60 protein-coding genes and 2 tRNA genes (2 of these 62 cut by a window edge) are annotated in these 115,343 nt (G+C 67.1%); 33 read left to right on the forward strand and 29 right to left on the reverse strand.

Annotated elements, in window-relative coordinates; genetic code table 11:
• The 4 genes from BJ987_RS02030 to BJ987_RS02045 form a co-directional block, all read right to left on the reverse strand.
• A protein-coding gene (locus tag BJ987_RS02030) for a non-ribosomal peptide synthetase (protein ID WP_209884134.1) crosses the window boundary here: on the reverse strand, positions 1-8,000 show its 5' portion. Its footprint begins 1,519 nt before the window's first position; only the first 8,000 of its 9,519 coding nucleotides appear in the window; the start codon lies at positions 7,998-8,000; the stop codon falls past the left edge of the window.
• A gap of 112 nt (positions 8,001-8,112) precedes the next feature.
• Entirely contained in the window at positions 8,113-9,132 is a 1,020-nt protein-coding gene (locus BJ987_RS02035; protein WP_209884136.1) for an alpha/beta hydrolase, read from the reverse strand.
• 144 nt (positions 9,133-9,276) lie between these two features.
• On the reverse strand, positions 9,277-52,854 hold the full coding sequence (locus tag BJ987_RS02040) for a non-ribosomal peptide synthase/polyketide synthase (protein ID WP_307869417.1): 43,578 nt from the start codon (positions 52,852-52,854) through the stop codon (positions 9,277-9,279).
• Positions 52,855-52,987: 133 nt separating this feature from the next.
• Positions 52,988-53,635 (reverse strand): alpha/beta hydrolase family protein, encoded by a 648-nt coding sequence (locus tag BJ987_RS02045; RefSeq protein ID WP_209884138.1) that lies wholly within the window; start codon positions 53,633-53,635, stop codon positions 52,988-52,990.
• A gap of 377 nt (positions 53,636-54,012) precedes the next feature.
• Here BJ987_RS02045 and BJ987_RS02050 point away from each other — a divergent pair, with 377 nt between their 5' ends.
• The 4 genes from BJ987_RS02050 to BJ987_RS02065 all read left to right on the forward strand — a co-directional run bounded on the left by BJ987_RS02050 (position 54,013) and on the right by BJ987_RS02065 (position 59,076).
• On the forward strand, positions 54,013-54,723 hold the full coding sequence (locus tag BJ987_RS02050; protein ID WP_209884139.1) for a sensor histidine kinase: 711 nt from the start codon (positions 54,013-54,015) through the stop codon (positions 54,721-54,723).
• Between the two features lie 142 nt (positions 54,724-54,865).
• Complete coding sequence (locus BJ987_RS02055) at positions 54,866-55,597, forward strand: response regulator (RefSeq protein ID WP_245365770.1); 732 nt, start codon at positions 54,866-54,868, stop codon at positions 55,595-55,597.
• A gap of 205 nt (positions 55,598-55,802) precedes the next feature.
• Positions 55,803-56,609 carry an LLM class flavin-dependent oxidoreductase gene (locus tag BJ987_RS02060; protein ID WP_307869418.1) on the forward strand — a complete coding sequence of 269 codons (807 nt, stop codon included), beginning with the start codon at positions 55,803-55,805 and terminating at the stop codon, positions 56,607-56,609.
• Between the two features lie 1,411 nt (positions 56,610-58,020).
• The gene (locus BJ987_RS02065) at positions 58,021-59,076 is read left to right on the forward strand and encodes an SGNH/GDSL hydrolase family protein (RefSeq protein WP_209884141.1); all 1,056 of its coding nucleotides are present in this window, start codon (positions 58,021-58,023) and stop codon (positions 59,074-59,076) included.
• Positions 59,077-59,120: 44 nt separating this feature from the next.
• Here BJ987_RS02065 and thiL read toward each other — a convergent pair whose 3' ends face one another.
• Positions 59,121-60,176 carry a thiamine-phosphate kinase gene (gene thiL / locus BJ987_RS02070; protein ID WP_209884143.1) on the reverse strand — a complete coding sequence of 352 codons (1,056 nt, stop codon included), beginning with the start codon at positions 60,174-60,176 and terminating at the stop codon, positions 59,121-59,123.
• On the reverse strand, positions 60,173-60,844 hold the full coding sequence (locus tag BJ987_RS02075) for an HIT family protein (RefSeq protein ID WP_209884145.1): 672 nt from the start codon (positions 60,842-60,844) through the stop codon (positions 60,173-60,175). Before BJ987_RS02075 ends, thiL begins: the two co-directional genes overlap by 4 nt.
• A 202-nt stretch (positions 60,845-61,046) precedes the next feature.
• Here BJ987_RS02075 and BJ987_RS02080 point away from each other — a divergent pair, with 202 nt between their 5' ends.
• Both BJ987_RS02080 and BJ987_RS02085 read left to right on the forward strand, forming a co-directional pair.
• Positions 61,047-61,811, forward strand: a complete 765-nt coding sequence (locus BJ987_RS02080) for a hypothetical protein (protein ID WP_209884147.1) — start codon at positions 61,047-61,049, stop codon at positions 61,809-61,811.
• Positions 61,812-61,860: 49 nt separating this feature from the next.
• Positions 61,861-62,418 (forward strand): class I SAM-dependent methyltransferase, encoded by a 558-nt coding sequence (locus BJ987_RS02085; protein WP_209884149.1) that lies wholly within the window; start codon positions 61,861-61,863, stop codon positions 62,416-62,418.
• On the opposite strand, the gene BJ987_RS02090 is transcribed toward BJ987_RS02085, so the two are convergent.
• On the reverse strand, positions 62,415-62,930 hold the full coding sequence (locus tag BJ987_RS02090) for an HIT family protein (RefSeq protein ID WP_209884151.1): 516 nt from the start codon (positions 62,928-62,930) through the stop codon (positions 62,415-62,417). The two genes, BJ987_RS02085 and BJ987_RS02090, sit on opposite strands and share 4 nt — an antisense overlap.
• Positions 62,931-63,042: 112 nt before the next feature.
• Between BJ987_RS02090 and BJ987_RS02095 the strand changes: the two genes are divergently transcribed.
• From BJ987_RS02095 to BJ987_RS02105, 3 genes are all read left to right on the forward strand, one after another.
• Complete coding sequence (locus BJ987_RS02095; RefSeq protein WP_209884153.1) at positions 63,043-63,732, forward strand: (d)CMP kinase; 690 nt, start codon at positions 63,043-63,045, stop codon at positions 63,730-63,732.
• Positions 63,733-64,083: 351 nt separating this feature from the next.
• Complete coding sequence (locus BJ987_RS02100; RefSeq protein ID WP_209884155.1) at positions 64,084-64,740, forward strand: type IV toxin-antitoxin system AbiEi family antitoxin domain-containing protein; 657 nt, start codon at positions 64,084-64,086, stop codon at positions 64,738-64,740.
• A complete protein-coding gene (locus BJ987_RS02105) occupies positions 64,721-65,473 on the forward strand; it encodes a nucleotidyl transferase AbiEii/AbiGii toxin family protein (protein ID WP_209884157.1) in 753 nt (250 codons plus the stop codon). The genes BJ987_RS02100 and BJ987_RS02105 overlap by 20 nt, the downstream gene beginning before the upstream one ends.
• Before the next feature lie 508 nt (positions 65,474-65,981).
• Here the strand turns inward: BJ987_RS02105 and BJ987_RS02110 are convergent.
• Both BJ987_RS02110 and BJ987_RS02115 read right to left on the reverse strand, forming a co-directional pair.
• Positions 65,982-66,054: transfer RNA gene (locus BJ987_RS02110), tRNA-Ser, on the reverse strand.
• A 173-nt stretch (positions 66,055-66,227) separates the two neighbouring features.
• Complete coding sequence (locus BJ987_RS02115) at positions 66,228-66,881, reverse strand: DUF4145 domain-containing protein (RefSeq protein ID WP_209884159.1); 654 nt, start codon at positions 66,879-66,881, stop codon at positions 66,228-66,230.
• Between the two features lie 349 nt (positions 66,882-67,230).
• Here BJ987_RS02115 and BJ987_RS02120 point away from each other — a divergent pair, with 349 nt between their 5' ends.
• On the forward strand, positions 67,231-67,890 hold the full coding sequence (locus tag BJ987_RS02120; RefSeq protein WP_209884161.1) for a hypothetical protein: 660 nt from the start codon (positions 67,231-67,233) through the stop codon (positions 67,888-67,890).
• A 127-nt stretch (positions 67,891-68,017) separates the two neighbouring features.
• Here the strand turns inward: BJ987_RS02120 and BJ987_RS02125 are convergent, their stop codons facing one another.
• Positions 68,018-68,188, reverse strand: coding sequence for a hypothetical protein (locus tag BJ987_RS02125; protein WP_209884163.1), 171 nt, complete (start codon positions 68,186-68,188; stop codon positions 68,018-68,020).
• A 555-nt stretch (positions 68,189-68,743) separates the two neighbouring features.
• On the opposite strand from BJ987_RS02125, the gene BJ987_RS02130 reads away from it, so the two are divergent.
• The gene (locus BJ987_RS02130; protein WP_209884165.1) at positions 68,744-69,685 is read left to right on the forward strand and encodes a tyrosine-type recombinase/integrase; all 942 of its coding nucleotides are present in this window, start codon (positions 68,744-68,746) and stop codon (positions 69,683-69,685) included.
• A 16-nt stretch (positions 69,686-69,701) separates the two neighbouring features.
• Here the strand turns inward: BJ987_RS02130 and BJ987_RS02135 are convergent.
• The 4 genes from BJ987_RS02135 to BJ987_RS02150 form a co-directional block, all read right to left on the reverse strand.
• Positions 69,702-69,774 (reverse strand) — tRNA-Arg (locus BJ987_RS02135).
• A gap of 60 nt (positions 69,775-69,834) precedes the next feature.
• Complete coding sequence (locus tag BJ987_RS02140) at positions 69,835-70,797, reverse strand: DUF1542 domain-containing protein (RefSeq protein WP_209884167.1); 963 nt, start codon at positions 70,795-70,797, stop codon at positions 69,835-69,837.
• 80 nt (positions 70,798-70,877) lie between these two features.
• On the reverse strand, positions 70,878-72,344 hold the full coding sequence (locus BJ987_RS02145) for a flavin-containing monooxygenase (protein WP_209884169.1): 1,467 nt from the start codon (positions 72,342-72,344) through the stop codon (positions 70,878-70,880).
• 77 nt (positions 72,345-72,421) lie between these two features.
• The gene (locus BJ987_RS02150) at positions 72,422-73,384 is read right to left on the reverse strand and encodes an alpha/beta hydrolase (protein WP_307869420.1); all 963 of its coding nucleotides are present in this window, start codon (positions 73,382-73,384) and stop codon (positions 72,422-72,424) included.
• A 136-nt stretch (positions 73,385-73,520) separates the two neighbouring features.
• On the opposite strand from BJ987_RS02150, the gene BJ987_RS02155 reads away from it, so the two are divergent.
• Positions 73,521-74,996 carry an MFS transporter gene (locus tag BJ987_RS02155; RefSeq protein WP_209884171.1) on the forward strand — a complete coding sequence of 492 codons (1,476 nt, stop codon included), beginning with the start codon at positions 73,521-73,523 and terminating at the stop codon, positions 74,994-74,996.
• Here BJ987_RS02155 and BJ987_RS02160 read toward each other — a convergent pair.
• On the reverse strand, positions 74,974-75,669 hold the full coding sequence (locus BJ987_RS02160) for a C40 family peptidase (protein ID WP_245365774.1): 696 nt from the start codon (positions 75,667-75,669) through the stop codon (positions 74,974-74,976). The genes BJ987_RS02155 and BJ987_RS02160 overlap by 23 nt on opposite strands.
• 329 nt (positions 75,670-75,998) lie before the next feature.
• Between BJ987_RS02160 and BJ987_RS02165 the strand changes: the two genes are divergently transcribed.
• The 5 genes from BJ987_RS02165 (at position 75,999) to BJ987_RS02185 (ending at position 82,659) form a co-directional block, all read left to right on the forward strand.
• Complete coding sequence (locus BJ987_RS02165) at positions 75,999-76,706, forward strand: ParA family protein (RefSeq protein WP_209897740.1); 708 nt, start codon at positions 75,999-76,001, stop codon at positions 76,704-76,706.
• A complete protein-coding gene (locus BJ987_RS02170; RefSeq protein ID WP_209884173.1) occupies positions 76,706-77,593 on the forward strand; it encodes a ParB/RepB/Spo0J family partition protein in 888 nt (295 codons plus the stop codon). The genes BJ987_RS02165 and BJ987_RS02170 overlap by 1 nt, the downstream gene beginning before the upstream one ends.
• 122 nt (positions 77,594-77,715) lie before the next feature.
• On the forward strand, positions 77,716-79,173 hold the full coding sequence (locus BJ987_RS02175; RefSeq protein WP_209884175.1) for an aminotransferase class I/II-fold pyridoxal phosphate-dependent enzyme: 1,458 nt from the start codon (positions 77,716-77,718) through the stop codon (positions 79,171-79,173).
• A gap of 55 nt (positions 79,174-79,228) precedes the next feature.
• The gene (locus BJ987_RS37950) at positions 79,229-81,556 is read left to right on the forward strand and encodes a galactose oxidase-like domain-containing protein (protein ID WP_209884176.1); all 2,328 of its coding nucleotides are present in this window, start codon (positions 79,229-79,231) and stop codon (positions 81,554-81,556) included.
• An 89-nt stretch (positions 81,557-81,645) separates the two neighbouring features.
• On the forward strand, positions 81,646-82,659 hold the full coding sequence (locus BJ987_RS02185; RefSeq protein ID WP_372446924.1) for an adenylate/guanylate cyclase domain-containing protein: 1,014 nt from the start codon (positions 81,646-81,648) through the stop codon (positions 82,657-82,659).
• On the opposite strand, the gene BJ987_RS02190 is transcribed toward BJ987_RS02185, so the two are convergent.
• A complete protein-coding gene (locus BJ987_RS02190; protein ID WP_209884180.1) occupies positions 82,660-82,851 on the reverse strand; it encodes a hypothetical protein in 192 nt (63 codons plus the stop codon).
• Between the two features lie 125 nt (positions 82,852-82,976).
• On the opposite strand from BJ987_RS02190, the gene BJ987_RS02195 reads away from it, so the two are divergent.
• Positions 82,977-83,738: an RluA family pseudouridine synthase gene (locus BJ987_RS02195; RefSeq protein ID WP_245366405.1), complete on the forward strand. Its 762-nt coding sequence runs from the start codon at positions 82,977-82,979 to the stop codon at positions 83,736-83,738.
• A gap of 135 nt (positions 83,739-83,873) precedes the next feature.
• A complete protein-coding gene (locus BJ987_RS02200; protein ID WP_245365775.1) occupies positions 83,874-84,704 on the forward strand; it encodes a metallophosphoesterase in 831 nt (276 codons plus the stop codon).
• A gap of 3 nt (positions 84,705-84,707) precedes the next feature.
• Here the strand turns inward: BJ987_RS02200 and BJ987_RS02205 are convergent, their stop codons facing one another.
• The gene (locus tag BJ987_RS02205) at positions 84,708-85,781 is read right to left on the reverse strand and encodes an AraC family transcriptional regulator (RefSeq protein WP_209884184.1); all 1,074 of its coding nucleotides are present in this window, start codon (positions 85,779-85,781) and stop codon (positions 84,708-84,710) included.
• Positions 85,782-85,895: 114 nt separating this feature from the next.
• Between BJ987_RS02205 and BJ987_RS02210 the strand changes: the two genes are divergently transcribed.
• The 6 genes from BJ987_RS02210 (at position 85,896) to BJ987_RS02235 (ending at position 92,025) form a co-directional block, all read left to right on the forward strand.
• A complete protein-coding gene (locus BJ987_RS02210; protein WP_209884185.1) occupies positions 85,896-87,362 on the forward strand; it encodes a flavin-containing monooxygenase in 1,467 nt (488 codons plus the stop codon).
• A gap of 63 nt (positions 87,363-87,425) precedes the next feature.
• Positions 87,426-89,540 carry an ABC transporter ATP-binding protein gene (locus BJ987_RS02215; RefSeq protein WP_209884187.1) on the forward strand — a complete coding sequence of 705 codons (2,115 nt, stop codon included), beginning with the start codon at positions 87,426-87,428 and terminating at the stop codon, positions 89,538-89,540.
• Positions 89,537-90,274: an energy-coupling factor transporter transmembrane component T family protein gene (locus BJ987_RS02220; protein ID WP_209884189.1), complete on the forward strand. Its 738-nt coding sequence runs from the start codon at positions 89,537-89,539 to the stop codon at positions 90,272-90,274. Before BJ987_RS02215 ends, BJ987_RS02220 begins: the two co-directional genes overlap by 4 nt.
• A 79-nt stretch (positions 90,275-90,353) precedes the next feature.
• A complete protein-coding gene (locus BJ987_RS02225; protein ID WP_209884191.1) occupies positions 90,354-90,863 on the forward strand; it encodes a YbaB/EbfC family nucleoid-associated protein in 510 nt (169 codons plus the stop codon).
• Complete coding sequence (locus tag BJ987_RS02230; RefSeq protein ID WP_209884193.1) at positions 90,860-91,180, forward strand: hypothetical protein; 321 nt, start codon at positions 90,860-90,862, stop codon at positions 91,178-91,180. The genes BJ987_RS02225 and BJ987_RS02230 overlap by 4 nt, the downstream gene beginning before the upstream one ends.
• Positions 91,181-91,380: 200 nt before the next feature.
• Positions 91,381-92,025 carry a DUF8020 domain-containing protein gene (locus BJ987_RS02235; RefSeq protein ID WP_307869421.1) on the forward strand — a complete coding sequence of 215 codons (645 nt, stop codon included), beginning with the start codon at positions 91,381-91,383 and terminating at the stop codon, positions 92,023-92,025.
• A 62-nt stretch (positions 92,026-92,087) separates the two neighbouring features.
• Here BJ987_RS02235 and BJ987_RS02240 read toward each other — a convergent pair whose 3' ends face one another.
• Positions 92,088-93,215, reverse strand: coding sequence for a lipase family protein (locus tag BJ987_RS02240; RefSeq protein ID WP_209884195.1), 1,128 nt, complete (start codon positions 93,213-93,215; stop codon positions 92,088-92,090).
• 549 nt (positions 93,216-93,764) lie between these two features.
• On the opposite strand from BJ987_RS02240, the gene BJ987_RS02245 reads away from it, so the two are divergent.
• Positions 93,765-94,403 carry a cysteine hydrolase family protein gene (locus BJ987_RS02245; RefSeq protein ID WP_209884197.1) on the forward strand — a complete coding sequence of 213 codons (639 nt, stop codon included), beginning with the start codon at positions 93,765-93,767 and terminating at the stop codon, positions 94,401-94,403.
• Position 94,404: 1 nt separating this feature from the next.
• Here the strand turns inward: BJ987_RS02245 and BJ987_RS02250 are convergent, their stop codons facing one another.
• From BJ987_RS02250 to BJ987_RS02265, 4 genes are read right to left on the reverse strand one after another with little or no spacing between them, the layout of a single operon-like run.
• A complete protein-coding gene (locus tag BJ987_RS02250) occupies positions 94,405-96,729 on the reverse strand; it encodes an ATP-dependent DNA ligase (RefSeq protein WP_209884199.1) in 2,325 nt (774 codons plus the stop codon).
• A gap of 46 nt (positions 96,730-96,775) precedes the next feature.
• Positions 96,776-96,994 (reverse strand): antitoxin, encoded by a 219-nt coding sequence (locus BJ987_RS02255; protein ID WP_209884201.1) that lies wholly within the window; start codon positions 96,992-96,994, stop codon positions 96,776-96,778.
• 48 nt (positions 96,995-97,042) lie between these two features.
• Positions 97,043-98,194: an MBL fold metallo-hydrolase gene (locus BJ987_RS02260; RefSeq protein WP_209884203.1), complete on the reverse strand. Its 1,152-nt coding sequence runs from the start codon at positions 98,192-98,194 to the stop codon at positions 97,043-97,045.
• A gap of 12 nt (positions 98,195-98,206) precedes the next feature.
• Positions 98,207-98,935: an enoyl-CoA hydratase gene (locus BJ987_RS02265; protein WP_209884204.1), complete on the reverse strand. Its 729-nt coding sequence runs from the start codon at positions 98,933-98,935 to the stop codon at positions 98,207-98,209.
• Between the two features lie 90 nt (positions 98,936-99,025).
• Between BJ987_RS02265 and BJ987_RS02270 the strand changes: the two genes are divergently transcribed.
• Positions 99,026-100,144: a flavin-containing monooxygenase gene (locus tag BJ987_RS02270; protein ID WP_209884206.1), complete on the forward strand. Its 1,119-nt coding sequence runs from the start codon at positions 99,026-99,028 to the stop codon at positions 100,142-100,144.
• Here BJ987_RS02270 and BJ987_RS02275 read toward each other — a convergent pair.
• From BJ987_RS02275 to BJ987_RS02300, 6 genes are all read right to left on the reverse strand, one after another.
• Positions 100,125-100,979, reverse strand: a complete 855-nt coding sequence (locus tag BJ987_RS02275) for an aldo/keto reductase (protein WP_209884208.1) — start codon at positions 100,977-100,979, stop codon at positions 100,125-100,127. The genes BJ987_RS02270 and BJ987_RS02275 overlap by 20 nt on opposite strands.
• A 112-nt stretch (positions 100,980-101,091) precedes the next feature.
• The gene (locus BJ987_RS02280) at positions 101,092-102,582 is read right to left on the reverse strand and encodes a carboxyl transferase domain-containing protein (protein WP_209884210.1); all 1,491 of its coding nucleotides are present in this window, start codon (positions 102,580-102,582) and stop codon (positions 101,092-101,094) included.
• Between the two features lie 67 nt (positions 102,583-102,649).
• On the reverse strand, positions 102,650-103,252 hold the full coding sequence (locus tag BJ987_RS02285; RefSeq protein ID WP_209884212.1) for a GTP-binding protein: 603 nt from the start codon (positions 103,250-103,252) through the stop codon (positions 102,650-102,652).
• Positions 103,233-103,607, reverse strand: a complete 375-nt coding sequence (locus tag BJ987_RS02290) for a DUF742 domain-containing protein (protein ID WP_209884215.1) — start codon at positions 103,605-103,607, stop codon at positions 103,233-103,235. The genes BJ987_RS02285 and BJ987_RS02290 overlap by 20 nt, the downstream gene beginning before the upstream one ends.
• 7 nt (positions 103,608-103,614) lie before the next feature.
• Positions 103,615-104,028, reverse strand: a complete 414-nt coding sequence (locus BJ987_RS02295) for a roadblock/LC7 domain-containing protein (protein ID WP_011207200.1) — start codon at positions 104,026-104,028, stop codon at positions 103,615-103,617.
• Complete coding sequence (locus BJ987_RS02300) at positions 104,025-107,630, reverse strand: HAMP domain-containing sensor histidine kinase (RefSeq protein ID WP_209884217.1); 3,606 nt, start codon at positions 107,628-107,630, stop codon at positions 104,025-104,027. Before BJ987_RS02300 ends, BJ987_RS02295 begins: the two co-directional genes overlap by 4 nt.
• A gap of 302 nt (positions 107,631-107,932) precedes the next feature.
• Here BJ987_RS02300 and BJ987_RS02305 point away from each other — a divergent pair, with 302 nt between their 5' ends.
• The 4 genes from BJ987_RS02305 (at position 107,933) to BJ987_RS02320 (ending at position 112,508) form a co-directional block, all read left to right on the forward strand.
• Positions 107,933-109,936: an AMP-binding protein gene (locus tag BJ987_RS02305; protein WP_209884219.1), complete on the forward strand. Its 2,004-nt coding sequence runs from the start codon at positions 107,933-107,935 to the stop codon at positions 109,934-109,936.
• Positions 109,937-110,047: 111 nt separating this feature from the next.
• Positions 110,048-110,431, forward strand: coding sequence for a hemophore-related protein (locus tag BJ987_RS02310; protein WP_209884221.1), 384 nt, complete (start codon positions 110,048-110,050; stop codon positions 110,429-110,431).
• Between the two features lie 47 nt (positions 110,432-110,478).
• Positions 110,479-111,177, forward strand: coding sequence for a response regulator transcription factor (locus BJ987_RS02315; protein WP_209884223.1), 699 nt, complete (start codon positions 110,479-110,481; stop codon positions 111,175-111,177).
• On the forward strand, positions 111,174-112,508 hold the full coding sequence (locus BJ987_RS02320) for a sensor histidine kinase (RefSeq protein WP_209884225.1): 1,335 nt from the start codon (positions 111,174-111,176) through the stop codon (positions 112,506-112,508). The genes BJ987_RS02315 and BJ987_RS02320 overlap by 4 nt, the downstream gene beginning before the upstream one ends.
• Before the next feature lie 99 nt (positions 112,509-112,607).
• Here BJ987_RS02320 and BJ987_RS02325 read toward each other — a convergent pair whose 3' ends face one another.
• Positions 112,608-113,729, reverse strand: a complete 1,122-nt coding sequence (locus BJ987_RS02325) for a citrate synthase 2 (RefSeq protein WP_209884227.1) — start codon at positions 113,727-113,729, stop codon at positions 112,608-112,610.
• A 153-nt stretch (positions 113,730-113,882) separates the two neighbouring features.
• Here BJ987_RS02325 and pdxH point away from each other — a divergent pair, with 153 nt between their 5' ends.
• A complete protein-coding gene (gene pdxH, locus BJ987_RS02330) occupies positions 113,883-114,611 on the forward strand; it encodes a pyridoxamine 5'-phosphate oxidase (protein WP_307869424.1) in 729 nt (242 codons plus the stop codon).
• Positions 114,612-114,659: 48 nt separating this feature from the next.
• Positions 114,660-115,343, forward strand: partial view of an MFS transporter gene (locus BJ987_RS02335; protein ID WP_209884231.1) — the 5' portion only. The gene runs 600 nt beyond the window's last position; the window shows 684 of its 1,284 coding nt (coding positions 1-684); the start codon lies at positions 114,660-114,662; its stop codon lies beyond the right edge, outside the window.

The raw sequence follows: 115,343 nt of genomic DNA on the forward strand, positions 1-115,343 counted from the left end.
GCACTGACCGGGATCTTGTCGAGCACCACGAAGGCCGCGGGCACCATGTAGGTGGGCAATTGCCGCGCCGCCGCCGATTTCACGTCCTCGATCGAGATCACGGCGCCGGGGGCCGGCACCAGATAGGCGACCAGCTGTTCGCCCAGGCGCTCGTCGGCGCGCACTATCACGGTCGCCTGTGCCACCGATTCGACGCCGGCGAGCGCGGCCTCGATCTCGCCCAGTTCGATCCGCTGGCCCCGCAGCTTCACCTGGAAGTCGGTGCGGCCCAGGTACTCCAGCTCACCGGCGGCGGTCCAGCGCACCAGATCGCCGGTGCGATACATCCGCTCGCCCGCGACGAACGGATCGGCGACGAAGCGATCCGACGTCAGATCCGGACGCCCCACGTATCCGCGCGCCAGTTGCACACCGCCGAGATACAGCTCACCGACCACGCCGACCGGCACCAGCCGCAGCCGCGCGTCCAGTGCGTAACCGCGCGTGTTCAACAGCGGGCGGCCGATCGGCACCGACACCACGTCGTCGTCGACCACCTCGTGGAAGGTGGCGTGCACCGTGGCCTCGGTGGGGCCGTACAGGTTGTGCAGGGCGGAGCCGGTCAGCTCACGCAACTGCTGGGCGGGCTTGGGCGCCAAGGCTTCGCCGACCGCGATCACGTGGCGCAACGAGGTGCATCGGGCCACCGTCGGCTCGCCCACGAACACCGCCAGCATCGAGGGCACGAAATTGCCCATCGTCACGCCCTCGGCGGTGATCACCTCCGCCAGATACACCGGATCCTGGTGCCCGTCCGGTCGGGCGATCACCAGCCGCGCACCGATCTGCAAGGGCAGGAAGAACTCCCACAGCGAGACGTCGAAGGTCGCCGGGGTCTTCAGCAGCATCACGTCATCGGCCGTCAACTCGTACTCGGTGCGCAGCCACACCAGGTGGTTCACGATCGCCGCGTGCGACACCCCGACGCCCTTCGGGCGGCCCGTCGAGCCCGAGGTGAACAGGACGTAGGCCGTGTTCGCGGAGCGCAGCGGCGCGATCCGGTCCGCGTCGGTCACCAGTGCGGCCGAGTATCCGGACAGGTCCAGCGAGTCCAGATCGACGAGCTGGTGTCCGCCCTCCGCCGCGGCGGCCGCGACATCGGCGATATCGGTCGCGGTGGTCAGGACACAGACCGGGTCCGCGGTCGCCAGGACGTACGCGGTGCGTTCGGCCGGATGGTCCGGGTCCAGCGGCACATAGCCACCGCCCGCCACCGTGATCGCGTAGATCCCGATCACCAGGTCCAGCGAGCGGCGCATGCCCAGCGAGACCAGCCGGTCCGGCCCGACGCCCAGCGAAATCAGATGCCGCGCAAGCTGATTCACCCGTGCCGCGAATTCGGCGTAGGTCAGGGACTCGCCCTCGAAGCTCACCGCGACCGCGTCGGGCGTGCGCTCCACCTGCGCCTGGAACAGCGCTGCCAGGTTCGCTGACGCGTCGATCGGGGCGATGGCGCCGGTGCCCGCCCGCAGCAGAGCGTTTCGCTCGGCCGGGGCCAGCAGATCGACATCGCCGACCACGGCCCGCGGATCGGCGGCCACCGCCGCCAGCACCCGGCCGAACTGTTCGGCGAGTGCCGCGATGGTCGCCTCGTCGAAGATGTCGGTCGCGTAGCCGAAGCCGACCGACAGCTCACCGAAGGTGCGATCGGCGTGCACCACGGGGGCGACGCCGATACTCAGGTCGAACTTCGCCGCGAAGGCGCCGTCGTGCTCGCCCGCGATGGTCAGTCCCGGCAGTTCGAGGTGCACGGGTTCGGTGTTCTGGAACGCCAGCAACACCTGGAACAGCGGATTCTGATTGCGACCCCGGTGCGGGGCGACCTCGTCCACGATCCGTTCGAACGGGAGGTCGGCGTTGTCCAGGGCGGCCAGGTCGATCTCACGGATCCGGTCGACCAGGGTGTCGAAACCGAGGGCGCTGTCCACCTCGGTGCGCAATGTCAGGGTGTTGACGAACATACCCACGAGGTCGTCCAGCGCGCGGGCGCCGCGGCCCGCGACCGGCGTGCCGATCGCCACGTCGGTGCGCCCGCACACTCGGGCCAGCAGCACGGCGAGCGCCGCGTGCACCACCATGAACAGCGTCGCGTTCCGTTCCCGCGCAAGATGATCCAGTGCGCGGTGCACCTCCGCGGGCACCATGAGCGTGGTCACCGCGCCCCGCGCCGACGGCGTCGGCGGATGCGGGCGATCCTGCGGCAGGCCCGGCAACGCGGACAGTCCGGCCAGCTGTTCCCGCCAGTAAGCCAATTGGCTTGCGGCAAGCGAATTCTCGTCGTTCTCGTCACCGAGAACGCGGCGCTGCCACAGGGCGTAGTCCGCGTACTGGACTTCCAGCGGGGCCCACCCGGGGGTAGCGCCGGTGCTGCGCGCGATGTAGGCCGTCATCAGGTCGCGTGCCAGCGGCGGGACCGAGGAGCCGTCGCCGGTGATGTGGTGGATCACCATCGCGAACACATGATCCCGCGCACCGGACGGGTCGACCGCCGCACTGGTGAACAGGGCCGCGCGCAGCGGAACCTCCTGTGTCACATCGAATCCGCGGGACATCAGCGTGGTGGCGTCGGCCAGCGGATCGACGGTCGAGTGCACCTGCAGTCCACCCGGCATCGCCGCCGCGGCGGACAGGATCTCCTGGTAGGGCAGACCGGTGGCGGCATCGACGGGGTACCGGGTGCGCAGCGACTCGTGCCGCTCCAGCACGTCTTCGACGGCCGCACTCAGCGCCCGCACATCCAAGTCGCCGGTGAGCCGCAGCCCCAGCGGAATGTTGTAGGCGGGCGATTCGGTATCGAGCTGATTCAGCGTCCACATCCGCTGCTGAGCCAGCGACAGCGGCACCCGGCCGGGCCGCTCCTGCGGGACCAGTTTGGGCCGTAGCGCACCGGCGGCGCCGGGCACGATCCGTTCCGCGAGCGCGGCGACGGTGGGCGCCTCGAACAGGACGCGCACCGCGATGTTTCCGTCGATGGCCTCGCCGAGACGGGCCGCCGCACGGGCGGCGAGCAGCGAGTTGCCGCCGAGGGCGAAGAAGTCGTCATCCAGCCCGACCCGCTCGACACCGAGCAGGTCGGCGAACACACCGGCCACGATCTCCTGCAGCGGCGTCACCGGCGCACGGAACTCGCGCGCCTCGAACACCGGCTCCGGCAACGCTTTCGGATCCAGCTTGCCGGAGGCGTTGACCGGGAACTCCGCCAGCACCAGCAACGCCGAGGGCACCATGTACGACGGCAGTCGCAGGCCGAGCGCCGCCCGCACCGCCTCCACATCGAGGTCGTCGGCGCCCACCAGGTAGCCGACCAACTGGTCACCGGTGACCGTCGTCACTACCTGCACGATCGCCTGCCGCACCCCGGAGCACGCCAGCAGCGCGGCTTCGATCTCGCCCAGTTCGATGCGCTGACCACGGAATTTCACCTGGAAGTCGGTGCGACCGATGTATTCCAGCGCCCCGGAGGGCTTCCACCGCACCAGGTCACCGGTCCGGTACATCCGTTCGCCCTCGGCGCCGAACGGATCGGCGACGAAACGATCGGCCGTCAGGTCGACGCGTCCGTGGTAGCCGCGTGCCAACTGCGCACCGGCCAAATACAATTCGCCGCGCACACCCACCGGCACCGGCCGCAACGCCGCGTCCAGCACATAGGCCCGGGTATTCCACACCGGACCACCGATCGGCACCGTATTCGGCGGCACCTCGTCCACCCGCCACGAGCTGACGGTAATGGTGACCTCGGTGGGACCGTAGGTGTTGTAGAGCGCCGCGTCCGACACCTCACGGAACGCGCTGACCGTCGCGGGCGCCAAAACCTCGCCACCGGCGAGCACCGCACGCAGCGAACGGCATTCGGCGGCCGAGGCGGCGGTGGCGAACACCGACAGCAGCGACGGCACCATTTCCATCATGGTCACGCCGTATCGACCGATCAGCTGGGCTTGCAGCTTCGGATCGCGGTGGCTGTCGTGCGCGCCGAGAATCAGGCGTCCGCCTGCCATCAAAGGCGTGAACAGCTCCCACACCGACGGGTCGAAGGTGAACGGCGTCCGCTGCAACACCACGTCGGCGTCGTTCAGCCCGAATTCGCCGATCATCCAGCTCATCTGGTTGACCATCGCGGCATGGCTGATCGCCACGCCCTTCGGGCGGCCGGTGGAACCGGAGGTGTAGATCAAGTAGGCGATATTGCCGGGACGCAGCGGCCCGCGCCGCTCCACCGGCGTCAACGGCGCACCGGAATACCCGGCCAGTTCCAGTTCGTCCACCTGCCAGACCGGCGGCGCGCCGGCGGCGTCCGTGGTGTTAATGGTGTCGCGGGCGGTGTCAATGGTGTCGCGGGCGGCGCCGACGCCGTCGCGGCTGGTGGTCAGCACGACGACCGGGCGGGCACTGGCCAGCACATAGTCGATGCGCTCGGCCGGGTGATCCGGATCGACCGGCACATAGGCACCGCCTGCGGCCAGCGTCGCGTACAAGGCGACCAGCATGTCGACCGACCGCCGCATCGACACCGCCACCACGGCGTCCGGGCCGACACCCGCCTCGATCAGCTTGCGCGCCAAACGATTCACCCGCACGGAGAACTCCGCGTAGGTGAGCCGCACCTGTGCGCCCTCGCCCGGATCGAAGATCAGAGCGGTGTCCTCCGGCCGCAACCGGACCTGCGCCTCGAACCGATCCAGCACGGTCACCAGTTCCGGCACGACCTGCTCGGTCCGGTTCCAGTCCCGCAGCACCAGGGCCCGCTCGGCCTCGTCGAGCAGATCGATATCGCGCACCCGCCGTTGCGAATCCTCGGCGATCGACTCCAGCACCCGCAGATAGCGGGCGGCGAAACCGGCGACCGTGTCGGCGTCGAACAGATCTGTGGCGTAAGAGAATTCGGCCTGCAGGCCCACCGCGCCCGGCTCGTCGCCGGCGGCCGCGGCCTCCATGATGTTCAGCGACAGGTCGAACTTTTCGGTGACGTTCTCGAATTCGACGCCGGAAACCTGCAGCCCCGGCAGCTCGAACGTGCCCTCGGGCATGTTCTGGAACGCCAGCATCACCTGGAACAGCGGGTTGCGGCTCATCGAGCGCTCCGGCGCGAGCAGGTCGACGAGACGCTCGAACGGAATGTCGCTGTGCGCGAACGCCTGCAAGTCGATGTCGCGGGTCTCGGCGAGCAACTCGGCGACGGTGACTTCACCGCGCACGTGGGTGCGCAACACCAAGGTGTTGACGAACATGCCGATCAGGTCGTCCAGCGCCGCCTCACCACGACCGGCCACCGGCGTGCCGATGGCGATGTCGTCGGTACCCGACACGCCCGCCAGCATGACGGCCAGCGCGGCGTGCAGCACCATGAACAGCGAACCTTGCTGTTCCCGGGCGACCTCTTGCAGCCGCTGGTGCAGCTTGGCCCCGATCGGGAACACCAGCTGCGCGCCGGCGAACGACTGGGTGATCGAGCGCGGGCGGTCGAACGGCAGGGGTAGCTCGTCCGGAAGCCCGGCCAGCGTGTTCCGCCAGAATTCGGCCTGGGCCGAAAACAGGCTCCGCGCATCATCTTCCGAGCCGAGCACACTGCGCTGCCAGATGCTGAAGTCGGCGTACTGCACCGGTAACGGCGCCCACGCGGGGGCCGCACCGGCGGCCCGCGCGACATAGGCGGTCATCAGATCGGTGGTCAGCGGGCGCAGCGACCAGCCGTCGCCGGCAATGTGGTGCACCACGCACACCAGCACGTGCTCGGTGTCGCTGAGCCGCAACGCGCGCAACCGCAACGGCGGCGCGGCGGTCACATCGAAGGCGCCCGCGAAAGTCTCCACGACCAGCCCGCGCAGCTGCTCCAGATCCGCCGGCACCACCGGCAGGTCCGGCACCGCGCGCGGGTCGTCGACGGGGAGCACCACCTGGTAGCCCTCGCCGTCGACGCCGGGGTAGATGGTGCGCAGCACCTCGTGCCGCGCGACCAGGTCGCGTACCGCCGCGTGCAGCGCGTCCAGATCCAGCGGGCCGGACAGGCGCACCGCCATCGGGATGTTGTCCACCACGCTGTCCGGGTCGAACCGGTTCAGGAACCACATGCGCTGCTGGGCGTAGGACAGTGGGATGCGTTCGGGCCGCGGCATCGGCCGCAACGGCACCTGCTGGGCACTGTCGGCACCGGTCAGCCCGGCGTGCCGCTCCACCAGTGCGGCCAGGTCGGCGACGCCGCTCGCCTCGAAGATCAGGTGCAGCGGTATCCGGGTGCCGAGCGCGGCGCCGAGACGGGCGGCCACCTGGGTGGCCAGCAGCGAATTGCCGCCGAGTTCGAAGAAGTCGTCGTCGGCGCCGACCGGCTCGTCCTCGTCGGGACGCAAGACCGCGGCGAAGACCTCCGCGACGATCTCTTCGGCCCGGGTGGCCGGTGCGCGGAACTCCCGCACCACGAAGACGGGTTCCGGCAGCCGGGCACGGTCCAATTTGCCGACCGGCGTGAGCGGAAGCTCGTCGAGCACCGTGATGGAGGTGGGAACCATGTAGGCGGGCAACGAGGTCGACAGGAACTCCGCCAGCTCGGACGGTTCGAGCACGGCGCCGGGATGCCCCAGCACATAGGACACCAGCGCGGTTGTCCCGGAGGGCAGAGCCTTTCCGAGGGTGACGGCGAAGGCGACGTCCGGATGCGCGGACAGCGCGCTGTCGATCTCGCCCAGCTCGATGCGCAGACCGCGGATCTTCACCTGGAAGTCCGACCGGCCCAGATACTCCAGACTGCCGTCCTCGGTCCGGCGCACCAGATCGCCGGTGCGGTACATCCGCGCACCGGACAGGCCGAGTTCGGCCGCGAACGGGTTGGCCACGAAACGTTCGGCGGTCAGTTCCGGGCGACCCAGATACCCTTGGGCCAGACCCGATCCCGCGATATACAGCTCACCGGCCACGCCGCTGGGCACCATCCGCAAACGCGAATCCAGGATGAGCGGACGGGAGCCCTCGGTGATCCGGCCCAGGGTGACGGGCGCACCGGCGGTCATCGGGCCGGTCGTCACGATCACCGTGGTCTCGGTCGGGCCGTAGGCGTTGAACACCGCCCGATCGGCCGTGGTCCACCGGTCCACCAGCGCGGGCGCCAGGGTGTCACCGGCGCAGATCACGGTCCGCAGATCGGGATAGTCCTGCAGCGGTACCGATTCCAGTGCGCCGGGCGTGATCGTCAGATGGGTGATGCGCTCCTGCTTCAGCAGCGCCGCCAATTCCTCACCGCCGAAGACGGTCGGCGGGACGACCACCAGCGTGGCGCCGGCGACGAAGGTGTGCAGGAATTCGAGGATCGAGAAATCGAAACTCGGTGAGCTCAAATGGGTTACCCGGGAATCGGCCGTGATGCCGTACTGCGCGCCGGCCACCCGCGCGAAACCGTCGCTGGTGACGACGACCGCTTTGGGCCGGCCGGTGGAACCCGAGGTGTAGATGATGTAGGCCGGATGCTGCACGGTCAGCGGGCGCACGCGATCGCCGTACCAGAACGGGTGTGTCGGCCGGGCCGCGACTCGCTGCGCGACCGCCGGATCATCCAGTTCCAGCCATTCGACGCTGTCACCCAGTCCCGGCCGGTGCGCCCCGGTGGTGAGCCCGAGCACGGACCCGGAATCGGCCAGCATGAACTCGATCCGGTCTCTCGGATAGACCGGATCGACGGGCACGAACGCGGCGCCGGTGCGGGCGACCGCCCAGACGGCGAGCACCGATTCGATGCTGCGGGCGATCGCGATCGCGATCATGTCGCCGGGGCCGATGCCGCGATCGATGAGCTCGCGCGCCAGCTGTGCCGAGCGCTCGTCCAGTTGCCGGTAGGTGAGTTCGCGATCCTCGAAGCGGACGGCCACGTTATCCGCGGCCGTTTTCACCGCTGCTGTCAGCAGGTCGCCGAAGAGTGGAACCACCGACCCACGACGACGACCGGAGCGCCCTTCTCGACGCGCGTTCAGCATTCCACTTCCTCACTCTCCGGACGCACCCGTCCGAATAACGGAGCGGGCGGCACGTCTTCCGCGCCGCCCGCAGGTCGATCTCACACCACGGGTTGTCGCCCGGTCGGTTTCGTCAGGGGGTCAGGCCCATGCCGCGCGCGAGCATCGGCCAGGAGTCACGGAAGGTGTCGTCCCAATACGACCAGCGATGCGTGCCGATCGAGTTGAAGTCGTACTGGGCCGGGATGTTCAGCGAATCCAGTTTGTTCTTCAGGTTGCGCGTGCACTGGTCGACCGCGGCTTCGATGACCGAGCCGACGGTGAGGTTCACCATGCCGACCGGACCGGGTGCGTTGGTCTGGTACCACTGCAGGTCCGCGAACACCGGGATGCCGCTGCCGGTGGAGATGTAGAGCTCGGTGCCGCGCAGCTTCTCCGCGTTGATCACCGGGTCGTTGTCCTCCCATAGCGGGCTGTCGGCGGGGCCGTACATGTTGTCGATATTGCCGCCGGCCCAGTTCTCGACGGACAGCTTGAGCGCCGTCCGGCCCAGCGGGTCGGCGATCTGCGCGCAACCGCTGTAGGCGGCGACCGACTTCCACAGCCCCGGCTTGGCCTCGGCCAGCTGCAGCACCGAGGTGCCCGAGGTGGAGACCCCGGCCAGCGCGTTGCGACCGGTGGACTGCAGCGTCTTGTCCAGCAGCGGAGGCAGTTCCGAGGTGAAGAAGGTGCGCCACTTGTTCACGCCGAGCACCGGATCGGCGTTCACCCAATCGGTGTAGTAGCTGCCGCGACCACCGATCGGCTCGATGACGTTGACGTGCTTTTCGGCGAGGAACGGCAGCACGGTGGTCTGTTCCCGCCAGCTGGCGGAACTCTCACCGGCGTCCAGACCGCTCATCAGGTAGAGGTTCGGAGCGGGCGTGGACTCATCGACCGGGCGTTGCACATCGATGGTGACTTCTTTGTCCATTGCCGCCGAGTACACCTTCAGATGCCAGGTGCGCCCGTCCTTCTCGACGGAGGTGACGGCAGGTGCTTTCGCCGGCTCCGCGACGCCGGTGCCACCGAAGGCCGTCACCGACACCATGGCGGCGAGCACCGCCACCATGCTGCGGCGCAGGTTGACCCTGTTTAGTACAGAACGCTTCATCGAACAGTCGACTCCTTTGATCGGCCGCGGCCGGGCCCGCCCGAGTTGTCCGGCCCGCCGTGTCGATCATCGCTACAGCGTCGAACTTTGCTACAGCTTCCGGGACGGGCCGGGGTGATTTCGTCACCGCCGGGTGTGACCGCGTTAGTCGGCAACAATACGCACCCCGGCATCGGTGGCCTCCTTCTCGTTCGCTTCATCCGGGCGCACGAACCAGTGGGTGACCTCGCCATCTGCGCGGTCGGTCGCCGAATCGCCGGTGGGCAGCACCGACAGCGCGCCGACCGTGGCCGCGGCCAGGAACTCCGACAGTGCCGCCGGACCCGACGCGGCTGTGGTGTATGTCACCGCCTCGTAGTCGATCTCGTGCTCCGCGCACAGCGTGCGTGCGCGCTCCAGCGCCTGTGCCTGGCTGAGCACACTCGACGCCGACGCATCCACGGCGGGCAACACGAAGGCCGGATCGTCCGCGCGCAGCGGGCGGACCCGCTCGTCATCGGACACCGGATGGGCCCCGGCGGCGGCCACCTCGACCTGCGTCGCCGGATCCAGCAGCACCAGCGCGCGCGGCGAGCCGTCCACCGGCTCCCCCGTGATGGCGAAATCAGCTCCGGCGGAACGGATTTCGTCGACGGAGAGGTCTCCGGCGAACAGTGCCGCGGCACCGGCCTTCTGCACCGCCCACAGCGCGAGCACCTGCTCGGGCGAATGCGGCAGGGCCACGGCGACGGTGTCGCCGGGACCGATGTCGCGCCCGATCAGCACCCGGGCCAGCTGCGAGGAGCTCGAGTCCAGCTCGGAGTAGGCGACTTCGGCGTCACCGACCACCAGCGCCGCGGCGAACGGATCCGCCCCGGCGGCCGCGGCGAGCACCTCGGCCACCGTCTGCGAACCGGAATCCGCGGTAGCCGGCGTGGGCACGACCTCGGTGGTGGCCGAGCCGGCGGCACCGAGCAGCGCCGCCCGCTCCGCGGCATCGAGGATGTCGATGTCGGCGACCGGTGTCGCGGGATCGCCCAGCAGAGCCTCCAGGACCCGGTGCATCCGCGCCGCGAGGCGTTCGGCCTCCGCATCGGTGAACCAGGCGGTCCGGTAGGTCCAGGCCAGCTCCATCGTCGACTCGGCGGTCACCACCAGCGACAGCGGGTAGCTGGTGACGGTGTCCGCGACGCCGACGCCGGTGACCGACATGCCGTCGATCGAGTTGGCGGCGGCGATGGCCTCCTTGTCCACCGGATACGACTCGAACACCAGCAGAGTGTCGAAGTGCGCTCCGGCACCGGCGACCCGCTGGATATCGGTCAGATTCGCGTAGTGGTGGTCCAGCAGTTCGGCCTGGTCGAGCTGCAGGCCACGCAGGTACTCGCCGACGGACCCGTGGTCCTCGACGCGAACCCGCACCGGCAGCGTGTTGATGAACAGACCCACCATGGACTCCACGCCCGGCAGTTCGGCCGGGCGACCGGACACCGTGGCGCCGAACACCACGTCCGTGCGACCGGTCAGGCGCCCGAGCACCAGACCCCACGCCGCTTGGACCAGCGTGTTCACCGTGACACCGAGCGCGGCCGCGTGCTTGGCGATCCGCAGGGTGTCCTCGGCGTCGAACTCGGTGACCAGCTTTCCGACCCGGCCGGTGTCGGTCGTCCGCGGCTGCGGCGCCAACTGGGTCGGCTCGGTCAGCCCGGCGAGGGCTCGCTGCCACACCTCCAACGATCCCGGCTCGTCCCGCCCGGCCAGCCAGGACAGGAACTCGCGGTAGGACGGCACCTCCGGCAGCGTGGCGGTATCGCCGTGCACCGCGTACAGCACCAGCAGATCCCGCATCAGCAGCGGCAGCGACCAGCCGTCGAGCAGGATGTGGTGCGTCGTGACCGCCAGCTGCCAGGTGCTCTCATCGGTGCGGTACAGGGTGAAGCGGAGCAACGGCCCCGCCGCCATATCGAAGCGGGTCTCGCGATCGACGGTCACCCGGCGCTGCAATTCCGTGAGCCGTTCGGCCCGCGGCGAGGTCGTCAGGTCGACCTCACGCCACGGCACCTCGACCGCCGCCTGGATCACCTGGACCGGCCGGCCGGCCGAGTCCGTGGTGAAGGAGGCGCGCAGGTTCGGGTAGCGATCCAGGATGCCCTGAGCCGCCGCCCGCAACCTCGCGGCGTCGAGCGTGCCGCCGAGGTCCACCACCGCCTGCATGGTGTAACCGTCGATCGACGAGCGGCTCGACGCGGCCTCGACCAGCAGGCCGGACTGCAGCGGCGAGAGCGGCCACACCTCGGCCAGCGCCGGGTAGTCGCGTTCCCACACCTCGATATCGGACTGTTCCGCCGACACCAGCGGGAGATCCGACGGCGTGTGGCCGCCGGCCTCCGGCTGCCGGGCGTGCGCGGCCAGCGCGGTGAGCGCCGCCAGCCACAGCTCGGCGAGCTCCTGCACCCGCGCGCGGTTCAGCAGACCGGCCGGATAGGCGAAGGAGGTGCGCAGTCGCGGACCGTCCGCCCCGTCGGTGACGCACGCGGTGATGTCGACCGTCGCGGCGGCCGCCATACCCGGGTCCAGATCCGTATCCGGCAGGCCGAGTTCGGCCACCGGCATCCAGCCCACCTCGACCGGCTGATCGGTGTAGTCGGTCAACGTGGCGCCGGTCGGCAGGTGGCCCGCGTAGGCGAACCTGATCTGACCCGCGACCTCGTGCCCGAGACCACCGAGCTGGTCGGCGGTGTCCTCGTTCAGGTACCGCAGCAGGCCGTAGCCGAGGCCGTTGCCGGGCACGGCCAGCAGCTGTTCCTTCACCGATTTCACGACGCCGCCCAGGACGGTTTCGCCCGCGAAGGCCGCGTCGAGGTCGGCGCCGGCCAGATCCACCCGAACCGGGGATTCGCTGGCGAACCAGCCGACGGTGCGCGAAAGGTCAACACCGGCAACACTGTTCGCCGTCCGGTCGGTGTGCACACACCGCACCAGGGCCGTACCGCCCGCCGCTTCGCCGCGCCAGCGGGAAACGGCAAGCGCGAGCGCCGACAGCAGGCTGTCGGTGGCGGCGCCGCGGTACAGCTCCGGAATCGCGGTCAGCACTGCCTCGGTGACACCCGCGGGCACGCTCACGTCCACCCGCTCGACCGTGGCGACCGTGTCGATCGCCGGGTCGAACGCCCGGGTGCCCAGCAGCGGATCCGGAGTCTCCGAAATCTGTTGCCAGAAGGGCAGTTCGGCGGTCCGAGCCGGGTCGTGCGCGGCTTCGGTGAGCGCGTGCGCCCAGCGCCGCATCGAGGTGCCGGTGGCGGGCAGCGCGACCGGCTGTCCCGCCGTCAGCTGCGACCAGGCCACCGCCAGATCCGCGACCACGATGCGCCAGGACGCCTCGTCGCCGACGAAACGGTGCCCGACCACCAGCAGCACATCCGGCTGATCGCCGTCGAAGGCGAACCACACGAACTGGGTCAGCACCGCGTGCGCCGGATCGATACGACCCAGGGCCGCTTCGTATTCGGCGCGAGCCAGCTGCGAGAGCCCGGCCGCGCCGATCGCGCCGGGCACCTCGACCCGGTGCACGAGGGCGCCGACGTCGATCGCGTCGCGATCCAGCGTCTCGAAGAGCCAGCCCGCGGCGCCCGGTACGGCGTCGTCGTGGCGCAGCCGGGCGCGGAGCGCGTCGTGGTGCCGAACGACAGCGTCGATCATCGCGACCAGGGTCTCCCGGTCGATGTCGCCGGGCAGTCGCAGTGCCACGGATCGGGCGAAGCGCGGCGAGGACCCACCGTCGGCCAAGGCTGCCAGCACCGTCGGCGACAACGGAATCTCGCCGACGCCGCCACCGGGCAGCTCGGGCAGTCGTTGCTGCCCCGCTCCCGCGCGCAGGGTCGCGACCTCGGCCAGCGCGGCGATGCTGCGCTGCCCGAACACGTCCCGCGGCGTGAACAGCACGCCGCGTTCCTTGGCCCGCGCCACCAGTTGAATCGCCCGGATCGAGTCGCCGCCCAGGCCGAAGAAGTCGTCGGCGGTGCCGACTCGTTCGACGCCGAGCACCTCGGCGACGACCTCCGCCAGGATCTGCTCGACCGGGGTCGAGGGCGCGCGGAAGGCGGCGGTCTCGAATTCGGGTTCCGGCAAAGCCTTACGGTCCAACTTGCCATTCACATTCAACGGCAACCCATCCAGCACCACAAACGCCGAAGGCACCATGTACGACGGCAAACCCGCACCCAACGCCGACTTCACCGCACCGACATCAACACCACCCTCAGCCGGCACCACATACGCCACCAACCGATCACCGGTACGCGCATCCGACTTCGCCAGCACAGCCACCTGCGCCACCTGCGGCAACGCCAACAACGCCGCCTCGATCTCACCCAACTCGATCCGGAAACCACGAATCTTCACCTGGAAATCGGTACGACCCCGATACTCCAACTCACCATTCTGCCAAGCAACCAAATCACCCGTCCGATACATCCGAGAACCAGCCCCGAACGGATCAGCCACAAAACGATCCGCAGTCAAATCCGCACGACCGAAATAACCACGCGCCAACTGCACACCAGCCAAATACAACTCACCCGAAACACCCTCAGGCACCGGCCGCAACCGACCATCCAACACATACACCCGAGAATTCCACTCCGGCACACCAATCGACACCGAACCCTGATCGGCGTCACCGACCCGATGACTGGTGATCGACACCGCGGCCTCGGTCGGACCGTAGAGGTTGAACAGCTCCGCGGCATTGCCACGACGGAACCGCTGCGCCACCGAGGCCGGCAGCGCCTCACCGATCGCCAGCACGCGCGCCAGAGAGTCGCTGAGCACGCCCTCGGATTCCATCAGCAACGCGTCCAGCATCGAGGGCACCACGTGCAGCGTGGTCACCCCGGTGTCACGCATCAGCTGGTTCAGGTAGCCCGGGTCCTGGTGCCCGTCCGCGGCGGCGATCACCAGACGGCCACCGCATACCGCGGCCGACCAGAATTCCCAGACGGACAAGTCGAACGTCGCGGCGGTCTTCAGCAGCACCGCGTCCGTCGCGTCGAGGCCGAATTCGGCGACCTTCCATTGCAATTGGTTGGCGATCGCGGCGTGACTCACCGCCACACCCTTCGGACGACCCGTCGAACCCGACGTGAAAATCACATACGCCGTATTCGCAGCACCGAACGAACGAACCAACTCCCCCGAACCCAAACCAGCACCGGAAACACCCGACAAATCCAACTCATCAACCGCCACCCACCCCAGCGACGAACCACCCCACGAACCCAACACCGCAGAAGTCGACAACACACACACCGGTGCCGCCGTCTCCAAAATATAATCCACACGATCCACCGGCTGCGACGGATCCAACGGCACATACGCCGCACCCACCCGCGCCACCGCATACATCGCCACCACCAAATCCACCGAACGACCGATAGCCAAAGCCACCCGATCCTCCGCACCCACACCACGACCGACCAACCACCGCGCCAACCGATTCACCCGAACATCGAGCTCGGCATAGGTCAGCGTGGCGCCGTCGTCGGTGACCAGCGCGATCCGCCGCGGATCCGCGGCCACCGTCCGGTCCAGCAGCGACACCAGCGTCGCCGCCGCGTCGACTTCGTGCCGGGTCTCGTTGCGCTCCAGCAGGATTCGATCGCGTTCGGCCGGATCCAGCAGTTCCAGGTCACCGACCGCGGTCTTCGGCGCGGCGACGATCTGCTCGAGCAGACGCACGAACCGGGCAACGAATCCACGCACCGTGGCCTCGTCGAACATGCTCACCGCATAGGTGACCGAGCCGGCGATACCCGCGGGCGCACCCGACTCGTCGTACTGGTCGGCCACGATCCAGTGCAGATCGAACTGCGACACCTCGGCGTCGAATTCGACGCCGGACACCGACAGGCCCGGCAACTCGAAGCCGGTCTTGGCCAGGTTCTGGAACGACAAGCCCACCTGGAACAGCGGATGGCGGGCCTGCGAACGTTCCGGATTGAGCACCTCGACCAGACGCTCGAACGGCACGTCGGCATGGGCGAACACCTGCAGATCGATCTCGCGCTGCCGCGCGAGCAGATCGCTGAACGCCGCGTTCCCGTCGACGCCGGTGCGGAACACCAGCGTGTTGACGAACATGCCGATCACATCGTCGAGCACGGCCTCACCGCGGCCCGCCATCGGCGTGCCGATGGCGATGTCGTCGGTACCCGACAGCCGAGCGAGCAGTACCGCCAGGGCGGTATGCACCACCATGAACAGCGTCGCGCCCTGCTCGCGCGCCAATTCGGCCAGCCCGCTGTGGGTTTCGGCGTCGATGGACACCTCGACACTGCGGCCGACGAAGGACTGCACCGCCGGGCGCGGGCGATCCGAGGGCAGATCCAGCTGATCCGGCAGCCCGGCGAGCGCGTGCTGCCAGTAGCCGATCTGCTTGGACACCAACGAGTCCGGATCGTCCTCGTGACCCAGCAACGCGCGCTGCCACACCGAGTAGTCGGCGTACTGCACCGCCAGCGGCGACCAGCCGGGCGCCCGCCCCGCGGCGCGTGCCACGTAGGCGGTCATCAGGTCGCGGGTCAACGGGGCCATCGACGAACCGTCACCGGAGATGTGGTGCACCACCACGGCCAGGACGTATTCCTCGGTGGCCGCGTCGTCGATCCGGAACAGCGCGACCCGCAGCGGCACTTCGCTGGTGACGTCGAAGACCGACGACAACAGCTCCACCACGGCGGTCATGACATCGGCCGAACCGGCCGAACGCACCTCGAGCTCCGGAACCGCCTGCCCCACCGGCAGCACCACCTGGTGGGCGACACCGTCGCGGTCGGCCGGATAAACCGTCCGCAGCACCTCGTGGCGGGCGACCACGTCGGCCACCGCCAACCGCATCGCGGCCACGTCGAGCGCACCGCTGAGACGCACCGCGACCGGCACGTTGTAGGCCACCGAATCCGGATCGAACCGGTTCAGGAACCACATGCGCTGCTGGGCGTAGGAAAGCGGAATCCGCTCCGGTCGCGCCAGGCTGCCCAGCTCGATACCGCGTCCGGCGTGGGTCTGCGAATCCAGGGCCGCCGCGAGCGCGGCCACGGTCGGCGCCTCGAACAAGGTCCGCACGGCCACCCGTGCGCCGAGCACCGCGCCGAGGCGCGCGCTCACCCGGGTGGCGACCAGCGAGTTGCCGCCCAGGGCGAAGAAGTCGTCGTCCAGACCGACCCGGTCCACACCCAGCACCTCGGCGAACACCGAGGCCACCATTTCCTCCACCGGGGTGGACGGTGCGCGGAACACTTCGGTCTCGAATTCGGGTTCCGGCAAAGCCTTCCGGTCCAACTTGCCATTCACATTCAACGGCAACCCATCCAGCACCACAAACGCCGAAGGCACCATGTACGACGGCAAACCCGCACCCAACGCCGACTTCACCGCACCGACATCAACACCACCCTCAGCCGGCACCACATACGCCACCAACCGATCACCGGTACGCGCATCCGACTTCGCCAGCACAGCCACCTGCGCCACCTGCGGCAACGCCAACAACGCCGCCTCGATCTCACCCAACTCGATCCGGAAACCACGAATCTTCACCTGGAAATCGGTACGACCCCGATACTCCAACTCACCATTCTGCCAAGCAACCAAATCACCCGTCCGATACATCCGAGAACCAGCCCCGAACGGATCAGCCACAAAACGATCCGCAGTCAAATCCGCACGACCGAAATAACCACGCGCCAACTGCACACCAGCCAAATACAACTCACCCGAAACACCCTCAGGCACCGGCCGCAACCGACCATCCAACACATACACCCGAGAATTCCACTCCGGCACACCAATCGACACCGAACCCTGATCCGCCACCGTCACCCGATGACTCGTCACAGACACCGCAGCCTCGGTCGGACCATACAAATTGAACAACTCGGTACGCGAATAATCCCGCAAGAAACGCTGCGCCAACGCACCCGGCAACGCCTCACCGATCGCCAACACCCGCCACACCGAACCCGGGAACTCACCCGCGGTCAACGCATCCAACATCGAAGGCACCACATGCAACGTGGTCACCCACTCACGAGCCATCAACTCATTCAAATACCCCGGATCCCGATGCCCATCCGGCGCCGCAATCACCAAACGACCACCACACACCGCCGCCGACCAGAACTCCCACACCGAAAGATCGAACGTCGCAGCAGTCTTCAACAAAAACGCATCAGCAGTATCCAGCCCGAACTCCGAAACCTTCCACAACAACTGATTCGCAATCGCCCCATGACTCACCGCCACACCCTTCGGACGACCCGTCGAACCCGACGTGAAAATCACATACGCCGTATTCCACGGACGCAGCGGCGTCAGCCGATCCGAGTCCCGGACCGGCGCACCGTTCAGCGCGTCGAGATCCAGTTCGTCGATGCGCACCGAAGGCGCGACATCGGTGTCGAAGCCCACCTCGGCGGTGGTCAGCACACACACCGGGGCCGCGGTCTCGAGGATGTAGTTCGTCCGCTCGGCGCCCTGGTCCGGATCCACCGGCACATAGGCGCCACCGGCCTTGGCGACCGCGTACATCGCGACCACCAGATCGACCGAACGACGGATAGCGAGCGCGACCCGGGCTTCCGGTCCGACACCCAGTGAAATCAGGTGCCGGGCAAGGCGATTCACCCGCTCGTCGAGCTCGGCGTAGGTCAGCATGGCACCGTCGTCGGCGACCAGTGCCTCCCACTCCGGATACGTGGCGACCGTCTTGTCCAGCAACGACACCAGCGTCGCCGCGTCGTCCACCACGTGCGCGGTGTCGTTACGGCCGACCACCAACTCGGCGCGCTCCGCCGGGTCCAGCAGTTCGATATCGCCGACCGGGGTGCGCGGCGTCGCGACGATCTCACCGAGCAGACGCGCGAACCGATCGACGAAGCCCCGCACCGTGTCGTGATCGAACATATCGGTGGCGTAGGTGAAGAAGCCGGTGATGCCCTCCGCGTCACCGGTAGCGCCGTAGCGGTCGGTGGCGATCAGGTGCAGATCGAACTGCGAGAGCTTGGTGTCGATCTCGACACCGGCCACGGTCAGACCGGGCAGCTCCAGCGACGACTGGGCCAGGTTCTGGAACGAAAGACCCACCTGGAACAGCGGATGCCGCGCGGTCGAACGGACCGGGTTGAGCACCTCGACCAGCCGCTCGAACGGCACATCGGCATGGGCGAACGCCTGGATGTCGATATCCCGCTGCCGCGAGAGCAATTCGGTGAACGGCTCGCCCGGATCCACCTTGGTACGGAATACCAGCGTGTTGACGAACATGCCGATCAAATCGTCGAGCACGGCTTCGCCGCGGCCCGCCATCGGCGTACCGATGGCGATGTCGTCGCTACCCGACAGGCGAGCGAGCAGCACCGCGAGCGCGGTGTGCACGACCATGAACAACGTCGCGCCTTCGGCGCGCGCCAGTTCGATCAGCGCCTGATGGGTGGCCGCGTCGATCCGCAGGTCGACCCGGCCGCCCGCGAAGGACTGCACCGCCGGTCGCGGGCGATCCGAGGGCAGATCCAGCTGATCCGGCAGATCGGCCAGTGCCCGCTGCCAGTAGGCGACCTGCTTGGCCGCCAGCGATTCCGCGTCGTCCTCGTTGCCGAGCAGCTCGCGCTGCCAGATCGAGTAGTCGGCGTACTGCACCTGCAGCGGGGCCCAGCCCGGCGCCGCGCCCATGGTCCGAGCCGCGTAGGCGGTCATCAGGTCACGGGTCAGCGGCGCGACCGAGGAGCCGTCACCGGAGATGTGGTGCACGACCATCGCGAGCACGTATTCCGCTGCCGCACCGTCGATCTGGAACAGCGCCGTCTTGACCGGCACCTCCGTGGTGACGTCGAACAGGGTGGAAATCAGTGCGCCGACAGCGGATTCGACCTCGTCCGGCGCAACCGTCCGCACGTCCAGCTGCGGCACGGCCTCCGCCGCCGGCAGGATCACCTGCACCGGACCGGATTCGGTCTCGGGGTAGACGGTGCGCAGGATCTCGTGCCTGCTCACCAGGTCCGCGACGGCAGCGCGCAACGCGTCCACATCCAGCGCACCGGTCAACCGCACCGCGATCGGCACGTTGTAGGCGGCCGACTGGGTGTCGAAACGGTTGAGGAACCACATCCGCTGCTGGGCGAGCGAGAGCGGAATCCGCTCGGGGCGCGCCAGGCTGCCCAGCTCGATACCGCGCCCGGCGTGGGTCTGCGAATCCAGAGCCGCCGCCAGGGCGGTCACCGTGGGGGCCTCGAACAGGGTGCGCACCGGCACCCGCGAATCCAGCACGGCTCCGAGGCGCGCGCTGACCCGGGTGGCGACCAGCGAGTTGCCGCCCAGCGCGAAGAAGTCGTCGTCCAGACCGACCCGCTCCACACCCAGCACTTCCGCGAACACCTCGGCGACGATGCGCTGCATCGGTGTCGTGGGCTCCCGGAAGATCGCGGTCTCGAATTCCGGTTCCGGCAGGGCCTTGCGGTCCAGCTTGCCGTTCACGGTGAGCGGCAGAGCGTCCAGCACCACGTAGGCGTCCGGGATCATGTAGGACGGCAGCACCCTGGCGAGGGCGGGGCTGAGCTGTCCGAGATCCACCGTCTCCGCGCCGGCGGGCACCAGATAGGCCACCAAGCGGTTTCCGATCCTGGGATCGGCCTTGGCGATCACCGCCACCTGCGCCACCTGCGGCAACGCCAACAACGCCGCCTCGATCTCACCCAACTCGATCCGGAAACCACGAATCTTCACCTGGAAATCGGTACGACCCCGATACTCCAACTCACCATTCTGCCAAGCAACCAAATCACCCGTCCGATACATCCGAGAACCAGCCCCGAACGGATCAGCCACAAAACGATCCGCAGTCAAATCCGCACGACCGAAATAACCACGCGCCAACTGCACACCAGCCAAATACAACTCACCCGAAACACCCTCAGGCACCGGCCGCAACCGACCATCCAACACATACACCCGAGAATTCCACTCCGGCACACCAATCGACACCGAACCCTGATCCGCCACCGTCACCCGATGACTCGTCACAGACACCGCAGCCTCGGTCGGACCATACAAATTGAACAACTCGGTACGCGAATAATCCCGCAAGAAACGCTGCGCCAACGCACCCGGCAACGCCTCACCGATCGCCAACACCCGCCACACCGAACCCGGGAACTCACCCGCGGTCAACGCATCCAACATCGAAGGCACCACATGCAACGTGGTCACCCACTCACGAGCCATCAACTCATTCAAATACCCCGGATCCCGATGCCCATCCGGCGCCGCAATCACCAAACGACCACCACACACCGCCGCCGACCAGAACTCCCACACCGAAAGATCGAACGTCGCAGCAGTCTTCAACAAAAACGCATCAGCAGTATCCAGCCCGAACTCCGAAACCTTCCACAACAACTGATTCGCAATCGCCCCATGACTCACCGCCACACCCTTCGGACGACCCGTCGAACCCGACGTGAAAATCACATACGCCGTATTCGCAGCACCGAACGAACGAACCAACTCCCCCGAACCCAAACCAGCACCGGAAACACCCGACAAATCCAACTCATCAACCGCCACCCACCCCAGCGACGAACCACCCCACGAACCCAACACCGCAGAAGTCGACAACACACACACCGGTGCCGCCGTCTCCAAAATATAATCCACACGATCCACCGGCTGCGACGGATCCAACGGCACATACGCCGCACCCACCCGCGCCACCGCATACATCGCCACCACCAAATCCACCGAACGACCGATAGCCAAAGCCACCCGATCCTCCGCACCCACACCACGACCGACCAACCACCGCGCCAACCGATTCACCCGAACATCGAGCTCGGCATAGGTCAGGACCTGTCGCGACTCACCCGGTCCGTCCGCCACGATCGCGTCCGATTTCGGGTACGCGGCCACGGTCGCGTCCAGCAGCGACACCAGCGTCGCGGCCGGGTCGACCTCGTGCCCGGTGTCGTTCCAGACGCGCAGGATCCGATCGCTCTCGGCCGCGTCGAGCATTTCGATCTCGCCGACCCGCACCGTTCCGTCGGCCATCACCGCGTCGAGCACGCGCACGAAGCGGTCCGCGAAACTCTGCACCGTGGACTCGTCGAAAAGATCGACGGCGTAACCGATTTCGGCCACGAGCTCAGCCGCCGTGCCGTCCTCGGCATAGTGATCGACCATCGTGACGTGCAGGTCGGTCTTGGCCAGCTGCGAATCGAAGTTGACCGCGCTCACCGAGAGACCGGGCAGTTCGAAGGCGGTGTCGGCCAGGTTCTGGAACGAGAAGCCCACCTGGAACAACGGGTTGTGCGCCGTGGAACGCACCGGGTTGAGCACCTCGACCAGGCGCTCGAACGGCACGTCCGCGTTGGCGAACGCCTCCAGGTCGCGTTCCTTCACGTCGGCGAGCAGATCGACGAATCGGTCGCCCGGCGCGACCCGGGTGCGGAACACCAGGGTGTTGACGAACATGCCGATCATGTCGTCGAGTTCGCGTTCACCACGACCCGCGATCGGCGTACCGACCGCGATGTCGTCGGTGCCGGACAGACGGGACAGCAGCACCGCCAGCGCCGCGTGCACCACCATGAACAACGACGCGTTGTGCGCGCGAGCCAGCTCGAGCAGGCGGGCATGCCGCTCCGGGGAGATCTCGAAGCGAATCGCCTTGCCGTGGAACGACTGTGCGGGCGGCCGCGGCCGATCCGTGGGCAGCTCCAGCCGGTCGGGCAGATCGGCCAGCGCGGCCTGCCAGTAGGCCACCTGCTTGGCGCCGAGCGATTCCGGGTCGTCCTCGGCGCCGAGCACCGTGTGCTGCCACAGCGCGTAGTCGGCGTACTGCACCGGCAGCGGAAGCCACTGCGGCGCATCGCCTTGCACCCGAGCCACGTACGCGGTCATCACGTCGCGCGCCAGCGGAGCCAGCGAGAAACCATCGGCCGAGACGTGATGCACCGTGAAGGCCAGTACGTGCTCGTCCGGCGCGATCTGGAACAACGCCATCGCCAACGGCACCTCGACCGTGACGTCGAAGGCGGTCAACGCGAATTCGATGACCTTGCCGATCAGTTCGTCCTCGCTGACCTGCACCGGCGTCAAACGGGTCGGGGTCGCGCCGACCGGCAGGATCACCTGGTGCGGACCCTCCGCCGACTGCGGATAGACGGTCCGCAGCACTTCGTGGCGGGCCAGCAGGTCACCGATCGCCAGCTCCAGCGCGGCCACGTCGAGCGTGCCGGACAGCCGGACGGCGAGCGGGATGTTGTCGACGGCCGACGTGGCCGGGTCGAACTGGTTGAGGAACCAGTAGCGCCGCTGCGCCGAGGACAACGGAATGCGTTCCGGCCGTGGGCCGGCCACCAGCGGCGGCCGAGCCCGGCCCGCACTGCCGTTCTCCTCCAGCCGCGCCGCGAGCGCGGCCACGCTGGATGCCTCGAACAGATCGCGCACCGACAGCTGCCGGTCCAGCGCGGCGCCCAGCCGCGCGTTCACCCGGGTGGCGATGAGCGAGTTGCCGCCCAGCGCGAAGAAGTCGTCGTCCAAACCGACCCGATCCACACCGAGCACCTCGGCGAAGACATCGGCGACGATCTCCTCGACCGGTGTCACCGGGGCCCGGAAAGCGGCGGCCTCGAGCACCGGCGCGGGCAACGCCCGGCGATCCAACTTGCCGTTGACCGTCAGCGGCAATGCCGCCAGCACCATCAACACAGACGGAACCATGTACGCGGGCAACGTCTCCGACAGTCGCGTCCGCAAACTTTCGGTATCGACATCACCGTCGACCGGCACCACATAGCCGACCAGCTGATCGCTGACCCGGCCATCGGAACGAACCACCACCGCGGCCTGCGCGACCTCGTCCAGCGCCAGCAACGCCGCCTCGATCTCACCGAGCTCGATGCGGAAACCACGCACCTTCACCTGATCATCGGCACGACCCAAATGCTCCAACTCGCCCTGGGCATTCCAGCGCGCGAGGTCACCGGAACGGTACAACCGCTCCCCCGGCCCGCCGAACGGATTCGCGACGAACCGCGCCGCCGACAAATCCGCGCGACCCAGGTAACCGTCGGTCAATTGCGGTCCGGCGACATACATTTCGCCGGGCACGCCCACCGGAACGGGGTTCAGTCGGGTGTCGAGTACGTAGACCGACAAGCCCGCGATAGCCCGGCCGATCACCGAACCGGTCGCCGCCGCAACGGTTTCCGCATCCAGGACCCGGTGGGTCACGTGCACGGTGGTCTCGGTGATGCCGTACATGTTCACCAGACGCGGCCCGGCCGATTCACCGGTTCCGTCGCCGTGCCGCGCCATCCAGTCACCCAGACGACGCAGATCCAGCGCCTCACCGCCGAATACCACGTACCGCAGCGCCAACGGCGGCACCGTGCCCGCGGTCCGCTCGACCTCGGCCAGCTGGTAGAACGCCGACGGCGTCTGGTTCAGCACCGTCACCCGCTCGCGCCGCAGCAGTTCGAGGAACTGCTCGGGCGAACGCGACACGAAGTAGTCGACGACCACCACGGTGCCGCCGTAAACCAGCGCACCCCACAGTTCCCACACCGAGAAGTCGAACGCGCTCGAATGGAACAGCGTCCACACGTCATCGGGACCGAAACCGAATTCGCGATCGGTATTCGCGAACAGCCGCACCACATTCCGGTGCGCCACGACCACGCCCTTCGGGCGGCCCGTCGAACCGGAGGTGTAGATCACATACGCGGTGTTCGACGCACGCAGCGGCGCGATCCGATCGGCGTCGGTGACGGGATCGGCGCCCGCGTCACCGGCTTCGGTATCGAAGCCGGTCATCGACACCACGGTCACATCGTCGGGCAGCTCCACCTCGACATCGCCGTCGACGATCACACCCGCGGGCGCCGAATCCTCGAGCACGTAGGCGATGCGATCCGCGGGGTAGGTCGGGTCGACCGGCACGTAACCCGCGCCTGACTTCACCACCGCGAGCAAGGCCACCACCAGATCCAGCGACCGCGGCAACAGCACCGCGACCAACCGGCCCGGCCCGGCGCCCTGCGCGATCAGCGCACGCGCCAGCCGGTTCGCGCGCCGATCGAGCTCGGCGTAGGTGAGCGCGTCATCGCCGAACCGCGCCGCCACCCGGTCGCCGTGCGCGGCGACCATGGCATCGACCAGATCCGGCAGCGTGACCCCCCGGTCCGCGAAAAGACCTGTGCCGCCGTCGATTCCCGAGCTCACCCAGTGCCGGGTGACATCGGCGCGCTCGGCCGGGCCGAGCAGATCGATGTCACCGACCACGATGTCCGGATCGGTGGCCACCCGCCGCAGGATCCACAGCAGGCGCTCGGACAACATCGCGATCGTCGCCGCGTCGAACAGATCGGTGGCGTAGTTCCACGACATCGCCAGGCCGCCGTCGGCCGGATCGGCGACCGCCAGCTGCAGGTCGAACTTCGCGGTGCCCGGATCGAAATCGACCGCCGCGATCTCCAGGCCCGGCAGCGTCAGCCGGGTGGGGCCGCCGGCGCCGGACGCCTCGAAGGACAGTGCCACCTGGAACAGCGGGTGGTGCGCCTGCGACCGCTCCGGGCTCAGCACCTCCACCAGCCGCTCGAACGGGACATCGGCATGGGCGAACGCGGCCAGATCGGTGTCCTTGGTCTGGGCCAGCAGGGCCGAGAACGGCACGCTCGGATCCAGTTCCGTCCGCAGCACCAGCGTGTTGACGAACATGCCGATCAAGTTGTCCAACTCGGCCTCGCCGCGACCGGCCACCGGAGTGCCGATCGCGATATCGCCGCTACCGGACAACCGGCCGACCAGCACGGCCAGCGCCGCGTGCACCACCATGAACATGCTGGCGCCGTGCGTCCGGCCCAGCTCCGTCAGCTGCTGCTGCAGCGCCTCGTCGACCGAGAACGGATGCACCGCACCGCGATTCGAGGCCGCGACCGGACGGGGCCGATCGGTGGGCAGATCGATGCGCCCGGGGAGTCCGGCCAGCGTCGTCGTCCAGTACGCGGTCTGCTCGGCGATCAGCGACTCCGGATCATCCTCGGAGCCCAGGGTCTCGCGCTGCCACAGCGCGTAGTCGGCGTACTGCACCGGCAGCGGCGCCCAGCCGGGCACCTCGCCGTGCGAGCGGGCGACATAGGCGACCATCACGTCCTGTGCCAGCGGCCGCATGGACCACCCGTCACCGCTGATGTGGTGCACGACGACCACCAGAACGTGCTCGGTCGGCGTGACGCGCAACAGCTCGGCGCGCACCGGAACCGCACTGGTGACGTCGAATCCGGTCAGCACCACCTCGGCGATGCGATCGTGCAGCTCCGCCTCGGTGACCGTGACCGGCTCCAGCGCGGGGGTCGCCTCGGCGACCGGCAGGATCACCTGCACGCCCTGACCGTCGGCGGTCTCGGGGTAGTAGGTGCGCAGCACCTCGTGCCGCGCGATCACGTCACGCACGGCCTGCTGCAACGCCAGGACGTCGAGATCGCCGGTCAACCGGATCGCCAGCGGCAGGTTGTTCACCGCGCTGGCCATGTCGAATCGGTTGAGGAACCACATGCGCTGCTGAGCCAGCGACAACGGAATCTGCTCCGGTCGCGGACCGGCCACCAGCGCGCCGCGGCCGCCGGTGCCGACGTGCGTCGACAGGCGCGCGGCCAGCGCGCCCACCGTCGACGCCTCGAACAGCATGCGCACCGGGATGCGCGTGTCCAGCGCCGCACCCAACCGGGCGATGACCTGGGTGGCGATCAACGAATTGCCGCCGAGTTCGAAGAAGTCGTCGTCCAGACCGACTTCGGTGCCGTCCTCGTCGATTCCGAGCACCTCGGCGAAGGTGCCCGCCACGATCACCTCGATCGGCGTGACCGGCCGGCGGTACACCCGTGCGGCCAGCACCGGAGCGGGCAGCGCCTTGCGGTCCAGCTTGCCGGAAGCGTTGAGCGGGAACTCGGTCAGGATCACGAAGGCCGACGGGACCATGTAGGCGGGCAGCGAGCGCGCCAGATCCGCACGCATGTCATCGATGTCGATGACCTGGCCGGCGGACGCGATGAGGTAGCCCACCAGCTGGTCGCCGAACCGGTCGTCCGAGCGCACGACCACGACGGCTTGCGCCACCGGTTCCAGGGCGGTGAGCGCGGCTTCGATCTCGCCGAGCTCGATCCGCAGACCGCGCAGCTTCACCTGGAAGTCGGTGCGGCCCAAGTACTCCAGCTCACCGGCGTTCGTCCAGCGCACCAGGTCGCCGGTGCGGTACATCCGTTCCCCCGAGCTGAAGGGGTTGGCCACGAACCGTTCCGCGCTCAGGTCCGCACGCTCCACATAACCGCGCGCCAACTGCGCACCGGCCAGGTAGAGCTCACCGGCCACTCCGATCGGCGTCGAGTGCAGCCGGGCGTCGAGCACATACACCTGGGTGTTGGCCACCGGCGCACCGATCGGCACCGAGATCGTGTCGGCGTCGGTCACCTCGTGATAGGTGACGTCGACCGCGGCTTCGGTGGGGCCGTACAGGTTGTGCAGCCGGGCTCCGGTCAGGGCACGCAACTGCTGTGCGGTCGCCGCGGGCAGCGCCTCACCGGAGGCGAACACCTGCCGCAGCGAAGCACCGCGGTCGCCCGCGCCGTCGGCGAGCTCCGAACGCGCCGCCTCGAGTTCGGCCACGAAGACCGACATCATGGCGGGCACGAAGTGCGCGGTGGTGACCTGCTCGGTCTCGATCACCTCGGCCAGGTAGGCCGGATCGCGGTGGCCGTCCGGCCGGGCGACCACCAGGCGCGCACCGATCTGCAAGGGCCAGAAGAACTCCCAGACCGACACGTCGAAGGTGGCCGGAGTCTTCTGCAGCACCACGTCCGCGGCGGTGAGACCGTACTCGGCCTGCATCCAGATCAGCCGGTTCACGATCGCCGCGTGCGAGACCGCGACGCCCTTGGGCCGGCCGGTCGAACCCGACGTGAAGATCACATACGCGGTGTTCGCGGGGCGGAGCGGCATACGGCGCTCCGCGTCGGTGACCGGGTCATCGGAGTAGCCGGACAGGTCGAGCAGATCGATCCGCACCTGGGCGGTATCGATCGGCAGGTCGTCGCCGCTGGTGAGCACGCAGACCGGATCGGCGGTGTCCAGGACGTAGGCGGTGCGCTCGGCCGGGTGGTCCGGGTCGAGCGGTACGTAGCCGCCGCCCGCCGCCACCGCGGCGTACATGCCGATCACCAGGTCGATGGAACGCCGCATACCGAGCGCCACCAGCGATTCCGCCCCGACGCCGCGCTCGATCAGCCACCGGCTCAGCTGCCGGACCCGGCCGGCGAACTCGGCGTAGGACAGACTTGTCCCCTCGAACGTGATCGCGGTCGCCTCGGGGGTCGCCGCGACCTGCGCTTCGAACAGCGCGATCAACGTCCCGGCGGCATCGCCCGCGGGCACCTCGATCGGGAGGTGGGTGGCGTTCCAGTCGCGCAACAGCAGCGCGTGCTCGGTGACATCGAGGAGCGGCAGATCGCCGACCGGCCGATCCGGCGTGGCGGTGATCGCCTTCAGGATCCGGGTGAACCGGCGGGCGAAGTCCGCGATCGTCTCGGCGTCGAACAGGTCGGTGGCGTAGATGAATTCGGCCTTGATGCCGCCGCGCGCGTCGCCCGGTTCTTCGGCCAGCACCAACTGCAGGTCGAACTTCGCGGTTTCGCCGGGCAACTCGACGGCGCTGACCGTCAGTTCCGGCAGCTCGAGCGCGGTCTGGCCGGTGTTCTGCAAGGCCAGCATCACCTGGAACAACGGATTACGCGCCTGCGAGCGAGCGGGGCTGAGGATCTCCACCAATCGCTCGAACGGCAGGTCGGCGTGGCCGAACGCGGCGATGTCGGTGGCTCGCACCGTCTGCAGCAGTTCGTTGAAGCCGGTGCCGCCGTCGACCTCGGTGCGCAGCACCAGGGTGTTGACGAACATGCCGACCAGATCGTCGAGCGCCCGCTCGCCACGACCCGCGACCGGAGTACCGATCGCGATATCGGACTCGCCGCTCAACCGCGCCAGCAGCACCGCGAGCGCGGTGTGCACGACCATGAACAGAGTCGCGCCCTGCGCCTGGGCGAGCTCGGTCAGGCCCGCCTGGACCGCGGGATCGATCTCGAAGCGCAGCCGCGCGCCACGCCCGGACGCGATCGCGGGACGGGGCCGATCCGACGGCAGGTCCAGCTGATCGGGTAGCCCGGCGAGCGCCTGCCGCCAGTACGAGATCTGCTGGGCGATCACCGATTCCGGATCGTCCTCGGCGCCGAGCACCGCTCGCTGCCACAGCGCGAAGTCGGCGTACTGCACCGCCAGCGGCGTCCAGGTGGGCTCGCCGCCCTCGACGCGGGCGGCGTAGGCCGTCATCACGTCGCGGGCCAGCGGTCCCATCGAGAAACCGTCGGCGCTGATGTGGTGCGCGACCAGGACCAGGACATGCTCGGTGGGGCTGATCTCGAACAGCCGCGCCCGCAACGGCACCTCGGCGGTGACGTCGAAACCGCGCAGCACGAATTCCGAAAGATGCTGCGGCAGTTCGCTTTCGGCAACCTCGACCGGGGACAGATCCGGGATGACCTTGGCGGTCGGCACGATCTCCTGCCGCGCCGTGCCGTCCACCTCGGGGTAGCGGGTGCGCAGCGACTCGTGGCGGGCCAGCACGTCGGCCACCGCGATCTGCAGCGCCTGCCGGTCCAGCAGGCCGGACAAGCGCACCGCCAGCGGGATGTTGTCCACCGCCGATTCGGGATCGAACCGGTTGAGGAACCACATGCGCTGCTGTGCCAGCGACAGCGGCACCGTCTCCGGCCGCTGCTGCGGCACCAGCGCCTGCCGTGCGCCGGTTCCGATTCCGGACCCGGCACGCGCGGCCAGCGCGGCCACGGTGGACGCCTCGAAGATCTCCCGGACGCCGATGTGGCTGTCCAGCGCAGCCGACAGCCGGGCCGCGACGCGCGTGGCGATGAGCGAGTTACCGCCCAGCGCGAAGAAGTCGTCGTCCAAACCGACCCGATCCACACCGAGCACCTCGGCGAAGACGCCGGCCACGATCTGCTCCGCGGCGGTGACCGGGGCCCGGAAAGCGGCGGCCTCGAGAACCGGCGCGGGCAACGCCCGGCGATCCAGCTTGCCGTTCACGGTCAACGGCAGCGCCGCCAGCACCATCAACACAGACGGAACCATGTACGCGGGCAACGTCTCCGACAAGCGCGTCCGCAAGCTTTCGGTATCGACATCGCCGTCGACCGGCACCACGTAACCGACCAGCTGATCGCTGACCCGGCCATCGGAGCGGACCACCACCGCGGCCTGCGCGACCTCGTCCAGCGCCAGCAACGCCGCCTCGATCTCACCGAGCTCGATGCGGAAACCACGCACCTTCACCTGGTCATCGGCGCGGCCGAGGTGCTCCAGTTCACCCTGCTCGTTCCAGCGCGCGAGATCACCGGAACGGTACAGCCTGCTGCCCGGTGCACCGAACGGATTCGCGACGAACCGCGCCGTCGTGAGATCCGCGCGCCCGAGATAGCCGTCGGCCAATTGCGGTCCGGCGACATACATTTCGCCCGGGACGCCCACCGGAACGGGGTTCAGTCGGGTGTCGAGTACGTAGACCGACAGGCCCGCGATAGCCCGTCCGATGACCGAACCCGTTGCCGTGGCGACAGTTTCGGCGTCGAGCATGCGGTGGGTCACGTGCACGGTGGTCTCGGTGATGCCGTACATGTTCACCAGACGCGGCCCGGCCGCACCGGCCGAACCGTCACCACGGCGCGCCATCCAGTCGGCGAGGCGACGCAGGTCGAGTGCCTCACCGCCGAACACCACGTACCGCAACGCCAAGGGCTCGGAAGCACCGGTGGTGCGATCGGCGTCGGCCAGCTGGTAGAACGCCGACGGCGTCTGGTTCAGCACCGTCACCCGCTCGCGCCGCAGCAGTTCGAGGAACTGCTCGGGCGAACGCGACACGAAGTAGTCGACGACCACCACGGTGCCGCCGTAGAGCAGTGCGCCCCACAGCTCCCACACCGAGAAGTCGAACGCGCTGGAGTGGAACAGCGTCCACACATCGTCCGGTCCGAAACCGAATTCGCGATCGGTATTCGCGAACAGCCGCACCACATTCCGGTGCGCCACCGCTACGCCCTTGGGGCGGCCCGTGGAACCGGAGGTGTAGATGACGTAGGCGGTGTTCGACGCACGCAGCGGCGCGAGCCGATCGGCGTCGGTGATGGGACCTTCACCGGCATCCACCAGGTCGCCGGTCTCCACGCCGAAGCCCGCCATCGACACGACCGTCACGCCGTCGAGCAGTTCGGCGTCCACGCTGCCGTCGACGATCACGCTCGCCGGAGCGGCGTCGGAGAGCACATAGGCGATGCGATCCGCGGGGTAGGCCGGATCGATCGGCACGTAACCCGCACCCGACTTCACCACCGCCAGCAACGCCACCACCAGATCCAGCGATCGCGGCAGGATCACCGCGACCAACTGACCGGGGCCCGCGCCCTTGGCGATCAGCTTGCGCGCCAACTGATTCGCGCGCTGATCCAATTCCGCGTAGGTCAGCGCGTCCTCGCCGAATCGCACCGCGACCCGGTCGCCGTGCGCCGTCACCGCCGCGTCGACCAGCGTCGACAGATGGGTGGTCGCGGCGGCGAACAGTCCGGTGCCGCCGTCCTTTCCGGACGACACCCAGCGCTCCAGCACGTTCGAACGCTCGGTCTCGCCGAGCAGTTCGATATCACCGACGGGCGCGGTGGGCGCGGCGACGAGTGCGGTCAGCACTCGGACGAGCCGGTCGGACACCCGCGCGACGCTGTCCGCGTCGAGCAGATCGCTCAGGTAGCTGGCGCGAATCCGCAGCCGTGAATCCAGCCGTGCGATCAGCGTCAGCGGGTAGTGCGTGGCGTCGGCGACATCCAGGCCGGCCACGGCCATCCCGTCGATATCGGCGGCCTGCGCCCGAATGCCTTCGGCGTCGACCGGATACGACTCGAACACCATCAGCGTGTCGAACAGACCGCCCAGACCGGCCGCCGACTGGATATCGGTCAAGCCGACGTAGTGGTGATCGAGCAGATCGGCCTGCTCACCCTGGATGCGGGTGAGCAGGGTCCGTGCCGACTCGACCGGGTCGAACGCCACCCGCACCGGAACGGTGTTGATGAACAGGCCGACCATGTTCTCGACGCCGTTCAACTGGGCCGGGCGGCCGGACACGGTGGTGCCGAACAAGACATCGTCACTACCGGTCGAACGGCCGAGCACCAGACCCCACGCCGCCTGCAGCACCGTGTTCACGGTGACGCTCAGCTCCGCGGCCAGCGCGGTGATGCCCGCGGTGACGGTCTCGTCCAGCTCGAAGCGGTATTCGCCGGACAATGCCGTGATCTCCCGGCCGACCTGTGGCCGGGCCAGCAGTGTCGGCTCCGAGAAGCCTTGCAGCGCACGGCTCCACGCGGCCAGCGACGCCGCCTTGTCCTGCTGGGACACCCAGTCCAGGAAGTAGCGGTAGGACCGGACCGGCGGCAAGCCGGCGGTATCGGCGTGCGTGGCGTAGAGCACCAGCAGATCACGCATGAGCAGCGGCATCGACCAGCCGTCGAGCAGGATGTGATGGTTCGTCACCGCCAGCGACCACTCGTGCTCGCCGACCTGGATCAGGGTGAACCGGATCAGCGGCGGCGCGGTCAGATCGAAGCGCCGCATCCGATCGGCCTCGATCAGGTCGCTCGCGTCGCCGGTCGCCCGGCGGTCCTGCTCATCCCACGCCACCTCGACACCGTCGAGGACCAGTTGCACGGCATTGCCGTCGGCATCGGTGACGAACGCGGTGCGCAGGTTGTCGTACCGGTCCACCAGAGCCTGTGCCGCCGAACGCAACCGGTCCGCGGACACCCGGCCGGTCAAGGTCAGCACCGCCTGCGAGGTGTACACATCCACCGAGGTGGCGGCCAGTTGCGCGTGGAAAAGCAGACCCGACTGCAGCGGCGACAGCGACCACACATCGGTGAGCGCGGGGAAACGCCGCTCCCACTCGTCGATATCGGACTGCGTGCTGCGCACGAGCGGGAAGTCGGACGGCGTGTGACCGCCCGCCTCGACCGTATCCGCGTGCCGCGCGACCGCTTCCAGCGCACGCACCCACAGGCCCGCGAATTCGCGTACCGGGCCGGCGTCGAACAGCGTTGCCGGGTAAGCGATCCGGGCGCTCAAGCGGTCGTCGGACACGCCCGCGTTGATGTCCAGCGGAGCCATGGCCGGCAGATCGGCGTCGGCGACGCCGCTCAATCCGGCGAGTTCGGGCGCGGGCAGCCAGCCGAAGCCGCGCGCCGCCTCCGGCGCCGTGCCCTCGGCGAACCGGCCCAGATAGTTGAAACTGATCTGTCCCGGCATCTGGTCCGGCAACGCCGCGGCGGTCTCCGCGTTCAGGTAACGCAGCAGCCCGTAGCCGACACCCCGGTCGGGCACGGCCAGCAGCTGTTCCTTCACCGCCTTGATGGCGCGGCCCATTTCCGGGCCGCCCGCCAGCGCCGCGTCGATATCGATGCCCGCCAGATCGAATCGCACCGGGAAGATCGCGGTGAACCAGCCCACCGTGCGCGAGAGATCCGCGCCGGGCACAACCGCCTCTTCCCGGCCGTGACCCTCCAGGCGGATCAGCGCGGAGTCCTCCCGGATCCCGCGCTGGGCCCGCCACGATGTCACAGCCAAGGCCAGCGCGGTCAGCAGACCATCGTTCACGCCGCCGTGGAACAGCGCCGGAACCGTGGTCAGCAGGGATTGGGTGACCTCTGCCGACACCTCGACCCGAATGGTCTCGACCACCTCGGTCACGTCGACGGCCGGATCGAACGGGCGCGCGGACAACAACGAGTCCGGACCGTCGACCACGCCGCGCCAGAATTCCAATTCCGTACCGCGACCGGCTGCCGCCTGTTCCAGGGCGTGCGCCCAGGTGCGCATGCTGGTGACCGGCGCTTCCAGCCGAGGGGTCTGTCCCGCCGTCAGCTGTCCCCAGGTAGCGACGAAGTCCGGCACCAGGATTCGCCAGGACACGCCGTCCACCACCAGGTGGTGCGCGACCACGATCAGGTACCCGACCCGATCCGGGGCCGAGTCGCCGGCGGGCGCGTCCGGTTCCAGCCAGACGAACCGGATCACCACGCCCGCTTCGGGATCCAAGCGATCCAGGCTGGCATCCATTGCCGCCGAAGCGATGTCGACGACCTCGGCCGCGGAGGCGCCGGCGTCGAATCCGGTGCGGTCGATCAGTGCGTCCACCTCGATCGCGCCGGGCGCGGCGGTCTCGACGCGGTATTGCCCCTCGGCGTCCCGGGTCAGCCGGGCACGCAGCATGTCGTGCCGATCGAGCACGGCGTCGATGGTCGCGGCGATCCCGGCCCGGTCGATACCGGCCGGCAGCGCCAGCGCCACCGCCTGATGGAAGCGGCGGAAGGAACCGGGGCGCTCCGCCATGAAACGCTCCACCGGGGTCAGCGGGCGGGCACCCACGCCGCCACCGGGCAGCTCGGCCAGTACCGGCGCCGAATCACCCTGGGCCGCAGTGGTTTCCGCGACGACCGCGAGACCGGCGACGGTGCGCTGCTCGAACACGTCACGCGCGGAGAACACCACACCCCGGGCCTTGGCCCGGGACACCAGCTGGATCGACACGATGGAATCGCCGCCGAGCGCGAAGAACGAATCCTCGACACCGACGCGCTCCACACCCAGAACTTCGGCGAACAGCTCGGCGATGAGGTGCTCGACCGGGTTGCGCGGCGCCTGGAAGGCCACCTCGGTGCTGAACACCGGCTCCGGCAACGCCCGGCGATCCAGCTTGCCGTTGGCGTTCAACGGCAACTCCGGCAGCACCATGAGCACCGCAGGCACCATGTGCGACTGCAGCCGGCCCGCGAGATAGGTCCGCAGGGCGGCTGGATCCACGGTCGCGGGCGCGCCGCCCGGCTGCGTAGCCGGAACGACATAACCCACGAGCTGGTCGGTGCTGGCCTTGGCGCTGACCACGACGACGGCCTGAGCCACGGATTCGTGTGCGGTGAGCGCGGATTCGATCTCGCCGAGCTCGATGCGCATACCGCGCAACTTCACCTGGAAGTCGGTGCGGCCCAGGTAGGTGATCGAGCCGTCGGGACCGCGGCGCACCAGGTCACCGGTGCGGTACATGCGCGCACCGTCGTCACCGAACGGCGCGGCCACGAATCGGTCCGCGGTCAGATCCGGGCGTCCCAGATAGCCGCGCGCGAGCTGGTCTCCGGCCAGGTACAACTCACCGGCCACCCCGACGGGCACCGGGTTGAACCGTGCGTCGAGCACATACGCCTGCGCGTTCCAGACCGGCTTGCCGATCGGCACGGCGCCCGCCGCCGTGCCCGCCGGCGCATGCGTGGCATGCACGGTGAACTCGGTCGGACCGTACAGGTTGAACATCCGCGCCGAGCTGACCCGGCGGAACGCGGCGGCGATATCGGAGGTGAACGCCTCACCGGCCACCAGCACCGCGCGCAGCGACGACAGCGCCGCACCCTCGACCGCGCCGGCGAACACCGCCAGCATCGACGGCACGAAGGACGTCATGGTGACGCCGTGTTCGGCGATGACCATCGCCAGGTACTGCGGATCGCGGTGGCCGTCCGGCGCGGCCACGACGACGCGGCCACCCACCGACAGCGGGCCGAACAGCTCCCACACCGAGACATCGAAGGTCACCGGCGTCTTGAACAGCACCGCGTCCTCGGTGTCGATGCCGTATTCGCCGGTGATCCAGCGGATCTGGTTGACGACGGCCGAATGCGGCACCAGCACGCCCTTCGGCCGGCCCGTCGAGCCGGAGGTGAAGATCGCGTACGCGGGCTGCGCCGGGCGCAGCGGGGCGCGCCGGTCGGCATCGGTCAGCGGGGTGTCCGGGTACGACGACAGCTCCAGCGCGTCCACCACCAGCGCGGCTCGGCCCGGCGCGAGATCGGCGCCGACAGCCGCGGTGACCAGCACACACACCGGGTCCGCCGCGTCCAGCACGTAGGCGATCCGGTCGGCGGGCTGCTCCAAATCCAGCGGGACGTAGCCGCCGCCGGACTCGACAATCGCGTAGATCGCGATCAGCAGGTCCAGCGATCGGGGAATGCCTACGGCGACAAGGGTTTCCGGGCCCACACCGGCCTCGACCAGGCGGTGCGCCAAACGGTGCACCCGGCTCGCGAAATCGGCGTAGGTCAGCACCTGACCCGTCTCCGGGTCGACCACGGCGACCGCGTCCGGGGTCCGTGCCACCTGATCGGCGAACAGGTCCACCAGGGTGGCGCCCGGACCCAGCTCACGCCAGGTCTCGTTCCAGCCCCACAGCTCGCGCGCCGTCTCGGCGGCGTCCAGCAGCGGAATGTCGCCGATCGCGACGTCGGTGTCGGCGGCCACCGCCGCCAGCACCCGGGACCACTGCCGCAGGATCGCCGCGGCACTGGCCTCGTCGAACAGATCGGTGGCGTAGGTCAGGGTCACAGCCATGCCGTCGGACCGGAACGCGGCGGCCGAATCGGCCGCGGCCGGGATCTCCGACAGGGTGAACTGCAGATCGAAGCGCGCGGTGGACGTTTCCACCGCCAGCTCGGAGACGGCCAGCCCCGGCAGCTCCAGGGTGGTGCGGTCCAGATTCTGGAACGCCAGCATCACCTGGAACAGCGGGTTGCGCGCCTGCGACCGCTCCGGCGCCAGCAGTTCCACCAGCCGCTCGAACGGCACGTCGGCGTGGCCGAACGCCTCCAGATCGGAGTGCCGTGCCTGCGCCAGCAGCGTGCTGAACGATTCCGAGAGCTCGAGCCTGGTGCGCAGCACCAGGGTGTTGACGAACATGCCGACCAGGTCGTCGAGGGCGGCCACACCGCGGCCCGCGACCGGCGTGCCGACGGTGACATCGTCGGCGCCGGCCAGGCGGCCGAGCAGCACCGCCAGCGCGGCGTGGGTCACCATGAACAGCGACGCGTTCTGCGCGCGGGCAACGCCTTCGAGCGCGGTGACGAGTTCCGCGGGCAACGTGGTCGTCACGGTGGCGCCGCGGTAGGAGGCGACCGCGGGGCGCGGCCGGTCGGTCGGCAGGGTCAATTCCTCGGGACTGTCCGCCAGCGCGCGCTGCCAGTGCGCGACCTGCCGGGACAGCAGCGATTCCGGATCATCCTCGGTGCCCAGCACTTCGCGCTGCCACACCGCGAAATCGGCGTACTGCACCGGCAGCGGCGTCCACTCCGGCGCGCTGCCCTGGGTGCGGGCGAGGTAGGCGGTCATCACGTCGCGCGCCAGCGGGCTCATCGAGAAACCGTCGGCGGCGATGTGGTGCACCACCACGACCAGCACATGCTCGTCGGCACGGACCTGGAACAGGCGGGCCCGCAAGGGAACTCGCTCCGCCACGTCGAATCCGGCGGCGACGAACTCGGTGACCGCGGCCACCAGTTCGTCCTCCGCGATCGGGTAGCCGCGCAGCTCCATGGCGAGTTGCTCGGCCGGGACCACGACCTGCACCGGGGTGCCGCCGTGCTCGGGGTAGCGGGTGCGCAGCGACTCGTGCCGGCGCACCACATCGAACAACGCCGATTCCAGTGCGGCGGTGTCGAGTTCGCCCGACAGCCGGATCGCCAGCGGCAGGTTGTAGGCCGAGGACGACTTGTCGTACTGGTTCAGGAACCACATCCGCTGCTGCGCGAACGACAGCGGCACCAGCTCACCCGCCGGTCGTGGCCGCGCCACCAACCGCGAGCGCGCGCCCTGCCCGGTGTGCGACTCCACCCGTGCGGCCAGCGCCTCCACGGTCGAGGCGTCGAACAGCACCCGGACCGGCACCTCCGCGTCCAGCGCCGCACCCAGGCGCGCGGTCGCCCGCGTCGCGATGAGCGAGTTGCCGCCGAGCGCGAAGAAGTCGTCGTCCAGACCCACCCGGTCGACACCGAGCAGGTCGGCGAAGACACCGGCGACGATCTCCTGCACCGGGGTCACCGGCGCACGGAAGCCGCGCACCTCGAACGTCGGCTGCGGCAACGCCTTCCGGTCCAGCTTGCCCGAAGCGTTGAGCGGGAACTCCGCCAGCACCACGAACGCCGCCGGGACCATGTAGCCCGGCAGGTGCTCGGTCAGCGCCAGGCGCAGCGCGTCGAGGTCGATCCCCGCCTCCGCCGCGACCAGGTAGGCGACCAGTTGCGCGCCGGTGCGCTCGTCCTCGCGCACCACCACGACGGCCTGCGCGACCGAATCCTGCGCGGTGAGCGCGGACTCGATCTCGCCCAGCTCGATGCGCAGACCACGCACCTTCACCTGGAAGTCGGTGCGGCCCAAGTACTCCAGCTCAGCGGCGACACCGCGAGCCGACCTGGTCCAGCGCACCAGGTCGCCGGTGCGGTACATGCGCTCGCCGTCGGCGAACGGGTTCGCCACGAACCGATCCGCGGTCAGGTTCGCTTGCCGCACATAACCGCGCGCCAGCTGCGCACCGGCCAGGTAGAGCTCGCCGGGCACACCCGGCGCGACCGGATGCAGGCGCGCGTCGAGCACGTAGACCTGGGTATTGAACACCGGCAGGCCGATCGGCACCGACACGGTGTCGGTATCGACGACCTCGTGGAAGGTCACGTCGACGGCGGCCTCGGTGGGACCGTACAGATTGTGCAGCGCGGCACCGGTCGACTCCCGCAGGAGCTGTGCGGTCGGGGCAGGCAACGCCTCACCCGAGGCGAAGACATGCCGCAACCCGACGCATTCGCCGACGCGCGGATCGGCCACGAAGACCGCCAGCATCGACGGCACGAAGTGCACCGTGGTGACGCCTTCGTCCACGATCAGCTGTGTCAGGTAGGCCGGATCGCGATGCCCGTCCGGCTTGGCCACCACCAGGCGCGCGCCGACCTGCAAGGGCCAGAAGAACTCCCACACCGAGACGTCGAAGGTGGCGGGCGTCTTCTGCAGCACCACATCACCGGCGGTCAGACCGTACTGAGCATGCATCCACACCAGGCGGTTGACGATCGCCGCGTGCGAGACCGCGACGCCCTTGGGGCGGCCGGTCGAACCCGAGGTGTAGATGACGTAGGCGGTGTTGTCCGGGCGCAACGGCGCCAGGCGATCCGCGTCGGTCACCGGCGCGTCGGAGAACTCGGACAGTTCCAGCGTGTCGAGCTCCACCCGGCGCACCGACTCGGGCAACTCCAGCGCGTCGCCCGAGGTGGTCAGCACACACACCGGTTGCGCGGTATCGAGAATGTGCGCGATGCGTTCGGCCGGGTGATCCGGATCGATCGGCACGTAGGCGCCACCGGCGGCGGACACCGCGTACATGCCGACGACCAGTTCGACCGAGCGCCGCATGCCAAGTGCGACAAGGGATTCCGGGCCCACGCCGGAAGCGGTCAGCCAGCGCGCGAGCTGGGATACCCGGCTCGCGAACTCGGCATAGGACAGACTTGTCCCCTCGAAGGTCAGCGCGACCGCGTCCGGGGTCCGTTCCACCTGCGCTTCGAACAGCGACACCAGGGTCGCGGGGTCGATCGTGTACTCGGTGGCGTTCCACCGGCGCAGCACCAGCGACCGTTCCTCGGCACCGAGCAGATCGATGTCACCGATCGCGGTGTCGGCATCGGCGGCCAGGGCGGCCAGCACCCGATCCAAGCGCCGGGCGAAATCGGCGACGGTCGCTTCGTCGAAAAGGTCCGCCGAATACGCGAACGCGGCCGACATCCCGGCGGGCGCGCCCGTGGCGTCCACCGACTCCTGCACCATCAGTTGCAGATCGAACTTGGCCAGGCCGGTCTCGTATTCGACGCCGCGCACGGCCAGTCCGGGCAATTCCAGGCTGGTCTGCTGCAGGTTCTGGAAGGAGAGCATCACCTGGAACAACGGATGCCGAGCCTGCGAACGCGTCGGGTTGAGCACCTCCACCAAACGCTCGAACGGCACATCCGCATGCGCGAACGCATGCAGATCGGTATCCCGCACATCAGCCAGCAGATCCGCGATCGTCGCCGCACCACGAACCTCGGTCCGCAACACCAACGTGTTGACGAACATACCCACCAAATCATCCAGCGCGGCCTCACCACGACCAGCCACCGGCGTACCGATCGCGATGTCGTCCGTACCCGACATCCGGGCCAGCAAGATCGCCAGCGCACTGTGCATGACCATGAACAGCGACGCGTTGTGCTTGCGGCCGATCTCGACCAGGCCACGCTGCGTCTCGGCGGAAATGGTGAACGGATACGTGCCGCCGCGGTAGCTGGCGACCGGCGGCCGCGGGCGATCCGACGGCAACGGCAGCTCGTCGGTCAACTCGGCCAGCTGCTCGGTCCAGTACCGAATCTGGCTGGAGATCAACGACTCCGGATCATCCTCGGAGCCCAGCACCTCACGCTGCCACAGCGCGTAATCGGCGTACTGCACGGCCAGCGGCTGCCAGTCGGGCTCGGCGCCGCCGGCGCGGGTGGTGTAGGCGATCATCACGTCCCGGGTCAGCGGCCCCATCGAGAAGCCGTCGGCGGAGATGTGATGGGCCACCAGGGCCAGCACGTGCTCGGTGGGGCTGATCTCGAACAGCCGGACCCGCAGCGGCACCTCGGCGGTGACATCGAAGCGGGACAGCACCAGCTCCGTAAGCTGTTGCGGCAGTTCGCTTTCGGTGATACTGGTCGGCGACAGCTCGAGCAGGTCCCGGCCGAACGGCATGACTTCCTGATAGGGCTGCCCGTCCGACTCGGGGTAGCGGGTCCGCAGCGACTCGTGCCGGTCGATGACATCGAGCAGAGCGGCACGCAGCGCGGCGACATCCAGCGCACCCGACAGCCGGATGGCGACCGGAATGTTGTTGACCGCGGCTTCGGCGGCATCGGCGCTGCCCACCGAGAATCGGTTCAGGAACCACATCCGCTGCTGGGCCAGCGACAACGGCACCCGATCGGGCCGCTCCCGCGCCACCAGCGCACGCCGTCCCCCCGCTCCCACATGGGATTCGACGCGCGCGGCCAAGGCCGCCACGGTGGGGGCTTCGAACAACATCCGCACCGGAACCCGGGTCTCCAGCGCGTTGCCCAGTCGCGACGCCACCTGCGTGGCGATCAGCGAGTTGCCACCCAGGGTGAAGAAGTCGTCATCAGCGCCGACCCGCTCGACATCGAGCACCTCGCCGAAGACCTGCGCCACGATTTCCTCGATCGGAGTCGACGGCGCACGGAACTGCCGCACCTCGAACACGGGCGCGGGCAGCGCCCGGCGATCCAGTTTCCCGGTGGGGGTCAACGGAATCCGGTCGATCACGATGATCGACGAGGGCACCATGTAGCTGGGCAAACGACGGCCCAGCGCCTCGGACAGCTCGGCGACCTCGATCGGGCGACCGGGCACGCCGACCACATAGGACACCAGCATCGTCACGCCCGCGGTTCCGGTGTGACCCACCGTCACCGCGAAATCCACACTCGCATCAGCAGTCAACGCCGCATCGATCTCACCCAACTCGATCCGGAAACCACGCACCTTCACCTGGAAATCAGAACGACCCACATACTCGACCGCACCCGCACCAGTCCACCGCACCACATCACCAGTGCGATACATCCGCTCACCCACAGCAAACGGACTCGCCACAAACCGATCAGCAGTCAAACCAGCACGCCCGAGATAACCCCGAGCCAACTGCACACCCGACAAATACAACTCACCCGCAACACCCACCGGCACCGGCTGCAACCGCGCATCCAACACCAACGCCCGCATACCACGAATCGGACCACCCACAGTCACCCGATCACCCGGCACCAACGCACCACTGATATTGCTCGCAACCGTCGCCTCAGTCGGACCATACGCGTTGAAGAACTTCCGGCCCGCTGCGGCGAACTTGCTGATCAAATCGGCCGAAACCGCTTCACCACCGGCGATTACGACACGCAGACCGGCCACCGCCGCCGGATCCATCGAGGCCAGCACCGACGGCGTCAGCATCGCATGGGTGACCTGCTCGGCACGGATCAATTCCGCCAGCTCGGCACCGCCGTAGACCCCCGGCGGCACCACGACCAGCGCGCCGCCGCCACCGACGGCGAGCAGGAATTCCAAGATCGAGGCGTCGAAGCTGGGCGAAGCGAAATGCAAAGCGCGAGTGGAACTGTCGAGCTCGTAACGCTCGTTCTGCTCGGCCCGGAAATTCGCCAGACCGGCGTGCGTGACGACTACACCCTTGGGGCGACCGGTGGTGCCGGAGGTGTAGATGACATAGGCCGGATGCTGCGGCAACAATGGCCGGACGCGCTGCGAATCCGTCAGCGCGACATCGGAGTAGCCGTCGACATCGAGTTCGTCCAGCACCAGCCATTCCACCGAATCGGGCAGCTGGTCGCGCACCGACGAAACGGTCACGCCCACACGCGAACCCGAATCGGTGAGCATGTATTCGATGCGCTCGCCGGGCAGGTCCGCGGCGACCGGCAGGAACGCCGCGCCGGACTTCGAGATCGCCCAGGTGGCCAGATACGACAGCTGCGAACGCGGCACGGTCACCGCGACCACGTCCTCCGCGCCGACACCGGCTTCGATCAGCAAGCGCGCCAGCCGGTTCGACCGCGCGTCGACCTGTCCATAGGACAGCGTCGCGAAGCGATTCGTCGCGGGATCCTCGAAGACCACGGCGGGTGCGGCCGGATCACCGGCGACGGCCTCGGCCAGCAACTCCGGCAACGTCCGCGCCGGCTCCGCGGCCGAACCCGCACGCGCGATCAACTCCGCACGCTCATCCGCCCGCAGAATATCGACCGCACCCACCACCACCGACTCATCAGCGGCGACCGTCTCCAGCACACGCACCCACCGCTGCGCGATATCAGCAGCGGTCGACTCATCGAAAAGATCTGTGGCGTAGGTCAATTCAAGGGTCCAGCCACCGCCGTCGACTTCCAGCAGGGTGAACTGCAGATCGAACTTCGCCAGTTCGACCTCGAGCTCCTCGGCCCGGACGACCAAGCCGTCCAGTTCCAGCGTCGGCTGACGCAGGTTCTGTACCGCGAGGACCACCTGGAACAGCGGGTGCCGCGCCTGCGAACGAGCCGGATTCAGCACCTCCACCAAACGCTCGAACGGCACATCCGCATGCCCGAACGCCGCCAAATCCGTCTCACGCACACGACCCAAGAACTCAGTGAACGACTCACCACCATCCACCCGCGACCGCAACACCAACGTATTGACAAACATCCCCACCAAATCATCGAGCGCCTGCTCACCACGACCAGCAATCGGCGTACCGATCGCCACATCATCAGACCCCGACAACCGCGACAACAACACCGCCAACGCGCCATGCAAAACCATGAACACCGACGCATTATGCCGACGACTCAAACCCACCAAACTCCGCTGAACATCAGCGGAAATATCCACCGAAACCCGGCTACCCCGGAAACTCGCCACCGCCGGACGCGCCCGATCCACCGGCAACACCAACTCATCCGGCAAATCCGCCAACTGCGAAACCCAATACCGAGTCTGACTCGAAATCAACGACTCCGGATCATCCTCAGAACCCAACACCTCGCGCTGCCATGCCGCGAAGTCGGCGTACTGCACCGGCAGCGGAGTCCAAACGGGGGCCGCACCGGCGGTCCGCGCGCTGTAGGCGAGCATGATGTCGCGGGCCAGCGGCGCCAGCGACCAGCCGTCGGCGGCGATATGGTGCACCACCAGCGCCAGTACGTATTCCGCCGCGCCGAGCTGGAACAGCCGGACGCGCAGGGGCGGCTCGGTGGTGACATCGAAACCGGCCGAGGCCAGCGTGACCAGCTGCTCGACGACGTCGGTGCCGGTGACTGGCAGCAGGTCCAGATCCGGCACGGCCCCGGCGGCGTCCAGCACCACCTGCATCGGCCCGGCATCGGTCTCGGGGAAGATCGTGCGCAGCGACTCGTGCCGCTCGATCACGTCGCCGATGGCGGCCTGCAGGGCGGCGACGTCGAGGTCGCCGGTCAATCGGATACCGAGCGGCATGCTGTAGATCGCCGAGTCGGCGTCCATGCGGTTGAGGAACCACATCCGCTGCTGGGCGAACGACAACGGCGTCCGCTCGTCGCGGTCGCGCCGGCGCAGCGGAATCCGCCCGCCCTGCCCGGCCTGCGCCGCCAGCCGGTCGGCCAGCGCCGCCACCGTCGACGCCTCGAACAGCACGCGCACCGGCACCGTGGCGTCCAAAGCGGCGCCCAGTCGTGCGGTCACCTGGGTGGCGACGAGCGAGTTGCCGCCCAGGGCGAAGAAGTCGTCATCCAGGCCGACGCGCTCGACGCCGAGCAGATCCGCGTACACACCGGCCACGATGTCCTGCAGCGGCGTCACCGGCGCACGGAACTCGCGCGCCTCGAACAACGGCTCGGGCAGCGCCTTGCGGTCCAGCTTGCCGGAGTTGTTGAGCGGGAACGACTCCAACACCACCACCGCGGCGGGCACCATGTACGACGGCAGCCGCTCACCGGCGAACCGGGTCAGCTCCGCCGAGTCCACCGAAGGCCCGGCGACCACATACGCGACCAACTGCTGACCGGTCGCGGTCTCGGCCACGAGCACCACAGCCTGCGATACCGCGGGATGATCCAGCAGCACCGTCTCGATCTCGCCCAGCTCGATCCGCTGACCACGCAGCTTCACCTGGAAATCGGTACGGCCGATGTACTCCAGGACGCCGGAGTTGTTCCAGCGCACCAGGTCACCGGTCCGGTACATCCGCTCGCCCACCGCACCGAACGGATCGGCGACGAAACGATCCGCCGTCAGGTCGACGCGCCCCTGGTAGCCGCGCGCCAACTGCGCACCGGCCAAATACAATTCGCCGCGCACACCCACCGGCACCGGCCGCAACGCCGCGTCCAGCACATAGGCCCGGGAGTTCCACACCGGACCACCGATCGGCACCGAACCCGGCGCCACCTCGTCCACCCGCCACAAGGTCGAGGTGATGGTGAACTCGGTGGGACCGTAGGAGTTGTACACGGCCGCGTCCGACACCTGACGGAAAGCGGTCACCAGCGTCGGCGGCAGCACCTCGCCGCCGACGAAAACGGCACGCAGCGAACGGCATTCGGCGGGCGAGGTGGCGGTGACGAACACCGACAGCAGCGACGGCACGAACGAGGTCACGGTCACGCCGTTCCGCTCGATGACCTCGGACAGATACTTCGGGTCGCGGTGACCGTCATGCGTGGCGACAATGGTGTGCGCGCCGACCATCAAGGGGGCGAACAACTCTCGCACCGACGGGTCGAAGGTGAACGGCGTCTTGTGCAGCACGACATCGGACTCGCCGAGCCCGAGTTCGGCGATCATCCAGCTCATCTGGTTGATCAGCGCGGCATGGCTGACCGCGACGCCCTTGGGCCGGCCGGTGGAACCGGAGGTGTAGAGCACATAGGCGGTGTTGCCGGAGCGCAGCACGCCGCGCCGCTCGGCCGCCGTCACCGGCGCATCGGAATGCCCGGCCAGATCCAGCTCGTCGATGTACAGGACCGGCAGTTCGCCGGTGGCTCCCAGACCGACTCCGTCCGAAAGGTTTTCATCGCGACGGGTGGTCAGCACACAGACCGGCTGCGCGCTGTCCAGCACATACTCGATGCGTTCGGCGGGGTAGTCCGGATCCACCGGCACATAGGCGCCGCCCGCGGTCAGGACCGCGTAGATCGCGACCAGCGTGTCGACCGAACGGCGAATACCGACGGCCACCCGCGTCTCGGGGCCGACGCCCGAAGCGATGAGTTCGCGCGCCAGCCCGTTCACGCGCGCGGAGAATTCGGCATAGGTGAGCGTCGCGTCGCGGCTTTCCTCGGCGGTCAGCGCCGCCGCGTCCGGGGTGCGCCGGACCTGCGCCTCGAACCGATCCAGCACGCTGACCGTCGTCGGCACCGCGTGCTGGGTCTGGTTCCACCGGTGCAGCACCACGGCCCGCTCGGCGTCCTCGAGCAGATCGATATCACGCAGTCGCCGCTGCGGATCCTCCGCGAGCAACTCCAGCACCCGCAGGTACCGCTCGGCGAACCCGACCACCGTCGCGGCGTCGAACAGATCTGTGGCGTAAGAGAATTCCGCGAGCATGCCGCTGTCCGACTCGCCGGATTCCCGCAGGGTCAGCGAAAGGTCGAACTTCTCGGTGCCGATCTCGACGTCGATGGCCGAAACCCGCAGACCGGGCAGTTCGAAGGTGCTCTCGGGCAGGTTCTGGAAGGAGAGCATCACCTGGAACAACGGATGCCGAGCCTGCGAACGCGTCGGGTTGAGCACCTCCACCAAACGCTCGAACGGCACATCCGCATGCGCGAACGCATGCAGATCGGTATCCCGAACATCAGCCAGCAGATCCGCGATCGTCGCCGCACCACGAACCTCGGTCCGCAACACCAACGTGTTGACGAACATACCCACCAGATCATCCAGCGCGGCCTCACCACGACCAGCCACCGGCGTACCGATCGCGATGTCACCGGTGCCCGACATCCGAGACAACAGAACAGCCAAGGCGCTGTGCATCACCATGAACAGCGACGCGTTGTGCTTGCGACCGACCTCGACCAACCGGCGCTGCGTATCGGCGGAGATCACGAAGGGATAGCTGCCACCGCGGTAGCTCGCCACCGGCGGCCGCGGACGATCCGACGGCAACGGCAACTCGTCGGGCAGATCCGCCAGCTGCTCGGTCCAGTACCGAATCTGGCTGGAGATCAACGACTCCGGATCATCCTCGGAACCCAGCACCTCACGCTGCCACAGCGCGTAATCGGCGTACTGCACCGGCAGCGCGGCCCACGCCGGGAGTTCCCACAGGGTGCGCGCGGCGTAGGCGACCATGACGTCGCGCGCCAGCGGAGCCACCGACCAGCCGTCGGTGGAGATGTGATGCACCACCATGCCCAGCACGTATTCGGATTCACTGATCTCGAACAGCCGCGCGTGCAACGGCACCTCGGCGGTGACGTCGAAAGCCAGGGACGCGAGCTCGACCAGGTGGTCGACCAGGTTGTCCTCGGTGACCGGGACGGGAGTCAGGTCCGGCGTGATCTGCGCCGCGTCCAGAATTACCTGCACCGGACCGGTCGCGGTCTCCGGGAAGACGGTCCGCAGGGATTCGTGCCGGTCGATCACGTCGATCACGGCGATCTGCAGCGCGGCCACGTCGAGTTCACCCGACAGCCGGATGGCGATCGGAATGTTGTTGACCGCCGACTCGGTGGAGTCACTGCCCACCGAGAATCGGTTCAGGAACCACATCCGCTGCTGGGCCAGCGACAACGGCACCCGATCGGGCCGCTCCCGCGCCACCAGCTCACGCCAAGCGCCCGCACCGGCATGCGATTCCACCCGCGCGGCCAGCGCGGCGACCGTCGAAGCCTCGAACACCATGCGCACCGGCACCCGGGTATCGAGCGCATTGCCCAGCCGCGACGCCACCTGCGTGGCGATCAGCGAGTTACCACCCAGGGTGAAGAAGTCGTCATCGGCACCGACCCGCTCGACATCGAGCACCTCGGCGAAGACCTGCGCCACGATCTCCTCGATCGGAGTCGACGGCGCACGGAACTGCCGCACCTCGAACACCGGCACCGGCAGTGCCCGGCGATCCAGCTTGCCCGTCGGAGTCAACGGAATCTCGTCGATCACCGTGATCGAGGACGGCACCATGTAGCTCGGCAGACGACGCGCGAGGTCACCCGACAATTGCGCGATGTCCACCGAATGGCCCGGCGCCGCAACCACATACGACACCAATGCCAAGACGCCCGCGGTTCCGGTGTGACCCACCGTCACCGCGAAATCCACACTCGCATCAGCAGTCAACGCCGCATCGATCTCACCCAACTCGATCCGGAAACCACGCACCTTCACCTGGAAATCAGAACGACCCACATACTCGACCGCACCCGCACCAGTCCACCGCACCACATCACCAGTGCGATACATCCGCTCACCCACAGCAAACGGACTCGCCACAAACCGATCAGCAGTCAAACCAGCACGCCCGAGATAACCCCGAGCCAACTGCACACCCGACAAATACAACTCACCCGCAACACCCACCGGCACCGGCTGCAACCGCGCATCCAACACCAACGCCCGCATACCACGAATCGGACCACCCACAGTCACCCGATCACCCGGCACCAACGCACCACTGATATTGCTCGCAACCGTCGCCTCAGTCGGACCATACGCGTTGAAGAAACGCCGCCCATCCCCCGCGAACTTCGCGATCAGATCAGCCGAAACCGCCTCACCACCGGCGATCACGACACGCAGACCGGCCAACGCCACCGGATCCATCGACGCCAGCACCGACGGCGTCAAAATCGCATGCGTCACTCGCTCGGCGCGAATGAGCTCCGCCAGCTCCGCACCGCCATAGGTCCCCGGCGGCACCACGATCAGCGCGCCGCCGCCACCCAGGGCCAGCAAGAATTCCAGAATCGAGGCGTCGAAGCTCGGCGAAGCGAAATGCAAAGCGCGAGTGGAACTGTCGAGCTCGTAACGCTCGTTCTGCTCGGCCCGGAAATTCGCCAGACCGACGTGGGTCACCACCACGCCCTTCGGCCGACCCGTCGTGCCGGAGGTATAGATCACGTACGCCGGGTGCTGCACCGAGAGCGGCCGCGACCGCTCCGAATCGGTCACCGGCGCATCCGAGTAGTCCGCCGAGTCGAGCTCGTCGAGCACGACCCATGCCACCGAATCGGGCAACTGGTCGCGCACCGACGAAACCGTCACGCCCACACGCGAACCCGAATCGGTGAGCATGTAATCGATGCGGTCGCTCGGCAATCCGGCATCGACCGGCAAGAAGGCGGCACCCGACTTCGAAACACCCCATGCGGCGAGATACGACAATTCCGAACGCGGCACGGCGATCGCGACCACGTCCTCGGGTCCCATGCCGGACTGGATCAGCAAGCGCGCCAGACGATTCGACCGGCTGTCCAGCTCCGCGTAGGACAGACTCCGCCCCTCGAAGACCACGGCGGGTGCGGCCGGATCACCGGCGACGGCCTCGGCCAGCAACTCCGGCAACGTCCGCGCCGGCTCCGCGGCCGAACCCGCACGCGCGATCAACTCCGCACGCTCATCCGCCCGCAGAATATCGACCGCACCCACCACCACCGACTCATCAGCGGCGACCGTCTCCAGCACACGCACCCACCGCTGCGCGATATCAGCAGCCGTCGACTCATCGAAAAGCTCGGAGGCGTAAGTCAATTCGAGCGTCCAGCCACCGGCCGGGACCTCTGACAAAACGAACTGGAGATCGAATCGGGCCAGATCGACCGTCAATTCCTGAACCTGGACGCTCGACCCTTCCAACTCCAGGCGAGCCCGATCCAAATTCTGCACGGCGAGCATCACCTGGAACAGCGGGTGCCGCGCCTGCGAACGAGCCGGATTCAGCACCTCCACCAAACGCTCGAACGGCACATCCGCATGCCCGAACGCCGCCAAATCCGTCTCACGCACACGACCCAAGAACTCAGTGAACGACTCACCACCATCCACCCGCGACCGCAACACCAACGTATTGACAAACATCCCCACCAAATCATCGAGCGCCTGCTCACCACGACCAGCAATCGGCGTACCGATCGCCACATCATCAGACCCCGACAACCGCGACAACAACACCGCCAACGCGCCATGCAAAACCATGAACACCGACGCATTATGCCGACGACTCAAACCCACCAAACTCCGCTGAACATCAGCGGAAATATCCACCGAAACCCGGCTACCCCGGAAACTCGCCACCGCCGGACGCGCCCGATCCACCGGCAACACCAACTCATCCGGCAAATCCGCCAACTGCGAAACCCAATACCGAGTCTGACTCGAAATCAACGACTCCGGATCATCCTCAGAACCCAACACCTCACGCTGCCACACCGTGAAGTCGCGGTAATTGATGGCGAGCGGCTCCCAGTCCGGCGCCTGTCCCGCGGCACGGGCGAGGTAGGCCTGCGCCATGTCCTGGGCCAGCGGCCCGAACGAGAATCCGTCGACCGCGATGTGGTGGGTGACGATAGCGACCGCGTAGTCCTGGCTATCGGCGATTTCGAAGATCCGGACCCGGATCGGCAATTCGATGGTGACATCGAAACCGGCTTGCGCGAACTCGAGCAGCTGCGCGCGCAGCTCGCTTTCCTCGACGCGGCGCACCTCGACATCGAGGTTCACCTGGTCCATCGGCAACACCTGCTGGTAACCGGCGCCGCCCCAGGTGGGGAAGATGGTACGCAGCGACTGCTGCCGCTCGATCACATCCGACAACGCCGCGACACAGGCTTCGATATCGATCGCACCGTGCAAGCGCATGACGAACGGCAAGTTGTAAATCGGCGCGGTGGGATCGAATTGGTTGAGGAACCACATCCGCTGCTGCGCCAGCGACAACGGCACCCGATCCAGCTCGGCAACGGCGTAGGCCACCAGCGGCGGCCGCGCGGTATCCGACCCGCCCGCACTCTCCGCGCGCGCGGCGATACCGGCCACGGTCGGCGTCTCGAACAGCGCCCGCACGCCCAACCGGGTATTGAAGGCCGACGACACCCGCGCCATCACCTGGGTGGCGACCAGCGAGTTGCCGCCGAGGGTGAAGAAGTCGTCCTCTACGCCGACCACCGGCAAATTCAGCACATCGGCGAAGATCGCGGCGACAACCTGCTCGCTCTGCGTCCGCGGGGCGCGATATCCGGCCATATCGGTGGCGAACACCGGTTCCGGCAGCGCCTTTCGGTCCAGCTTGCCCGAGGTGTTGAGCGGGAACGACTCCAGCACCACCACCGCGGCGGGCACCATGTACGACGGCAACCGCTCACCGGCGAACTGCGTCAGCTCCGCGGACTCGACCGAAAGTCCCGGTCCCGCAACCACATACGCGACCAACTGCTGACCGGTCGCGGTATCGACGACCAGCACCACAGCCTGCGACACCGCCGGATGACCCAGCAGCACCGTCTCGATCTCGCCCAGCTCGATCCGCTGACCACGGAACTTCACCTGGAAATCGGTACGGCCGATGTACTCCAGCACACCAGAGTTGTTCCACCGCACCAGGTCACCGGTCCGGTACATCCGCTCACCAGCGGCGCCGAACGGACTTGCGACGAAACGATCCGCCGTCAGGTCCGCGCGCCCGCGGTACTCGCGGGCCAATTGCCTTCCGGCCAAATACAATTCACCCGGAGCGCCGATCGCGGCCGGCCGCAACCGGCCGTCCAGCACATACATTTCGACATTCCACTCCGGAACGCCGATCGGCACCGTCGTCGTGTCGGCGGCGGTGACCTCCCACGAGGACACCGACACAGCCGCCTCGGTCGGACCGTACAGATTGTGCAGGCCCGCGGAGCTGATGGCCCGGAACGCGGCGGCCGTCTCCGGCGGCAACGCCTCACCGATCACGAACACCGCACGCAGCGAGGCACAGTTGCGCTGGGTCGCGTTCGCGGCGAACACCGTCAGCATCGACGGCACGAAGTCGGTGATCGTCACGCCGTGCCGCTCGATCATCTCGGCCACGTAGATCGGGTCCCGATGCCCGTCCGGCGCGGCCACCACCAGCTTGGCGCCGACCAGCAACGGCAGGAAATAGCCCCACAGCGACACGTCGAAGGTCGTCGCGGTCTTCTGCAGATACACGTCGTCCGCGGTCATGCGGTACTCGTTCAGCATCCACAGCTGCTGGTTCACGATGGCGCGATGGGTGACCGCGACGCCCTTGGGGCGGCCGGTCGAACCCGAGGTGTAGATGACGTAGGCCGTGTTAGCCGGCCGCAACGGCGCCAGGCGATCCGCGTCGGTCACCGGCGCGTCGGAGAACTCGGACAACTCCAGTGCGTCGAGCTCTACCCGGCGCACCGACGCCGGCAACTCCAGCGCGTCACCGGAGGTGGTCAGCACGCAGACCGGTGCCGCGGACTCGAGGATGTAGGCGGTGCGCTCGGCCGGGTGATCCGGATCGATCGGCACATACGCGCCACCGGCTTTCAGCACCGCGTGCATGCCGATCACCAGTTCCAGCGATCGCCGCATGCCCAGCGCCACCAGCGATTCCGGGCCCACCCCGTCCGCGATCAGGAACCGGGCCAGCCGGTTGACCCGCGCGTCGAACTCCGCGTAGGTCAGCTCCGCGCCCTCGAACACCAGCGCGATATTGTTCGGGGACAACGGAATCTGGGTTTCCAGCAGCACCGGCAGCGTGGTGTCGACCACCCGATGATCCGCCGTACCCCACTCCGTCAGCGTGCGGGTCAGCTCCGTCTCGGTCGTGATCGGCAGATCCCACACCCGATCCGTCGCGGCCGCGGCCAGCAAACGGTCGAAGAACTCCAGGAAACGCCCGTGCTGCCGGCTCGCCTCGTCGGCGGCGTACAGATTCGGATTGGTCTCGAAGTCGATGTTGAACTGGGAGCCACCCATCGACTGATAGAAGTTGACGCTCATGTCCTCCACCGACCCGGTGGACAACACGTGCATGTTGCCAGTCGTCTCGCCCAGCGCGATCTGGCTGTTGAACAGCATGATGTTCACCCAGGGTCCGAAGAACTCCTTGGTGACCGTGCCCGAACCCGCGCCGTCGCGGCGGATGTCCTCGTGCCGGTAGCGCTGATGCCGCAACGCGCCCGACACCTCCACCTGCACCGCTTTCAGCAGCGCGGCGATGTCGTCGTCGTAACCGACGTGCAGACGCAAGGGCACGATATTGGAGGTGAAACCGGCCGCACGCCGCATCACCGCGGTGGTGCGCGCGGTCACCGGCAGGCTGAGCACGACCTCCTGGCTTCCGGTCCACTGCGCCAGATACGCCGCGAAAGCCGCGAGCAACAGCGCCGACGGCGACGAATCATGGCGCTGCACAGCGGCATCCAGCAGCGCCTGCCGGTCCGGCGACAAGGTCGCGTGGGCCACGTGGTTCAGCGGCGCCGGAGGCGCGGACCGCCCGGTGAGACTGGTGTCCTCCGCCAGGCCCGCTACCCGCTCGGCCCAGTACTGCTTGTCGGATTCGAACCGGGTGCTGTCGCGGTAGGCGAATTCGGTCTCGACCAGATCCCGCAGATCGGTCGCCTTCGACTGCGTCGGCTCGATACCGGTGACGGCGGCGGAGTACAGCTCGGCGATGCGGTTGACGTACGTCATGGCCGAGAAGCCGTCGAGCACGATGTGATGTGCCCGCAGGTACCAGAACCAGCGGTCCTCGGCGAGCCGCAGGACGGCCAGCAGAACCAGCCGGTCCTGGAAAAGATCGACGGGACGGCTGTATTCGGCGCGCATCCATTCGTGCGCGGCGGCCTCCGGGTCCTCGGCGTCCCGCAGGTCGACGTAGTGCATGCGGTCGCGGTCGGGCACGGTGGGGTCGACGAACTGCATCGGCTCGCCGTCGACCTCGGTGAGGCGGATCAGACCGGAACCGATCTCGCGCGAAGCCTCGACGGCGGCCCGCCACAGCAGATCGCGGTCGAGCTCCCCGGTGAGGTCGACGTACTGCGCGATGGTGATCGGCACCTGCGGATCCAGCGCCTGGGCATACCAAATGCCCAGCTGTGCCGGGGACAGCCGGAAGAGCTCGTCTCCCGAACCCGCCGCAGCCACGTTCTCCATCTCGCCGTTACCGTCGAAAGACACCCGTAACCTCACTTCTGGAGCGCTGTGCAGCGCTCTGTCAAACAGCGCACCGACCCGGGCACACCAGCGTGCGTCCGGGTTCCGGGGCCAATTACGACTTCAATGGAAAAATCGATAAGACGTGCCGGTCGCCTCAACATATGTTCAGCTCGCGATTCAGCACTTTCGCCAGCGAGGCCGCGCCGCCCTCGCCCAGATATTCGTCGACGTACGGCTTGGTGAACAGGAAGGCGCTCAGCTGGCTGAGTTCGGCACTCCGGGAATCCCACATCCGCAGACCGAAGGGGAATCGCCGCAGCTGTTCTCGGATGTCCGCGTCCACGAGCCTGCGCGCCCAGCCGACCATCTCTTCCTCGGTGGAAAGATCCTCGTACTCGAACGCTTCGGCGGTCATGCGCAGCGAACTGCCGACCGGCAACGCGGTCGTCAAGTCGCCGCGGGCGGCCACCCAGTACGTCGGCACCATCCCGACCTCGCGCTGGCCGAGGATTCCGTGCCCACCCGGATCCACCCCGATCGACATACCGGCCGGCCGATACGGGTCCGAGATGAGCGCGCACGCGGCGACCTCCACGCCGGCGATCGCGCCCCGGGAAATCTCCGAGGCGACATCACCCGCGACAGCAGCGCCCTGCGCGTAGCCGGCGAGGACCACGGGTTCGTCGCAGCGCATGATCTCGCCGAGGAGTTCGGCCCGCGCGCCCGCTCCGGTGCCGGAGTTCGAGACCAGGCGCGGCCGGAAACGGCGCGGATCCAGCGCAGCGGCGAAGGCGTTGGTCACCGGGTGCTGCGTCGAAGCCCAACTTGCTCCCACGATCAACACGTCGATCACCGGAACCCCGCGACGAGGGCCGACGGTGTCTGCGTCGCAGCAGCGGACACAGGGCCCTCCTTTCGTGCACAGAGTCGAGTACATCAAGCAGCATGCCGTAAGCGGCAGGGTGACCGCATCGCCGCAGAGGGTGAGGCGGGTACGAGAGAGTGGCAAATCACCCACCAGGGTGACGACGTCACACCGCCCGCGGGTCATGATGATCAGCGTGTGAGCCAGTATCCCAGCAGGACCTGAGACAACTGAACAGGGGCGCGAGTCGGCCAATAGGGGAGCAACCCGACCACGCGTTGACAAAACCGCCCCGGCTGAGGTGTGGTGGAGTCATGCACGCAGTCGGGACGTCAGCTTTGTCATGGTCGGGCTCCCCTGATGCGCCACACACCTACAGCCACTCGGACCGCGCCCAGCCGGAAGAACTGCGTTCCGCGGTATTGGCGGAGCGCGCGCGGATGGCCCGGGAGGTCCACGATGTGCTGGCCGGCTCGCTCGGGCTGCTGGGCATCCAGCTCGAGGTGCTGCACGCGGTACTGGCCGACCTCGGCGATGTCGACAGCGCGCTGAAACTCCTGGAAGACCTGCAGCAGACGGCCCGGGAGGGGCTGCGGGAAACGCACCGGGCCGTGCACGGCCTGCGCGCCGAGCTGCTGCCGCTCGACCAGGAACTCACCGCGCTGGTCGATCGGCATCGCGCGGTCCATCGCAACCGGGTCACGCTGACCGTCGAGGAGACACCGCGGTCGGTGCCGGCGGAGATCACGCTGGCGCTGGTGCGGGTCATCGGCGAGGCCCTGGTCAACGCCGCCAAGCACGCTCCCGACCAGCCGATCACCGTGACGCTGCGGTACGAGCCGGGCGAAGTCGTGCTGACTGTCGAGAACCCGCTGGGCCAGAGCGTGCCCGATCAGCGCTATCGAACGGTCGAGGGTGGTTACGGGCTGCTCGGCATGCGGGAGCGGCTGCTCCCGCTGGGCGGCACGATCTGCGCCGGAGTGCGGCAGGGCCAGTGGGCGGTCACCGCCCGCGTGCCGGACTGAAAGCCGGGGACAGCTCCCGGAATTCGGCCCCTGACCCCGGCCGGAGAGACGATAATCACCCTGGGCGGTGCCGAAATGCGCGGTAACGAAACGGCTCGATCGACCGACTATGCTAACTGAGTTCAGCTAGAGGAGAGTTCGGTTGCCGCCAGTCACGACCCTGCCCACAGTCGACCGGCCCGTGCACGACATGTTCGACACGAAGGGAAGCTACGTGGACGCGGCGATGGATGCCGGAAGACCGTTGCGGATCATCGTCGCCGACGACCAGGCCAGTGTTCGTGAGGGCATCGCGCTCATGCTGGACGTGCTGCCGGACATCGACGTGGTCGCCACCGCCGCCGACGGGCAGCAGGCCCTGGAACGGGTCGCCGAACACCATCCCGACGCCGTGCTCCTGGATCTGCGGATGCCGGTGCTCGACGGCGTCGAGACCGCCACCCGCCTGGCCGCCGACCATCCCGACGTCGCCGTCGTGATCTTGTCGACCTTCGCCGACGACATCTCCGCCCTCTCCGCCCTGCGCGCCGGCGCCCGCAGTTTCCTGACCAAAGACGTCGACCGCGCCGGCATCGTCCGCGCACTGCACTCCGCCGTCAGCGGCATGGCCGTCCTGGACGCCCGCGTGCAGGACACCCTGCTCGCCGCCGCCCGCGGCATCCCCGAACCCGCCCAACTCCCCGACGGCCTGACCCGCCGCGAGGCCGAAATCCTCGCCCTCGTCGCCCGCGGCATGACCAACACCGAAATCTGCGAAGCCCTGTTCCTCACCGCCAACACGGTGAAAACCCACATCAACCGGATCTTCGCCAAAACCGGTTCCCGCGACCGCGTCGCCGCCATCGATTACGCCCGCCGCCACGGCCTGGCGTAACAACGCCTTTCCCACTCTCCTGGCCGCGCGGCCGATCACTGTGCCCCTAGGCGGATTCGACATCGCCGCAGAGTTCAGCCGCGCGAGCGATGCCGCCGAGTGCACGTTTCGAGCATGGTCCTGACTAAATCGCACATTGGAACTCCCCCTCGAACGCCCTAGCGTTGATCACGAATCAATCGCTCGCGAAATCGGAGGCAAACCGGTGGCCATTCAAATCGGCGTATTCCTACCCACATCCGGACCACACATCGCCGAATCCCCGGCCGCGATGCTACGGGACAGCGCTCGGGCAGCGGAGGCCGCCGGACTCGAATCCGTCTGGGCCACCGATCATCTCGTCGCCGCCCAGCCCATGCTCGACAGCACGGTAGCCCTCACCACCGCCGCCGCGGTAACCGATCGAATCCGGATCGGCTTCGGCGCCATGCTGCTGGCGCTGCGACCCACCGCATGGGCAGCCAAGGAAATCAGCACCCTGCAACAACTCTCCAACAACCGCCTCCTGCTGGGAATCGGCACCGGAAACCCCGCCCACGGCGATACCGGCTGGCGCGCCGCAAACGCACCGTTCGAGGAACGCGGCACCCGCACCGACCGCGCACTGACCGTGCTGCCCGATCTGATCGCCGGCAAACCGGCAACCCTGTCCGACGACCTCGAAGTCACCCTGTCCCCCGGCGCCCCGATCCCCCCAATCCTGATCGCGGGCAACAGCACCCGAGCCAGACGCCGCGCCGCCGCCCACGGCGACGCCTGGATGCCCATCAACCCCGGCCTCGAAAACCTGCCGGCCCTACTGACCGAACTGCGCGAACTCGCACAGCGACACGAACGTCCGACGCCTGCGGTTACGGTCGTCGCACCGGCCGTATCGACGGAACCCGGTGTTGCCGCAGAGGAATTGGCGGCCTACGAAGCCGCAGGAGTTGAGCGGGTCGTCCTGGCTCCGACCGGCTCGGATTGGCGGCGAGACTACGCATTCGCGGGCGAGGTTCGTGCGGCGCAGTAGTGCGGGGGCGTTGAGTGCGTCGGGGTTCATGCCGTCCCCGCAGGGCGTGACGTCGAAGTGCTCAGACCCAGCAGGACCACGACGGCAAGCAAGCTGGGCTTTGTCGCCCAGCGGGCCGCGGACGGCGAGTCAGCCGAAATCCGCACCTACACAGGATCACAGCGTGAAGCCCGCTGAGATCGGTGCCACCTCAGCAGGTTGCGGGCGGCGAGTCAGCCGAAATCCGCACCTACCAACAAGACCACCACGTCGAGCCCGCTGAGATCCGTACCGCCCAGCAGGCTACGGACGGCGAGTCAGCCGAAATCCACACCTACCAACAAGACCATCCGTCGAGCCCGCTGAGATCCGTACCTCTCAATGGGACTAAGGCGTGAAGCCTGCCATCGCCCGCACCGGCCCGGCAGGATCACGACGGCAAGCCTGCTGAGAGCCACACGACCCAGCAGCTCCATGACATCGAGCCAGCCCGAAATCCGCACAACCCAACGGAATTATGACCTCGAACCGGCCAAACTCCGCACCACCCACGCTTCTGGCGGCGCTGCGGGCCGCCAGCACGACCAGACCGGCTCGGACTCAGCGGCTAGGCCGCAATCGGGCACCCCACCCCAAACCACACAGGACCACGACATCAGGACCGCGTCGACATCGCGCAGGCAGCCGCGAAGGAGTAGGTCTGGGACTCGCCACGGGCTCAAGCCAACCCGAAATCTAGACACCCAGCAGAATTACGACGTCGAACCCGCCAAACACCGCGCCGCCACCGCTTCTGGCGGCGCTACGGACCGCCAGCACGACCAGATGGCGGGACTCAGTCGCTAGGCCGTAATCGGGCACCCCGCCCCAGGACCGCGACACTAAGCCAGCCCGAAACGCGCACCGCCACCACCAGCACCACGACGTCTAGCCCGCAAAGGCCCGTGCTACCCAGTTGGGACCAGGACACCGGGATTGCCAAATCCTATGCCGCTCAATGGGTTCAGGCATCGACCCCGCCGAAATCCGCACCCAGCAGTGCCAGGAAATCGGGCCATGCGGCTCGCGTGCCACTAGCTCCACGTTCGTATCGATCACCTCTCGTGGGTTGTCGCCCATATTCCAAATCGGCCTCGATCTCGCGCGACAGGCGGCCGAAGCAATCTCACCCCATACCTGTTCGGGTCGCGCCCCCGACTACTCCTCCCCCAGAACGGATTACGCCATGCGTCCTCGCAAAGCTTCAGCCCTACTGCTGCGTGCGCTAACACTGGTAGCACTGCTTATAGCGCCCATGACGGTGACAACGGCCGGTGCGTCGCCGACCTCGCCCGGTTGGTCGGCGGCCTGGGCTACCTCGCTATATCGGGCGGACAAGTTCCCCACCCCGAACTGGTCGGAGTCAGGGTTCGCGAATCACACACTGCGCCAAGTGATTCGCGTAACCGAAGGTGGTGTCGCCACCCGAATCCAGCTGTCCAACCGCTACGGCACCGCACCACTCCGCATCACCGGCGCAAGTCTCGCCCGCAGTGATTCCGGCGCAGCGATCGTCCCGAACACCCTGCGCCCCTTGACCTTCGGCAACGCCGAGTCCGTCACACTCGCCCCAGGCACCGACCTCCTGACCGACCCGGTCCCACTCGCCGTCGCACCATTCGACGCGCTGACCATCACCCTGCACCTCGCCGAGGCGACAGGCCCGATAACCCAGCACTCCCAGGCACTGGAAACCGCCTACCGCGCCGTCGGCAACCATCTCGCCGACACCACCGGCACAGCCTTCACCGAGACCACCCAGGCCTGGTACTTCCTCTCCCGCGTCGAAGTAGCCAATATCGTCCCGCGAACCGCCGGAATCGTCGCCTTCGGCGATTCGATCACCGACGGCGTCGGCTCCACACCCGACACCGACAACCGCTTCCCCGACGAACTCTCCGAACGCCTTGCCGCCCAGGGAACCCCACGCGCAGTCCTCAACCAGGGCATCGGCGGCAACCGGGTCACCGTCGACTCCGGCTGGCTCGGCGACAGCGCCCAACGCCGTTTCCGTCAGGACGTCCTCGACCAGCCCGGCATATCCACCGTCATCATCCTCGAAGGCATCAACGACATCGGCCTCAGCACCGGCGCACCCGCCATCGGCGAACCCGCGACCCCCGTATCAACCGACCAACTAATCGCCGGCCACCGCAACCTCATCTCCCAAGCCCGCTCCCGCGGCCTCCGCGTAATCGGCGCCACCCTGCTCCCCATGCAAGGCTCCCCCTACTACTCCCCCACCGCCGAATCCCAGCGCACAACCGTCAACCACTGGATCCGCACCTCCGGCGAATATGACGCGATAATCGACTTCGACACCACCCTCGCCGACCCAACCAACCCCCAACGCCTATCCCCGACCTACGACTCCGGCGACCACCTCCACCCCAGCGACGCCGGCTACACCGCAATGGCCACCGCAGCAACCGCCATCGACCTCGGCTGACTGCTGGCGGCCGAACCACTGCCCACATACAAATTTGCAGCGGCTCAAGCGTGTTTCCACGACGCTCCGGGAATGGGCATGGTGTCCTGACCCCGCAATAGCCCCGCACCAGATCCGGCTTCGACTCGGCCGATCACATGGAAGTCGAGGTCGGACTGACCGAATTTCGCGGAGAGCGCGTCGACCGCTTCGGCATCGACCGTAACGACCAGTTCGAAGTCGACAGAGTCACCGAAGACGAGATCTAGTACTTCGCAGTTCAATTCGGAAGCTGCCTCGCGTACCGCGTCGTGGATCGGCAAGGTTGCTTCGTCGACGAGGATGGATACGTCGCTGGCCCGGGCCAGCGTCTCCACCGCGCCTTTGAGCCCGTCCGAGGTGTCGATGCAGGAAGTCACTGCGGGATCGAGAGCGAATGCTCGGCCGTGTGTGACCCGAGGAGCTACTCGCTGCCACTTTGACAACAACGCCGAGTGTTTGCGATGCCTGATATCAACTCCAGCGTTGGCGAGCTTCATCGCGCTGCCGGCCAGGCCCGTAGGTCCAGTAGTACACAGAACCTGGCCGGGGCGAGCCCCGGTGCGGGCAAGGATGTTCCCTGGTTCGACCACACCGAAAGCGCTGGCAGACAGGATTATTCGCTCGGCGGTGCCGATGTCGCCACCGACGTTGTGCGCTCCGGCCGCACGGGCGCCATCGCGGATACCTTCCATCAATTCGGCAAAATCATCATCCTGCAAATTCTTTGGATAGCGTACGACCGAAAGCAGACCCAGAGGTACCGCCCCCATCGCGGCGACGTCGCTGATATTTGCTCCAGCAAGATACCAGCCGATATCGTAATTCGAAATGAATCCCTTCTCGTACAAGCTGAACTTTGGTCCGCGTACGTAATCCGTTCCGGCAACAAGTACTTGGTCGCCGCTGAGGCGGAAGGCAGCACAATCATCCTGAGCACCAGCACCCAGCAGAAGAGCAGCGGTCGAGCCATTTGCCAGATGTGTAGTTGATTGCTGGTCGCCCATAGTCGGCACGACTATTTCCGCGATCTTGGACGGCTCGTCCAGCGGAGTATCGGTGGTCAGTGCATGCACGGTCACAGCGTCACTCCTTCGGCGGCCCCAACCGCCCAGCGATGAATGGTTTGGTGGAAGATCTCGCGTCTGACGACAAGCGCCCAGTCGCACTCCTCGGATGGGATTGCGACGCTTGCGCCTGCTACTACTCTGAGATATTGGCTGATCATGCGCTGTTGCGGGCGGGCGATAAAGAATCGATTCCCGTCTGCGGCAAGATAGTACGGTGACTCATCGATACACAAATCGGAAAAACCTTGCCAACTGTCCAGTAGGGCGAGTGACAGTCCGTCGTCGACCATGCGGTTGATCACCGGCTCCAGCGCGAGCGGTAGAACATGTAGATGCGCGTGACTGATGCAGGCCGTTGGCATAGCCGCCGTCGAACCGTGCTCGAGGATTGTGAAGTCGCCGAATATTTGTGCATACCTGTGCAGGAAACGCCCGAGGAAGGACTGGAACCCGCACGCGCTGTCCGCGATCGCTTCGGCCGCACTGTAATAGTGCCGGCGGGGGCACACGAGCACATGGCCGACGACCAGCGGTGAAAGATCAACCACCGCAACGCTGTCCGATGTCTGCGCGAGGTACCGGTCCGACGGTTTGGCATACGTGCGAGTGAACTCCGTATCGGATGTTCCGGAAAACTCCGCGCAAAGATCGGATCTGTCACATGATCCAAGGATCCCCACCCCGCAAGACTAACATTGGACGTCCGTCCAGGCTGGCGAAATACGTTGTGAATCATGGGGATTGACAGAACTGGCCGTCTTCAACCTGGCCACGCGCAAGGAGACCGGCGAAATAATGTGGTGTCAGTCACTGCGCTGCGGTAATCTCGCGCCCGCGTGTATGGAGGATGCCTGATGGTAACTATGTGGACGGGTAGTACAGATGAGAGCGAAAGCTGCCGCAGTATGGGACAAGAGTATCGCGACTGCGGCGCTGGCGGTCTTGGCAGCTCGCAACCAAGAATTTCCCAACCAGCGACTATGGGATGAATTCACCGACCGCGTGCCCGTCCTCGTTCCGACGCTTCTGATAGTCGTAGCGGTGTTTACTCTCGGCCCTTTTGCGACACGCGCGCAGCGCAGTCTGCTCAGTCAGCGTGCACAGCTGGAGCGGGAAGTGTTTGTCCAATTCGGAAGGATGATTCGGGAGGCGGACCGGGTGATTGATGGTTTCCAGTTCGAGGATCTCGGATTGCATGCGTGGCAGGTGAAGCGCCCGTGGTGGCTTGTCGGGGGGAAACGCCTCCACCGGGTGGCGACGTATCGTTTAGGTGGCAATGTCGTGCTGCGCAAGTTCGAGCCACGACGAGGGCAGGGCGTGGTCGGAATGTGCTGGAAACTCAACGCAGAGACCGCCTTCGACGTTGAGGATCTGGCTTCGACCGTTCAATCCGAGGGTGCGTTCAACGAACTACGCGCGACGGACGGCGACGCCGCGGTGATGGGATTGAGTTGGAGGGAGTTCCAGCAGATCCGACATCGAGGTGCGGTGTTCGCCTCTCCCATCCGAGATAACGACAACAATTTCCGCGGCTGTATGAGCGTTGACGCGAAGAGTGGATACGCCAAACTGGCCGAGTCGGCCGTCCCGAATCTCCTCAACGAACTCGCCCACCGCATGCAGGCCCACGGATTCGATGAGATGTGACATGGACCGAGAGACTCTCTCGTGGTATGACACCTACGCTGCCCACTACGTGGAACGTACTGACTCTTTCGAGTCCTTCGACGGACTGGAACGCGACCTGGCGATGTTTACCACGCATCTCCAACGCGCATCGACCGTCGTCGATTTGGGCTCTGGTAGCGGTCGGGATGCGCGTTTCATCGCGGAGTTGGGCCACACAGTGATCGCCGTGGACGGGAGCTTGGCGTTACTGTCCCGGTGCGTAGATTCGGCCCAGCCGCCGCAACTGATCCGCGGTGTCAACGCCGATTTGCTCGCACTGCCCTTCATTTCGGGGTTCGCCGGCGGCGTCTGGGCATGCGGCAGTTTTCTCCATTTGCGTAGGACTGAAATTTCCGCTGCCGTGACTCAATGCTTCGAGATACTCCGCCCCGGAGCTCCGATCGGACTGAGCATGAAAGAAGGGTGTGGCGGTGAACGCCGGTCGGACGGCAGGCTTTTCACGTATACCAGTAAGCAGGAACTGTATAGTTGGCTGGAAAATGCCGGATTCGGTCAAATACTGATAAGCGGTCCGACGAGGAACGAGTGGCTGCTGGCGATAGCCATCAAGCCCGAAAACCCCTAGCTCCACGAATCAGGATCACACTCGGCAAACACCCGCCGGATACCACCGCGAGCATCTGGCACATCCCCGTACCAACGGGGGATGATGTGCAGGTGCAGGTGTGGGATAGTCCGGCCCGCGGCCGAGCCGTCGTTGACTCCTATCGTGAAGCCGTCCGGTTGATACATCGAATTCAGAGTGTCTCGCATCGTCTGTGCCAGAATATGCAAGTCTCGATTTTCCCGTTCAGTCATATCGAAGAAAGACAAGATATGGCGAAATGGAACGATCTCGATATGTCCGCGACTGGCTGGAAAATTGTCCCAGCGGGCGTACATGGTGCCCCGGCGGCGGACCACGGTGTTGATGGTCGGATCTGCGTGCTGGCAGAAGATACAGGCAGGATCGGGTCGAGTCGAGCGTCGACGGGCTGACCGCTCGATCGGGGCCGAGTCGGGTGTGCCCTCCAGCGGCAGCAGCAACTGTTGCGATCCGACCGGATTCACGGCCGCTACTCGATCGCTGCTCGGCATGGTTGACGTCCTACCATCGGGTCTCGGCGACAGGAGAGTGAGCAAGAGACGCACATCGCCGGCATCGGCTATTCGAGCCTTCGATGCCGCGTTGCGCATCTACACTCCGTGGGTGGGAATTCAACCACGTCGAACCCGGGACTGTCTTGTAGTCGCGGTCGACGGGGGTGTCGCAACCGGCAAGTCTTCGCTGTGTTTCGCGGTGGCACAACAACTTCGGCTGCCCTACTTCAACGCTGGCCTGTTGTATCGCGCCCTTGCACTCTGGTGCGTCAACGAAGGCCTCGCACGCGACAACACCGATGGCGCCGTTGCGGACGCGGCACACAATTATCCCGTACTGGTATCGCTCGACACCGGTAGCACCGTCATCACGCTCGCGGGAGAGGAAGTTTCGAGTCGGTTGAAGACCGACGAAATCAGTCGCATCGTTCCCGAGGTCGCTCGGCATGCCGAGGTCAGAGAGATCATGACTGCTCGGCAGCGGGCAGTTGTCAGTAAGGCGGTATCGACATTCGAAGGCGTCGTAATCGATGGTCGCGATGCGACGACTGTCGTAGTGCCGGACGCGGATGTGAAAATTCTTCTGGTTGCTGACCACGATGCGAGAGCGGCGCGGATAGGAACACCCGAAGGCGGCGCCTGCGCAGTGGAGCGAGACGCGGCCGATTCTCTCGTCAGCGACTTCTTGCGGCCGCGGCATGGTGTCGCAGTGTTCGATACAAGCCATCTCCGGTTGGAGGACCTTGTACCGCAAGTGCTGGCGTACATCTATCGACACCATCCTGCGTGGCGAGAGTAGACGCTGGACGTCTAGAACCTGTTCTACAACGATCTGGCCGAGTTGGATTCCCTCGCCCACGAATCGCTACTGCGTAATTGGGGGTTGGCTGCGATCAACCTCGGCGCAGAACCTGCGTAACCGGCAGAGATTGAAGTGCCCTCGACAGGGCTCCATGCACATGAAACCGTAGTGGCCAGCATATTCTTGCTGGTCAGCTGGTCATCGAAGCCGATTTCGCCCCAGCGGGCTGCAGGGCGAGAGCCTGGATAGCAGGCGGTCAATGCCGATGAGCGACGGCCATCCATCCGGTACTATGCAAATAGTTGGGTAATAGCCAACCATTTGCATAGTTTCCGAGAGGCGGTGCTGATGGCTGAACATCGCAACACCGCCCTACCCAGTGAGCTCTGGCGGACACCGCTTCGGACCCTGCGGCCGCAGGACTTGGCTGGCATCTACGCCCAACCGCGGCCCGAGGTCGCGCGCCTCGTCGATCGGGGCGTGTTGCACCGCATTGCTCACGGCTACTACATCATCGTCCCGCCGGACTATGTCGGCCGAACCTGGCTGCCAGAACTCGAGGCAGCCGCCGCGGGTATCGCCACATCGATTTACGGGCCGAATCACGCCATCGTCATGGGAATCAGCGCGGCCCGCATGCTGGGAGCCGTACCTCGTGCGCTGGCGATCGCGGTTGTCGCGGTCCCGAGCCAGCACCGGCCGATCGCGCTGACCGACCGTTCGGCACAAGTCCGATTCGTCTGCCGCGATACCGAGGCGCTTGACGCGGAGCGTGTCGAAACGCTGCTAGGTCAGGTGCTGGTCACGACGCCGGAGCAGACCGTGCTCGATCTCGCCCAGCGCCCAGAACTGGGGAATGCCGAGATGGAGGTTCGTCCGGCGATCGAGACGCTCTACCGTCGTAGTGATTTGGCAAGACTTACACAGCTCGCAAAAGACCAGCGGCGGGGTGCGGCGCTACGACGTGCGGAAAGTTGGGTGGGACATGAGCATCGACGAACATGACAGTGTCGCGGCTCAATTCGGAGTTGCCCCAGAGCAGATCGAGCGCGACCATCTGATCTCCCATTTGCTGGCCGCAATCAGCCGCGGGTTCGGCGACCGACTCACATTTATCGGTGGAACTGCTCTTGCCCGTACACATCTGACGAGCGGCAGGCTCAGTGAAGACATCGATCTGGTCGCGCTGGACAACCGGTCGACACTGGCAGCCGAACTCGATGCCGCTTTGCCGCGCTCGGCCGCGCGGAGCTACGGTCGACTGGAATGGGCTCCGTCCTTGACCGATGTCCCGGATACCGGCTCCGCCCACCTTCGCTCCGCATCCGGCGTGTCCGTCAAGATCCAGCTGCTGTCAGCACGTGGCAGACCGGCGTGGCCAACTGAACTCCGCGACCTCGAGCAGCGATACAGCGACGTGCCACCGGCGGAACTTCTCGTGCCCACATTGCCGGCTTTCGTTGCAGGGAAGACTGCAACATGGCACGACCGGCGCGCATCACGCGACCTGTGGGATCTCTGGGCGCTGAACGACATCGGCGCGATCGACGGCGCCGCGGGAGCGTTGTACCGGAGATACGGCCCCACCAACCGGCTACCCAACCCGCATCAACTGTTCGATCGTGCACCGGACGAGGACGACTGGAACGCCCAATTGGCGGGGCAGACTCGACTGGCGATCAGCGCAGAGATCGCGCTGTCCGTGGTTCGAGACGCTTGGGCACGTATTACGGAGTGACCATCAGGACTGACGAGTATCTTCTTGATGGCCGATCGGTCGTCGAAGCCGATTTCGCCCTGGGCAGTAACAAGCCCAGGATGCTATCGGCCTCGACCTGACGGGACCTCGTGATTCGGTCCACCTGATGTGACCCCCTGGAACCGGTCCACGGTTGTGAGAGCTGAGGCAGAGTGATCATCGGGAGGTCACTGCGCCGAAGCAGCATTCGTCGTCTGTGCGTCGTGTGGTGTCTGCGCGGCTGCGCATCGGGGAACCGGTTGCCGAGATCGCCTCGTAGACAGACATTTCGCAGGCCACGTTGTTCCGATGGAAGGCCCAGACACTGATCGATGCGGGAGTCCGCGACGGAGTGCCCAGCGTGGAGGCCGACGAGCTCACCGCTGCCCGCAAACGCATCGCCCAGCTGGACGCCGAGTTGGCGTTGACCCGTGACGCATGCGTACCGAGGGCGGAAGAAAGGCGGTCAGCCTCCGGAAAACCGGGAGGCTGACCTGCGCGAATGCGGTGCCCTCGGCAGGATTCGAGCCTGCGACACCCGCTTTAGGAGAGCGATCTTGACCCGTTTTGCCTGGTAGGGCCGTGTTGGCGACGATGGCGTGAGCTGGGAAAACAACATTGCTGGCGTTGGTGCGTGATGGCCATGCCGGGCGGTGCTGCGTACAGACTGCGTACCGAAGAGGCGGGAATTTCACCCGCCGCCTCATGGTGTCCGACCACACGTACAGGTTCTCACAGACCTGCGCGAAAAGGTTTAGGGGCTGCTCGGATTGGCGAGCGGCGGACTAACCATGGCTGGCAGCTCGTAGGCAAGGTGGATAAGTTGCCTGGTGAATTTCGCGACGTCCATAGCCTGGCTATACGGGATAGCTGGGAGATCATGGTTCGCCTCGTTCCCAATGTCCTTGATTCGGTCAACCCATGGCCGCATATGTTTGGTGATCACACCTTCGGACTCAAGATGTTTAACGGCTTCCATGTAGGTGGGGGCTCGTCCATTCTTGTCCTTCGCCGGCAGATTATGCGAGACGGCGACGTGGTAGAGCAGCTTTCGACACAACATCACGGCCGCGGTTGTGGCTCCGACTGAGAGACAGGAGCGAACTTCGATCCAGGCGGTGAGTTCGTCGCCCTGCAGGCAGGACGGGGTGTCCAGGGGCTTCTGCGCAGGGCTCACTTCCGAGTCGTTCCGAACTACTCCGTGGAGGCAGTTGACACAGCGTAGCCAGGACACCTGCGGCGGCATGTTGGGCTCAGGAAGGTCCGGCGCCCGTGTCTTTGCGACGACTAACATCTGCGTGCCCTCGCAGAAACCACAGATCGCGCGGTCCCACGATTCCTTGTCTTTGGTTTCGAGGTTTCCGTACCGGTCGGCTGACACAAACAGATCAAGATTCAACCTCGTCACGTACAAGATCGTGCCACGTAATCACGGCGATAGATAGCAGATTGATTGCCTCATGCGAATCGCCCAGCAGGCGGTAACACCTGTGACACCGGAGCTTCCCAGCTTCCTCATACTGGCCATCCTGTGCTGAGGGAGGGCTTGTCAAGGGTGCCGATAGGCATCACGTAGTGGACGCGTAGCGCCCTTTACTCGCCCGCACCGAAGTCAGACACTCGGGCCATGAGGGGGCTGGGAACCCCGCCCGTCAGGAGATCAGTTCGCTACAACGGTGTCGCCTTGTGTGAGACGATTCTGCCGTTCGTTCGTCGTGCTCGGCAGAGCTTAGGTGCCAACGAAGACAGGGGGCGGCATGGCCGACATCTCTGAGGACGAGGAGCCGAAAGGTTTTGAGTTCCAGTCGGTTCGAGCGGGAGGCGACATCGGCATCATGTGGTCCGGTGCCGTCCTTGGAGACTCGACAACGCAGATAAACAGGTTCGTTTGGCCCGGGCGTCGTTTGTGGGGCAGCGGAAAGCGGCGTCGGCTTCGACGTGAGCTGGAAGAGTATGTGGGCGAACCGCCTCGTAGCGAGATGGATGCTCTGCTGAAGGTGGTAGCTGAGGCGGATCTACGTTCAGTCGACTATCGAAACCTCAGTAAGCACTGGCGGCAGGCGTACTTCTTCCTTGGCCTTCCCGCCGCAATCCTCGCAGCCGTGGCTGGCGCGGCCGGTCTGTCAGGAGAAGAGTTCCGTGTAGCTGCTGGACTCGTGGCACTTACCGCATCGGGCCTATCCGCCGCGGCTACCTTCTTGAACAGTGATGACAAAGCAGTTAACGCGACTGCGCTCAGTGCGGCATGGCAAGAGCTAGCCGACGATGCTCGCATGTCAGTACTACGGTTCGAACGACGAGGAGAGCCAGGTGCCATCGGCGAGGTTTTGCTGACACTGCATCAGCGGAAGCACAAACTGTTGCGAGAGGAAATACCCGGGAATCAAGTGCGAGAGGTCGGACAAGCGGCCCCTTAGCCCTGATCACGATGCCCGCAACGGAAGAGGATTACCGCTGCGGGCATCGTCGTGTCCTGGGCCTGGGAACCGTCGCCTTGACGGTTCCGCTGTCCGGCGTCGTTGCCGGTGGCGCGGAAAAGCTGGGTTAGCTGCCGTCGTCTTCGCGTGCCTCGGGATCGAATACGGCCCAGTACTCGGCGACGCAGGGCCCGCAGACCATGTCGACTTGATTGTGTGGTGCGGCCATGGGCAGGAAGTCGACGGCGAATTCGCGGCAGTGGTCGCAGCGTTTCGGGGTGATGAGGTTGGTGGCCATGATGGGGGTTCCTCTCCGCTGGGTTGGTCTGGCGGAGGACGGCCATCAGGGGTGTGGCGGGGTGTCCGAGGGTGGCGAATGCCATCACGTGTGACGCCGTAGGCGCGCTTGGATTCCCCGTCATGGCCGTGATAGTCCTTGATCAGTCAGACCAACCCAGCGGAGAAGAAGCAGGCCGCACCGAGATGCCCGCGGTGACCCACTCGAATGCTCGAATTCCTGGGACCGGACCACAGCCGGATGACCGGGCTGGGCGCCAGCGGATCGATGCTGGGCTGCGGGAGGTAGGTCCGGTAGGGCTGGCGAAGTGCCCACATTTCTCGGTCTTGGACCAAGGATGAACGCCAGCCTGACGGAACGCTGAAGCGTGTGCCGTCAAAGCTTGATGGCAAGGGAAAGCGTTGGCGCGCAAGATATGTCGACGGGAAAGGCGAAGAGCACACCAAACGATTCGCCCGCAAGACCGATGCTCAGTCCTGGCTGGATGGACAGACAGCGGCAGTGGTCACCGGTGTTCACGCTGCGCCGTCTGCGGGTTGCGTACTAGTGGATGTCGTGGCTACCGAGTGGCTGGCTGGTCATCCGTCGTGGGAGAAGTCGACTCGATCGCGGTACAAGTCCATCGTGGAGAAGCACATTCGCCCGCAGTGGGGCAGTGTTCGCCTCGCCGATCTGGCGCACACTGAGATTCAGCAGTGGGTTACCGATCAGGTGGATCGGGGTGCGGCCGGCGGGACCGTGCGGAAGAACCTCGGGGTGCTCTCGCAGATCTGCGACCATGCGGTCATCACGCGTCGGATTGCGGTCAACCCGTGCAGCACCATCGATCGGCCGAAACAGCGTCTCGGCAAACGTCGCTATCTCTCGGGCGTGGAGGTGGAGCAGCTGGCCGAACGGGCCGGTAGCAACTGGCTGGCGGTGATGGTGCTCGCCTACTGCGGACTTCGATTCGCGGAGCTGGCCGGATTACAGACCTCGGCCGTGAATGTGCAGCGCCGACGTCTTCAGATCGAGCGAATGATCACCGAAGTCGACGGGGTGCTCGTCACAAAAGCACCGAAGGATCACCAGCGGCGCAGTGTGCCTTTCCCCGCGTTCCTGGCTGAGCCGCTGAAGCAGCATCTCGCGGGTCGCCGGCCTGAGGCAGAGGTCTTCACCTCCAACCGCGGTGCGGTGCTACGGGTCCGGAACATGTGGCGCGACTGGTGGAATGATGCAGCCAAGGCGGCTGGCCTCGCGGGGCTCACTCCGCACGAATTGCGGCACACCGCCGCCTCGCTCGCTGTCTCGCAAGGTGCCTCGGTGCTCGCACTCCAGCGGATGCTGGGTCACGACAAACCGAGTACGACTCTCGATTTCTACGCGGACCTGTTCGATGACGACCTGGACGATGTGGCGGCCAAGCTGGATTCCGCGCGTACCAAATTTGCTACTGCGTACTCGCTGCGTACCCGACCGGGTTCGGCGACTGTCGACCTGGTCAAGAAATCGGCCTGACCTGCAAGCATTGAAGTGCCCTCGGCAGGATTCGAACCTGCGACACCCGCTTTAGGAGAGCGGTGCTCTATCCCCTGAGCTACGAAGGCTGGGCTAGATGGTTTCGGAGTCTACCGGGTGGGTTGCTCGGGGGCGGAATCGTGTGGCGGTCAGGAGGGGTTGCCGCTGTCGGAACCGGCGCCGTTGAGATCGGCGTTGTCGTAGCCGTTGTCGTCGTAGTCGGCGTGGTCGAGGTCTGAGGGGTCGCGGTTGTAGGCGGGGTAAGAATCCGTGGTTTCGCTGTCGTAGGCGAAGTAGGCATCCGCGCGGCCGCTGCCAAAGGCGGAGTAGGCATCCGGGCTATCACTGTCGTAGGCAGTGTCGGCCCCGTCGTAGCCGTATCTGTTGTCGTCGGGCACGGAGTAGTTGTCTTCGAGGGACTGATAGTCATATTGCCCACCGTCGTAGCCGACGATGTCGGAACCGTCGTCGAAACCTTGCTCGAAGGTCTCCGCGTCATAACCGACACCCGCCATGCCACCGAACAGCGAACTGAACAAGACGGTCGACCCGACGCCCCAGGCCCCGGTGAGCAAAGCCGTACGCCACCACGGTTCGGAGTACCAACCCCCAGGAACGGGGCGCCCGGCGACCATGCCGCCCGGGTAGTAGTAGGGCGTGGTGGCGGATGGGTGGGGGGAGGCGGCGAGAGGGCGGCCGTTGCAGTCGGCGGTTCGGTCTTCGGTGACGTGTCCGGCTCGGTTTTGGTTGGCGAGGTGTGGGATGGCGGGGCCGGGGTCGAGGTCCATCGCGGTGCGGGCGGCGCGGATGTAGTGCAGGCCTTCGATGGCGGCCAGTTTGGCTAGGCGGGCTTGGGCGGGGGTTTCGGCGCGCTCGAGTTGGGTGCCGGCGGCGCTGTGGTGTTCCGCGGCAGCCGCTAGGGCTTGCTTTGCTGCGTTATTGCTGGGGACCAGATTGTAGACCTGGCCGCCGAGTCGCTCGTTTTCGCGCCGGGCCTCGGCGAGCGCGTCGCCGAGTTCGAGCCCGAGCAAGCCGGGGGCTGGGGTTTTGGGCCGCATGATGACGAGGATCGCGACGATTACGAGCACCAGGAGAAGTAGCAGCCAGATCATCGTTCGCTCGCCTTCCGTCCGCGGAATTCGGCACGGAGGCGAGTTTACTGACAGTTAGCTGTCGTCGTGCGGTATCGGGATCAGGGGTGGGCGGCTTGTGCCTCGTGGTAATCGGCGGGGTTGAAGGATCTGGTCTTCCAGCGGTAGAGGACTGTGGCGCCGGGCCAGTTGTTGGTGATGCGGCCGGCGGCGTTGCGGTACCAGCTGGAGCAGAAGTTCCAGGGGGTGTCCTTCAGGCGGCGCTGCAACCAGGCGTCCCAGTTCTGCTCGGCGCCTTCGCGGGCGGCGAGGTGCCGGCCGGGTCGGGCGGTCAAGTATTCGACGACCTGACGGATGTAGCGGGCCTGGGATTCGAGCATGTAGATGATCGAGCCGGATCCGACATTGGTGTTCGGGCCGTACATCATGAACAGGTTCGGGAAGTGCGGCACGGAGAGGCCCAGGTAGGCGCGGGCTCCCTCGTCACCCCAGATGTCGGCGAGTTTGCGGCCGCCGACTCCGTAGATGTTCATCGGCGCGAGGAATTCGGTGCCCTTGAAACCGGTGCCGTAGACGATGACGTCGACCGGGTGCTCGATGCCGTCGGCGGTGCGGATGCCGGACGGCGTGACGGCCTCGATCGCCGTGGTCTCGACCGTCACGTTGGGTTGCGCCAACGCCGGGAAGTATTCGTTGGAGAACAGTCCGCGCTTGCAGCCGGCCGCGTAGTCCGGCGTGAGTTTGGCGCGCAATTCCGGGTCGGGGACCTGCTTTTCGCGATGGCGGTCGGCGAGCGCGATCACCGGCGTCTTGATCGCGGGAATGTCGGTCAGGGCGAGCGCGAGCACTTCGAAGAACGACCAGATCGCGAACCGTTCCGCCAGCCGCGTCGGCGGCAGGTACTTGAACAGCGCGTGATGCACCGCGCTGTATTCGGTGTCGAACTTCGGCAGCACCCAGGCCGCCGACCGCTGGAACAGCGTCAGGTGCGCGACCTCGGGCTGGATACGCGGAATGTATTGGATCGCACTGGCTCCCGTGCCGATGCAGGCCACTCGTTTGCCGGTCAGGTCGACGCTGTGGTCCCACTGCGCGGAATGGAACGCCGCGCCGGTGAAGGTGTCGATGCCGGGCAGATTCGGCAGGGCCGGGCGGGACAGCTGACCGACCGCGGGAACGAAAACATCTGCGGTGAGCCGGGTTCCGTCGCTTGTGGTGACGGTCCACTGTCCGGTGCGCTCGTCGAATTCGGCGTCGGCGACCTCGGTGCCGAATCGGATGAACCGGTGCAGATCATGCTTTTCAGCGACACCGCGCATGTACTCGTGGATATCGGCTTGCTCCGAAAACCGCCGGGGCCAATCGGATCTGGGCTCGAACGACCACGAGTACAGCGGTGAGGGCACATCGCAGGCCGCGCCCGGATAGGTGTTTTCCCGCCACACCCCACCGAGATCGGCGGCCTTCTCCAGGATGGTGAAGGTGTCGATCCCGGCGCGCCGCAGTTCCATGGCCAGGCCGAGGCCGGCGAATCCGGCGCCGATGATGAGGACGGACGGCGTTGTCATTCTTCGAGCGTAGGGGCCTTCGCGCGGGCGACTAAGAGATCAGCGGACAGGAAATCGGCATTTTCGGCCACGCCGCCCTACTTCACCCCGAGCGCCTCCAGGATCATCGGGCGGGCGTTGGCCAGCGACTGCTGCCAGTAGGGCCAGGTGTGGGTGCCGTTGACGATGTCGACGCGGGCACGAATTCCCAAGGCCGCCAACTTGTCCCGGAAGATCTGGGCCGCGGTCAGCGACATCGCCTCCAGGCCCATCGCGTTCACCGTGTTGCCGAGACCGTTGGCCAGGTCCAGCACGCCGGGGACGCCGTTGCCCGTGGTGACGTAAATCGGTAAGCCGCGCAACTTTTCGGCCTGCACGGTGGCATCGTTGCGCAGCCAGGCCGGATCACCGGCCGGACCCCACATGTCATCGACATTGAACATGCCCTCGTCCCACATGGCGGCGCGCATGGCCTGGTTCCAGGCCGGGAAGGTCGGGTTCACGAAACCGGAGAACGAGCCGGCGAACTTGAACTGTTTGCGATGGTGCGCGGCGATGGTGAGCGCGGCGTTGCCGCCCATGGAGGCGCCGACGATGGCGTTGTTGGTGCGCGATACGCCGTACTTGGCCAGGAAGGCGGGCAACTCCCGGGTCAGGAAGGTCTCCCACTTGTAGGTGGACTTCTGACCGTTGGTGCTGCTCGGCCGGTACCAATCGGTGTAGAAACTGGAGCGGCCACCGACCGGGAACACCAAAGTGACGTTGTCTCCCGCGAATTGGCGCAGTGCGTCGGTATCGGAAACCCACTGGCTGTGATCGCCGGGTGCGCGCAATCCGTCGAGGACGTAGAGGGCGGCGCTACCACCGCGAGACGCCCACTGCACCTGCACCTTGATCGGGCCCATGCTCGACGGCACCATGAGGTCTTCGCGACCGCCCGAGGGCGTCGCCGTCGCCACCGCTGCCCCGAGGGTCGACACAATTCCGGCCGCCGCCAGGACGGTGATGGTCTTTTTCAGCCAGCCCGAAAATATCCGGCCGGATCGTGATGTCGTGTGCACCCGCGTACCTCCCACCTTCTCCCTGAGCAAGGTACCGAAAAGTCGCGAATTCCGCTGTCACACAGTCCCAAATACGCCAGTGCGACACGCCGTGCGCAACCGCGGAAGGAAATAGTTCGGGGAGTGCGGAATTCGCGTGTCGGTCGGCGGGCGGACGACCGCACCGGGTAGGTTCGCAGCGTTTGCTTCGTGTTCGCTGTCCGGGGGTTTTGGCGAGGAGGCTCTGATTACCACTGTCATCGACGACGCACCCTTCACCGGATTCCACGCGCGCCTCGCGATTGCCTGCTCGGGTGGGCCGCTGCTGGACGGCTACATCCTGAGCATCGTCGGCACGGCGCTGATCGGCATGACCGACGAACTCGATTTGAGCACCGCCGACATCAGCCTCATCGGCGCCTCCGCGCTGATCGGCATGTTCATCGGCGGCGCGCTGTTCGGCGTGCTCACCGACAAGATCGGACGCGAGGTCATGTACACCGCCGACCTGGTGGTGATGGCGCTGTGCTCGGTGCTGTCGTTCTGGACCGAATCGGTGTGGCTGATCGTGATCCTGCGTTTCGTCCTCGGTATGGCGGTGGCCGCCGACTATCCGATCGCCACCTCATTGCTGAGCGAATGGCTGCCCCGAAAACATCGCGGCACCCTGCTCGGATTCCAGATCGTCGCCTGGTATCTGGGGTCGGTGCTCGCCTATGTGGTCGGCTATTTCTGCCTGACATTCTTCGGTAACGGCAGCTGGCGCTGGCAGCTGGCCAGCGGGGCCGTGCTGTGTGTGTTCTTCCTCATCATCCGGCAGACCACCGCGCCGGAGTCGCCGCGCTGGCTGGCGCAGCACGGCCGCGAGAACGAAGCCGCGCACATGATCGAGAAGTACCTCGGCGAGAAGGTGGCCCCGGCGGAATTGATCGAGCCCTCGGAGGCACAGCACCAGGGATCCATACGCGAACTGTTCACCCCGGCTTTTCGCAAACGGACCATCTTCTGCTGCGGATTCTTCCTGTGTCAGGTCGCGGTGCTGTTCGCGATGCTGACCTTCGGCCCGCGCATTCTGGAAAGCTTCGGTATGCCCAAGGGCACCTGGATGGACACCCTCGGCGTCGCGTTGATCAGCTTGGTGTTCCTGATCGGCTGCCTGCCCGCCATGCGTCTGATCAATACCGTCGGCCGTCGTCCGACCATCGTCTGGTGTTTCGGGTTGATGATCATTCCGGTGCTGGCCATCGGAATCTGGCCGAGTATGCCGATGCTGCTGGCGTTCGTCATGCTGTGCCTGTACGCGTTCTTCTGCGGCGGACCCAATGTGCTGGACTGGACCTATCCGAACGAGTTGTTCCCCACGCATATCCGGGCTACCGCGGTCGGATTCGCTACCTCGATCAGCCGGGTCGGCGCGGCGCTCGGAACTTTTCTGCTGCCGTGGTCACTGGACAATCTCGGCACGAGCACGACCTTCCTGTGCGCCGCCGCGGTCACCGCTCTCGGCTTCCTGATCTGCCTGTGGGGTGCGCCGGAGACCAAGGGCCGGGATCTCACCGCCGCTTCCGCGGTCATCCAGATCAAGCCGAAACTGCCGCGGGTACCGCGCGCTACGGGCGGCGAGCTCCTGTGACCGGCATGGACTCCATCGGGGAGATCTCCACGCCCCGGCCACTGGTCGAGGCATGGATGACCTCGCCGTCGCCGGCGTACAGCGCGGAGTGGCCACCGTCGTAGAAGGTGACGACGTCGCCCGGTTCCAGTTCATCGAGTGGGACCGGCGTGCCCGTGGCCGCCTGCTCGTAGCTGGTGCGCGGGAGGTCGACACCGGCCTGCTCGTAGGACCACTGCACCAGACCGGAGCAGTCGAAGGAATCGGGTCCATTCGATCCTGGGTTGTAATCGGCGCCGAGCCGCGAGCGGGCGGCTTCGAGCGCCGTCAACCGCATCGACTCGTCGTCCGATTGCGCCGGGGTTTCGGGTTCGGCGGGGCCGACCACGAATGGCCCGACGGGAATGTCGTAGGCGGGAGCGGCCAGAGTCTCGCTCTCCAATTCGATCCGCAGCGGGGCGGTCGTCATCGGCTGTTCGAAGCCGGGTGCGACCGCGGCGGGCGCCTGCGGGCGGACTTCGATGCCGGGCACTCCGGCGGGAATCTGGATCTCGTTCGGGATTTCGATGGTCCCGACACCGGGAATCTTCACTTCCTGAGCTGCCGCGGTTCCCGCGGTGTAGAGCATGATGCCTAGGGCGCCGGCGGCGATGAGCAGACCACCAACGATGAAACGCCACAAATGTCTAGCCATGAATCGGTCCTCCGATGCTCGCTCCGAGGACGCCGGTTTGCTGGAACGTCGATCACCAACGCCTCGAATCTGATTCGAAAACCATCACGGTGACTCATTCGTACAGCTGTTCCATAACCCATATGACACCGATGCAATTCCTGCACCAAATGCAACACTCGCGTGGCGCGATAACAAAGCGATAACTGTCCTCGCATTCGTCGCGTCATCACCGGAGACCAATCCGGCCGGTTTATGTTCGGAAGCGCCGCAGATATATACGGCGAAGTCCCCCGAAATCCGAAGTAGCCCACCGGTGGCGGGTGAAGCACACGGAGGTGACCGCGCATATGCCGAATGCCGAAGTCGAGCTCATACTCAATCAGAAAGGCGGCGTCGGTAAGTCGACGCTGTCGATGAACCTGGCCGCGACTACCGCCGAGGTCCTGGCGAGCGACCCGAACGAGCCCTCCCCCGTCGCGGTGGTCAGCATCGACCCCCAGGGCTCGGCGGCCTGGTGGGCCGAACGCATGAAAGTGCTTCCCTTCCATATCGTGCAGACCCACGAGGACGTGGCGGGCCTGCGCCGACTACGGGAATTGGACGGGATCAAGCAGGTTTTCGTCGATACCCCGGGCTGGATGGGGCACGAGGGCACCGCCGAGGACCCGCTGCACGGCCTCGCCTACGCCGACGCGCTGCACGCCGCGCTGGACTCCGCCACCCACGTACTGGTCCCGTTGGAACCAGAACCGCTGAGTTTCGATCCCACGGCCCGCACCATCGAAACCCTGATCAAGCCGCGGGGACTGGACTACCTGGTCGTCATCAACAACTGGGACCCACGTGACGGCGAGGTCGACCTGGAACAGACCAAAGCGTTCGTGAAAGCCAACGAATGGCCCCTGGCGAATACCGTTGTCCGCCATTACAAAGTGCATACCCGGGCCTCGGCCGACGGCGTGGTGGTCACCCAGTATCCGAAGAACCGCGTCTCGCTGGAATGTCGTCAGGATTTCGCGCGACTGGCGCTGGAATTGAAGACGGGTGGCCGCTGATGGCGCGCGGTAAACGTACCGACCTGGCCTCGCTGGTGCATTCGACCGGGGCGAATTCACCGGTGGACGGCAAGAATTCGGCACACGGCGCTGACCAGCCGGCCGGCCGGCCCGACGCGCTGCTGAATCCCGGGCCGATGACCTCGGCCCCGCTGGCGGATCTGGTCGCCAACCCGCGCAACCCACGCGAGGGCGACCTGAATCTGGAGGAGCTGGAATCGATCGCCGAACTCCAGTTGCAGCCCGCGCTGGTGGTCACTCGCGCCGCGTATCTGAAGTTGTGGCCCGAGGACGAGCCGGAACTCGGTGCGGCGAAGCTGGTGGTCATCAACGGTTGCCGTCGATTGGCGGCCGCGCAGAAGTACGGCTGCGAGAAGCTGGAACTGGTGGTCAAGGACGAGGTCGCCGCGAGCCGGGCGACGCTGCGGACCGCCGCCATCCGGGAGAACGTGGAGCGGGAGAACCTCGATGTGATCGAGGAGGCGCGGGCGGTAGAGGCGCTGGTCGCCGATTGCGGGACCGGCTCGGCCGCGGCGGCGGCGCTGGGCAAGACCGAGGCCTGGGTCTCGCAGCGGCGGGCGCTGCTGAAGCTGGCGCCGCAGTTGCAGCAGAAGCTCCGGGCCGGCGAGCTCGCGATCCGGGTGGCGCGCAGCCTCGCTCAGGTGCCCGCGGAAGACCAGGTGGCACGCTGGCAGGCATCGCTCAACAAGAACGAGGAGCCGAAGGCGGAGAAGAAGTCGCCCGCCCCGGTCGGCGTCGACCAGCTGACCAAGTCCTTCAAGAAGTGGGATGTCGGCACCGAAACCCTGGCCCCGGCGCTGCTCGCGCATCTCGACCGGCCGGGCGTGCAGGCGCTGATCGCCGAACTCCGGCAACTGGTGTCCTGAGCCGGTTTCTCCGATCGCCCCTCCCGGCTGGGAGGGGCGATCGTCGTCTACGGCCTTAACCGCGGTTAAGGCGGTGGTGAACTGACGATTAGCGGGCCTCGGTTCGGGGTAGCACGACACCTATGGACCACTCACGAGCCCCGCTGGTGGACGCCTTGGCCGACTATCACCGCGTCGGCAGATATGGGTTCACGCCGCCGGGGCATCGGCAGGGACGCGGTGCGGACAAGCGGGTCCTCGATGTCATGGGTCCGGACGCTTTCCGATCCGATGTGCTGGCCGGACCAGGCCTCGACAACCGCCTGTCCCGCAACGGCTATCTGAAAGACGCCGAATCGCTGATGGCCGACGCCGTCGGCGCCGAGCACGCTTTCTTCTCCACCTGCGGTAGCTCGCTGTCGGTGAAGGCGGCGATGATGGCGGTCGCCGGCGGCCAGGAGGGTGGGTTGCTGGTTGCTCGCGACAGCCACAAATCGATTGTCGCGGGGCTGATCTTCTCCGGAGTGCTGCCGCGCTGGATTCCGCCGCGCTGGGACGCCGACCGGCATTTCTCGCATCCGCCGTCGCCCGACCAGGTTCGCGAAGCCTGGGAACGGCACCCGGACGCCGCGGGCTGTCTGATCGTCAGCCCGAGCCCGTACGGGACCTGCGCGGATCTGGCCGGGATCGTCGAGGTGTGCCATGAGCGCGGTAAACCGCTCATCGTGGACGAGGCCTGGGGCGCGCATCTGCCGTTTCATCCGGACCTGCCCACCTGGGCCATGGACGTGGGGGCTGACGTCTGCGTGGTGAGCGTGCACAAGATGGGCGCGGGTTTCGAGCAAGGCTCGGTGTTCCACCTGCAGGGCGATCTGATCGATCCGGACCGCCTCAGTGCCTGCGCCGATCTGCTCATGACCACCAGCCCGAACGTGCTCGTCTATACCGCGCTCGACGGCTGGCGGCGGCAGATGGTCGAGCAAGGGCACGATTTGCTCGACGCCGCGCTGAAAGTCGCACGGCGAGCGCGTGATCAGCTGGCGGAGATACCCGGCATCGAGGTGATGGAGGAGGAACTGCTGGGCGTCGAGGCCTCACACGATCTGGACCGGCTGCAGGTGCTGATGGATGTGTCCGCCACGGGCGCAACCGGTTACGAGGCCGCTGACTGGCTGCGCGAGCACCGCAACCTGGATATGGGGCTGATCGATCATCGCCGCGTCCTGGCCACGCTGTCGATGGCGGACGACGAGAAAACCGTCGATACTCTGACCCAGGCGCTCGCCGACTGGCGGCAGCAAGTGAAACCTGCTGCGCCCCAACGGATTTCATTGCCATCGCCGGATGACCTCCAGCTCGACCAGGTTCTGCTCCCCCGTGACGCGTTCTTCGGTCCGGTCGAAGCGGTGCCGAGCGAACAGGCGGCGGGCCGGATCGCCGCCGAACAGATCACGCCCTATCCGCCCGGCATTCCGGTCATCCTGCCCGGCGAGCGGATCAACGAAGCTGTAGTCGAGTACCTGCGCTCCGGATTGGACGCCGGGATGAACATTCCGGACGCCGCCGACAGCTCGCTGCACACGCTGCGCGTAGTGAAGTAGCGGATAACTGCTTGCGCCCCTGGCGTGATCGGCGATCGCGCACGAGTATGGAGCAGTGGCAGGAGAATTCGTTGCGATCCCGGACTGGTTCGCGGCCGAGAACCAGGATTGCGGTCTCGCGATCGCCGACGTAACCGGTGACGGCACACCGGATGTCGTGGTTCTCATGGTCGACGACCCCGACGGCCAGAATGCCGGGCTGTACCGAGTCGGTACCGCGCTGGCCACCGATGGCACCGTCGCGCAGTGGGGCCCGTGGCACGACATTCCCGAGTGGTTCGGCTGGCAGAACCAGGGGGCGGGCGTCGCGCTCGCCGACCTCAGCGGCAACGGGCAGCTGGATCTGGTCGTCTTCGTGGTCGACAATCCGCCCGATCAGAATCAGGGCTACTTCCGGATCGGCCGGGACCTGTCCCCCGACGGCACGGTCACCGGCGGCTGGACGCCCTGGCGGCCCGTGCCCGACTGGTACGGCTGGGAGAACCAGGGCGCGGATATCGCACTCACCCGCCTCGACGGTCAGCCGGCGCTGGTGGTGCTCGCCGTCGACAATCCGCCGGGGCAGAACACCGGGCAGTTCCGCCTGGGCAAAGGCCTCACGGCCGACGGCGTGGTGGCCGAGTGGACACCCTGGGTAGCGGTACCCGACTGGTACGGGTTCGAGAACCAGGGCGCGGGAATCACCGTGGCGGAGAATCCGATGGGCGACGGCAGACCGGCCCTGCTGGTGTTCGCGGTCGACAATCCCGGCGGCGTCAACTCCGGCGTGTACACCATCGGCTGGGGCCTGGACGGTTCCGGGCACTGCCTCGACGGGTGGGGCGGCTGGACCGAACTACCCTGGGGATACCACGAAAACCAAGGCGCGGCAGTCGCTTTGCGGCCGACCGGTGGAATCCCGGAGCTGGTGATCTGCACCATCGACAATCCGCCAGGTCGCAATGCCGGTTACCTCCGTGTCGTGGAGATCGAGACCGGTCTGGAACACGCGGCGCACATGGGTATTTGGCGCGTTCTCGACTTCGGTACCGAGATCAATCCGGTGCACGCGGCGCTGCTGCACACCGGTGACGTGTTGTTCTTCGCCGGTTCCGGCAACGACCCCGACCAGCACAACGCACACCAATTCCGCACGCGGGTCTGGCATTATCCGCGCCCCGGATTCACCGCACCGGATACGCCGATCGACCTGTTCTGTGTCGGACAGACGTTCCTGCCCGACGGTCAGCTGCTCGCCGCGGGCGGTACCGAGCGCTACGACCCGTTCTACGGACTGAAAGACGCGCTGCTCTTCGACCCGCTGGAATCGACCTGGAATGCCGTGCCGGACATGGCTTTCGGACGCTGGTACCCGTCTCTGGTCACCCTGCCGAACGGTAACGCCGTCGCGGTGTCCGGGCTCGGCCACGACAATTTCCTGTCCGTGGTGCCGGAGCTGTTCGACCGCGCGACCCGCACCTGGTCCCAGCTGCCGGTGCCCGGCCCGATCCCCATGTACGGGCACCTCGTCCTGCTCGCCGACGGCCGGGTGTTCTATACCGGCGGCCAATACGGCGGCAACAACGGTATGCGCCCGAGCATTTGGGATCCGGCCACCGGAACCGTCCAGGAGGTGCCGGGTCTGGTCGACCCGGGGTCGCGCAACCAGTCGGCCAGCGTGCTGCTGCCGCCCGCGCAGGACCAGAAGGTACTGATCCTCGGCGGCGGTGGCTTCGATATGCACAGTCCCGCACCCGCTTTGGCAGACGCGCGGATCGTCGATCTGAAAGGTCCGTTCCCGGAATATGTTCCGGCTCCGCCGATGGACCACGCCCGCATGCATCTGTGCGCGGTCCTGCTGCCCGACCGCACGGTGCTGGCGACCGGCGGGTCCGGCATGGAGGAGATGGCGCACGCCGCGCCGCCGCACGCGGAGATCTACGACCCGGCGCACGGCACCTGGATGCACACCGGGCCGTGCCGGGTGGCGCGGCTCTACCACTCGATCGCGCTGCTCACCCCGGACGGCAAGGTGGTCACCGCGGGCTCCAACCCGGCCCGCAAGACCGAGGAACTGCGAATCGAGATGTTCTGGCCGCCATACCTTTTCCAGGGACCGCGGCCGGAGCTCCAGCTCGACGCCGATACCGCCGCCTACGGCGGTGCCGTCACCGCGACCGTCAGCGGCTCGATTCGGGAGGTCAATCTCGTCCGGCCCGGAGCGACCACACACTCCAGCGACAACGAGCAGCGCCTGGTGGACATCGAGTTCACCAGCACCGCGGATTCGATCACTCTGACCATGCCGTCCAACCCCGCGCTGGCGCCACCCGGCTGGTACATGGTCTTCGCCGTGAGCCCGGACGGCATCCCGTCCGCCGGGCAGTGGCTACAACTCAACTGATCGATCGAAGGCGCATGGCGAGCCGCTCGAGGCAGGCCGGACGCAGTGCGGCACCCACGGGTGCCGACCCTGACCCTCGTAAGGTGGCGATCATGAAGGACAAGCAGATGGCGGAGCTCGTTCAGCAGGTGGTGGAGTCCCATCTGCTGGCCGGGACGCGCCGGTACAACCGGCGCGAAGTGGCGGAGCGGTCGGGCGTGCCGACCGAGGTGTCCAAGCGGCTGTGGACGGCGCTCGGCTTCCCGGCCAACCCGGACGACAGCGCCGTCGAGTACACCGAGGCCGACATCGAGGCGGTCCGCGATTTCCGCGGTTTGGGCGTGGTCGCGGCCGCTGACGTGCGACAGCAGGCGGCCGCGGCCCGCACGCTGGGCCAGAGCATGGCGCGGCTCGCGGAGTGGCAGGCCGATCTGGTGCTGTCGGAGATCGTCGACCGGATCACCCAGGCCGCGCACAGCGGCGAGGACGCCGACCCCGTCGAGACCGCCCGCGCCGCCACCGCGGCCACCATCGCGGTGCTGGAGGACTTGCAGACGTATGCCTGGCGCAGGCACCTGGCAGCCGCGCTGGCCCGCTCGATCGACGGCGGTACCCCCGCCGAGGACTCCACCCGGGAGCTGGCCGTCGGCTTCGCCGACATGGTTGGCTACACGCGGCTGACCCGGCATCTGCACCCGGACGAGCTGTCCATGCTGCTGGAGGCCTTCGAATCCACGACCACCGCCGCGATCACCGACAACGGCGGGTGGGTGATCAAGAACGTGGGCGATGAGGTCATGTTCGCGGCGGAGACGGCCGCCGACGCCGCGCGTATCGCACTGGCCATCCAGGAGTCCACCATGATGGTCGGCGGCACTCCCGACCTGCGGGTAGCGCTGGCCTACGGTCCGGTGCTGCAGCGTTTCGGCGATCTGTACGGCTCGGTGGTCAATACGGCGTCGCGGCTCACCGGCGTCGCGCGGCCCGGCACCATTCTCATCGATGACGGCGCCGCCGCGGCGCTGGCCGGTGAGCCCGAGTTCGACATCCGGAACCTGCGCAGTGTGCGGGTCCGTGGCTTCAACCGCCTGCGACCGCACGTGCTGCGCAGCAAGAACGGCTGATCAGTCGGGCTTCTTGCGCGGCATCATGCTCGGTTTCGGGCGGGCGTTCGAGCCGGCGGGCCGCTGGCTCGCTTCCTTTTTCGGCGCGTCCTTGTCCCCCATGCCGCCGTGTTTACCCGCCCCGTCTGCCGCGCCGCCCGCTATTCCCCGGGCGGCCTGCTTCCTCCCCGCTTCGGTATCGCTACTGCTCACTGCTGTCTCCTACTCGCGGCCGAGACGCTGTCTCGGAATTCGGAAAAGCGGGCAGGGCCCAGGATAGGTCGGCCGCGGCGCGCAGTGAGGCATTTCCGCCTCCCGATTAAGCTCACCGAGTGGAGATGAACTGGGCGGAGCTGCGCGAACGGTATCTCGTCAGCGAAGACGCGGCGATCCTCGCGTTGAACAAGCCCGCGGGTATATCGGTGACCGGAGAGCGGCACGACACCGATCTCGTCGAGCTGGCCGCGGCCGCGGGTGAAACGCTGTACCCCGTACACCGAATCGACAAGGTGACCTCCGGGTTGATTCTGCTGGCGCGCGAACTCGGGGCGCACGGTCAGCTGACCCGTCAGTTCAACAAGCAGACCGCGGACAAGGCGTATCTGGCGATCGTCGAAGGCTCGGACCTGCCCGACCGCGGCGTCCTCGATCTGCCGCTCGGGGTCGGGCGCAAGAACCGGGTGCGGATCGCCGCCCCGCGCGAGGCCATTCGCGAATCTGGTTCCGGCCGTTGGTATGTCGACGAGGCCGATCTGCTCGCCGGTAAGAACTATCCGTCGCTCACGCACTTCGCGACGGTGGCGCGTACCGGTGACCGCGCGGTCCTCGCGCTGCGTCCCGTCACCGGCCGGCGCCACCAGATCCGCGTGCACCTGGCCTGGATCGGCCATCCCATCGTCGGCGACCCGCTGTTCGACAAGTCCGGCGCGCACTCTCGGGCGCATCTGCATTCCTGGCGCCTCGGCCTCACCGCGCCCTGGCGCACGCCGCCCGAGCTCAGGCTGGAGGCCACGCCGGGTCCGGATTTCTGGGAACCGGTCGAGCTCGATCCGGCCGCCCTGCTGAGCGCCGCGAAGGACCTCGTCGCCGCACAGATGTGAGGCTCGTCACTGAACGGACGGCTGCCGACCGCAGGTGGTGAGCCTCATGGCGACGGATAATGCCCAGGTCACTTAGCCTGAAGAGGCGCCTCGGGCGCACTCGGAACGCAACGCAGCGATCCCCACAGAAAGCGGATGCCGATGATCCTGGTGGCTCAGGTCAGCGATACACACTTCGATCTCGGCGCCCGCAACGCCGAACGCGCCGAGCGGGTGATGACCTTCCTCGCCGGTCTGCGCCACCGGCCGCACGCCGTTCTGGTCACCGGCGACGTCACCGATTCCGGTCGGGCTGAACAGTACGCGCAGGCCGCGGCCACGCTGCGGTCAGAGCTTCCCGTGCACTTCCTGCCCGGCAATCACGACGACCGCGCCGCCTTCCGGACCGGCCTGCTCGATGAACCCGCGAGCAACACCCCGATCAACCAGGTCGCCTGGATCGCGGACAGTACGTCGGCCTCGAGTGTGACTGTGGCGCTGCTGGATTCGACCATCCCCGGCGAGCCCAGCGGATCCCTGGCGCCGGAAACCTACGACTGGCTGAGCGAAGTCCTACAGGGCGCGCCCGCCGACAAACCGATCCTGCTGGCACTGCACCATCCGCCCGCACCCCTGTTCAGCCCGGTGGTCGACGTGATCGCCCTGGCGGATCCGGACCGGCTCGCGAAACTCGTCATCGACGACGACCGCATCCTCGGCGTGCTCACCGGCCACGCGCATTCCGCGGCGACCACGACGTTCGCGGGCAAGCCCCTGCTGATCGCTCCCAGCACCGCCTCGGTTCTGGCCGGCGAGTGGGAACTCGAAGTCCCCGATCACGTCATGGATTACGCGCCAGACCCCTCGGTCGCGCTGCACGTCATCGAGAACCACCGCATCACAACACATTTCCGCACTGTGCCGATGGGTGGTCGGGTCGGGGTGCTGCCGAGCGAACCCGGTCCGCGGCCCACACCGCACGGGTGAGCCTCACCTGCTCTGCGCGCGTTCCCGGCGATAGGCGGCGGGGGTGCTTCCGGTCCAGCGCTTGAACGCGTAGATGAAGGTGGACGATTCGGCATAGCCCAGGCGGATCGCCACATCACTGACCGAAAGCGGTGTGGCGGTGAGCATTTCCTCGGCGAGCGCGCGGCGCACCTCGTCCAGCAGCGCGCGATAGCTGGTGCCCGCGCCGTCGAGGTGGCGGCGCAGCGTGCGCGTGCTCATATTGAGCCGGCTTGCGACCGAATCGATTCCGGGCGGCGCGCAGAATCCGTCGGCACCGCCGGGCACCAGCAGCTCACGCACCTGCGCCGCGATACCGGTGCGGGCGCGGCGGCGATCCACCAGTGCGCGGCACTGCGCCAGGCACATCGCCCAGGTGTGTTTATTGGCTTGCGGCAGTGGCTGTTCCAGCACCGCGGGGTCGAGCGCGAACAGATTGTGCGGCCGACCGAAGCGCGGTGGGATACCGGTGACCTGCTGGATCCGGTCGGCGTAAGGCGGCTCGGGGAAGCGGAATTCGGCACGTGCCAGCGGCAGCGGGGCGCCCAGCAGGTCGCCCATCACCTGATTCATCGCGGTCACGTCGCGCTCGACGAGGAATTGCCGCACATCGGCGGGCACCGCCTCGTCGTGCACCCAGGCCACGAACTCGCCCGCGTTCCATTCCGCGACCGGCAGGCAGAAGGTGAAGCTCAGTTCCAGATAGCGCAACGCGAACGCGATCGCCTCGCCCAATGTCGGACTGCTCACGCAGGCGAATCCGAAGATCCCGAAGGTGGTGATCCGGTAGCGCCGGCCGACCTCCACGCCCAGCGCGGGCACGCCGGCGAGTTCGCGGACCAGGTTCCGGATGACCGCGAGTTCGAGGTGCGCGTCGATCTGCGCGTCGGGGTTGCGCAGCGTCGACTCGCTCAGTCCCGTCCCGGCCAGCATCCGGGCGCTGGGCACCCCGTGCTCGTCCGCGTAGCCGACCATCAGCGCCACGCTGGCGATACCGCGCGGGAAATTCCAGTCGCGAATCCCAGGATCGAGCAATCGCTGTCCCGGATCGGAGGTCATGTTGCCATTATGGCCGAATTTGTCGATCGAGTCGTCAACCGGCCCTACAGTGGAGAGGAACGTCTGTGGGGCGAATCACAGACGGTAGCGGCATCGATCAGCAGGCAGCAGCACATGACACAGCGCACAGGTCCCTCGATCCTCATCATCGGCGCCGGGTTCGGCGGCATCGGCATAGCGATCGAGCTGCGCCGACACGGGTTCAGCGATATCACCCTCCTGGAACGTGCCGACGACCTCGGCGGCGTATGGCGGGAGAACACCTACCCGGGCGCCGCCTGCGATGTGCCCTCCCCACTCTACTCCTTCTCGTTCGAACCGAAACCGGACTGGCCGCAGCGCTATTCGGGCCGGGCCGCCATTCACGACTATCTGCGCGGCGTGGCCCAGCGGCATCAGCTGCTCGACGCCGTCGTATTCGGCGCCGAGGTCACCGACGCCGAATTCGACGAGGTCACCGCCCGCTGGACCGTGCGCACCGCCGACGGAACGGATCGGACCTGCGACATCCTGATTCCCGCCGTCGGCCAGCTGTCCCGCCCAGCGCTGCCCGCCATCCCGGGCCTGGAAACCTTCGCGGGCAAGGCTTTCCATTCCGCCGCATGGGACGACAGCGTCGAGCTGACCGGTAAGCGAGTCGCCTGCATCGGCACCGGAGCCAGTGCCGTCCAATACATTCCGGAGATCCAGCCGAAGGCCGGTCGCCTCACCCTGTTCCAGCGCACCCCCGCCTGGGTGATCCCCAAGTTCGACACCGACTACTCCCCGGTCCAGCACAAACTCTTCGCCCGCCTGCCCGGCGTGCTGCTCGCCGAGCGCTTCGGCTGGTGGGCCCTGGCGGAATTCATCTCGCTGGGCCTGGTGGAGTTTCCGGCGATCGCGCGGCTCGTGGCGAAGATCGCCTCCCGGCATCTGCGTAAGCAGGTGGCCGACCCCGCGTTGCGCGCCAAGCTCACGCCCGACTATCCGATCGGGTGCAAGCGCGGCCTCTTCTCCAACGACTACTACCCGGCGCTGACTCAGCCCAATGTGCACGTCGAGACCGCGACCATCACCGAGATCACCCCCGAGGGCATCCGCACGGCGGACGACACGCTGCACGAGGCCGACGTGATCATCTACGGCACCGGGTTCAAGGGCACCGAATTCCTCTGGCCCATGCGGATCTTCGGCCGCGGCGGCCGCAAGCTCGCCGACGCCTGGGCGGACGGCGCGCACGCCTACTACGGCATCACCGTGCCGGAATTCCCGAATCTGTTCCTGGTCTACGGCCCGAACACCAACCTCGGTGTCGGTTCCATCATCTACATGATGGAATCGCAGGCCCGCTACATCCGCCAGGCCGTCCAATTCCTCGCCGATCGTCCCGGCCACTCGCTCGAGGTGCGCGCGGAACTCGAAGCGGAATACAACGACGCCCTGCAGAAACGCCTGGCCCGCACGCCGTGGAACTTCTGCACCAGCTGGTACCGCACCGCCTCCGGTCGCATCACCAATAACTGGCCGGGCTCGCAGACCAGCTACCGCCGCCGGATCCGCACCCTGGATCCCGCCGACTACACCCTGACCCGCACGACGTAACAGTCGCCCCCGTCCACACGTGGAGGCGTCCTATCGCCGACCCCGCACTGGCAGACTTGATCCGTGCATGAGCTGACGACCGCGCCCCCGCCCGGTTCCCCAGAACACGGCCCACTGCGGCCGATCGAGCTGGCGACCGGGGCGGTGCTGGGCGGAGTGACGGTCGGCCTGGTCACCGTAGGGGCGGTCGTACCGCTCGCGGCCGCCCTGCAATTGGTGGCCGCGGTACCGATGGGCATGCTGGCGCACCGCTATCGGCTGCGCGCGCTGGCCACCACGACGGTCGCGGCCACCCTGGTGACCTTTGTCGCAGCCGGCATGATGCCCGCGATCGGGATTCTCGGGACCGCCACCATCGGCGGCATCATCGGCGGGGTGAAACGCCGGGGCGGCGGCTTCTTCTCGGTGCTCGGGCTGGCAGTGCTGGCCGGGGTGGCCTGGGGGTTCTTCTCGGTCGCCATGCTGTTGCTGTTCACCCAGACCCGCATGCTGTTCTTCCATTCCATCCGGGATACCGCACGCGGCACGCAGAAGATTCTGGAACGCGCTCCGCAACTCGCGCCGCTCGGGCAAGCCGTGGCCGACATCACCGACGCGGTGCTGCGCTGGTGGTGGCTCTATATCGGGGGTGGCGTCGCCGCCGGTGTGCTGGTGAGCGCGCTGGTGTCCTGGTTCGTCCTCGGTTCGGTGCTGGACCGGCTGGCCTGGCTGCCGAGCCGGGACCGTCTGGACGCGCCGGTCGACGACCGGCCGATCGCGCCGCTGCCGGTGACGTTGCGGGGCGCGGGTTTCCGCTACCCCGGCGCCCGGGGCGAGGCATTGCACGAGATCGATCTGTCGGTGCGGGTCGGCGAGTTCCTGGCGGTCGTCGGTCACAACGGTTCCGGCAAGTCGACGCTGACCCGGTTGCTGGCCGGGCTGCCGCCGACCACCGGCGCGGTAGAGCGGCCCGGGTCGGCCGGCCTCGGACATCTCGGCGGCACCGCGCTGGTGTTGCAACGGCCGGAGAGTCAGACGCTCGGCGTGCTGGTCGCCGACGATGTGGTCTGGGGTCTACCCGAGGAATTGGCCGGCCAGGTGGATGTCGAGGGCTTGCTCACCGAGGTGGGCCTGGCGGGGATGGGCGGCAAGGAGACAGCGGCGCTGTCCGGTGGCCAGCAGCAGCGGCTGGCGGTGGCGGCCGCCCTGGCCCGGCGGCCCGCGCTGCTCATCGCCGACGAAGCCACCTCGATGATCGACCCCGACGGCCGCGCGGAACTGGTGTCCCTGCTGGCTGATCTGCCGAAGCGGCATCCGATGGCGGTGGTGCTGGTGACCCATCACGAAGCCGACGCGGCGGCGGCGCAGCGAGTGGTGCACCTGGCCGACGGACGCGCGGTCGAGAAGCTGCCCGCGTGGCCCCGGCCGGTGCGCGACGACCGGCGGCACCCGATGGGAGCGCCGCTGCTGGAATTGCGCGACGTCCACTACGTCTACAACCGCCGCACACCGTGGGAGGCCGCTGCCTTACACGGCGTCGACCTGTCGGTGCGGCGCGGTGAAGCGTTGCTCGTGGTCGGCGGCAATGGTTCCGGAAAGTCCACGCTGGCGTGGATTCTCGCCGGACTCATCGAACCCACCGCGGGCCGTTGCCATCTCGAAGGCAAACCGGTGAGCAAGCAGATCGGCCGGGTCGAGCTGGCCTTCCAGCACTCCCGGCTGCAATTACAGAAGCAGACCGTCGGCGACGAGATCGCCGACTGGGGCGGCCGGGCCACCGGTACCGGCGCGGTCGGCCGCGCGCTGGATGCGGTGGGCCTGGATCGTTCGATGGCAACCCGTTCCATCGAGGAACTCAGTGGCGGCGAAGCGAAACGGGTGGTGCTCGCCGCGATCGTGGCGAGCCGTCCGCAGGTGGTGGTGCTGGACGAACCGCTGGCGGGGCTGGACCCGCGCGGCCGCGCCGATATCGTCGAGTTGCTTGCCCGCCTGCGCGATTCCGGGTTGACGCTGATCGTCATCTCACACGACGTTGCCGACATGGCGGCGGTGTGCGACCGCACGGTGCATCTGGCGGAGGGGCGCGTTCTGGAAGCCGACCCGCTGCTGGGTGACGCGAAAAACGCAGCGTGGCAATCGCATTCGCCGCATCGCACCGGCGACCCCGCGTGGCGGCTCGAACAGGGAGGACAGGCATGAGCATGGTGCTGTTCCGTCAGGTGCCGGTGAGCAGCCCGGTGCACAGCCTGTGGGCGGGCACCAAGATGATCGCGGCGTTCCTGATCAGCGTGGTCCTGATGTTCCGGCCGTCCTGGCTGATGCTCGGAATCATGATCGTGTTCCTGCTCGCGATCGGCTACACCGCCCGATTGCCGTTGAATACCCTGCCGCGGCTGCCGCTGCTGTTCTGGGTCCTGGTCGCCGCGGGCGGCTTGTTGAACCTGGCCGTCGGCCCGAAGTCGGTGCTCGCCTTCTTCCAGATTTTCGTCTTCGGCCTGGTGCTGGTGGCGGCTTCGTTCCTGATCGCGTGGACCACCCCGATGGGCGAAATCGCGCCCGCCCTGGCGAAATTGGGCGCACCGCTGCGTAGACTGCGCCTGCCCGTGGACGAATGGGCCGTCGTCGTCGCCCTTATGCTGCGCAGCCTGCCCCTACTGCTGGAAGAGATCCGAATCCTGCGTGCGGCCCGCAAGCTTCGACCGAAGGACCGGCTGCTCGAACGGGCCGCCGATACCGCGCTCATCGATATCCTCACCGCCGCCATGGCCGTCGCCACCCGCCGCGCCAGCGAGCTCGGCGAGGCCATCACCGCGCGCGGCGGCACCGGTCAGCTCACCGCGCATCCCAGCGCTCCGACCCGGCGCGACGCGTTCGCTCTCGGGGTCGTCGTCGCGGTGTGCGCGGGTGCGGTGCTGCTCGACTGGGTGATCTGACTGGTGCCGGGCAATATGGAACCGCGGGGCGCTCTGCCGCGTCCATATAACTGACGGAGCGAGACGAGGGGATAACCGCATGGCCGGCATGGAGGGTGAGGCGCTACGCGCTCGCAACGAGGCATTGCGCGGGGAGGTGGATTCCCTGCTCTCGATCTTCGAGCAGCAGCAGCGCGAATTCGCGGCGGCGCAGGCGCGATTGGCGACGGCCACGGTGTCCGCGTGGTCCACCGACAACCTGATCCGGGTCACCGCCAATTCCGCCGGGGTTCCGGTCGAGGTGCACGTCGATCCGGAGGCGTTCAAACGGTCCACGCCGGAGAAGCTGGGCCGCTCGATCACCGAGGCCACCCAGGCCGCCGCCAATCTGGCCGGCGAGGAGGCGCGGCGCGCGTTCGGGTCGGTCGGGCAGCTCGGCGTCGACATTCCGGATCTGCCCGATCTGGTGCCCGGCGCGCCCAGCATCAAAGACTTGGTGCACCAGCTGCTCCCGGATCCCGCCGCCGCGCCGGAGGAGCCGGTCGAGCTCGATCCGGAGGCCGAAGAGGAGTACTACCGCAACCGCAGCTACCTGGAGGGCGGCAAATGAGCACCCTGAAGGTCGACCCGGACGCGCTCGCCGCCACCAAGCCGGGCATTGCCACGGTCGCCGACAAGGTCATCGCCGCGATCAAGAACGTGCAGACCGTGGTCCAGGCCGAGGGCGAATGCTGGGGCGCCGACGAGATCGGCGAGAATTTCGCCAAGAAGTACGTCCCGGACGCCGAGTCCGGTTTGCAGGGCATCGAAGCGCTCGGCAAATGTGTGGAATCCCTCGCGGGCGGTGTCGACTCGATCGCCCAGGCGTTCCAGCAGCAGGACGACGCGAATGCCAAAGCCTTGGAAAAGGCGAAAAGCCAGATCTGAAATCCTCGATTTGCCAAGGTGATTCGCGGACATTTCAAACCCACCGGTATGCCCCGGATTCTGGGGTCCCCGCCGGCTACGGCACGGTAAATTGACCTTCTGCGCCATTGTTGCCTGGATCAGATCCGACCTGCATGGCTTCGGGGGGAAGGATTTTCGGCTCGCAGGGCGTTGGTAGGGATTGCACGAATCTGATGAAGATGGGAAACCGGGAAATGTTCCTCCGTAAGATCACCGCGGCCGCCGCACCGCTTGTCGTCGCGGTTGCCGTCGGTTCCGGCACCGCGTCCGCGGAACCGGCCGCCGCACCCCCGATCGGGTACCAGACGAAACTGGTGGGCGAGAAGATCATCACCACCATCACCGGCGGCTCGTTCGAGCTCGCCGGCAACTCGGTGGATATCAACGACGCCCACGGCAACGCGGTGGTCACACTGCCGCTGTCGTTCCGGCACGACGGCTTGGAATTCCCGCTACCGCACGCGCTCCGAGACGGCGGCACCACCCTCGAACTGACCGCGGTCAAGGATTTCACCAAGGCCGCCCCCGTCGCGCCGATCGCCTCTCCGTTGGAGAACCGGCGGGCAATGGATCAGTTCAGCTCGCAGTTCGCGGTCGCCTCCACCATCGGTGGTTTCATCGGCACCGTGATCGGCGCGGCCATCGGTTTGATCGGCTTCGCCGGGGGCGTCTTCGGCCTCGCGACCATCGTGACCGGTGCGGCGATCGGCGGCCTGGTCGGCACCATCATCGCCGGCGGACCCACGCTGATCATCGCCGGCATCGAGTTGCTGGAGACGCTGAACGCGCCGGACGGCACCACCAAGTGGGCCGACAACAAGTAGACCACCTGTCCCACCCCTCGGATGCGGTGCGTACCGGTTCACCGGTACGCACCGTGTCTACCTCATCGGTCGTGACAGCCGTCCGAAACCGGTACTCCCGCAAAACGATCCGCGAGATAGTTCATCGCCCCGAAGGCCTCGCCGACAGCGGCGGGGTTGTGTCCGGGCAGGCCGGAATGCACGACCCTGATGTCCGCGCCCTGCGCACAGTAGTGCTGGGTCAACGCGGTGAAGCCCGCCACGGGAATCACATCGTCGGTAGTGCTGTGGTACAGGTACATCGGTGCGACCGGTGCTGGGCCGCCGAGTTCCTGCCGCGCGACGGCAGCGCGAAAAGCCGGATGGGACAACAGATCCGGGACAGCGGCGAAATCCGCCACGCGCGCCCCGTTGTATTTGAGGATCAGTTCCTCACCGCAGGCGCCGGCGTCCTCGACCAGCATCGCGCGGCCGCGATCGTTGAGCAGCTCAGCCACTCCGGCCTCCGGGGTATTGCGAACCGCGGTGTGCACGATGAGCAAAGCCAGCCCGGCCTGCATGCCGCCCTCGACACCGCGGGCGATGGCGGGCAGATCAGCCGGAACGCCACCCGCGGTGATCCCGGCGAACCCCAGCTCCGGCGCATACGCCGGCTGTGACTGCGCAGCCCACAGCGTCGCGAACGCACCGCCCGAATAGCCGTACGCGCCGAGCGGACTCGTCGCATCGACGCCACCGAGGGCGAAAGCGCGAGCCGCGCGAATCCCGTCGAGTACACCGCGGCCGGAGGTCACCCCATCGAGGAAGCGGGACTCCGGCCCCTCGTAGTCACTGGTCACCACGGCCCAGCCGCGACGCAGCGCGTCAGCCATGAACGGTGCGTCGATCAGGGTGTTCAGTCCGACCGGCCACCCGCCGCGCAGTGCATACGACGGTGCGCAACGGGTGCCCAGGCTGTCCTCGGCGACCTGATACGACAGCAGTGGACGCGCACCCGGGCCCGGCCACGGCGTATTCGGGACCAGCACCGTGGTCATATTCGCGTTCGGCCGGCCCGCCGAATCGGTGCTGCGATACAGCAACTGCCAGGTCTGGACGGGCAGCGGCAGGCCGAACAATGCGATCTGCCGCGATTTGAGAACCGCGCCGTTCGGGACCTCGGCGATATTCCCGGGGGCCGCGTAGAACGGGTCGTCGTCGGGACGTGGCACCGGCTCCGCGCGCGCTGATACTCCGCCCGAAAATAGCGTGACACTTGAAATCAGCACCGCGACAAGTGCTGCCGAAACTCCGGACAGCAGTGCACGGCCGATTACATTACTGGTAGAGAGCTTTTCTGGTATTTCACGAACAGTCCATGATCCGAATCTCAGGCGAGTAGCTATTCGGTAGCCGTTCACTGTTTCAAGGATACGCGACCACCCCGCGCGCAGGGGTCGATACAAACGAAGTGTCGCCGCTTCAATTTGCGCGGCCGGGATGCGCACCGCGCGCTTCAGCGAGCTCCGGTGCGGTGATGTGCCCATCCGCGGCTCCTGCATCGATCGAGGCGCCGGCCGTCGGGGCCGCCGACGACCTCCACCTCGAGGTCACTCGACCGTAGCCGCCCCGGCGACCCCCGACAACGATCGAGGCACGAGCGTCGAACCCGCCGTCGCAGTCCCCCGCCCCGCGCGAGGTGGCTAGAGTGATCGAAAGTGCCCTGCGTGCAAGAGATTCGACGCAGGACCATGGCGGAATCACGTAGGGAGCTACCGACGATGCGGTTCGGCAACGGCCTTGACATTCCCGAGGGACACGCCGATTTGTGCGCCCCGGACAAGCTCGCCCTGATCGTCTACGACATGCAGGTCGGAGTCCTGTCCCAACTGCCCGACGGCCCCGACATCATCGAGCGCGTGGTCCGCGTCGTCGACGCCGCCCGCGCCGGCGGCTACCCCGTCATCTTCCTGCGCCACTTCTTCCTCCCGCCTCGCCTCAGCGGCCGCTTCGCACTGCGCATGGCGATGAGCTGGCAGGGCGCCGAAACCGTCGAAGAGCTGAAGCCCATCCTGCAGCGCGACACTCCGGCCTTCGAACTGGTCCCCGAACTCCAGCCCCGCCCCGACGAAGTCGTCTTCGACAAGACCACCATGTCCGCCTTCGAAGGCACCCCGCTCGCGGCCACCCTGCGCGACCTGGGCATTCATGGCTACGCCATCGTCGGCGTCGCCCTCGAGATCGGCATCGCGCCCACCGTCACGCATTCCACCGACCTCGGTTTCGTCCCGATCGTGGTGCGCGACGCCGTCGGCGGCCGCGACCAGGAGGCGATGGACCGCGCCTACGCGGACTTCGAATTCCAAGGCCACGCCCTCGTCACCGACTCCGCCACCCTCATCCCCGCCCTACGCGGCTAGCTCACTCTTCGCCCAGCCAGGCCGGATGCCAGAGGCGACCGGTTTCGGTCCAGTTCATGAAACGCACGACCCCGACGATCTTCGGAGTCACCCAGACGGCTTCCTTCCGCTCCTCGGCGGTGAGGTCGTTGTCGAAGGGGCTGGTTTTGCGTTCGAGTTTGCTCAGGCGTGTGGCGAGAGACCGCATCACCTCGTCGCCGAAGCCGGTGCCCACCCGGCCGACGTAGATGAGGCGGCCCTCGTGCGGAATGCCGACGAGCAGGGACTTGAAGTTGCGGGCATCGCTGCGGCGCCAGCCCCCGACTACCACCGCGAGTGTGCGCCAATTGCGTTGCTTGACCCAAGAATGCCCGCGCTTGCCGGGCAGATAGACCGAGTCCTTGCGTTTGGCGATGACGCCTTCCAGGCTCTGGTCCTGGCTGTAGCGCAGGGCGGCCGCACCCGGCCCGTCGAGACGCGGTGGCACCCGCATCGAGGGGGCGGTGGCGGCGAGAGCTTCCAGCACCCGGCGGCGATCCGCATACCGTTTGCGGATCAGGGACGTGCCGTCCAGATAGAGGACATCGAAGGCGACGAAGACGGCGCGAGCCGCATCCGCTTGCAGCAGACCCAGATTGGCGACGCCGTGGTCGTCGAACACCACGGCCTCACCGTCGAGCACGACGTCGTGATCGGACAGTTCGGTGGCGAGCGGGCCAATGCCCGGATACCGGTCGGTCACCACGTTGCCGCGGCGGCTGCGCAGTATGAGTGTGCCGGAAGAGATTTCGGCGATCAGGCGGAAGCCGTCCCACTTGGTCTCGAACGACCATTCGGCATCATCGAGTTCGCCGACATCGCCCTCGGTAGCGAGCATCGGCTCCAGCCCACGGGGGAACGGGGCCGAGGCCTGCCGGGATACCTTCTCCGGGCGGATTCCGTTCGGCTCCGCCGCACCGCGTTTCTTCTTACTCGGTGACTCGCCGGACGCTTCGGGATTCTGATCGCGCATCAGATGCATGAGCCACTGGTTGCCGTTGGTCTGGATCAGCGCGTAGCGCCCGTTGAGCCGTTCCCCGTGAAAACGGACGATGACCTCGTCGTCGCGCCACTTCTCGGTCTCGTAGGTGCCGGTATCCCAGATCGTCATCTCGCCCGCGCCGTACTGCCCCTTCGGGATGGCGCCGTGGAAGTGCAGGTATTCCAGCGGATGGTCCTCGGTGTGCACGGCGAGCCGGTTCTGTTCCGAGGTGGTCGGCGGCCCTTTGGGCACCGCCCACGAGGCCAGTACGCCGTCGCGTTCGAGTCGCACGTCCCAATGCAACCGGCGGGCGTGATGTTCTTGCACGACGAACCGATTGCCCTCGGTAGCCTTCGGCGGCGAAACGGGCACTGGTTCCGGCGTGCGCTCCGGATCACGCATGGACCGATACTTGGTCAGCGCGTCGTTCTTCGAGGCCTCCAGCGGTGGATCGAGTTCGGCCAGCAGATCACCGTCGTCCCGCCATCGGGCCAGCACCTCGTCGAACCGCAAGTGCCGCAGCTTCTTCCGATTCTCGATCTCTTCCCAGTCGCGCGGCGCGGCGGCAGTGGGTTCGGCCCGCCCGCGCAGCGAGTACGGCGCGATGGTGGTCTTGGCCGGGTTGTTCTGGCTCCAGTCGACGAAAACCTTTCCCGCCCGGACATTCTTGGCCATCGTCGCCGTCACCAGATCCGGGTGTAGCTTCTCCAGATTCGTCGCCACCTGCTTGGCCACGGTCGACGCGCCGCCGGGACTCAATGTCTTGTCCAGCGGCACATAGAGGTGAATCCCCTTGCTACCGCTGGTCACCGGAAACGTGCGCAGCCCGATGCCCTCGACCATCTCGCGCACCAGCAGGGCCACGCGCGCGCACTCGGGCAGCCCGGCGCCGGGCCCGGGATCCAGATCGAAGACGATCCGGGTGGCGTAGCCGATCCGATCACCGTCGAACCGCCATTGCGGCACATGGATTTCCAGCGCCGCCTGCTGTGCCAGCCAGGCCAGCCCGCCCTCCGAATCGACCACGGGATACTCGGCACGCCGCGAGGAATGTTCGACGGTGTGGCGTTCCATCCAGTCCGGCGCGTGCGACGGCAGGTTCTTCTCGAAGAACGAGGATTCCTCGACGCCGTTGGGCCAGCGCTTCCGGGTGACCGCCCGGCCCGCGATATGCGGCAGCATGGCTGGCGCGATGGCCGTGTAATAGGCGATGACCTCGCCTTTTGTCGTACCCGTGGCTGGATACAGCACCTTGTCGAGGTTGGTCAGATCAACCTCGACAGGGGCTCGGCCCGGGCTGCCACCGAACTCGCGGCGGGGAGACATAGCTGAATTCTAGTGGCGGGAACCGGTAATCGGTCCCCGCCGCGCGTCACGCCTTCGAGCCGGGCTGCGAACCGGGCTGCTCCGGCGGCACCGCCTTCTTGGCGGCCTCCTGCACCTTGTCGATCTTGTCCGTGTACTTGCCCTGGGTCTTCTTGTCGACGAAATCGCCGGCCTTGTCGACCGCGCCGTGGATCTTGTCGGCGTTCTTGGCCGCCATATCCTTACCCTTGCCGACCAGGCCTTTGAGACTGTCCGCGAAACTCATTCCCGGGTCCTTCCTTGTCGATCGAGCTGAAGTCGAAACCGACTGGTTTCAACCAATATCCTCCCACCAGGCCTTTTCCTTGGCCATAACGGGAAGCGCCTGGGGATCGATGCGCTGACCGGGCATCGGGACGGCGATCCTGGTACCGGCCTTCGCCGCGGCCTGAACCATCCGCCGCACCGGCTCCGACCAGCCGTGGAAGGCGAGGTTGAAGGTCGCCCAGTGGATCGGCACCAGCAGGCCGTGCGCGGCGTCGCCGCGACACAGATCGGCGTGCGCGCGCACCGCCTCCTCCGGGTTCATGTGCACATCCGCCCAGCGCGGGTCGTAGGCGCCGATGGGCAGCAGGGTCAGATCGAACGGGCCCAGGGCGGCGCCCGCGTCGGCGAACACCTTGGTGAACCCGGTATCGCCGCCGAAATACACCCGCCGGGTGGGACCGACGATGGACCACGACGCCCACAGCGTGGTGTTGCGCACCAGGCCGCGGCCGGAGAAGTGCCGGGCCTCGGTACAGGTCAGCACCAGATCGGTGCCATCGCGCTCCCGGCCCAGTGCGGCCAGGGAAACCGAGCCGCCCCAATCCAATTCGACGATCCGATGCTCGGGCACACCCCAGTGCCGCAGGTGCGCGCCGATGCCGAGCGGCACCAGGAACGGCACCGACTGCCCGGTCACCAGTTCCCGGATGGTCGCCTTGTCCAGATGGTCGTAGTGATCGTGGGAGATGATCACCGCGTCCAGCGGGGGCAGTTCCGAGAGCGGCATCGGCACCGGGTGCAACCGCGCCGGGCCGACCAGCGCGGACGGCGAAACCCGTTCGCTCCACACCGGATCGGTGAGAACCCGGTACCCGTCCACCTCGATGAGCGCCGAGGCGTGGCCGTACCAGGTGACCGCGAGATCGGCCGCCGCCGTCGGGACCGGCGGGGTCTGCAGGGGCACCACCCCGCGCGGGCGGCCGACATTACGACGGGTCAGCATCGAATACAGCAGGGACGGAGCCGAACCCGGCGCGATCTGACTGCTCGGCTCGGTGTTGTGGAACTGACGGTTGCGGTAGCTCGCGGCGCCGGAGGCGTAGGGCGCGATCGCCGACATCGAGGCGCCGATCGCCGACGGAATATCCCACACCGCGCGGACCAGCCAGCCGATACCCACCGCACCGGCCGCGGCGCCCAGTACCTTTTTCACTTTCATGGCCGTATCCCCTTATCGCCCAACGAATTTCGCCGCACGTTTCTCTTCCCGCGCCAGCCGGCCCTCCTGGGCGTCGGCACTGCCCCACGCCGCCTCCAGGGCCGCGCGCTGCTGCGCCGTATCCGGCTCGCGGGTGCCGTCGTCGTTGAGTACCAGTTTGAGGTGCCGCAGCGACAGCGGCGCGAGTTCGGCGATCGACTTGGCCCACGCCTGCGCGTCGGCGAGCGTGCCGAGCCGATTGGCGAACCCGTAGGCGTAGGCGTCGGACGCCGTCACCCGCTCCGCGCCGAGCAGAATGCCGCGCGCGGGGCCGCCGCCGATCAGCGAAACCAGCCGCCGGATCGTCCACCGATCCACCGAAATGCCAAGCTTGGCAGCGGGAATCGCGATGTAGGACTCCGGCGACATCACCCGGAGATCCGAGGCCAGCGAAATCTGCACGCCCGCGCCGAGCGCCCCGCCGTTGATCGCCGCGATCACCGGGATCGGAGCCGACTCGATGGTGTGCAGCATGTCCATCAGATCCGCGAGGAACTGCTCGGAATAGACGCCGGACAGGTCCGCGCCGGCGCTGAACAGCGGTCCACGACCGGTCAGCACGATGACCCGCGCGTCCTCCTCGACCGCCCCCAGCACCGCCTCGCGCAGTAGGACCACGAGGTCGTTGTTGAGCGCATTGCGACGGTCTTCGCGCTGCATTTCGATGGTGACGACATCACCATCGCGGCTAACTCCGAGCATGCATACTCCCCGGCTCAACGTATTGTTTGATTACCTTTACTGTGCCACAGCCCAGGGCCGTGTTCGCTCAGGGCGTTACGATCACCACTCGTGCCGACAGATTTCGAGATCCTGGTGATCGGTGCTGGTCAGGCTGGGCTGTCGGCGGGTTATCACTTGCGGCGACTCGGTCTGGAGCCGGAGCGCGACTTCCTGATCGTGGACCACGCGCCGGGCCCGGGCGGCGCCTGGCAATTCCGGTGGCCCTCGCTGACGCTGACCACGGTCAACCGCGTGCACGACCTGCCGGGCATGTCATTCGCCGAAACATTGCCTCCCGGCTCGGAATCAGCGCCCGCGGCCACCGCGGTGCCGCACTACTACGAGCTGTACGAGAAGGAATTCGACCTGCGGGTCCGGCGGCAGGTCAGCGTGCGGGTGGTCTGCGACCGCACGGCGGACGGACAACGCTGCGACGGGCGCGGAGAAATACTGAGCGCGGAAACCGACTCGGCCGGAACCTTGCGGGCGCGTGGGCTGATCAACGGAACCGGCACCTGGGAGCATCCGTTCATTCCGGTCTACCGCGGCGCCTCGACCTTCGCCGGCCGGCAGATGCACACCCGCGATTACCGCACCGCCGCCGAATTCCGCGGCAAGCACGTGGTGATCGTGGGCGGCGGCATTTCGGCGGTGCAGTTGCTCGACGAGATTTCCGAGGTCACCACGACCACCTGGGTGACGCGCCGGGCACCGGTCTTCCGGGACGAGGATTTCGGCCCCGACGCCGGACGAGCCGCGGTGGCCGCGGTGGAGGATCGGGTGCGACGCGGGCTGCCGCCGGGATCGGTGGTGTCGGTGACCGGGCTGCGCTGGGACGATCGGCTGCGCGCCGCCAAGGCACGCGGAGCGCTGGAGCGGTTGCCGATGTTCGACGCGATCGAGCCCGACGGGGTGCGCTGGGCCGACGGATCGTTCCAACCTGCCGACGTGATTCTGTGGGCCACCGGATTCCGCAGCGCCCTGGACCATCTGGCGCCGCTGCGGCTGCGCGGACCCGGCGGCGGCATCACCATGACCGGCCGGCTGGCCACCCAGGTCGCCGTCGACCCGCGCGTGCACCTGATCGGCTACGGCCCGTCGGCCAGCACCATCGGCGCCAACCGCGCGGGCCGGGCCGCCACGCGTGAACTCGTCGACTATCTGGGGATTACTGGTAACCCGCGGTGAAGGTGTCCGGATCCGGGCCGATGCGCTCGCCGGCGTCCATCGAGTCGATCGCCGACATCTGGCCCTCGTTGAGTTCGAAGCCGAAGACGTCGAAGTTCGACACGATGCGCGCCGGAGTCACCGACTTCGGAATCACGATGGTGCCGCGCTGCAGATGCCAGCGGATGATCACCTGGGCCGGGGTGCGCCGCAGTTCCTCCGCGATGGCGACGATGGTCGGATGATCGAGCAGAGTGCCCTGCCCCAGCGGACTCCACGCCTCGGTGGCGATCGCGTTGGCGGCGTGGAATTCGCGTAGTTCGCGCTGCCCCAACCGCGGATGTAGTTCGATCTGATTGACCGCCGGAACCTCACCGGTCTCGCTGATCAATCGCTCCAATTGCGGCACCGTGAAATTCGATACCCCGATCGAACGGACCCGGCCCTGCGCCTTCAAGGCCTGAAAGGCCCGGAAGGTATCGACGAACTTCCCCGCCACTTCCACCGGCCAATGGATCAGGTAGAGGTCCAGATAATCCAGACCCAGCTTTTCCATGCTGGCATCGAACGCACGCAAGGTGGAGTCGTACCCCTGCTCCGAGTTCCACAGCTTGGTCGTGACATACACCTCGTCCCGAGGCAGTCCCGATTCGCGGATCGCCCGCCCGGTGCCCTCCTCGTTGGCGTAGATGGCGGCGGTGTCGATACTCCGGTACCCCGCCTGTAGCGCGGCCGTCACCACCTCGGACACCTCGTCGGACGGCACCTGGAACACGCCGAACCCGAGCTGCGGGATCACGTTTCCGTCATTGAGGATTATCGAGGGAATAGCGCAGGTCTCGCTTTTGAAGGTCACGTTCCGACCGTAGAAGTGCGACGCCCGCCCGTCAACGAACCTGCGGGCGTGTTGGCGGTGAAAAAGCTGCCGACCAGCACTTTCCGCGCCGACGTGCCGCCGCGCACACGGATCAACCCGGCAAACCGAGCCGGCGGTAGCGGTGCCGGCGGCGGCGCTGCAGCTCTGCCGCGGAGTGCGAACGGAGCTGAGCGAGTTCCTCGGCGATGGCCTGGACCATGCGGCGGGCGAAGGCGGTGGGTTCGTCGGCGGCGTCGGGGATTTCGGGGATTATGCGATCGACTATGCCATCCGCGAGCAGGTCGGCCGAGCGAATGCGCTGAGCCGCGGCCAAGTCCGCGGCGTGCGCCGTGTCCCGGTGGACGATGGCGCTGGCGCCCTCGGGTGGGAGCGGAGCAAGCCAGGCGTGCGTGGCGGCCAGGACCCGATCGGCCGGGAGCAGGGCCAGTGCGCCGCCGCCGGTGCCCTGGCCGAGCAGGACGGAGATGGTCGGGGTGTCGAGGGTGGTCAGATCGGCCAGGCAGCGGGCTATTTCGGGAGCCAGGCCGCGTTCCTCGGCCTCCTTGGAGAGGGCGGCGCCGACGGTGTCGATGACCAGGACCAGCGGGACGTGCAGTTCGCGGGCCAGAGCCATACTGCGCCGGGCTTCGCGTAAAGCGGCCGGGCCCATGGTGGTCTCGCCCTGCTGACCCACGCGGTCATGGCCGAAGACGACGCAGGGCTGGCCGCGGAAACGGGCCAGCGCCAGCACGACCGTGCGGTCGGATTCGCCCTGACCGGTCCCGCTCAGCGGAACCCGCTGGGTCACATGGCGTAAGAGGTCGCGAATACCGGGACGATCGGAGCGGCGAGACGCCAGCACCGATTGCCACGCCGTGATGTCGGCCGACGCGGCAGCCGGAATCTCTTGCACCACAGGCTGACTCGGGAGCACCTCGCCGCTGAGCACGCTCAAGGCGCGGTGGGCGATACGACGGAAGACCGAGATCGGTACCACACCGTCGATGACGCCGTTGCGGTACAGATTCTCGGCGGTTTGCACCCCCTCCGGAAAATCCTTGCCGTACAAGGCTTTATAAACCCGAGGGCCGAGGAACCCGATCAGGGCGCCCGGTTGCGCGAAGGTGATGTGACCCAGCGATCCCCAAGAGGCGAACACTCCGCCCATAGTCGGGTCGCGCAGGTAGACGAGATAGGGATGGCCCGCCGCCTTGTGCACCGCTACCGCGGCGGCGATCTTCACCATCTGCACGAAAGCTACTGTGCCCTCTTGCATTCGGGTGCCGCCGGAGGTGGGTGAGGCGATCAGCGGCAAACCGAGCGCGGTGGCACGTTCGACCGCGGTGACGATGCGCTCCGCCGCCGCCACACCGATCGAACCCGCCAAAAACTCGAACTCACAGGCGATTACGGCGACCTCACGACCGCGCAGCAGCCCCGCACCGGTGCGCACCGACTCGTCGACGCCCGCCGACCGCTCCGCCGCACGCAGTTCCTCGCGATATCGCGGGGATCCGGCCACCGACAGTGGTGGCCGGTCCCAGCTGACGAACGAGCCCGAATCGAGCAGCTGCTCGAGCAACTCCCGCGCTGAAATCCGCATCGGGCGAGCGTAAATCCCCCGTGGACCCCGGCGTACGCCGGGGCGACGAGGTTACCTGCCGGAGGGCTCAGTAACCCTGCATCACCTTGCGCAGGGCGTACTCGGTGAGCGAGACCAGCGCCTGCTTGGCGGGCTCGCGCCGGCGGGCGTCGATCGAGAGGATCGGCACGTCCGCGGAGACCGCGAGAGCCTGGCGGATGTCCTCGATCGGGTAGCGCGGCGCGTCGTCGAATTCGTTGAGCGCCACCAGGAACGGTAGGTTGCGCGCCTCGAAGTAGTCGACGGCCGCGAAGCTGTCCTCGAGCCTGCGGGTGTCGACCAGCACCACCGCGCCGATGGCGCCGCGGATCAGGTCGTCCCACATGAACCAGAACCGGTATTGGCCGGGTGTACCGAACAGGTACAGCACCAGATCGTCGGCGAGACTGATCCGGCCGAAGTCCATCGCCACCGTGGTGGTCGACTTCATCGGAATGCCGGTCAGGTTGTCGATTCCGGTACTGGCGTTGGTCACCAAAGCCTCGGTGCGCAGCGGAACGATCTCCGAGACGGCACCGACCAGCGTGGTCTTGCCGACACCGAAACCACCCGCGACCACGATCTTCGCCGAGGTCGGCTTAGTGGTTCGGGTATCGACATGCGCCGTCGAATCATATACGCCGGAGTCCACTGAGAACCCTTTCGATCAGCTCGCGACGTTCATCGTCGCTGGAATCGTCTTTCAAAGTCGCCGAAACTCGGACATGCCCGGCTTCGATCAGGTCGGCCACCAACACTCGGGCGACACCGATCGGAATGCCAAGGCGCGCCGAGACTTCGGCGACGGACGGCGATTCTCTGCACAACTCCACGATTGACGTCTCGATGTTGGTCAGTTCGAACTGCCGCTCCAGGGCGACCGGATGCGATGCGACGAGAGCCTCCAACGCCAACTCCACAGCCGGCCTGGTCCGTCCGCCGGTCAGCGAGTACGGGCGTACGAGGCTCGGCTCGGCGCTCCCCACGCGGTGATCTTCTATGTCCATCCCACCATCAGGAACCCATCGTGACGCGTGGCGTGGCCTGCACTGTCTGGCCAACACGCTCGACCAACAAGGCCATTTCGTAACCGACCTGTCCGATGTCACAGGACGTGTTGGTCAGCACCGCGAGGTAGGACCCGTCACCGACCGCCATGAGCAGCAGGTAGCCGTGCTCCATTTCGACAACCGACTGGAGCACGGTGCCGCCCTCGAACAGGTTCGAGACACCCACCGAGAGGCTCGCGAGCCCCGCGGTGACGGCCGAGAGCTGCTCGGCGCGGTCGACGGGCAGCTGCGCGCTCGCCGCCATGAGTAGGCCGTCAGCCGAAACCAGGACGGCATGGGCTACGCCAGGAACCTCGTTGGCAAAGTTCGAAACCAGCCAATCCAGTTGACGATTCGTACCACCTAGATCGGGGTTCATCGGTCTCCTTCTCCGGTTAGGGGTGCTTTCATTGAGCGGCCATCCCGGACGCCCTGCTGGTGACGACTCAAGCTTGACCTGATCATTTCCGGATCGCGGCGGGGTGCCCGTTCCCGGGCGGCACCGGTGACACCGCCGGGGACCAGCCTTCCGCCCGGATCGCGTTGCGGCAACCCGGCGGCGGTCTTTTTCTCGGCTTGCGCCTCGGAGGCCCGCCGCGCGGCTTGCCAGCCTTCGTCACCCGGTGATTCGAAGGCGGCGGCTACCTGGGACCGGTCCGGATTCGGGTCCGACAGCCACGCCGACATCATCTCGGCGAAAATCGGGCTGTCCATCGTCGATCCGGTTTCGACCGCGGGTTGCAGTCGAGTCTGGAAGAACGAAGCCGCCTTCGCCGGATCCGAGCGCATGCTGTGCTTGCCCGGATCGCGGGCCGGGGCCTGCGCGTCCGGTGTGCTGGAAGACAATGCGCTGTCGGCGACATCGGCGGCGCCCCGCTCCCGCTGTGGGAGCCCGGCGGACCGCTGGGGCAGCTCGTTGCCGGCGGGTTCGCGGCGCGGCAGTCCGCCACCGAGGGGCGAGGCACCAGGCTCGCGCTGCGGCAGGCCGAGCGGAGAGGCACCCGGCTGACGCACCGGCAGGCCGCCGGGATCCCGCTGCGGCGGAGTGGTCGCGGCGGGCTGACGCTGCGGCAGACCGCCTGCTGACGGATCACGTTGCGGGAGACCACCCGCTGACGGATCACGCTGCGGCAGACCACCGGCAGACGGATCACGCTGCGGCAGACCACCGGCAGACGGATCACGCTGCGGCAAACCACCCGCAGACGGATCACGCTGCGGCAAACCACCCGCAGACGGATCACGCTGCGGGAGACCACCAGCAGAGGGATCCCGCTGTAGACCCGAGGGCTGACGCTGCGGCAGACCTGTCGACGCGGCCGGACGCTGCGGAACCGAACCGGTGCCCGGATCCCGCTGCGGCAACCCGGTTTCCCGGGAGGCCGGCGGCTGCACCGTGGCGCCCTTGACCGTCGGGCCGTGCACGCCCGGCTCCCGCTGCGGCAGACCGGAGGCGGCCGGGGCGATCGGATTGGCGTCGCGCTGCGGCATGCCCGGTGCTTGCCGCTGCGGCAGGCCACCGGCGGACGGATCACGTTGCGGCAGACCGGCATCGGGCTGACGGCCGGGCGCACCGTTGGCCCCGGGCTGACGCTGCGGCAGACCACCCGTGGGCTGCGGGGCGCCGTTACCGCCCGGTTGACGTTGCGGCAGGCCGGCGTTGGGGTCGCGCGGCGGCAAGCCGCCGGACGCGCTGGACGCCGCCGGCTCGGCGGAACCGGGCTGGCGCGGTGGCGGACCACCGGCGAGGTTGCGCTTGGGCAGGCTGGCCGCGGCGAGCTTGCCGCGCTGCGGCCCGTTCTGCGCCTGACCCGACGCCGACCGTAAGGTCGGCCCGGACTGCGCGCCGTCCTGGCGCATGCCCGCGGCCGCCGCGGCCGAACCCGGCTGCCGCTGCGGCAGACCGCCGGCACCGGGCGGAGTGCTCGGCGGTTGCGGACTCGGCGCGTCGACCGGACCGCTGACGCCGGGATCCACCGTCACCATGACGTTGCCCTGCGGAGTCCGCTGGATCGCCCGCATCTGCATCGAGGAAGCGGCCGACGGACGCGGGCGCTCCGCGGCGGCCGGAGCCGCCGGAGTGGTTTGCTGGACACTTGCTTTGCCGTGCACGATCAGGCCTACCGGGACGTGGACCGTCACCGTTACACCGGGATCGCGCGCGGTGTCGAAGGTCGGGCGCAATCGCACGGTGAGCCCGTGCCGCTCGGCCAACCGGCCGACCACGAAAAGGCCCATGTGGCGGGCGGTATCGGGGCCCGGCTCCGCGGTCTGCTCCAAACGCCGGTTGATCTCGACCATTTCGGCCGGCGGCATACCGATGCCGCGGTCGGCGACCTCGATCAGCAGACCCTGGTCGTGCGCCTGCGCGAAGGTGAACTTCACGTCCGTCTCCGGCGGGGAGGCGCGCAGTGCGTTGTCCAGGAGCTCGGCGAACAGGTGCGCCAAGTCGGAGGCGGCGGGTTCGATCAGCGAACCGCGCGGCGTCGCGCCCAATTTCACGCGTTCGTAGTCTTCGACCTCGGAGATCGCGGCACGCAGCACGTCGGCGATCTCGACCGGGGCGGACTTGGCGCGGCGCTGCTTGGTACCGGCCAGGATCAGCAGGTTGTCGCCGTTTCGGCGCATACGCGCGGCGAGATGGTCCAGGCGGAACAGGTTTTCGAGGAGGCGCGGGTCCTTCTCGTCGTACTCCATCGCCTCGATCAGGCTGAGCTGATGGTCGACGAGCGACTTGGAGCGGCGCGCCAAGGTCTCGAACATGTCGTTGACCTGCGAACGCATCTGCGCCTGATCACTCGCCAAACGCAGCGCCTGCCCGTGGATATCGTCGACGGCGCGCGCCAGCTGGCCGATCTCCTCGGAACTGCGCACCGGCATCGGTTCCAGCGGCACGTCTTCGGGGGCCGCGCCGTTACGGAGCTGGGCGACCTCGTGCGGCAGGTCGCTCTCGGCGACGCGCAGGGCCGCGAGGCGCAGGCGGTGCAGCGGCACGATCATCGAGCGGGCGACGAACACGGCGAGCAAGAGCGCCGCGAGAATGGTCGCGAGCACGACCGCGGTGTAGGTCCAGGCGTCGGTGTTGGCCTTGCCCGACAACCGCGACATGGCGGCTTCGATGTCTTTGGTCGCCTTGGCGATGATCCGGTCGTAGACGTCCAGACTGGTCGTCATCGAGTTCTTCAACTCGCCGATCGGGATCTTGCCCGCCGCGATGTCCGGGCTGCTCACCAGTGAGATGCGCGTGTCCACGCCCGCCCGCAGGTCGGCGATCGCCGGATCGCCGTCCGGGAATCGGTGCGCGAGCATGTTGAGCAACTGGCGCTCGGTATTGGCGGTGGTGAAGAAGTTCGACAGGCCCGTGGCGTGCGCACCGCGCAAGAACTCGCTGAAGGCCGCCAGCTCGGGCACCAGGGTGCCTCGGGTGTTGATCGAATCGACAAGGCGCAGCTTCGCCGCGTCCAAGCCCGGGTCGCTGACCTGCGAGGTAGTGGTCTCCAAAATGGTGACCGACTCGTTGGTCGCCTTGTCGATCTGGGCTAGCGCTTCCGCCGCGTTCGGCGTCGGTGCCTTGCCCTGCGCCAAAGTGGTTTTCGCCTGGGTGATCATGCTCTCGAAGGCGGCCCGCGCCTTCGGCAGGTTATCGAGATCGCTGAGCGCGCCCTCGGCTACCACCAGGGCTTTGTCCAGATCGGCCAGGTTCTGGTCGGTCACGATGGACGTGCCCGGCGCCAGCGAAATCAACTGCGAACCCACAACGGTGTTGTAGGTCGAACGCAAACCGGTAACGGCCGGGATGACCTCGATGTTCTCCGAAATAGCCTTCAGTCGACCTGCTTCGGAAAACTCTGAGGTAATCCTCGACACGCCGAGCCCAACCGCGACCGCCAGCGGCACGGCGAGGACCGCCGTAACCTTCCAGCGCAGGTCCCAATTGCCAAGCGCCCAGCGCTTCTTGCCGGACCTAGCGGCGTCACGCATCTCCCACTCACTTTCCAAACTGGCCCCAACCATGCGCCATCACATGCTGGCTCGACAGGCGAAGCTGGCCGAGAACTGCGGCTGGCCGAGAAATTGCGTCTATGACGGCCGAAATAAGTGACATCAGATTCTAACGGATCAATAACTTCTTGGGTGACGCCGAGGTGGACTACGGGCCTTGACCTGCCCGTTCCAGGCAAAAGCAAAGGTCACGACACCCACCCGGGTGTCGCGTGAAGTCTGCCACAATCATCCAGATCTATCGAGGCGGGTATCGAGGCGAGGGCTAGGGAGTCACAGGAGTGGGTGCGCAGCACGACTACCGACCGGTCTATCAGACCAGCTTGGTGGATCCCGCCGAGTTCTGGAGCAGTGCTGCCGAGGCGATCGACTGGGATGTGCCGCCGACTCAAATCGTCGACACCGCAGCGCGACCGGTGCCTCGCTGGTTTCCGGATGCTCGCCTCAACACCTCCTACAACGCTCTGGACCGGCACGTGCACGGCGGCGACGACAGCCGGGCGAACCAGCCCGCCCTAATATACGACTCGGCTATGACCGACACCAGGGGTCAATTCACCTACGGCGAATTGCTGGACGCGGTGGCCAAATTCGCGGGCGCGATGACTCGGCTCGGCGTCGGGGTCGGCGATCGGGTGGTCATCTACCTGCCGATGATTCCCGAGGCCGTGATCGCCATGCTGGCCTGCGCGCGCATCGGCGCGGTGCACTCGGTGGTCTTCGGCGGTTTCGCCGCGCCCGAGCTGGCGGCCCGCATCGACGACGCCGCGCCCGTGCTCATCATCACCGCCTCCGGCGGCCTGGAGCCGGGCCGCAAGATCGACTACCCGCCGATCGTGTTGCGGGCGTTGGACCTTGCCGAAACAAAAGCGCCCCGGCATGTGATCGTCAAACAGCGGCCGCAATTCCCGACCATGAAGTTCGCCGAGATGCAGGAGGCGACCGAATCGCTGCCGAGCTCCGCGGCGACGGTGGCCGTGCGCTGGCTGGACTGGAACGACGCGGAGCGGGACGCGCCGTACGCCGACCCGGTGTCGGTGGCGGCGACCGACCCGCTCTACATCCTCTACACCTCCGGCACCACCGGGAAACCCAAGGGCGTGGTGCGCGACAACGGCGGGCACGCGGTGGCGCTGGCCTGGTCCATGCGCAATATCTATGACGTAGGGCCGGGCGAAGTCATTTGGGCCGCTTCCGATGTCGGTTGGGTGGTCGGGCACTCCTACATCGTCTACGCGCCACTGCTGGTCGGCGCGACCACGCTGCTCTACGAGGGCAAGCCGGTCGGCACGCCGGACGCCGGCGCGTTCTGGCGGGTCGTCGAACAGCACCGGGTACGGGTGCTGTTCACCGCGCCGACCGCGTTGCGCGCGATCCGCAAGGCCGACGCCGAGGCGGCGCTCGCGCATCGCTACGACCTTTCCTCGCTGCGCGCGCTGTTCTGCGCCGGTGAGCGTTTGGATCCGGCGACCTTCGAGTGGGCCACCACCACGCTGCTCGACACCCGCCCGGACTGCCCGGTGGTGGATCACTGGTGGCAGACCGAGACCGGCTGGCCGATCTGCGCCAATCCGCTCGGCCTGCAACAGCTTCCGATCAAGGCGGGCTCGGCCTCGGTGCCGGTGCCCGGCTATCGCCTACGGGTGCTCGACGCCGAGGGCAATCCGGTGCCACCGGGAGTCGAGGGCAATATCGTGATCGGCCTACCGATGCCCCCCGGCACCCTGACCGGTCTATGGCACGCGGACGACCGTTTCCTGCGCTCCTACATGGCCGCCTTCCCCGGGCACTACCTCACCGGCGACTCCGGCTATTTCGACGAGGACGGCTATCTGTTCGTCCTCGGCCGCAGCGACGACGTGATCAATATGGCCGGCCACCGCCTCTCGGCGGGCAGCATCGAAGCCGCCATCGCCGGACATCCGGCGGTCGCCGAATGCGCGGTGATCGGACTGCCGGACGAGCTCAAGGGCCAGATCCCCATCGCCTACGTGGTGCTCAAGGAAAACATCTCGGTCGATCCCGAGCAGTTGCGCGCGGATCTCACCCGACGGGTCCGGGATCAGGTCGGCGCGATCGCGCAACTGGCCGACGCGGTGATCGTCGCGGGTCTGCCCAAGACCCGCTCCGGCAAGATCCTGCGCAAGACGATCCGCCAGATCAGCGCGGGCGACGACTACGACGTGCCCTCGACCATCGAAGATCCCTCGGTGCTGGTCGCGCTGGCCGATCAGGTCATCACCACCAAGGCCGACACCGGCGAATTCCCGCGCATCACACCCTGAACGAATTCCGCTCTCCTCAGAGCTTTCTCATCCTTGTCTAAGACTTGGGCCACAGCGGGGTAATACCGTCGAGAGCACTCAGCAACCCCCTCGATTCTCGGGAGTTACCTCATGATTCGTTTCTCTGCTCGTCCCGCCATCGCTCTGCTCGCGGGCGGTGCGGGCGCGGTCGCCGTGCTGCTCGCGCCGGGCGTAGCGAACGCGGGCCCGATGGAACTGGCGGCCCCGCTACTGAATTCGAACTGTTCCTTCGCTCAGGTCGATGCCGCGCTGCACGACAAGGCGCCCGCCCTGGCCAACATCCTCGACAACAACCCCGCGCAGAAGGCCGAACTGAAGGCCAAGTTCGATCTGCCGGTGGAGCAGCGGCGCGCCGAGTTCCAGCGGATCCTCGATGAGAACCCGGATGCCGCCGCACAGGCGCAGAACGATCCGCGGGCGGCGGGCCTCGCCAACACGATCGCCGAAGTCGCGGCCGTCTGCCACACCTACTGAGCTCTACCTTGACCGATCCGGCCGAAGGGGCGCGGCACAATGACCCTGTGACGGCTAACCCCACGGTGCTTGTGGTCGACGACGACGAGGATGTGCTCGCTTCGGTCGAGCGCGGACTGCGGCTGTCCGGTTTCCGGGTGCTTGTCGCCCGGGACGGGGCAGCCGCTCTGCGTAGCGTGAACGAGCACGCACCCGACGCGATCGTGCTCGATATGAACATGCCCGTCCTCGACGGCGCCGGCGTAGTGACGGCCCTGCGAGCGATGGGCAACGACGTGCCGATCTGCGTGCTCAGTGCCCGCGCCTCGGTCGACGACCGGATCGCCGGACTGGAATCCGGGGCCGACGATTACCTGGTCAAACCGTTCGTATTGGCGGAATTGGTGGCGCGGATCCGGGCGCTGCTGCGGCGGCGGTCGGACGCACCGGCACCCGAAACCCCGGGCGCGATCAGCGTCGGCCCGCTCGAGATCGACGAAGCCGGATATCGCGCGCTGCTGCACGGGCACGAAATCGAGCTCACCAAAAGGGAATTCGAGCTGCTGTCGACGCTGGCCCGCAATGCCGGTGTGGTGCTGAGCCGGGAGCGGCTGCTGGAATTGGTCTGGGGCTACGACTTCGCCGCCGACACCAATGTGGTCGATGTCTTCGTCGGCTATCTGCGGCGCAAACTCGAAACCGAGGGCACGCCAAGGCTTCTGCACACGATACGCGGCGTCGGGTTCGTGCTGCGGCCGCCGAAATGAAGGCTTTTTCGCTGCGCACCCGGGTGGCGGCCGCCGCGGCGATGGGCGCGATCATCATCGTCACCCTGTTGAGTCTCATCAGTATTCGCGCGATCGAGCGCAACAATCTGCAACAGAGCGATCAGCAATTACGGTTGGCCTCGCGCCTCGTTCTGATCGACCCGGTGGTTGCGGTACGGCTGATCGGGCTGACCGGGTTGAACAGCGACATCGCCGTCACCGTCCGCGACAAAGGCGCGGTGACGGCCAGCAGCCAGGTCCAATTGCCGCAGGGCGCACAGGGTTTCCGCACCGCCATGGTCGCGGGTAGCTCCTACCGATTGCTCACCACCACCGAGAATCAGCCCAGCGGCCGGACCGTGACTCTCGGCATCCTCGCCGAGGAGGCCGCGCGCGCGACCGCCGAACAGCGCCGCTGGGTCCTCGCGGGAGCGCTGATCGCGATCGCCGCCGCCGCCGCGCTGGGCTGGCTCTTCGCCGGACGCGCGGTCCGCCCGATCGTCCGGCTCACCGGGCAGGTGGCCGGTCGCAGCGGGTTCTCCGATCCCGCCGATCCCCCTGCCCCCGTGGATGGTTCGGGTGTCCGGGAGGCCGAGCAACTGGCCGACGCGGTGAACACCATGCTGGCGCGGGTGGCCCAGGCCCAGGCCGAAACCGCCGCCGCGCTGGAGACCGCCCGCGATTTCGCCGCCGTCTCCGCGCACGAATTGCGCACCCCGCTCACCGCCATGCGCACCGATCTGGAAGTCCTGCGCACCCTGGACCTGGACGAGGCCCAGCGCGTGGAGATCCTCACCGACCTGCAACGCAGTCAGGGCCGGGTGGAGACCACCCTCGCGGCGCTGGAGCGTTTGGCTACCGGCGATCTCACCAATGAACGCGATCACGTGGCCACCGATGTGGGCGACCTGTGCGACCAGGCGGCCCACGACGCGATGCGGCACTTCCCCACCCTGAAGGTCAGCATCGACACCGATGCCGAACTCATCACCCGCGGCCTGCCCGCCGGTCTGCGGCTGGCGGTCGACAACGCCCTGGCCAACTCGGTGAAGCACGGCCGCGCCACGCACGCGCTGGTCTCCGCGCACCGAATGCCCGACGGGCACATCATGATCACCGTCGACGACGACGGCCAAGGCATCCCGGCCGAGGAACGCGAGGCGGTGTTCGACCGGTTCTACCGTGGCAGCCAGGCCAGCAAGGGCGGTTCCGGCCTCGGGCTGGCATTGGTCGCGCAGCAGGCCCAATTGCACGGCGGGCGCGCCTATTTCGACGAGAGCCCGCTGGGCGGAGCGCGCTTGGTGCTGGACCTGCCCGATCGCGGCCGCTAGATCCGCAGTTCCGGCACGCCGATGTGTTGGAACGAGACGAGCCGGGCACCTGGACAGGATTACTGTCCAGGTGCCCGGCTCGGCGGGCGTCGGAGCGAATCAGGCGTGGGCGATATTCGACCAGCCGGCAACCTCTTCGGGCTTGCGGGGGGCCGGGCCGGTGTAGATGGCGGCCGGACGCACCAGCTTGCCGAGCTGCTTCTGCTCGAGAATGTGCGCACACCAGCCGGCGGTGCGGCCACAGGTGAACATCGCGGGCATCATGTGCGCCGGCACCTCGGCGAAGTCCAGGATCACCGCGGCCCAGAACTCCACATTGGTCTCGATCGCGCGGTCCGGGCGACGCTCACGCAGCTCGGCCAGCGCGGCCTGCTCCAGCGCGGCGGCCACCTCGTAGCGGGGAGCGTTGAGTCGCTTGGCGGTGGCACGCAGCACACGGGCGCGCGGATCCTCGGCCCGGTACACCCGGTGGCCGAAGCCCATCAACTTCTCCTTGCGGTCCAGGATGCCCTTGACCAGCGCCCGCGCGTCACCACTCCGCTCCACCGCTTCGATCATCGGCAGCACCCGAGCCGGAGCGCCGCCGTGCAGCGGGCCGGACATGGCGCCGATCGCGCCGGACAGCGCAGCCGCCACGTCGGCGCCGGTGGAGGCGATGACGCGGGCGGTGAAGGTGGAAGCGTTCATGCCGTGCTCGGCGGCGGAAACCCAGTAGGCGTCGATGGCCTCGGTGTGCGCCGGATCCGGGTCGCCCTTCCAGCGGGTCATGAACCGCTCGGTGACCGTGGTGCACTCGTCGATCTTCTTCTGCGGCACGGCGGGCTGATAGATGCCGCGCGCGGACTGCGCCACGTAGGACAACGCCATGACCGAAGCGCGCGCGAGGTTCTCCCGGGCGGTCTCGTCGTCGATGTCGAGCAGCGGCTCGTAGCCCCAGATCGGGGCGAGCATGGCCAGGCCGGCCTGCACGTCGACGCGCACGTCACCGGTGTGCACGGGCAGCGGGAACGGCTCGGCCGGCGGCAGGCCGCGACCGAACTCGCCGTCGACCAGCAGGGCCCACACATCACCAAAGGTCACCCGGCCACCGACCAGGTCCTCGATGTCGACGCCGCGGTAGCGCAGGGCACCGCCGTCCTTATCCGGCTCGGCGATGTCGGTGGTGAAAGCCACCACACCTTCGAGGCCGCTGACGAAATCACTGGGGACGGCGGTAGTCATGTTGGGACTCTCCTTGCACTACGGGTCGCATGGTGTTCGGCCGCTTGCGACTGCTTGTCAGGTCGCTCGCGATGATCTGTTGAGATGGCTCGCCGAGCACATGCCGATCAAGAAAACGATAACTCTTTGCTACCCCGGAGTAACGTCTGGCCCATGCAGGCGGATGACAATTTCCCGACCAACCGCAATCCGGCCGAAAATCTCCCGAGCACCGATCTCGCCGGGATGCGAGTCGACTACGGGGTGCTGCATTCAGGCAGTGGCGAGGACACCGATCTCGATGAAACATGGCTGGCCGGGGGCTGGGAACCGTTGTTACGGCACTGGATCGAGCAGGCCACGGCCGTGGGCATAGCCGAGCCGAACGCCATGGTGCTGGCCACCGTCTCGCTGGCGGGCGGCACCCCCAGACCGGTTGCCAGAACCGTGCTGTGCAAGGGTCTCTCGCCCGCGGGTGTGACTTTTTACACCAACTACGATTCGGCCAAGGGGACCCAGTTGGCGGGGGTACCGTTCGCGGCCGCGACCTTCCTGTGGCCCGCGCTCGGCCGCCAGGTGCATGTGCGCGGCGCGGTGGAGAAGACGCCACCGGAGACGACCACGCTCTACTGGCGCTCGCGTCCCCGCGAGTCGCAGCTCGGCGCGTGGGCGTCGCAGCAGTCCCGGCCCGTCGGCTCCCGCGCCGAGCTGGACCGGATCCTGGCCGAGACCACCGAGCGCTTCGCCGACGTCGACGACATCCCGGTGCCGCCGCACTGGGGCGGCTATCTGCTCCGACCCGACGAGGTCGAGTTCTGGCAGGGCCGCCGCGGCCGGTTGCACAACCGGATCGTGGCGCGCATCAGCGCCGACGGAATGCGCGTGCAACGACTACAACCGTGACGAATCCAACACTGTCGCGGCTCTGACCGGCTGGATACGCTCCGATCGGTGAAACTGCTCGCCGACACGACACCGCTGCGCTATCCCGACTTCCGGCGGTTGTGGACCAGCAACATCGTCACCGTCATCGGATCCCAGCTGGCCGTGGTCGCGGTGCCGCAGCAGATCTTCCAGATCACCGGCAGCTCCGGATACGTGGGCCTGGCCGGACTGTTCGGCCTGATTCCGCTGATCGTGTTCGGACTGTGGGGCGGCGCGCTGGCCGACGTGATGGACCGGCGCAAGCTGATGCTGATCACCAACGCGGGTACCGGCCTCACCGCGCTCGCCTTCTGGGCCCAAGCCGCCGCCGGTCTGAACAATGTGTGGGTGGTGCTCGTGCTCTTCGGGGCACAGCAGGCGCTGTTCGCGGTGAACCAGCCGACCCGCAGCGCCGCCATCCCGCGCCTGCTCCCCGAGGAGCATTTGGCCGCGGCCAGCGCGCTGAGCATGACCGTGCAGCAGTTCGGCGCCATCGCGGGTCCCGTGCTCGCCGGTGTGCTGATCCCCGTGGTGGGGCTGTCCACGCTGTATCTGATCGACGCGATCGCCCTGATCGCCACCGTCTGGGCGGTGTGGCGACTGCCGGCCATCCCGCCGACCGGCACGGCCCGCACCGCCGGATTGCGCACGGTGCTGGACGGATTCGTATATCTGGCCACCCAGCGCATCCTGCTGGCGTCGTTCGTGGTC

This window comes from Nocardia goodfellowii, from assembly GCF_017875645.1.
Taxonomy (GTDB): domain Bacteria; phylum Actinomycetota; class Actinomycetes; order Mycobacteriales; family Mycobacteriaceae; genus Nocardia; species Nocardia goodfellowii.

Bases quoted from the DNA above. Each gene is read 5' to 3' on its own strand.
- BJ987_RS02035 (WP_209884136.1), bottom strand. From the start codon at position 9,132: ATGAAGCGTTCTGTACTAAACAGGGTCAACCTGCGCCGCAGCATGGTG.
- BJ987_RS02050 (WP_209884139.1), top strand. From the start codon at position 54,013: ATGCACGCAGTCGGGACGTCAGCTTTGTCATGGTCGGGCTCCCCTGAT.
- BJ987_RS02080 (WP_209884147.1), top strand. From the start codon at position 61,047: ATGAGAGCGAAAGCTGCCGCAGTATGGGACAAGAGTATCGCGACTGCG.
- BJ987_RS02090 (WP_209884151.1), bottom strand. From the start codon at position 62,930: ATGCCGAGCAGCGATCGAGTAGCGGCCGTGAATCCGGTCGGATCGCAA.
- BJ987_RS02100 (WP_209884155.1), top strand. From the start codon at position 64,084: ATGGCTGAACATCGCAACACCGCCCTACCCAGTGAGCTCTGGCGGACA.
- BJ987_RS02105 (WP_209884157.1), top strand. From the start codon at position 64,721: ATGAGCATCGACGAACATGACAGTGTCGCGGCTCAATTCGGAGTTGCC.
- BJ987_RS02120 (WP_209884161.1), top strand. From the start codon at position 67,231: ATGGCCGACATCTCTGAGGACGAGGAGCCGAAAGGTTTTGAGTTCCAG.
- BJ987_RS02125 (WP_209884163.1), bottom strand. From the start codon at position 68,188: ATGGCCACCAACCTCATCACCCCGAAACGCTGCGACCACTGCCGCGAA.
- BJ987_RS02140 (WP_209884167.1), bottom strand. From the start codon at position 70,797: ATGATCTGGCTGCTACTTCTCCTGGTGCTCGTAATCGTCGCGATCCTC.
- BJ987_RS02145 (WP_209884169.1), bottom strand. From the start codon at position 72,344: ATGACAACGCCGTCCGTCCTCATCATCGGCGCCGGATTCGCCGGCCTC.
- BJ987_RS02160 (WP_245365774.1), bottom strand. From the start codon at position 75,669: ATGGCTAGACATTTGTGGCGTTTCATCGTTGGTGGTCTGCTCATCGCC.
- BJ987_RS02165 (WP_209897740.1), top strand. From the start codon at position 75,999: ATGCCGAATGCCGAAGTCGAGCTCATACTCAATCAGAAAGGCGGCGTC.
- BJ987_RS02170 (WP_209884173.1), top strand. From the start codon at position 76,706: ATGGCGCGCGGTAAACGTACCGACCTGGCCTCGCTGGTGCATTCGACC.
- BJ987_RS02175 (WP_209884175.1), top strand. From the start codon at position 77,716: ATGGACCACTCACGAGCCCCGCTGGTGGACGCCTTGGCCGACTATCAC.
- BJ987_RS02195 (WP_245366405.1), top strand. From the start codon at position 82,977: ATGAACTGGGCGGAGCTGCGCGAACGGTATCTCGTCAGCGAAGACGCG.
- BJ987_RS02200 (WP_245365775.1), top strand. From the start codon at position 83,874: ATGCCGATGATCCTGGTGGCTCAGGTCAGCGATACACACTTCGATCTC.
- BJ987_RS02205 (WP_209884184.1), bottom strand. From the start codon at position 85,781: ATGACCTCCGATCCGGGACAGCGATTGCTCGATCCTGGGATTCGCGAC.
- BJ987_RS02210 (WP_209884185.1), top strand. From the start codon at position 85,896: ATGACACAGCGCACAGGTCCCTCGATCCTCATCATCGGCGCCGGGTTC.
- BJ987_RS02220 (WP_209884189.1), top strand. From the start codon at position 89,537: ATGAGCATGGTGCTGTTCCGTCAGGTGCCGGTGAGCAGCCCGGTGCAC.
- BJ987_RS02225 (WP_209884191.1), top strand. From the start codon at position 90,354: ATGGCCGGCATGGAGGGTGAGGCGCTACGCGCTCGCAACGAGGCATTG.
- BJ987_RS02230 (WP_209884193.1), top strand. From the start codon at position 90,860: ATGAGCACCCTGAAGGTCGACCCGGACGCGCTCGCCGCCACCAAGCCG.
- BJ987_RS02235 (WP_307869421.1), top strand. From the start codon at position 91,381: ATGGGAAACCGGGAAATGTTCCTCCGTAAGATCACCGCGGCCGCCGCA.
- BJ987_RS02245 (WP_209884197.1), top strand. From the start codon at position 93,765: ATGCGGTTCGGCAACGGCCTTGACATTCCCGAGGGACACGCCGATTTG.
- BJ987_RS02250 (WP_209884199.1), bottom strand. From the start codon at position 96,729: ATGTCTCCCCGCCGCGAGTTCGGTGGCAGCCCGGGCCGAGCCCCTGTC.
- BJ987_RS02255 (WP_209884201.1), bottom strand. From the start codon at position 96,994: ATGAGTTTCGCGGACAGTCTCAAAGGCCTGGTCGGCAAGGGTAAGGAT.
- BJ987_RS02260 (WP_209884203.1), bottom strand. From the start codon at position 98,194: ATGAAAGTGAAAAAGGTACTGGGCGCCGCGGCCGGTGCGGTGGGTATC.
- BJ987_RS02265 (WP_209884204.1), bottom strand. From the start codon at position 98,935: ATGCTCGGAGTTAGCCGCGATGGTGATGTCGTCACCATCGAAATGCAG.
- BJ987_RS02280 (WP_209884210.1), bottom strand. From the start codon at position 102,582: ATGCGGATTTCAGCGCGGGAGTTGCTCGAGCAGCTGCTCGATTCGGGC.
- BJ987_RS02290 (WP_209884215.1), bottom strand. From the start codon at position 103,607: ATGGACATAGAAGATCACCGCGTGGGGAGCGCCGAGCCGAGCCTCGTA.
- BJ987_RS02295 (WP_011207200.1), bottom strand. From the start codon at position 104,028: ATGAACCCCGATCTAGGTGGTACGAATCGTCAACTGGATTGGCTGGTT.
- BJ987_RS02300 (WP_209884217.1), bottom strand. From the start codon at position 107,630: ATGCGTGACGCCGCTAGGTCCGGCAAGAAGCGCTGGGCGCTTGGCAAT.
- BJ987_RS02310 (WP_209884221.1), top strand. From the start codon at position 110,048: ATGATTCGTTTCTCTGCTCGTCCCGCCATCGCTCTGCTCGCGGGCGGT.
- BJ987_RS02320 (WP_209884225.1), top strand. From the start codon at position 111,174: ATGAAGGCTTTTTCGCTGCGCACCCGGGTGGCGGCCGCCGCGGCGATG.
- BJ987_RS02325 (WP_209884227.1), bottom strand. From the start codon at position 113,729: ATGACTACCGCCGTCCCCAGTGATTTCGTCAGCGGCCTCGAAGGTGTG.
- pdxH (WP_307869424.1), top strand. From the start codon at position 113,883: ATGCAGGCGGATGACAATTTCCCGACCAACCGCAATCCGGCCGAAAAT.